Annotated in this window: 104 protein-coding genes, 1 pseudogene and 1 riboswitch (2 of these 106 cut by a window edge); of the genes and pseudogenes, 52 read left to right on the top strand and 53 right to left on the bottom strand. The window is 70.4% G+C overall.

Annotated elements, in window-relative coordinates:
• Together gyrA and I596_RS08105 are read right to left on the bottom strand one after the other, a co-directional pair.
• Positions 1–997 carry the beginning of a DNA gyrase subunit A gene (gene gyrA, locus I596_RS08110; protein WP_067646215.1) on the bottom strand. It extends 1,607 nt beyond the left edge of the window, so 997 of the gene's 2,604 nt are visible here — the first part of the coding sequence; its start codon is at positions 995–997; its stop codon lies off the left edge, out of view.
• 362 nt (positions 998–1,359) lie between these two features.
• Entirely contained in the window at positions 1,360–2,487 is a 1,128-nt protein-coding gene (locus I596_RS08105) for an OprO/OprP family phosphate-selective porin (RefSeq protein WP_067646212.1), read from the bottom strand.
• 323 nt (positions 2,488–2,810) lie between these two features.
• Between I596_RS08105 and I596_RS08100 the strand changes: the two genes are divergently transcribed.
• The 12 genes from I596_RS08100 to I596_RS08045 all read left to right on the top strand — a co-directional run bounded on the left by I596_RS08100 (position 2,811) and on the right by I596_RS08045 (position 12,848).
• Positions 2,811–3,197 carry an HvfA family oxazolone/thioamide-modified RiPP metallophore gene (locus tag I596_RS08100; protein ID WP_067646209.1) on the top strand — a complete coding sequence of 129 codons (387 nt, stop codon included), beginning with the start codon at positions 2,811–2,813 and terminating at the stop codon, positions 3,195–3,197.
• A gap of 7 nt (positions 3,198–3,204) precedes the next feature.
• Positions 3,205–4,068, top strand: a complete 864-nt coding sequence (locus I596_RS08095) for an HvfB family MNIO-type RiPP peptide maturase (protein ID WP_067646206.1) — start codon at positions 3,205–3,207, stop codon at positions 4,066–4,068.
• Entirely contained in the window at positions 4,061–4,828 is a 768-nt protein-coding gene (locus I596_RS08090) for an HvfC family RiPP maturation protein (RefSeq protein WP_067646203.1), read from the top strand. Before I596_RS08095 ends, I596_RS08090 begins: the two co-directional genes overlap by 8 nt.
• A 44-nt stretch (positions 4,829–4,872) precedes the next feature.
• The gene (gene rnt, locus I596_RS08085; protein ID WP_067646201.1) at positions 4,873–5,520 is read left to right on the top strand and encodes a ribonuclease T; all 648 of its coding nucleotides are present in this window, start codon (positions 4,873–4,875) and stop codon (positions 5,518–5,520) included.
• A 31-nt stretch (positions 5,521–5,551) separates the two neighbouring features.
• Positions 5,552–5,839, top strand: a complete 288-nt coding sequence (locus I596_RS08080) for an FmdB family zinc ribbon protein (protein WP_067646198.1) — start codon at positions 5,552–5,554, stop codon at positions 5,837–5,839.
• A gap of 235 nt (positions 5,840–6,074) precedes the next feature.
• A complete protein-coding gene (gene pstS, locus I596_RS08075) occupies positions 6,075–7,094 on the top strand; it encodes a phosphate ABC transporter substrate-binding protein PstS (protein ID WP_067646195.1) in 1,020 nt (339 codons plus the stop codon).
• 137 nt (positions 7,095–7,231) lie between these two features.
• Positions 7,232–8,206 carry a phosphate ABC transporter permease subunit PstC gene (gene pstC, locus I596_RS08070; protein WP_067646192.1) on the top strand — a complete coding sequence of 325 codons (975 nt, stop codon included), beginning with the start codon at positions 7,232–7,234 and terminating at the stop codon, positions 8,204–8,206.
• A complete protein-coding gene (pstA, locus tag I596_RS08065; RefSeq protein WP_067646189.1) occupies positions 8,203–9,090 on the top strand; it encodes a phosphate ABC transporter permease PstA in 888 nt (295 codons plus the stop codon). The genes pstC and pstA overlap by 4 nt, the downstream gene beginning before the upstream one ends.
• A gap of 73 nt (positions 9,091–9,163) precedes the next feature.
• Positions 9,164–9,907 carry a phosphate ABC transporter ATP-binding protein PstB gene (gene pstB / locus I596_RS08060; RefSeq protein WP_223303961.1) on the top strand — a complete coding sequence of 248 codons (744 nt, stop codon included), beginning with the start codon at positions 9,164–9,166 and terminating at the stop codon, positions 9,905–9,907.
• Positions 9,908–9,917: 10 nt separating this feature from the next.
• Positions 9,918–10,646: a phosphate signaling complex protein PhoU gene (gene phoU, locus I596_RS08055; protein ID WP_067646185.1), complete on the top strand. Its 729-nt coding sequence runs from the start codon at positions 9,918–9,920 to the stop codon at positions 10,644–10,646.
• A 76-nt stretch (positions 10,647–10,722) separates the two neighbouring features.
• Positions 10,723–11,676 (top strand): cysteine synthase A, encoded by a 954-nt coding sequence (cysK, locus tag I596_RS08050; protein WP_067646183.1) that lies wholly within the window; start codon positions 10,723–10,725, stop codon positions 11,674–11,676.
• Positions 11,677–11,759: 83 nt separating this feature from the next.
• Positions 11,760–12,848, top strand: a complete 1,089-nt coding sequence (locus I596_RS08045; RefSeq protein ID WP_067646181.1) for a class I SAM-dependent methyltransferase — start codon at positions 11,760–11,762, stop codon at positions 12,846–12,848.
• A gap of 25 nt (positions 12,849–12,873) precedes the next feature.
• Here I596_RS08045 and rlmB read toward each other — a convergent pair whose 3' ends face one another.
• The 4 genes from rlmB to I596_RS08025 form a co-directional block, all read right to left on the bottom strand.
• Complete coding sequence (gene rlmB, locus I596_RS08040) at positions 12,874–13,614, bottom strand: 23S rRNA (guanosine(2251)-2'-O)-methyltransferase RlmB (protein ID WP_067646179.1); 741 nt, start codon at positions 13,612–13,614, stop codon at positions 12,874–12,876.
• Between the two features lie 158 nt (positions 13,615–13,772).
• Complete coding sequence (locus I596_RS08035; RefSeq protein ID WP_067646177.1) at positions 13,773–14,273, bottom strand: DUF1579 domain-containing protein; 501 nt, start codon at positions 14,271–14,273, stop codon at positions 13,773–13,775.
• A gap of 28 nt (positions 14,274–14,301) precedes the next feature.
• On the bottom strand, positions 14,302–16,596 hold the full coding sequence (gene rnr / locus I596_RS08030) for a ribonuclease R (protein ID WP_083965763.1): 2,295 nt from the start codon (positions 16,594–16,596) through the stop codon (positions 14,302–14,304).
• Positions 16,597–16,840: 244 nt separating this feature from the next.
• The gene (locus tag I596_RS08025) at positions 16,841–17,422 is read right to left on the bottom strand and encodes a manganese efflux pump MntP (RefSeq protein WP_067646175.1); all 582 of its coding nucleotides are present in this window, start codon (positions 17,420–17,422) and stop codon (positions 16,841–16,843) included.
• Between the two features lie 47 nt (positions 17,423–17,469).
• Positions 17,470–17,605, bottom strand: a riboswitch (yybP-ykoY riboswitch).
• Between the two features lie 162 nt (positions 17,606–17,767).
• On the opposite strand from I596_RS08025, the gene I596_RS08020 reads away from it, so the two are divergent.
• Together I596_RS08020 and I596_RS08015 are read left to right on the top strand one after the other, a co-directional pair.
• Positions 17,768–18,688 carry an aldo/keto reductase gene (locus tag I596_RS08020; protein ID WP_067646173.1) on the top strand — a complete coding sequence of 307 codons (921 nt, stop codon included), beginning with the start codon at positions 17,768–17,770 and terminating at the stop codon, positions 18,686–18,688.
• Positions 18,689–18,872: 184 nt separating this feature from the next.
• Positions 18,873–20,189, top strand: coding sequence for an NTP/NDP exchange transporter (locus tag I596_RS08015; RefSeq protein WP_067646171.1), 1,317 nt, complete (start codon positions 18,873–18,875; stop codon positions 20,187–20,189).
• Between the two features lie 22 nt (positions 20,190–20,211).
• Here the strand turns inward: I596_RS08015 and dapB are convergent, their stop codons facing one another.
• The 5 genes from dapB to hrcA all read right to left on the bottom strand — a co-directional run bounded on the left by dapB (position 20,212) and on the right by hrcA (position 26,153).
• Entirely contained in the window at positions 20,212–21,012 is an 801-nt protein-coding gene (gene dapB / locus I596_RS08010) for a 4-hydroxy-tetrahydrodipicolinate reductase (protein ID WP_083965453.1), read from the bottom strand.
• Between the two features lie 97 nt (positions 21,013–21,109).
• The gene (gene dnaJ, locus I596_RS08005) at positions 21,110–22,231 is read right to left on the bottom strand and encodes a molecular chaperone DnaJ (RefSeq protein WP_067646169.1); all 1,122 of its coding nucleotides are present in this window, start codon (positions 22,229–22,231) and stop codon (positions 21,110–21,112) included.
• Between the two features lie 84 nt (positions 22,232–22,315).
• Positions 22,316–24,235 (bottom strand): molecular chaperone DnaK, encoded by a 1,920-nt coding sequence (gene dnaK / locus I596_RS08000; RefSeq protein WP_067646167.1) that lies wholly within the window; start codon positions 24,233–24,235, stop codon positions 22,316–22,318.
• A gap of 250 nt (positions 24,236–24,485) precedes the next feature.
• Positions 24,486–25,025, bottom strand: coding sequence for a nucleotide exchange factor GrpE (grpE, locus tag I596_RS07995; RefSeq protein WP_067651626.1), 540 nt, complete (start codon positions 25,023–25,025; stop codon positions 24,486–24,488).
• 72 nt (positions 25,026–25,097) lie between these two features.
• Positions 25,098–26,153: a heat-inducible transcriptional repressor HrcA gene (hrcA, locus tag I596_RS07990; protein WP_067646165.1), complete on the bottom strand. Its 1,056-nt coding sequence runs from the start codon at positions 26,151–26,153 to the stop codon at positions 25,098–25,100.
• Positions 26,154–26,372: 219 nt separating this feature from the next.
• On the opposite strand from hrcA, the gene recN reads away from it, so the two are divergent.
• Positions 26,373–28,046, top strand: coding sequence for a DNA repair protein RecN (gene recN, locus I596_RS07985; RefSeq protein ID WP_067646163.1), 1,674 nt, complete (start codon positions 26,373–26,375; stop codon positions 28,044–28,046).
• A 37-nt stretch (positions 28,047–28,083) separates the two neighbouring features.
• On the opposite strand, the gene I596_RS07980 is transcribed toward recN, so the two are convergent.
• Both I596_RS07980 and pmbA read right to left on the bottom strand, forming a co-directional pair.
• Complete coding sequence (locus I596_RS07980; protein WP_067646161.1) at positions 28,084–28,479, bottom strand: DUF4870 domain-containing protein; 396 nt, start codon at positions 28,477–28,479, stop codon at positions 28,084–28,086.
• Positions 28,480–28,670: 191 nt separating this feature from the next.
• Positions 28,671–30,029, bottom strand: a complete 1,359-nt coding sequence (gene pmbA / locus I596_RS07975) for a metalloprotease PmbA (RefSeq protein WP_067646159.1) — start codon at positions 30,027–30,029, stop codon at positions 28,671–28,673.
• Between the two features lie 14 nt (positions 30,030–30,043).
• On the opposite strand from pmbA, the gene yjgA reads away from it, so the two are divergent.
• On the top strand, positions 30,044–30,571 hold the full coding sequence (gene yjgA, locus I596_RS07970) for a ribosome biogenesis factor YjgA (protein WP_067646157.1): 528 nt from the start codon (positions 30,044–30,046) through the stop codon (positions 30,569–30,571).
• Between the two features lie 53 nt (positions 30,572–30,624).
• Here yjgA and tldD read toward each other — a convergent pair whose 3' ends face one another.
• The 12 genes from tldD to cmk form a co-directional block, all read right to left on the bottom strand.
• The gene (gene tldD / locus I596_RS07965; RefSeq protein WP_067646155.1) at positions 30,625–32,067 is read right to left on the bottom strand and encodes a metalloprotease TldD; all 1,443 of its coding nucleotides are present in this window, start codon (positions 32,065–32,067) and stop codon (positions 30,625–30,627) included.
• 74 nt (positions 32,068–32,141) lie between these two features.
• Positions 32,142–35,987 (bottom strand): YhdP family protein, encoded by a 3,846-nt coding sequence (locus I596_RS07960; RefSeq protein WP_190279013.1) that lies wholly within the window; start codon positions 35,985–35,987, stop codon positions 32,142–32,144.
• Between the two features lie 18 nt (positions 35,988–36,005).
• Complete coding sequence (rng, locus tag I596_RS07955; RefSeq protein ID WP_067646151.1) at positions 36,006–37,484, bottom strand: ribonuclease G; 1,479 nt, start codon at positions 37,482–37,484, stop codon at positions 36,006–36,008.
• Positions 37,485–37,551: 67 nt separating this feature from the next.
• On the bottom strand, positions 37,552–38,718 hold the full coding sequence (locus I596_RS07950) for a trans-sulfuration enzyme family protein (RefSeq protein ID WP_067646149.1): 1,167 nt from the start codon (positions 38,716–38,718) through the stop codon (positions 37,552–37,554).
• Between the two features lie 82 nt (positions 38,719–38,800).
• Entirely contained in the window at positions 38,801–39,673 is an 873-nt protein-coding gene (gene galU, locus I596_RS07945) for a UTP--glucose-1-phosphate uridylyltransferase GalU (protein WP_067646148.1), read from the bottom strand.
• A 119-nt stretch (positions 39,674–39,792) separates the two neighbouring features.
• Positions 39,793–41,682: a polysaccharide biosynthesis protein gene (locus I596_RS07940; protein WP_067646146.1), complete on the bottom strand. Its 1,890-nt coding sequence runs from the start codon at positions 41,680–41,682 to the stop codon at positions 39,793–39,795.
• The gene (locus tag I596_RS07935; RefSeq protein ID WP_067646144.1) at positions 41,679–42,803 is read right to left on the bottom strand and encodes a glycosyltransferase family 4 protein; all 1,125 of its coding nucleotides are present in this window, start codon (positions 42,801–42,803) and stop codon (positions 41,679–41,681) included. Before I596_RS07935 ends, I596_RS07940 begins: the two co-directional genes overlap by 4 nt.
• A gap of 10 nt (positions 42,804–42,813) precedes the next feature.
• Positions 42,814–43,986: a lipopolysaccharide assembly protein LapB gene (gene lapB / locus I596_RS07930; RefSeq protein WP_067646143.1), complete on the bottom strand. Its 1,173-nt coding sequence runs from the start codon at positions 43,984–43,986 to the stop codon at positions 42,814–42,816.
• Positions 43,983–44,273 (bottom strand): lipopolysaccharide assembly protein LapA domain-containing protein, encoded by a 291-nt coding sequence (locus tag I596_RS07925; protein ID WP_067646141.1) that lies wholly within the window; start codon positions 44,271–44,273, stop codon positions 43,983–43,985. Before I596_RS07925 ends, lapB begins: the two co-directional genes overlap by 4 nt.
• Positions 44,274–44,327: 54 nt before the next feature.
• A complete protein-coding gene (locus I596_RS07920; RefSeq protein ID WP_257722439.1) occupies positions 44,328–44,747 on the bottom strand; it encodes an integration host factor subunit beta in 420 nt (139 codons plus the stop codon).
• On the bottom strand, positions 44,747–46,423 hold the full coding sequence (rpsA, locus tag I596_RS07915) for a 30S ribosomal protein S1 (RefSeq protein WP_067646138.1): 1,677 nt from the start codon (positions 46,421–46,423) through the stop codon (positions 44,747–44,749). Before rpsA ends, I596_RS07920 begins: the two co-directional genes overlap by 1 nt.
• Positions 46,424–46,576: 153 nt before the next feature.
• Positions 46,577–47,266, bottom strand: coding sequence for a (d)CMP kinase (cmk, locus tag I596_RS07910; protein ID WP_083965452.1), 690 nt, complete (start codon positions 47,264–47,266; stop codon positions 46,577–46,579).
• 297 nt (positions 47,267–47,563) lie between these two features.
• Between cmk and I596_RS07905 the strand changes: the two genes are divergently transcribed.
• Entirely contained in the window at positions 47,564–47,995 is a 432-nt protein-coding gene (locus I596_RS07905; protein WP_067646136.1) for a universal stress protein, read from the top strand.
• 10 nt (positions 47,996–48,005) lie between these two features.
• Here the strand turns inward: I596_RS07905 and aroA are convergent, their stop codons facing one another.
• The 4 genes from aroA to serC all read right to left on the bottom strand — a co-directional run bounded on the left by aroA (position 48,006) and on the right by serC (position 52,752).
• A complete protein-coding gene (aroA, locus tag I596_RS07900) occupies positions 48,006–49,319 on the bottom strand; it encodes a 3-phosphoshikimate 1-carboxyvinyltransferase (RefSeq protein WP_067646134.1) in 1,314 nt (437 codons plus the stop codon).
• A gap of 97 nt (positions 49,320–49,416) precedes the next feature.
• Positions 49,417–50,529: a histidinol-phosphate transaminase gene (gene hisC / locus I596_RS07895; RefSeq protein ID WP_067646132.1), complete on the bottom strand. Its 1,113-nt coding sequence runs from the start codon at positions 50,527–50,529 to the stop codon at positions 49,417–49,419.
• Positions 50,526–51,632 (bottom strand): prephenate dehydratase, encoded by a 1,107-nt coding sequence (gene pheA, locus I596_RS07890; RefSeq protein WP_067646130.1) that lies wholly within the window; start codon positions 51,630–51,632, stop codon positions 50,526–50,528. The genes hisC and pheA overlap by 4 nt, the downstream gene beginning before the upstream one ends.
• 37 nt (positions 51,633–51,669) lie before the next feature.
• Positions 51,670–52,752 carry a 3-phosphoserine/phosphohydroxythreonine transaminase gene (serC, locus tag I596_RS07885; RefSeq protein WP_067646128.1) on the bottom strand — a complete coding sequence of 361 codons (1,083 nt, stop codon included), beginning with the start codon at positions 52,750–52,752 and terminating at the stop codon, positions 51,670–51,672.
• Positions 52,753–52,932: 180 nt separating this feature from the next.
• Between serC and msrP the strand changes: the two genes are divergently transcribed.
• Positions 52,933–53,922 carry a protein-methionine-sulfoxide reductase catalytic subunit MsrP gene (gene msrP / locus I596_RS07880; RefSeq protein WP_067646126.1) on the top strand — a complete coding sequence of 330 codons (990 nt, stop codon included), beginning with the start codon at positions 52,933–52,935 and terminating at the stop codon, positions 53,920–53,922.
• Positions 53,922–54,557 (top strand): protein-methionine-sulfoxide reductase heme-binding subunit MsrQ, encoded by a 636-nt coding sequence (locus I596_RS07875; protein ID WP_067646124.1) that lies wholly within the window; start codon positions 53,922–53,924, stop codon positions 54,555–54,557. Before msrP ends, I596_RS07875 begins: the two co-directional genes overlap by 1 nt.
• On the opposite strand, the gene I596_RS07870 is transcribed toward I596_RS07875, so the two are convergent.
• Positions 54,537–55,343, bottom strand: coding sequence for an FHA domain-containing protein (locus I596_RS07870; protein WP_067646122.1), 807 nt, complete (start codon positions 55,341–55,343; stop codon positions 54,537–54,539). The two genes, I596_RS07875 and I596_RS07870, sit on opposite strands and share 21 nt — an antisense overlap.
• Positions 55,344–55,420: 77 nt before the next feature.
• Here I596_RS07870 and I596_RS07865 point away from each other — a divergent pair, with 77 nt between their 5' ends.
• On the top strand, positions 55,421–55,696 hold the full coding sequence (locus tag I596_RS07865) for a polyhydroxyalkanoic acid system family protein (protein WP_067646120.1): 276 nt from the start codon (positions 55,421–55,423) through the stop codon (positions 55,694–55,696).
• Between the two features lie 120 nt (positions 55,697–55,816).
• A complete protein-coding gene (locus I596_RS07860) occupies positions 55,817–60,772 on the top strand; it encodes an alpha-2-macroglobulin family protein (protein ID WP_067646118.1) in 4,956 nt (1,651 codons plus the stop codon).
• Between the two features lie 83 nt (positions 60,773–60,855).
• On the opposite strand, the gene I596_RS07855 is transcribed toward I596_RS07860, so the two are convergent.
• Positions 60,856–61,281 carry a protease inhibitor I42 family protein gene (locus I596_RS07855; RefSeq protein ID WP_067646116.1) on the bottom strand — a complete coding sequence of 142 codons (426 nt, stop codon included), beginning with the start codon at positions 61,279–61,281 and terminating at the stop codon, positions 60,856–60,858.
• Between the two features lie 126 nt (positions 61,282–61,407).
• On the opposite strand from I596_RS07855, the gene pbpC reads away from it, so the two are divergent.
• From pbpC to I596_RS07840, 3 genes are all read left to right on the top strand, one after another.
• The gene (gene pbpC / locus I596_RS07850; RefSeq protein WP_083965451.1) at positions 61,408–63,753 is read left to right on the top strand and encodes a penicillin-binding protein 1C; all 2,346 of its coding nucleotides are present in this window, start codon (positions 61,408–61,410) and stop codon (positions 63,751–63,753) included.
• Positions 63,754–63,868: 115 nt separating this feature from the next.
• On the top strand, positions 63,869–64,588 hold the full coding sequence (locus I596_RS18745; RefSeq protein WP_223303936.1) for a phasin family protein: 720 nt from the start codon (positions 63,869–63,871) through the stop codon (positions 64,586–64,588).
• A gap of 84 nt (positions 64,589–64,672) precedes the next feature.
• Complete coding sequence (locus I596_RS07840) at positions 64,673–64,957, top strand: acyl-CoA-binding protein (RefSeq protein WP_067646114.1); 285 nt, start codon at positions 64,673–64,675, stop codon at positions 64,955–64,957.
• Between the two features lie 133 nt (positions 64,958–65,090).
• Here the strand turns inward: I596_RS07840 and murA are convergent, their stop codons facing one another.
• Positions 65,091–66,350 carry a UDP-N-acetylglucosamine 1-carboxyvinyltransferase gene (gene murA, locus I596_RS07835; RefSeq protein WP_067646112.1) on the bottom strand — a complete coding sequence of 420 codons (1,260 nt, stop codon included), beginning with the start codon at positions 66,348–66,350 and terminating at the stop codon, positions 65,091–65,093.
• Positions 66,351–66,436: 86 nt separating this feature from the next.
• Positions 66,437–66,670, bottom strand: a complete 234-nt coding sequence (locus I596_RS07830) for a BolA family protein (RefSeq protein WP_067646110.1) — start codon at positions 66,668–66,670, stop codon at positions 66,437–66,439.
• 174 nt (positions 66,671–66,844) lie between these two features.
• On the opposite strand from I596_RS07830, the gene I596_RS07825 reads away from it, so the two are divergent.
• The 15 genes from I596_RS07825 to mtgA all read left to right on the top strand — a co-directional run bounded on the left by I596_RS07825 (position 66,845) and on the right by mtgA (position 79,239).
• Positions 66,845–67,867, top strand: coding sequence for a KpsF/GutQ family sugar-phosphate isomerase (locus I596_RS07825; RefSeq protein WP_067646108.1), 1,023 nt, complete (start codon positions 66,845–66,847; stop codon positions 67,865–67,867).
• Positions 67,868–67,965: 98 nt separating this feature from the next.
• The gene (gene kdsC / locus I596_RS07820; protein WP_067646106.1) at positions 67,966–68,508 is read left to right on the top strand and encodes a 3-deoxy-manno-octulosonate-8-phosphatase KdsC; all 543 of its coding nucleotides are present in this window, start codon (positions 67,966–67,968) and stop codon (positions 68,506–68,508) included.
• Positions 68,505–69,083, top strand: coding sequence for an LPS export ABC transporter periplasmic protein LptC (gene lptC, locus I596_RS07815; protein ID WP_067646104.1), 579 nt, complete (start codon positions 68,505–68,507; stop codon positions 69,081–69,083). The genes kdsC and lptC overlap by 4 nt, the downstream gene beginning before the upstream one ends.
• Positions 69,043–69,645, top strand: a complete 603-nt coding sequence (gene lptA / locus I596_RS07810) for a lipopolysaccharide transport periplasmic protein LptA (protein ID WP_067646102.1) — start codon at positions 69,043–69,045, stop codon at positions 69,643–69,645. Before lptC ends, lptA begins: the two co-directional genes overlap by 41 nt.
• Positions 69,645–70,364 (top strand): LPS export ABC transporter ATP-binding protein, encoded by a 720-nt coding sequence (lptB, locus tag I596_RS07805; RefSeq protein WP_067646100.1) that lies wholly within the window; start codon positions 69,645–69,647, stop codon positions 70,362–70,364. Before lptA ends, lptB begins: the two co-directional genes overlap by 1 nt.
• A gap of 182 nt (positions 70,365–70,546) precedes the next feature.
• Complete coding sequence (locus tag I596_RS07800; RefSeq protein WP_067646098.1) at positions 70,547–71,974, top strand: RNA polymerase factor sigma-54; 1,428 nt, start codon at positions 70,547–70,549, stop codon at positions 71,972–71,974.
• A gap of 145 nt (positions 71,975–72,119) precedes the next feature.
• Positions 72,120–72,440, top strand: a complete 321-nt coding sequence (gene hpf / locus I596_RS07795; RefSeq protein ID WP_067646096.1) for a ribosome hibernation-promoting factor, HPF/YfiA family — start codon at positions 72,120–72,122, stop codon at positions 72,438–72,440.
• 32 nt (positions 72,441–72,472) lie between these two features.
• A complete protein-coding gene (locus I596_RS07790) occupies positions 72,473–72,940 on the top strand; it encodes a PTS sugar transporter subunit IIA (protein WP_067646094.1) in 468 nt (155 codons plus the stop codon).
• Positions 72,941–72,992: 52 nt separating this feature from the next.
• Positions 72,993–73,943: an HPr(Ser) kinase/phosphatase gene (gene hprK, locus I596_RS07785; protein WP_067646092.1), complete on the top strand. Its 951-nt coding sequence runs from the start codon at positions 72,993–72,995 to the stop codon at positions 73,941–73,943.
• On the top strand, positions 73,937–74,830 hold the full coding sequence (gene rapZ / locus I596_RS07780) for an RNase adapter RapZ (RefSeq protein WP_067646090.1): 894 nt from the start codon (positions 73,937–73,939) through the stop codon (positions 74,828–74,830). Before hprK ends, rapZ begins: the two co-directional genes overlap by 7 nt.
• A gap of 2 nt (positions 74,831–74,832) precedes the next feature.
• Positions 74,833–75,225, top strand: a complete 393-nt coding sequence (locus tag I596_RS07775; RefSeq protein WP_067646088.1) for a PTS sugar transporter subunit IIA — start codon at positions 74,833–74,835, stop codon at positions 75,223–75,225.
• Positions 75,218–75,487, top strand: coding sequence for an HPr family phosphocarrier protein (locus I596_RS07770; protein WP_067646086.1), 270 nt, complete (start codon positions 75,218–75,220; stop codon positions 75,485–75,487). Before I596_RS07775 ends, I596_RS07770 begins: the two co-directional genes overlap by 8 nt.
• 129 nt (positions 75,488–75,616) lie before the next feature.
• Positions 75,617–77,347: a phosphoenolpyruvate--protein phosphotransferase gene (gene ptsP, locus I596_RS07765; protein WP_067646084.1), complete on the top strand. Its 1,731-nt coding sequence runs from the start codon at positions 75,617–75,619 to the stop codon at positions 77,345–77,347.
• Positions 77,348–77,352: 5 nt separating this feature from the next.
• The gene (locus tag I596_RS07760) at positions 77,353–78,426 is read left to right on the top strand and encodes an acyltransferase family protein (protein ID WP_067646082.1); all 1,074 of its coding nucleotides are present in this window, start codon (positions 77,353–77,355) and stop codon (positions 78,424–78,426) included.
• Positions 78,427–78,501: 75 nt separating this feature from the next.
• The gene (mtgA, locus tag I596_RS07755; protein WP_067651618.1) at positions 78,502–79,239 is read left to right on the top strand and encodes a monofunctional biosynthetic peptidoglycan transglycosylase; all 738 of its coding nucleotides are present in this window, start codon (positions 78,502–78,504) and stop codon (positions 79,237–79,239) included.
• A gap of 42 nt (positions 79,240–79,281) precedes the next feature.
• On the opposite strand, the gene I596_RS07750 is transcribed toward mtgA, so the two are convergent.
• Positions 79,282–80,142, bottom strand: coding sequence for a mechanosensitive ion channel family protein (locus I596_RS07750; RefSeq protein ID WP_083965449.1), 861 nt, complete (start codon positions 80,140–80,142; stop codon positions 79,282–79,284).
• A gap of 213 nt (positions 80,143–80,355) precedes the next feature.
• Between I596_RS07750 and I596_RS07745 the strand changes: the two genes are divergently transcribed.
• A complete protein-coding gene (locus I596_RS07745) occupies positions 80,356–80,778 on the top strand; it encodes a VOC family protein (RefSeq protein ID WP_067646080.1) in 423 nt (140 codons plus the stop codon).
• Between the two features lie 72 nt (positions 80,779–80,850).
• Here I596_RS07745 and I596_RS07740 read toward each other — a convergent pair whose 3' ends face one another.
• From I596_RS07740 to prmB, 4 genes are all read right to left on the bottom strand, one after another.
• A complete protein-coding gene (locus I596_RS07740) occupies positions 80,851–81,603 on the bottom strand; it encodes a DUF2884 family protein (protein ID WP_067646078.1) in 753 nt (250 codons plus the stop codon).
• Between the two features lie 270 nt (positions 81,604–81,873).
• Positions 81,874–82,857, bottom strand: a complete 984-nt coding sequence (locus tag I596_RS07735; protein ID WP_067646076.1) for a 2-hydroxyacid dehydrogenase — start codon at positions 82,855–82,857, stop codon at positions 81,874–81,876.
• Entirely contained in the window at positions 82,854–83,954 is a 1,101-nt protein-coding gene (gene aroC, locus I596_RS07730) for a chorismate synthase (RefSeq protein WP_067646074.1), read from the bottom strand. Before aroC ends, I596_RS07735 begins: the two co-directional genes overlap by 4 nt.
• Before the next feature lie 2 nt (positions 83,955–83,956).
• The gene (gene prmB / locus I596_RS07725; protein WP_067646072.1) at positions 83,957–84,877 is read right to left on the bottom strand and encodes a 50S ribosomal protein L3 N(5)-glutamine methyltransferase; all 921 of its coding nucleotides are present in this window, start codon (positions 84,875–84,877) and stop codon (positions 83,957–83,959) included.
• Between the two features lie 64 nt (positions 84,878–84,941).
• On the opposite strand from prmB, the gene I596_RS07720 reads away from it, so the two are divergent.
• The 3 genes from I596_RS07720 to I596_RS07710 all read left to right on the top strand — a co-directional run bounded on the left by I596_RS07720 (position 84,942) and on the right by I596_RS07710 (position 87,123).
• Positions 84,942–85,595: an SCO family protein gene (locus tag I596_RS07720; protein ID WP_067646070.1), complete on the top strand. Its 654-nt coding sequence runs from the start codon at positions 84,942–84,944 to the stop codon at positions 85,593–85,595.
• On the top strand, positions 85,592–86,431 hold the full coding sequence (gene asd / locus I596_RS07715; RefSeq protein ID WP_067646068.1) for an archaetidylserine decarboxylase: 840 nt from the start codon (positions 85,592–85,594) through the stop codon (positions 86,429–86,431). Before I596_RS07720 ends, asd begins: the two co-directional genes overlap by 4 nt.
• A 254-nt stretch (positions 86,432–86,685) precedes the next feature.
• Positions 86,686–87,123, top strand: a complete 438-nt coding sequence (locus I596_RS07710; RefSeq protein ID WP_067646066.1) for a hypothetical protein — start codon at positions 86,686–86,688, stop codon at positions 87,121–87,123.
• Between the two features lie 52 nt (positions 87,124–87,175).
• Here the strand turns inward: I596_RS07710 and I596_RS07705 are convergent, their stop codons facing one another.
• Positions 87,176–88,705 (bottom strand): transglycosylase SLT domain-containing protein, encoded by a 1,530-nt coding sequence (locus tag I596_RS07705; protein WP_083965447.1) that lies wholly within the window; start codon positions 88,703–88,705, stop codon positions 87,176–87,178.
• Positions 88,706–88,869: 164 nt separating this feature from the next.
• Between I596_RS07705 and I596_RS07700 the strand changes: the two genes are divergently transcribed.
• Positions 88,870–90,384 (top strand): helicase HerA-like domain-containing protein, encoded by a 1,515-nt coding sequence (locus I596_RS07700; RefSeq protein ID WP_067646065.1) that lies wholly within the window; start codon positions 88,870–88,872, stop codon positions 90,382–90,384.
• A 49-nt stretch (positions 90,385–90,433) separates the two neighbouring features.
• Complete coding sequence (gene greB / locus I596_RS07695; protein ID WP_067646063.1) at positions 90,434–90,946, top strand: transcription elongation factor GreB; 513 nt, start codon at positions 90,434–90,436, stop codon at positions 90,944–90,946.
• On the opposite strand, the gene truD is transcribed toward greB, so the two are convergent.
• The 8 genes and pseudogenes from truD to pyrG form a co-directional block, all read right to left on the bottom strand.
• On the bottom strand, positions 90,922–91,965 hold the full coding sequence (truD, locus tag I596_RS07690) for a tRNA pseudouridine(13) synthase TruD (protein ID WP_067646061.1): 1,044 nt from the start codon (positions 91,963–91,965) through the stop codon (positions 90,922–90,924). The genes greB and truD overlap by 25 nt on opposite strands.
• Positions 91,966–92,045: 80 nt before the next feature.
• Positions 92,046–92,513 (bottom strand): annotated as a pseudogene (gene ispF / locus I596_RS07685) (2-C-methyl-D-erythritol 2,4-cyclodiphosphate synthase); the annotation flags it as partial.
• 16 nt (positions 92,514–92,529) lie between these two features.
• Complete coding sequence (gene ispD, locus I596_RS07680; protein ID WP_067646059.1) at positions 92,530–93,258, bottom strand: 2-C-methyl-D-erythritol 4-phosphate cytidylyltransferase; 729 nt, start codon at positions 93,256–93,258, stop codon at positions 92,530–92,532.
• Entirely contained in the window at positions 93,255–93,557 is a 303-nt protein-coding gene (ftsB, locus tag I596_RS07675) for a cell division protein FtsB (RefSeq protein ID WP_067646057.1), read from the bottom strand. Before ftsB ends, ispD begins: the two co-directional genes overlap by 4 nt.
• A gap of 9 nt (positions 93,558–93,566) precedes the next feature.
• Complete coding sequence (gene eno, locus I596_RS07670; RefSeq protein ID WP_067646055.1) at positions 93,567–94,856, bottom strand: phosphopyruvate hydratase; 1,290 nt, start codon at positions 94,854–94,856, stop codon at positions 93,567–93,569.
• Positions 94,857–94,887: 31 nt separating this feature from the next.
• A complete protein-coding gene (locus tag I596_RS07665) occupies positions 94,888–96,093 on the bottom strand; it encodes a hypothetical protein (RefSeq protein WP_067646053.1) in 1,206 nt (401 codons plus the stop codon).
• Positions 96,094–96,141: 48 nt separating this feature from the next.
• Positions 96,142–96,969 carry a 3-deoxy-8-phosphooctulonate synthase gene (kdsA, locus tag I596_RS07660; RefSeq protein WP_067646051.1) on the bottom strand — a complete coding sequence of 276 codons (828 nt, stop codon included), beginning with the start codon at positions 96,967–96,969 and terminating at the stop codon, positions 96,142–96,144.
• Positions 96,966–98,636, bottom strand: coding sequence for a CTP synthase (pyrG, locus tag I596_RS07655; protein ID WP_067646049.1), 1,671 nt, complete (start codon positions 98,634–98,636; stop codon positions 96,966–96,968). The genes kdsA and pyrG overlap by 4 nt, the downstream gene beginning before the upstream one ends.
• A gap of 242 nt (positions 98,637–98,878) precedes the next feature.
• Between pyrG and I596_RS07650 the strand changes: the two genes are divergently transcribed.
• On the top strand, positions 98,879–99,481 hold the full coding sequence (locus I596_RS07650) for a C40 family peptidase (protein ID WP_083965445.1): 603 nt from the start codon (positions 98,879–98,881) through the stop codon (positions 99,479–99,481).
• Between the two features lie 11 nt (positions 99,482–99,492).
• On the opposite strand, the gene mdtD is transcribed toward I596_RS07650, so the two are convergent.
• The gene (gene mdtD, locus I596_RS07645; RefSeq protein WP_067646045.1) at positions 99,493–100,896 is read right to left on the bottom strand and encodes a multidrug transporter subunit MdtD; all 1,404 of its coding nucleotides are present in this window, start codon (positions 100,894–100,896) and stop codon (positions 99,493–99,495) included.
• 91 nt (positions 100,897–100,987) lie between these two features.
• Between mdtD and parE the strand changes: the two genes are divergently transcribed.
• The 3 genes from parE to I596_RS07630 all read left to right on the top strand — a co-directional run bounded on the left by parE (position 100,988) and on the right by I596_RS07630 (position 104,094).
• A complete protein-coding gene (parE, locus tag I596_RS07640; protein WP_067646043.1) occupies positions 100,988–102,880 on the top strand; it encodes a DNA topoisomerase IV subunit B in 1,893 nt (630 codons plus the stop codon).
• Between the two features lie 315 nt (positions 102,881–103,195).
• On the top strand, positions 103,196–103,714 hold the full coding sequence (locus I596_RS07635; RefSeq protein ID WP_335340377.1) for a uracil-DNA glycosylase family protein: 519 nt from the start codon (positions 103,196–103,198) through the stop codon (positions 103,712–103,714).
• Positions 103,715–103,746: 32 nt separating this feature from the next.
• The gene (locus I596_RS07630; protein WP_223303935.1) at positions 103,747–104,094 is read left to right on the top strand and encodes a DUF488 domain-containing protein; all 348 of its coding nucleotides are present in this window, start codon (positions 103,747–103,749) and stop codon (positions 104,092–104,094) included.
• A gap of 67 nt (positions 104,095–104,161) precedes the next feature.
• Here I596_RS07630 and I596_RS07625 read toward each other — a convergent pair whose 3' ends face one another.
• The 3 genes from I596_RS07625 to clpS all read right to left on the bottom strand — a co-directional run bounded on the left by I596_RS07625 (position 104,162) and on the right by clpS (position 107,899).
• The gene (locus I596_RS07625) at positions 104,162–105,094 is read right to left on the bottom strand and encodes a YcjF family protein (RefSeq protein WP_067646038.1); all 933 of its coding nucleotides are present in this window, start codon (positions 105,092–105,094) and stop codon (positions 104,162–104,164) included.
• A gap of 153 nt (positions 105,095–105,247) precedes the next feature.
• A complete protein-coding gene (clpA, locus tag I596_RS07620; RefSeq protein WP_067646036.1) occupies positions 105,248–107,524 on the bottom strand; it encodes an ATP-dependent Clp protease ATP-binding subunit ClpA in 2,277 nt (758 codons plus the stop codon).
• Positions 107,525–107,566: 42 nt separating this feature from the next.
• On the bottom strand, positions 107,567–107,899 hold the full coding sequence (gene clpS / locus I596_RS07615) for an ATP-dependent Clp protease adapter ClpS (RefSeq protein ID WP_067646034.1): 333 nt from the start codon (positions 107,897–107,899) through the stop codon (positions 107,567–107,569).
• Between the two features lie 80 nt (positions 107,900–107,979).
• On the opposite strand from clpS, the gene I596_RS07610 reads away from it, so the two are divergent.
• Genes I596_RS07610 through hflD form a run of 3 tightly spaced genes read left to right on the top strand, consistent with a single transcriptional unit; the run spans position 107,980 to position 110,225 of the window.
• The gene (locus tag I596_RS07610) at positions 107,980–108,483 is read left to right on the top strand and encodes an NUDIX hydrolase (protein WP_067646032.1); all 504 of its coding nucleotides are present in this window, start codon (positions 107,980–107,982) and stop codon (positions 108,481–108,483) included.
• 4 nt (positions 108,484–108,487) lie between these two features.
• Complete coding sequence (gene mnmA, locus I596_RS07605) at positions 108,488–109,609, top strand: tRNA 2-thiouridine(34) synthase MnmA (protein WP_067646030.1); 1,122 nt, start codon at positions 108,488–108,490, stop codon at positions 109,607–109,609.
• Positions 109,602–110,225 (top strand): high frequency lysogenization protein HflD, encoded by a 624-nt coding sequence (hflD, locus tag I596_RS07600; protein WP_067646028.1) that lies wholly within the window; start codon positions 109,602–109,604, stop codon positions 110,223–110,225. Before mnmA ends, hflD begins: the two co-directional genes overlap by 8 nt.
• A gap of 7 nt (positions 110,226–110,232) precedes the next feature.
• Here the strand turns inward: hflD and I596_RS07595 are convergent, their stop codons facing one another.
• On the bottom strand, positions 110,233–112,473 hold the full coding sequence (locus I596_RS07595) for a tetratricopeptide repeat protein (protein WP_067646026.1): 2,241 nt from the start codon (positions 112,471–112,473) through the stop codon (positions 110,233–110,235).
• Positions 112,474–112,516: 43 nt separating this feature from the next.
• A protein-coding gene (acnB, locus tag I596_RS07590) for a bifunctional aconitate hydratase 2/2-methylisocitrate dehydratase (protein WP_067646023.1) crosses the window boundary here: on the bottom strand, positions 112,517–112,732 show its end. It continues 2,370 nt past the right edge of the window; the window shows 216 of its 2,586 coding nt (coding positions 2,371–2,586); its start codon lies off the right edge, out of view; its stop codon occupies positions 112,517–112,519.

Below are 112,732 nucleotides of genomic sequence, written 5' to 3'. Positions count from 1 at the left end.
TGCCGAAGGTGACCTGCAGCTGGGTCTGCTGGTAGAGGTTGTTGAGCAGGACATCGGCCATCGTGTCCTTGCGCACCTCGATGACGATGCGCATGCCGTCCTTGTCGGATTCGTCGCGCAGGCCGTCCGAGGCGATGCCCTCGATCTTCTTTTCCTTGTGCAGCTCGGCGATCGCCTCGATCAGGCGGCGCTTGTTCACCTGGTACGGCAGCTCGGTGACGATGATCGTCTCGCGGCCGTTGTCGTCGGTCTCGATCTCGGCGTAGGCGCGCACCAGGATGCGGCCGCGGCCGGTGCGGTAGGCCTCCACGATGCCGGCCGAACCATTGATGATGCCGGCGGTCGGGAAGTCCGGGCCGGGCACCAGGCGCAGCAGGTCCTCGAAGCCGAGGTCCGGGTCGTCGATGACCGCGATGCAGGCGGTGACGATCTCGCCGAGGTTGTGCGGCGGCACGTTGGTGGCCATGCCGACGGCGATGCCGGCCGAGCCGTTGACCAGCAGGGTCGGCACGCGCGTGGGCAGTACCGTGGGCTCGAGGTCCTTCTCGTCGTAGTTGGGCTGGAAGTCGACGGTTTCCTTGTCGAGGTCGGCCAGCAGCTCGGAGGTGAGGCGGTCCAGGCGGCATTCGGTGTAGCGCATCGCCGCGGCGTTGTCGCCGTCGACCGAGCCGAAGTTGCCCTGCCCGTCCACCAGCGGGTAGCGCATGGAGAAGTCCTGCGCCATGCGCACCAGGGCGTCGTAGACGGACTGGTCGCCGTGCGGGTGGTACTTACCGATGACGTCACCGACGACGCGGGCGCACTTGATGTACGGGCGGTTCCAGACGTTGTTGAGTTCCTGCATCGCGAACAGCACGCGCCGGTGGACCGGCTTGAGGCCGTCGCGGACGTCGGGGAGCGCGCGCCCGACGATGACGCTCATTGCGTAGTCGAGATAGCTCTGCCGGACCTCGTCCTCGATATTGACGCGAATGATTTCTTTGGCCGTATCAGCCATCGAGCGGGTCTTCCTGGAGTGTGTGTGCCAAAGGCCCCGAACGGGGCATCGGGCGGATGCGCACACGGTGCGAATCCGACCGCGCATTGTAACACAACGGCCATGCCGGCCGCCCGGAAACCCGCGTCGCGGGAACCACTTAGGCGTGTTGCGGCAGGGCGCGAAACCCCGCGGCCGCGCCCAGACCTACGCCGGGGTACGGCGGCAGGCGGCGGCGATGGCGCCAGAGGGCCGGTGCGTGCGTGCAGGAGTCCGCCGGCCGGGCCAGACCGGGGCCATCGCCGAAACGAAGGAAGCCGGACCGACGTATCGGCCCGGCTTCGGAAGCGACGCCGCGGCGACCACCGCGGCGTTCGCGAGGCTTACCAGTACAGCTGGCCGCGCAGTTCCAGCGCGCTCGGCTTCTCGGTGGTGCCGTTCGGACGGTCGATGTCGGTCTTGACGTAGTTCAGCATGAACTTGAAGTTCTGGCGGAAATACCAGTTCAGACCCAGCGTGTAGTTGGTCTCCTTGCCGCCGTTGACGCCGCCGTCCTTGAGGTTCAGCTCTTCGGCGCGCAGGCCGAGCTGCCACATGCCCAGGTAGCCGCCGTGGCCGGCCTTGTTGGTCGTGAACACGCCGTTGCGGTAGCCCCAGGTCTCGCCGGTGAGGTTCCACAGGCCCGAGGCGTACCAGCCGTCGGTGGTGTAGTCCGAGTGGGCGTGGCGGGCGATCGTCGACTCGAAGTACTCGGCGTTGATCTTGAACGGGCCGGCCACCCAGCCGCCTTCCAGGCCGTAGGTGGTGACGTCGTCGGCGTCACGCAGCGTGCCCGAGTCGATCAGGCGCGGCGTGGTGCTCATGTCCATGCCGGGACGGGCGCGCACGCGCGCTTCGTCGTTGTGCGTGTCGTAGGTGATGCCCGACAGACCGAAGTGCAGGACGTTGCCGTCGGTGTTGATCGGCGCGAACGTGAAGCGGCCGCCGAAGCCGTTGCCTTCGCCGCCGCCGGTGGTGATCTCGTCGCCGAACACGCTACCGGTCAGGGTCCACAGCGTATCGGTCCACACCAGCGAGGTGCCGACGCGGCGACCCGGCGAGTAGGTGCTGGTGACCATCGCCTTGGCGACGAAGTCGTTGTTCTTGGTGCTCGACAGCTCTTCCATGCTGTTGGGCTGCTTGAACTGGCCCACGGTCCAGCTCAGCTTGCTGCCGAGCTTGAACTTGGCGTTGACGTCGAGGAACTTGTCGTTACGGGTGCTGGCGTCGTAGCCGACCACCCACTCCCAGTTGGTCGCCTTGCCCTTGAGCACGATCTCGGCGCGGCGCAGCTCGCCGTCGTCTTCCAGCGTGGTGATGTCGTCGTCGTACTGGGTGTAGTCGGACTGGATCAGGCCTTCGAGCGAAATCTTGTGGCCGAAGATCTCGTCCAGCGTGACGTCCGCCTTGGCGGAAAGGGCAAAAGTGGAAAGGACGGTGGCGATAGCGGCGGCAAGCAGGTGCGGACGCATGGGCTCTTGGGCTCCCGAGGGCGGATTGAAGGAACGGAAGGCAGCGATCGCAGAATCCGGGCGTAAGCCCTCACGAATCGTTAACGCTGCGACGGGCGGCAGGATGGGCGCGGTCGATGACAGGCACATGGATGATTGATGACAAGCTCGTTACAGGGCGCGGCAATCAGCCCCCGGCCGGACCGCTGCGATGCAGCACGTCGTATTGCGGTCCGCTTCATCTGGGCCTCAGTATGTTCAGCGGCCGCTCGCGCGCACCCGGCACGTTTGCGTCTTCGGGCGGCCCATCCGCAGATCTGCCCACCCATTGAAGGAGAGCACCCATGTCGAAGAACTTCGTGAAACCGGCCGCCGTCATCGGCGGCGCCCTGCTCGGTTCGCTTTCGCTCGCCCAGCTCGCCCTGGCCAGCGACGGCTTCAAGGCCAAGGACCTCGGCACCGGCTACCTGGTGGCGGCCCACGACGACAAGGCGAAGGAAGGCAAGTGCGGCGAAGGCAAGTGCGGTTTCGACAAGCTCGACACCGACGGCAACGGCGCCATCTCGCAGGCGGAGTGGACCGCGGCCAAGCCGGACAAGGCCGACCATTTCGCCAAGCTCGACGCCAACAGCGACGGCAGCATCAGCAAGGCGGAGTTCGACGCGGCCATGGCCGCCAAGAAGGGCATGGAAGGCAAGTGCGGCGAGGGCAAGTGCGGCGGCAAGGGCTGATCGCCCGATGAGCCGGCACGCACCGATCGACGGTGCCGGCCTGGGCCTGCGGCGGGCGCTGACCGGCCCGCTGCAGGACCATCCCGAAGCGACGGCGGCGATCGATTTCTTCGAGATCGCCCCGGAGAACTGGATCGGCGTGGGCGGGCGCCTCGGCGCCACGTTGCGCGGCTTCACCGAACGCCACCGCTTCGCTTGCCATGGCCTGTCGCTGTCGCTGGGCGGTCCCGCGCCGCTGGACCAGACGCTGCTGGCGCGCATCCGCCGCTTCATGGACCAGCACGGCATCGCCGCCTATAGCGAGCACCTGGCCTACTGCAGCGACGAAGGCCACCTGTACGACCTGCTGCCGATCCCGTTCACCGACGAGGCCGTTCGCCACACGGCGGCGCGCATCCGCACCGCGCAGGACATCCTCGGCCGGCGCATCGCGGTGGAGAACGCCTCGTACTATGCGGCGCCCGGCGCGCGCCTGTCGGAGATCGACTTCGTCAACGCCGTGCTGGCCGAGGCGGACTGCGACCTCTTGCTCGACGTCAACAACATCTATGTCAACGCCACCAACCACGGCTACGACGCCGAGGCATTCCTAGCCGCCCTGCCCGGCGAGCGGATCGCCTGGATCCACGTGGCCGGCCACCGGGTGGAACCGGACGCCCTGCTGATCGACACGCACGGCATGCCGGTCTGCGATCCGGTGTGGCGGCTGCTGGCACAGGCCTATGCGCGCTTCGGGCCGCGGCCGACCCTGGTCGAGCGCGACTTCAACTTCCCGCCGCTGGAACACCTGGTCGCCGAGGTGGAGACGGTACGCGCATTGCAGCGGGCCGCGGTTCCGGATGCAGCACCGAGCGGCCTGGCCCATGGCTGACACGGCCGGATCGCTGGACAACGCGCAACGCGCGTTCTGCGCGCACCTGCGCGACCCGGACCGGCACGCCGCGCCGGCGGACGTCGCACCGCGGCGCATGGCGGTCTACCACGAACTGGTCTTCAACAACCTCGAAAGCCTGCTGGCCGGCAACTTCCCGGTTATCCGCAGCCTGCACGCGGAGGCGGCTTGGCACGCGCGCGTGCGGGCGTTCCTGCGCGACCACCGCAGCCACACGCCGCTGTTCCCGGAGATCGGCCGCGAGTTCGTGCGCTTCCTGGAGGCGCGCGCGCGCGCGGGCACGGACGACCCGCCGTTCCTGGCCGAGCTGGCGCACTACGAATGGAGCGAGCTGGCGCTGGCACTGGACGAGGCGACGCTCGCCGATGTGCCGCACGATCGGGACGGCGACGTCGTCGACGGCGTGCCGGTGCTCTCGCCGCTGGTGCGCCTGCTGGCCTACCGCTACCCGGTGCACCGGATCGGCCCGGGCGCGGTGCCGGCCGAGGTGCCGGCGCAGCCGACCCTGATCGTGCTGGTGCGTGACGCGGCCGGTGACGTGCGCTTCCTGGAGATCGACGCACTGACCGCGCTGCTGCTGGAAACCCTGCAGACCCCGCCGCTACAACCGGGACGCGCCCGCGTGGCCGCGCTGCTCGACCGCCTGGGCCGCGACGCGCCGGCGCTGCGCGAATCGGGCCTGGCGATACTGGCGGACCTGCGACGCCACGGCGTGATCCTCGGTACCGCGCCGCGCTGACGCCCCGGTATCGCCGGACGGATGCGATCCGCTATCCTCCACGGATGCCGCAATCGCCTTCTCCCCGGCGCATCGCCGAGCGCTTCCGGGGCTATCTTCCTGTCGTCGTCGATGTCGAGACCGGCGGTTTCGACGCCGAGCGCGACGCCCTGCTCGAGATCGCCTGCGTGGTCATCGGCATGGATGCCGACGGCACCGTGCACCCGCAGCCGGCAGTCTCCACCCATGTGGTGCCGTTCCCGGGCGCCAACATCGACCCGCGCGCGCTGGAGATCACCGGCATCGACCCGGACCATCCGTTCCGCAACGCGCTGGAAGAACGCGCGGCGCTGGACCACATCTTCACGCCGGTGCGCAAGGCGCTGCGCGAGGCGGACTGCCAGCGCGCGATCCTGGTCGGCCACAACGCGGCCTTCGACCTGGGGTTCCTCAATGCGGCGATCCGCCGGACCGCGCACAAGCGCAGCCCGTTCCATCCGTTCAGCTGCTTCGACACGGTGACGCTGGGCGGCCTGGCCTACGGCCAGACCGTGCTCAGCAAGCTGATGGTCAGCGCCGGCTTCCAGTGGGACGCCAACGAGGCGCACTCGGCGGTCTACGACACCGAGCGCACGGCCGAGCTGTTCTGCCGGATCGTCAACCGCTGGAAGCAGATGGACGACGCCTGGACGCGCCACAACGGCGCGGCTTGATCCGGCCGGCCGCCGGCCGCATGCTGCTGCCATGCCGATCTACCGCTACCTGCCCGTCGATTCCCTGCCCGGCTGCGCCGAATGCGGCCCCGGCATCGAGCTGCTGCAGCGGCTTTCCGACGCGCCCCTGACCGCCTGCCCGTCCTGCGGCACGGCGGTGGCGCGCGTGCTGTCCGCGCCGCAGGTGGTCTCCGGCGGCGCCCACCTGCTGCGCGAGAGCCACGTGGCCAAGCACGGCTTCACGCAGTACCGCCGCGCCGGCAAGGGGGTCTACGAGAAGACCACCGGCAAGGGACCGGACTACATCAGCGGCGACTGAACGACGCCGGCCACGCCTTCCTGAACCCGCCTCGCCGGCCCGATCGTAACAAATCCTTTCGCTGAAACATCCGCGCAACGCGTTGATCGAGCGGCTCTTTTTCGTTCACGCCCGAGGCGTCCGCCCGCCCCTGAAACGCCACTGAAATATTTCCCACATCGTTCTGCAACCTCCCAGGGCTAAAAAGCGCGGCATCGATCTGCCCTTTTTGCTTTCAGCCCAAGGAGTCGCCAGCGTGTCCATCTCGATCAAGCTGCGTGCGGTTGCACTCGGTCTCGCCACCGTGTTCGCCGTCGGCACCACCCAGGCCGCAGAAGTCACCGGCGCCGGTGCTTCTTTCGTGTTTCCGCTGATGTCCAAGTGGTCGGCCGACTACAACGCCGCCACCGGCAATCGCATCAACTACCAGTCGATCGGCTCCAGCGGCGGCATCGCGCAGATCAAGGCCGGCACGGTGGACTTCGGCTCGTCCGACGCCCCGCTCAAGCCCGCCGACCTCGCCGACGCCGGTCTGGTGCAGTTCCCGTCGGTGATCGGCGGCGTAGTGCCGGTGGTCAACGTCGAGGGCATCGGCCCGGGCCAGCTCAAGCTGACCGGCCCGGTCCTGGCCGACATCTTCCTCGGCAAGATCACCAAGTGGAACGACGAGGCGATCGCCAAGCACAACCCGGACCTGAAGCTGCCGTCGGGCACGATCTCGATCGTCCACCGCTCGGACGGCTCTGGCACGACGTTCAACTTCGTCAACTACCTCTCGAAGATCAGCCCGGCGTTCAAGGAAAAGATCGGCGAAGGCACCTCGGTGCAGTGGCCGTACGGCCTGGGCGGCAAGGGCAACGAGGGCGTCGCCGCCTACGTCAAGCAGGTCAAGAACGCGGTCGGCTACGTGGAACTGGCCTACGCGCTGCAGAACAAGATGTCCTACGTGGCACTGCAGAACGAAGCGGGCAAGTTCGTCCAGCCGAGTGCCGAGAGCTTCGCCGCCGCGGCTGCCAGCGCCGACTGGAAGAACGCCAAGGACTTCAGCCTGGTCATCACCAATGCCCCGGGCGAGGACGCCTGGCCGATCACCGCCACCAACTTCATCCTGATGCACGCCCAGCCGAAGGATGCCGAGCGCGCCAAGGCCGCCCGCGAGTTCTTCACCTGGGCCTACAGCGAAGGCAAGACCCAGGCCTCCGCGCTGGACTACGTGCCGCTGCCGGCCACGCTGGTCGAGCAGGTCACCGCCTACTGGTCCGCCAAGATCAAGTAATGCGTCACAGGTGCCCGGGTTCGCCCGGGTGACCTGCCGGACGGCGGATGGCGTCCCGGCTTCCTCGCCGGTGGCGCCCTCCGCTCCCTCATTTCCGGCCCGCGCTGCGGCGGGGGCCTTCAATCATGGGTAGACGCATGAGCAGCATCGCTGCCGACGCGATCCTGATCGACGAGCGGCGCAGCCGCCGCGACGAACGCCAGGACCGCGGTTTCAGCATCGCGCTGGGCCTGACGGCGATCTTCGTCCTGATCGCCCTCGCCGGCGCCGCCTTGTCAATGTTGTGGGGCGGCCGCGAGGTCCTGGCGACCGAGGGCTGGCGCTTCTTCTTCTCCACCGAATGGAACCCGGTCGAGAACCGCTACGGCGCCCTGGTGCCGATCTACGGCACCCTGGTCACCGCCATCGTCGCGATGCTGATTGCTGTGCCGATCAGCTTCGGCATCGCGTTGTACCTGACCGAGGTGGCGCCCAACTGGCTGCGCGGCCCTGTCGGCTCGGCCATCGAGCTGCTGGCCGGCGTGCCCTCGATCATCTACGGCATGTGGGGCCTGTTCGTGCTGGTCCCGGTGATGACCGAGTACGTCACGCCCTGGTTCAACGACTACATCGGCACGATCCCGGTGATCGGGGTGCTGTTCCGCGGCCCCCCGCTCGGCATCGGCATGCTGACCGCCGGCTTCGTGCTGGCGATCATGGTGATCCCGTTCATTTCCTCGGTCATGCGCGAGGTGTTCCTGACGGTGCCCACGCGCCTGAAGGAATCGGCCTATGCGCTGGGATCGACCAAGTGGGAAGTGGTCTGGGACATCGTCCTGCCCTACACCCGCTCGGCGGTGATCGGCGGCGTCTTCCTCGGCCTCGGGCGTGCGCTCGGCGAGACGATGGCGGTCGCCTTCGTCGTCGGCAACACGGTGCGCTTCTCGGCCTCGCTGCTCGAACCGGGCACGACGATCGCCGCGCTGATCGCCAACGACTTCGCCGAGGCGACCGACAGCTACCGCTCGGCGCTGCTCCTGCTCGGCTTCGTGCTGTTCATCGTGACCTTCATCGTGCTGGCGATCGCCCGGCTGATGCTCCGACAACTGTCGCGCAAGGAGGGTGGCCGATGAACGTCGCCGTACCTACCGCCGAAAGCCCGGTCGCGCAGCGGCTCTACCGCCGGCGCAGCCTCACCAACACCCTCGCGCTGGTGATGTCCTGCGCCGCCGCGCTGTTCGGCCTGTTCTTCCTGTTCTGGATCCTCTGGACCACGGTGTCGCGTGGCATCGCCGGCGTGAACCTCGCGCTGTTCACGCAGATGACGCCGCCGCCGATGGAAACCGGCGGCCTGCTCAACGCGTTCTTCGGCAGCGCGGTGATGTGCCTGCTGGCGATCCTGATCGGCACGCCGCTCGGCATCGCCGCCGGCACCTGGCTGGCCGAGTACGCCGGCGCGCGTCGCATCGGCACGGTGATCCGCTTCGTCAACGACATCCTGCTGTCGGCGCCGTCGATCGTGCTGGGCCTGTTCGTGTACACGATCGTGGTGGCGCAGATGGGCGGCAGCTTCTCGGCACTCGCCGGTTCCATCGCGCTCGCGTTCATCGTGCTGCCGGTGGTGGTCCGCACCACCGACGAGATGCTGCGGCTGGTGCCCTCGCAGATGCGCGAGGCGGCCCTGTCGCTGGGCATCCCGCAGTGGAAGGTCATCATGCAGGTGCTCTACCGCAGCGCGTCGGCCGGCATCGTCACCGGCATCCTGCTGGCGCTGGCGCGCATCAGCGGCGAGACCGCACCGCTGCTGTTCACCGCCTTCGGCAACCAGTACTGGAGCACGGACCTGACCCGGCCGATGGCCAGCGTACCGGTGGTCATGAACCAGTTCGCCGGCAGCCCGTACGAATCCTGGCAGGTGCTCGCCTGGGCCGGTGCCCTGGTGCTGACCGCCTTCGTGCTGTTGCTCAGCCTGCTCGCTCGCGCCATTCTCCTCAGGAACAAGATCAGCCATGACTGACGCACCGTTTGCGATATCGACGCCGACCGTCGGCGCTTCCGTCCGCGCAGCCGAGGCCGGTGCCGCGCCGAAGATGAGCGCGCGCAACCTCGACTTCTACTACGACGGCTTCCACGCGCTCAAGGGCGTCAACATCGACATCGCCGAGAAGCGCGTGACCGCGCTGATCGGCCCGTCGGGTTGCGGCAAGTCCACGCTGCTGCGGATATTCAACCGCATCTACGCGCTCTACCCGAAGCTCGAAGCCAAGGGCGAAGTGCTGCTGGACGGCCAGAACATCCTCGATCCGTCCTACGGGCTCAACCGCCTGCGCGGCAAGGTCGGCATGGTGTTCCAGAAGCCGGTGCCGTTCCCGATGTCGATCTACGAGAACATCGCCTACGCGATCCGCCACTACGAGAAGCTCTCCAAGGCCGAGCTGGACGTGCGCGTGGAAGAAGCGCTCGTGCAGGGCGCGCTGTGGACCGAGGTCAAGGACAAGCTCAAGCAGAACGCGCTGGGCCTGTCCGGCGGCCAGCAGCAGCGCCTGTGCATCGCACGCGCGGTGGCGCTGCGGCCCGACGTGCTGCTGCTCGACGAGCCGACCTCGGCGCTGGACCCGATCGCCACCGGCAAGATCGAGCAGCTGGTCGCCGAGCTCAAGGAGCACTACACGATCGCGATCGTCACCCACAACATGCAGCAGGCCGCGCGCTGCTCGGACTACACGGCCTTCATGTACCTGGGCGAGCTGATCGAGTTCGGCGCCACCGACAAGCTCTTCACCAAGCCGGCCAAGCAGCAGACCGAAGACTACATCACCGGCCGATTCGGCTGAGGACACCCCGATGAACGCACCCGTTTCCGAGCACATCGTCAAAAGCTACGACCTGGAACTCAAGCGCCTGACGCAGGAGATCCAGCGCATGGGTGACCTGGCGCTGGCCGAGCTGGAAGGCGCGATCGACGCGGTCGTCAAGCGCGACAGCGAAGCCGCCACCGCCATCATCAACAGCGACAGCGCGGTCGACGCGTTGGAGCTGGAAGTCAGCCACGACGTCGTCCAGCTGCTGGTGGCGCGCGCACCGATGGCACGCGACCTGCGCGAGGTCATGGCCGCGCTGCGGATCGCCGCCGACATCGAGCGCATCGGCGACTACGCGGCCAACGTCGCCAAGCGCGCGATCGCGCTGAACCAGCTGGCCCTGGTCAAGCCGGTGCACGCCCTGCCGCGCCTGGCCGAGCTGGCCGGCGAGCTGGTCCGCGACGTGCTGGACGCCTACCGCGACCGCGACGCCGACGCCGCCCTGCTCGCCTGGGCACGCGACGAGGAACTGGACGAGATGTACACCGGCCTGTTCCGCGAGCTCCTGACCTACATGATGGAGGACCCGCGCAACATCACCGCGTGCACGCACCTGCTGTTCATGGCCAAGAACATCGAGCGCATCGGCGACCACGCGACCAACATCGCCGAGAACATCTACTACCTGGTCCACGGCAGCCAGATCGGCCAGATCCGCCGCAAGGGCGACTCCACCGCGTCCACGGTCATCCCGGACCCGACCGCGCGCTGACCCCTCCCGCGGACTGGCCGCCGGGTCCGGCGCGGACTATGCTGCAACGCAGTCCGCCCCGGCCCGGAGACGCGCGATGATCCACGCCAGCATCCTCGACACGATCGGCCGCACGCCGATCGTCCGCATCAACCGCCTGGCCCCGCCGGGCGTCGCAATGTACGTCAAGTGCGAGGCCTTCAATCCCGGCGGTTCGGTCAAGGACCGCCTCGCGCTGGCGATCATCCTCGACGCCGAGGCCAAGGGCCTGCTCAAGCCCGGCCAGACCGTGGTCGAGGCGACCTCGGGCAATACCGGCATCGCCCTGGCGATGGTCTGCGCCGCGCGCGGCTACCCGTTCGTCGCCTTCATGGTCGAGACGTTCTCGATCGAGCGCCGCAAGCTGATGCGCGCCTACGGCGCCAAGGTGATCCTGACGCCGGCCGCCGAGCGCGGCAGCGGCATGGTGCGCCGCGCGGCCGAGTTCGCCGAGAAACACGGCGCGTTCCTGGCGCGCCAGTTCGAGAACGAGGCCAACCCGGCCTGGCACCGCAGCACCACCGGGCCGGAGATCCTGCAGGACTTCGCCGGGCAGCGGCTGGACTGGTTCGTCACCGGCTGGGGCACCGGCGGCACGCTGACCGGTGCCGGCGAGATGATCCGCCTGGCGCGGCCGGAGGTGCGCATCGTCGCCGCGGAACCCGCGCCGGCGGCGCTGCTGGCCGGTGCCGAATGGAAACCGCACCGTATCCAGGGCTGGACGCCGGACTTCGTGCCGGCCGTGCTGAACCGCGCGGTCGTCGATCGCCTGGTGGCCGTCGACGAGTTCGTCGCCCGCGACACCGCGCTCGCGCTGGCCCGCGACGAGGGCATCCTCTGCGGCGTCTCTGCAGGCGGCACGTTCGCCGCCGCGCTGGAGATCGCCCGCGAGGCCCGTCCGGGCGACGCCATCCTGGCGGTGCTGCCCGACACCGGCGAGCGCTATCTCAGCACCTACCTGTTCGAGGGCGTCAACGAGGGTTCCGACGAGGAATGGCTGGCGTCGCTGTAGCGGCGCAGGGCCGCGTCCCGGCGGCACCGCATGCAGGAGTGCCGCGACGGCCGGCGTGCCGACGCGCGAATCCAAGGAGCACGATGCACACGTCACCGCCACGCCGGCCCCTCGCGCTGCGCCACTGGGCGAACCGGTTGCGTTCGCTGGCGCGCCGGCTGCTGCCGGCACGCGCGCTCGACTACGCCCAGCGCGTCGCGCAGGAGCAGGCGATCTTCGAGGGCCAGGAGCAGGTCCACGACCTGCCCCCGATTTTCCACTACTGGTCCAACACCTGGCTGCGGCCGCAACTGGAAGCGCTCGGCTTTTCCGATCCGGACGCGTTCTTCTTCGAGCAGCTGAAAAAAGCGCTCCAGGAGCATCCGGACGGCGTCCGCTTCGCCAGCCTGGGCGCCGGCAACTGCGATACCGAGGTCCGCATCGCGCGGCGGCTGGTCGACCAGGGCCTGGACCGCTTCACGCTCGAATGCGTGGACATCAACCCGACGATGCTCGAGCGCGGCCGCGCGCTGGCGCGCGAGAGCGGCGTCGAGGCGCAGGTGCTGCCGGTCCAGGGCGACTTCAACGCCTGGCGGCCGGACCGGCGCTACGACGCGATCATGGCCAACCAGAGCCTCCACCACGTGCTGGCCCTGGAGAACCTGTTCACCGCGGTGGATACGGCGCTGGCGCCGCACGGCCGCTTCATCGTCTCGGACATGATCGGCCGCAACGGCCACATGCGCTGGCCCGAGGCGATGGACATCATCCACGAGTACTGGCGCGAGCTGCCGCCGGGGTATCGCTGGAACGTCCAGCTGCGCCGGCACGAGGAACTGCTCGACTACTGGGATTGCTCGAAGGAGGGATTCGAGGGTATCCGCGCGCAGGACATCCTGCCGCTGCTGATCGCGCGCTTCGATTTCGAGCTGTTCTTCGCCTACGGCAACCTGATCGACCCGTTCATCGACCGCTCGTTCGGCCCGCACTTCGACGCGGATTCGGCCACCGACCGCGCCTTGATCGATCGCATCCATCGACGCGACGTCGAAGAGATCGCAGCCGGCCGGATCAAGCCGACGCACCTGATCGCCTCGATGCGCAAGCGCCCGTATACCGGGGAGCGGGTCCACCTGCCGGGCATCACGCCCGAGACCTCGGTGCGCCCGGTCGACGGCCGGGCGCACGCCTAGACACGGCCGGGCTGCCCGGCGGGCTTCAGGCGCTGCGCTGGCGCAGCACCTCGAACAGCACGACGCCGGTCGCCACCGAGACATTGAGGCTTTCGACGCTGCCGCGCATCGGGATGTGGGCGAGGAAGTCGCAGGCTTCGCGCGTCAGGCGGCGCATGCCCTCCCCTTCGCCGCCCATGACCAGGGCGGCCGGACCGTTGAAGTCGATCGCATAGACGGAGCGGTCGCCGTCGCCGGCGAGGCCGGTCAGCCAGACGCCGGCGTCCTTGAGCACCTTGAGCGTACGGGCCAGGTTGGTCGCCGCGACGAACGGCACGCGATCGGCGGCGCCGGCCGAGGCACGCCGCACGGTCGGGGTGATGCCGGCGGCCTTGTCCTTGGGAACGATCACCGCGGTCACGCCGGCAGCCTCGGCGCTGCGCAGGCAGGCGCCGAGGTTGTGCGGATCGGTGACACCGTCCAGGACCAGGAACAGCGCCTCGCGGCCGGCCTGCTCGATCAGCTGCGGCAGCTCGGACTCCGGCCGCGGCGGCGGCACCGTGTAGCGCGCGGCGATGCCCTGGTGGCGCGTGCCGCCGGTCATGCGGTCCAGCGCGGCGCGATCGCGGGCGTGCGGCCGCAGGCCCATCTCGCGTGCGCGCTCGGACAGCTCGCGGATGCGCGGATTCTGCGAGCCGGTCTCGATGTAGAGCTCGACGATGTTGCCGGCGTCGTAGTTGAGGGCGGCTTCGACGGAGTGGATGCCGCTCAGCAGTTCGGTGCTCATCGGGGGAAACCTGTGCAAGGACGCGGGATCGACATCCCGGCAGGGCGCGTATTGTGGCCAGACGAGCGCCGCCAGGCGAGCGGCGCGTGGCCCGGCCGTCAGCGAGAAGCCCCGCCACGGCTCACCAGCCACCGCTCAGGCGACGACGTCCCCGCCACTCACGCGCGCCGGTAGACGATCTCGGTGGCCTTGGCCTCCGGGCCGTCCGGCTCGATGTTCCAGGCGGTCAGCACCAGGGTGTCGGGGTCGGGCTGCTCGATCGTGGTGCGCCAGCCCCACGGCGGCGTGCCGTCGTGGCCGCCGTAGTGGCAGAGCACGTTCGGGAGTGGTCCGGCGTCGCCAGCGCCGGTCGAGAACAGGATCGCCGAGCCGGTGTGGAAGCTGTCGATCCAGGCCATCTCGTAGCGCTTGGCGTCGATGTGCCAGCCGATCAGCACCATGCCCTGCAGCGGCTTGCCGCCGAGGGCGCTCTCGTACTCGTGGATCATGAAGCGGCCGCCGAGTGCGGGGCGGATCGAGCCGCGGATCGGCGACTCGTCGCTGGGAGCCCCCGGCTCGAACCAGACCCGCGAGACACCGACCCATTCGCCGGCCAGGCGCGCCAGCGCGTGATGGTGTCCGCCCGGCGCCTGCGATGCTTCGAAAGCGGAACTGCCCATACCCTGCTCTCCTCGTCGACGAATGCCTTCAGGCCGGCGCCTTGCGCGGCTTGCGCCGGCCCGGCGCTGCTGCCGGCTCGTCCTGCGCGGTCCGCGGTTCGGCGGTCACCAGGCGAAAATCGATCTTGCGGTCCTCCAGGCTCGCGCGCAATACCTGCACGCGCACCTTGTCGCCGAGGCGGAACCTCAGGCCGCGCCGCTCACCGGTCAGCAGGTGGCGGATCGGATCGAAATGGTAGTAGTCGTTCGGCAGCTGGGTGATGTGGACCAGGCCGTTGATCTTCGAATCGACCAGCTCGACGAACAGGCCGAACGAGGTGACGCCGGAGACCACGCCGTCGAACTCGCTGCCGACGTGCTTCTCCATCCACGCGCACTTGTAGCGCTCGTCGACGTCGCGCTCGGCCTCGGACGCGCGCCGCTCGTTGTGCGAGCAGTGGGTGGCCATGCCGGCCATGTCGCCGGCGCTGTAGGCATAGCTGTCGGCCTTGCCGCCGGCCAGCGCGTGACGGATCGCGCGATGGACGAGCAGGTCCGGATAGCGGCGGATCGGCGAGGTGAAATGCGCATAGGCCTGCAGCGCCAGGCCGAAGTGCCCGGTGTTCTGCGGCTGGTAGACGGCCATGCTCTGCGAGCGCAGCACCACCGACTCGATCAGGCTGGCGTCCACGCGCTGGCGGATGCTGTGCAGCAGCGCCGAGAAGTCGGCCGGCACCACCTCGCCGTAGGCCGGCAGCCCCAGCCGGAACTCGCGCAGGAACTCCAGCAGGTCGGCGTACTTGGACTCGGGCGGCGGCTCGTGCACGCGATAGGGCGCCGGAATGCGCTTCTTCAGCAGGAACTTCGCCGCCTCGACGTTGGCGGCGATCATGCATTCCTCGATCAGCATGTGCGCATCGTTGCGCTCGCGCGCGTCGAGCTGCACGACTTCGCCGTGCGGGTCCAGGCGGAACTCCACTTCACGGCTCTCGAAGTCGATCGCGCCGCGCTGGCGCCGCGCCTTGGCCAGCACCGTGTACAGGCCATGCAGATGCTCGATCTGCGGCATCAACGCGCCGATCTCGGCGCGGGCGTCGGCATTGCGCTCACCGATCGCCTGCCAGACGCGGTCGTAGGTCAGGCGCGCATGCGAGCGCATCACGGCCGGGTAGAAGCGCGTGCCGGTGACCTCGCCTTCGTGGTCGATGCGCATGTCGCAGACCATGCACAGGCGGTCCACCTTCGGGTTGAGCGAGCAGATGCCGTTGGACAGCGTCTCGGGCAGCATCGGCACGACGAAGCCGGGGAAGTACACCGAGGTGGCGCGCTTGTAGGCTTCCTCGTCGAGCGCGCTGCCGGGCTGGACGTAGTGCGAGACGTCGGCGATCGCGACGACCAGCCGGAAGCCCGAGCGCGTCGGCTGGGCGAAGACCGCGTCGTCGAAGTCCTTCGCGTCGGCGCCGTCGATCGTGACCAGCGGCAGGTCGCGCAGGTCCACGCGGTCGGCGATATCGGCGGTGCCGACGGTCGGCTCGACACGGGCGGCCTCGTCGAGCGCGGCCTGCGGCCATTCGTGCGGCAGGTCGTGGCTGGCGATCGCCATCTCCACGATCAGCGACGGCGTGAGCCGCTCGCCGAGCACCGCCACCACGCGTCCGATCGGGCCGCGGTACGGTGTCGGCGGCTCGGTGATCTCGGCAATGACGATCTGGCCGGCGCCGGCACCGGCACGTGCCGCCGGTGGAATCAGGATGTCCTGGTGCAGGCGGCGGTCGTCGGGCGAGACCAGCACCAGGCCGTTCTCCTCGACGATGCGGCCGACCAGGCGCGAAGAACGCCGCTCGAGCACCTCGACGATCGAGCCCTGGCGGCGCCCGCGCCGGTCGACGCCGACGACGCTGCCGAGCACCCGGTCCCCGTGCAGGACCTGGCGCATCTGCGCCGGCGACAGGTACAGGTCCTCGCCGCCCGCGTCGGCGCGCAGGAAGCCGTAGCCTTCGGCATTGGCGATCACCACGCCGGGAATCAGGTCCAGCTTCTGCGCGACGCCGTAGCCGCCGCGGCGGTTCTGCAGCAGCTGGCCGTCGCGGACCATCGCCGCCAGCCGCTTGCCGAGCGCGTCGAGGTCCGGCGCCTCGTGCAGCTCCAGTGCCTCGGCGATGCGCTCGATGCGCAGCAGCTCGCCGCGCTCGGCCAGCAGGTGCAGGATCGCCTCGCGGCTCGGGATCGGCCGGGCGTAGCGGCTGGCCTCGCGCGCCGCCTGCGGATCGACCAGCGGCGGCGTGCCGGAGCGGGAAGGCGAGGGTCGTTTCGTACCGGCCGGCCGCGGGGGCGGCTCGGGCATCCAGGGCGGTGCCTTGGAGCGCTTGGCGGCCTCCGCCGGCTTGCGCGGGCCGGTCTTTGCGCCGGCCTTGGTCGTGTTTCGCGCAGGGGGAGTCTTCTTGCGCAAGGTCTCGTGTCTCCTTGGGTGGGGGTCAGCGTGAACCGCTGCCCGGGGGATTGCAACCGTCGCCGGTCCCGTGTCGCGAGGCCCGCCGATCCCGACCGGCGCCACGGTAGCAAGCGCCGGCTGACTGCGGGCGCACCGGTCAGGCGGCGCCGCTGAGGTGCTCGTGGAGGATCGCCACGCCGATCGCGATCAGGATCAGGCCGCCGACCGCCTCGGCGCGCCGGCCGACCAGCCGTCCCAGTGCCCGTCCGAGCATGATGCCGGCGGTCACCATCGTCAGCGTGCACAACCCGATCACCGCGGCCACGACGAGGATGTTGACGTCGATGAAGGCCAGGCCGACACCGACCGCCATGGCATCGATGCTGGTGGCCAGCCCGGTCGCCGCCAGCGCCAGCAGGCCGTGCCGCTTGCCCGTTTCGGCCGGCGCCGCCTCGGCCTGGCTCTCCTGGCGGAGGCTGGCCACGATCATGTGCAGTCCCAGCGCGGCCAGCACCACGAACGCGATCCAGTGGTCCCAGGCCTCGACGAACGGCGCGGCGGCGATGCCGAGCGCCCAGCCGGCCAGCGGCGTGAGCGCCTCGATGGTGCCGAAGATCGCGCCGGCGCGCAGCGCTTCGGGCAGCCGCGGATCGCGCATCGCGGCACCCTTCCCCACCGCCGCGGCGAACGCGTCGGTGGACATGGCAAAGCCCAGCAGAAGAATCGAAAACGGGGACATGGGGAGATCCAGGCCGGGCTCGTCGACAACGGCCTGCGGACGCGCCCAACCTTCGTTGCGCTCGCGGGCCGTTGGTCTCGCCAACCGGATTCGGCTGCCCGCACCACGGCTGTAGGCCGAGTGTGTTGATGCGGGCGCATCCCAGGGACCGCGGGATGCAGGCTACTCCCCAAAGGGACGCGGAGCATACCACGACCGGGATGCACCCGCCGGCGGATCGCCGGATTGTTTCGCGGCCGGATAGGGTTCTTCCGCGCCCGATCGCGGCCATTGAACGCAATCTTCACACGAGGCCGGCGCCGGCGACGAAAACTCCGGGGTTCCCGTCCGAACGAGGAAACCTCCATGACCACACGACGCCAGTTCCTGACCGTATCGGCGGCGGCGGCCGCCGCCGGCCTGTTGCCGCCGGGCCTCGCCTGGGCGCAGCCGGCGACCGCGCCGATGCAGACGCGCAAGATCCCTTCCAGCGGCGAAGCGCTGCCCGTGATCGGCATGGGCACGTCGGGCAGCTTCCAGGTCGGCGAGACGCCGGCCGAGCGCGACCCGCTGCGCGAGGTGCTGCGCCGCTTCTTTGCCGGCGGCGGCACCGTGATCGACACCGCGCCGAGCTACGGCACGGCCGAGACCGTCATGGGCGACCTGCTCGCCGAGCTCGGCCTCACCGGCAAGGCCTGGCTGGCGACCAAGCTGTCCGGCGTCAACGGGCGCGAAGCGGGCCTGGCGCAGTTCTCCGCCTCGCTCGGACGCCTGAAGACCGACAAGGTGGCCCTGCTCGCGGTCCACAACCTCGGCGACTGGAAGACCCAGTTCGAGGTGATCAAGCAGCTGAAGGCCGAAGGCAAGGTGCGCTACAGCGGACTGACCCACTACCTGGAAAGCGGCCAGGACGCGCTGGTCGAGGTGGTCAAGGCGACGCGGCCGGATTTCCTGCAGATCAATTACTCGGTCAGCACGCGCGGCGCCGAGAAGACCGTGTTCCCGGTGGCGCAGGAGCTGGGCGTGGCGGTGATGATCAATCGCGCCTTCGACGACGGCAAGCTGTTCGCCCGCGTCAAGGACAAGCCGCTGCCGGCCTGGGCGGCCGAGGCGGGCATCGGCTCGTGGGCGCAGGCGTTCCTGAAGTTCGCGCTCAGCCACCCGGCCGTCACCGTCGTCATCCCGGCGACCGGCAAGCCCGACCGCCAGAGCGACAACCTCAAGGCGGGTGACGGCCCGACCCTGACACAGGCGCAGCGCGAGGACCTGATCACGCTGATCGGCTGAGCCTCCGCCGTTCGGTGCAGTCACTGCGCAGATCGTCCGGACCAGGCCCGCTTCGTCCTTTTCGGCCTTGTCCGGGCGATCCGGCTTCGGTAGATGCTGCGGGAGGCGGCGCTTATCGCGTCCGCCGTGACACTGCTGCGCCGTGCGCGCACCGGTCCGCGATCGTCCTTCCGACAGGCCCCTCATGACGCCACACGCCTCGCCGCCCACCCGCCTCCTTGCGCGGCTCTTCGATGTCCGTGACGGCGAAGCAGGCGGCGTCGCCGCCGGGGTCGCCGTGTTCTTCCTGCTGTTCGCGAGCTATTTCATGCTGCGGCCGGTACGCGAGACGATGGGTATCGCCGGCGGCATCGAGAACCTGCAATGGCTGTTCACGGCCACCTTCGTCAGCTCGCTGGTGGTGCTGCCGTTCTTCGGCTGGCTGGCCGCACGCGTGCCGCGGCGGCAGATCCTGCCCTGGACCTACGGCTTCTTCACGCTGAACCTCGTCGCGTTCGCGATCGGTTTCCGGCTCGACCCGGACAACGTCTGGGCCGCGCGCGTCTTCTACGTCTGGCTGTCGGTGTTCAACCTGCTGGTGATCTCGCTGGCCTGGAGCGTGCTGGCCGACCTGTTCTCCACCGCGCAGGCCAAGCGCCTGTTCGCGATGATGGCGGGCGGCGCGAGCCTGGGTGGCCTAGCCGGGCCGGTGCTGAGTACGCTGCTGGTCGGCGTGATCGGCCATGCCGGCCTGCTGTGCCTGTCGGCCGTGCTGCTGGCCGGCGCGATCGTGGCCGCCGCGCAGCTGCAGCGCTGGCGCGACCGGCACCCGCTGCAGGCCGAGGAGGCGACCGCGCGCCGGCGGCCGCTCGGCGGCAGCCCGCTCGCCGGCGCCACGGCCGTGCTGAAGTCGCCGTACCTGATCGGCATCGCGGTGTTCGTGCTGCTGCTGGCCAGCGTCAACACCTTCCTCTACTTCGAGCAGGCACACCTGGTGAAGGAGGCCTTTCCGGACCGGGCCGACCAGACGCGCGTGTTCGGCATCCTCGACATCGTCGTGCAATCGCTGGCGATCCTGACGCAGGTGTTCTTCACCGGCCGCATCGCCCAGCGCCTGGGCGTGGGGGTGCTGCTGGTCGCGGTGCCGGTGGTGGTCGCGTTCGGCTTCCTGTGGATGGCGGTGGCGCCGGTATTCGCGGTGTTCGCCGTGGTGATGGTGGTGCGCCGCGCCGGCGAGTACGCCCTGGTCCGGCCGGGCCGCGAGATGCTCTTCACGACGGTATCGCCGGAAGCCAAGTACAAGGCCAAGAACTTCATCGACACCGTGGTCTACCGCGGTGCCGATGCGCTGAGCGCCTGGGTCAAGGCCTTCATCGACCTGATCGCCAGCCATCCGGCGCTGGCCGCCGTGATCGGCGCGGTGATCTCGCTGGTCTGGGGCCTGACCGGCGGCCTGCTGGCCCGCCATCATCGGGGCCTGGAAACGCAGCGGCAGGTCGCGGAAACCGCCGCACCGCGCTGACGCGGCGCAGCGTGCCGATGCCTCAGCCGCCGAGCACGTCCTGCAGCGCGTAGCGGCCGGGCGACCGGCGCGCCAACCAGAGCGCGGCCCGCACCGCGCCACGCGCGAAGATGTCGCGATCGGTCGCGCGATGCCCCAGTTCCACGCGCTCGCCGGCGCCGTAGAAGGCGACCGTGTGCTCACCGACGACGTCGCCGCCGCGCACGACCGCGAACCCGATCGCACCATCGCGGCGCTCGCCCTCACGCGCGGATGTGGTCGCTACCCGGTCCAGGTCGACACCGCGCCCTGCGGCGGCGGCATGGCCGAGCGACAGCGCGGTTCCGGACGGCGCGTCGCGCTTGTGGCGATGATGCGCCTCGACGATCTCGCAGTCCCAGTCCGGCAGCGCGGCGGCAGCCTGGCGGACCAGATGCAGCAGCAGCGCGACGCCGAGGCTGAAATTGGCGCTCCACAACACGGGAATCCGTTCGGCCGCCGCCGCGAGCGCTGCCTGCTGGCGCGCGTCCAGGCCGGTCGAGCCGCTGACCAGCGCCGTGCCGGTGCGCAGCGCCAGCGCCAGCGCGGCATCGAAGCCCTGCGGCCCGGCGAAGTCGATCAGTACCTGCGCCGGAGCGAAGGGCGCGGCCGCGTAGGCGGCACCGGTACCGCCGGCGAGCAGGTGAGCGGGAACCGGCTGGCCGGCAAGCGGCGAACCGTCGCGGACCAGGGCAGCGGCCAGGCGTGCGCGCGGCGCGTCGCGGATCACCCGCAGCAGCGCTTCGCCCATGCGGCCGGCGGCGCCGAAGACGGCAACGGAAATCGGTTCGGGGGCAACGGTCATGGCGGCGATGCTAACCGATCGCGGCGGCGCTCCGGCAAGCCCGCGAGGGCCGGGCGCGCGCCGGGAGACACGCTCCCGGCGGCGCCGATGCCACGGGTCAGGACGTCACCCGATCCCAGAACTGCTTGACGTTGTCGAGCCAGGAGCTGTTGCGCGGGGAATGCGCCGCGGCGTCCTCGCCCTGGAACGTCGCCTCGAACCGCTCGAGCAGCTCGCGCTGGTCGCGCGTCAGCCGGACCGGCGTCTCGACGACGACGCGGCAGATCAGGTCGCCGGTGCGTCCGCTGCGGACCGACTTGACGCCCTTGCCGCGCAGCCGGAACAGCTTGCCGCTCTGGGTCTCGGCCGGAATCGCGATCGCCGCCTCGCCGCCCAGCGTCGGCACCTTGAGCTCGGCCCCGAGTGCGGCCTGGGCGAAGCGGATCGGCACCTCGCAATGCAGGTCGTCGCCGTCGCGCTGGAACACGGCGTGCTCGCGCACGCGCACTTCCACGTAGAGGTCGCCGGGCACGGTGCCGGCCGGACCGGCCTCGCCCTGCCCGGTCAGCCGGATGCGATCGCCGTTGTCGACGCCGGCCGGGATGCGGACCGAGAGCGTGCGCTCGTCGTGCACGCGGCCCTCGCCGCGGCAGTCGCGGCAGGGATTGGCGACCGTCTTGCCGCTGCCGCCGCAGTGCGGGCAGGTCTGCTGCACCGAGAAGATGCCGTTCTGCATACGCACGCGGCCGTGGCCGCGGCAGGTGCCGCAGCTGACGGTCTTGCCGTCGGCCGAGCCGGAGCCGGTGCAGGTGGCGCATTCGACCAGGGTCGGCACGTCGATCGATTTCTCGATCCCGAAGACGGCTTCCTCCAGGTCCAGCTCCAGCATGTAGCGCAGGTCCGAACCGCGCCGCGGGCCGCCGCGGCCGCCGCCCATGCCGAAGATGTCCGAGAAGATGTCGCCGAAGATGTCGCCGACATCGCCGCGGAAGCCGCCGCCGTTGCCCATGCCGCCCTCGAACGCGGCATGGCCGTGCTGGTCGTAGAGCGCGCGCTTGCGCGCGTCGGACAGCACGTCGTAGGCCTCCTTGGCCTCCTTGAAGCGTTCCTGCGCGGCCGGGTCGTCCGGGCAGCGGTCCGGGTGGCATTTCATCGCCAGCCGCCGGAAGGCCTTCTTGATGTCGTCCTCCGACGCCGAGCGTTCGGCGCCGAGGATGTCGTAGTAGTCGCGTTTGCTCATGGTCGGCGCAAGACGTCGGGGTCGGGTGGGTCGGAAAAGAAAACGGAGCCGGCAGGCCGGCTCCGTTCTCTCTCGTCTGGCGTCTTACTTCTTGTCGTCCTTGACCTCGGTGAACTCGGCGTCGACGACGTCGTCGCCACCGGCCGCCGAACCGCCGCCCGCCTGGGCGCCGGCATCGGCCTGCTGCGGACCGGCCGCGGCCGCCGCATACAGCGACTGGGCCACTTCCTCGAGCCGGCTGGTGCGGGCCTCGATCTGCGCCTTGTCGTCGCTCTTCATGACCTTCTCCAGCTCCGACAGCGCTTCCTCGATCGGTCCGATCTGGCCGCCGGCGAGCTTGCCGCCGTGCTCCTTGAGCGCGTCGCGCGTGGCGTGGACCAGCTGGTCGGCCTTGTTGCGGGCACCGACCAGCTCGTGGAACTTGCGGTCCTCTTCCTTGTTGGCCTCGGCGTCGCTGACCATGCGCTGGATCTCATCGTCGGACAGGCCCGAACCGGCCTTGATCTCGACGCGCTGCTCCTTGTTGGTCTTCTTGTCCTTGGCCGACACGTGCAGGATGCCGTTGGCGTCGATGTCGAACGTGACCTCGATCTGCGGCATGCCGCGCGGCGCGTTGTCGATGCCGGCGAGGTCGAACTTCGCCAGCGACTTGTTGAAGCGCGCCTGCTCGCGTTCGCCCTGCAGCACGTGCACGGTGACCGCACTCTGGTTGTCCTCGGCGGTCGAGAACGTCTGCGAGGCCTTGGTCGGGATCGTGGTGTTCTTCTCGATCAGCTTGGTGAACACGCCACCGAGCGTCTCGATGCCGAGCGACAGCGGCGTCACGTCGAGCAGCAGCACGTCCTTGACGGTGCCGCCGAGCACGCCGCCCTGGATCGCCGCGCCGACGGCGACGGCCTCGTCCGGGTTGACGTCCTTGCGCGGCTCCTTGCCGAAGAAGTCCTTGACCGCCTCCTGCACCTTGGGCATGCGCGTCTGGCCGCCGACGAGGATGACCTCGCTGACGTCGGACACGCGCAGGCCCGCATCGTTGAGCGCGATGCGGCACGGCTCGATCGTGCGCTTGACCAGGTCCTCGACCAGCGCCTCGAGCTTGGCGCGCGTGAGCTTGATGTTGAGGTGCTTGGGACCGGAGGCATCGGCCGTGACGTACGGCAGGTTGACCTCGGTCTGGTGCGAGGTCGACAGCTCGATCTTCGCGCGCTCGGCCGCGTCCTTCAGGCGCTGCAGCGCGAGCGGATCGTTCTTGAGGTCGACGCCCTGGTCCTTCTTGAACTCCTCGACGAGGTAGTCGATGACGCGCTTGTCGAAGTCCTCGCCGCCGAGGAAGGTGTCGCCGTTGGTGGCCAGCACCTCGAACTGACGCTCGCCGTCGACCTCGGCGATCTCGATGATCGACACGTCGAACGTGCCGCCGCCGAGGTCGTAGACGGCGATCTTGCGGTCGCCGCCCTTCTTGTCGAGGCCGTAGGCCAGCGCGGCCGCGGTGGGCTCGTTGATGATGCGCTTGACGTCGAGGCCGGCGATGCGGCCGGCATCCTTGGTCGCCTGGCGCTGGCTGTCGTTGAAGTAGGCGGGCACCGTGATGACGGCCTCGGTGACCGGCTCGCCGAGGAAGTCCTCGGCGGTCTTCTTCATCTTCATCAGCACCTTCGCCGAGATTTCCGGCGGCGCCATCTTCCTGCCGTCGGCGGTCTCGATCCAGGCGTCACCGTTGTCGTGCGCGACGATCTTGTACGGCACGATGCCGATGTCCTTCTGCACCTCGGCGTCGGTGAACTTGCGGCCGACCAGCCGCTTGACGGCGTAGAAGGTGTTCTTGGGATTGGTCACCGCCTGCCGCTTGGCAGTCGCGCCGACGACGACCTCGTTGTCCTTGAAGGCGACCACCGACGGTGTCGTGCGATCGCCCTCGGAGTTCTCGATGACGCGCGCCGTCGTGCCTTCCATGACCGCGACACACGAATTGGTGGTGCCGAGGTCGATACCGATGATCTTGCCCATGACTGTCTACTCTCTCCCGCGAAGTGGTTTCGGTCGCTGTGACCGTTGCTGGCGCAGAATCTGGGGGTCTGCACCCCGCTTTCAAGCGTTTTCCCATTCAATCCCGCCGCTTGCGGCAGGCACGGATCGAAAGTGGGGACGCGATTATCGGGGCGATTTTCTGAACTTCCGAGTGCACGAGCGGCAGCCGGAATGGTCCTCCCCATGAACGACGACACCGGCGCGCTGCGGCGCCGGCGTTCCCCTCGCCTCAGTCGTCCGCCTTGGCCACCGTCACCAGGGCCGGCCGCAGCAGCCGGTCGTTGAGGATATAGCCCTTCTGGAAGACGGCCACGACCGCACCGGCCGGATGCTCGGCCGACGCGACCATCTGCATCGCCTGGTGCTGCTCCGGATCGAATGCCGAGCCGACCGGATCGATCACCTTCAGGCCGTTGGTCTCGACCACCTTCGTGAGCTCGCGCAGCGTCAGCTCGACGCCGCCGCGCAGGGCCGCGTAGTCGGTGCCGGGCGCCGCCAGGCCGCGCTCGAGGTTGTCGAGCACCGGCAGCAGGTCGGCCAGGAGCTTCTCGTTGGCGAAACGCCGCGCCTGCTCCAGGTCACGCTGGAGGCGGCGGCGCTGGTTCTCGATCTCGGCACGCTCGCGCAGCACGGTATCGCGCATGTCGGCGAGGTTGCGCTCGGCCTCGGCCAGCTGCGCGGTGAGGCGATCGAGATCGGCGATGCCTTCGTCCGACGGCGAGGACGTGCCCTCGGGCGGCCGGCTGCCGGCTGGATCGGTGCTTTCCATCATGGCTCTCCACCTGTCAAAAAAACGCCGCCGGCCCGATGTGCCGGAGGCAAGTATTCGATTGTCGGGCACTTATTGTGCCGGCTGCGCGCGGTTCAAGGTTCCGGAGATGATCTGGGCGGTGGCCTGGACCATCGGGATCACCCGCTCGTAGGCCATGCGCGTCGGGCCGATCACGCCGAGCACGCCCAGGATCCGGCCGTGGACGCCATACGGCGCCGTGACCAGCGAGAAGCCGTCGAGCGCCGCGAAACCCGATTCCTCGCCGATGAACAGGCGCACGCCCTCGGCCCGGGCGCAGCGCTCCAGCAGCTGCAGCAGGTCGCGCTTGCGCTGGAACGCCTCGAACAGCTCGCGCAGGCGGTCGATGTCGCCCTGGTCCTGCCGGCCCATCAGGCGGGTCTGGCCGGAGACCAGCATGTCGCTGTCGGTGCTGGCCTGGAACGCCTGGGCGGCCACGTCCACCGCTGCGCTGAGCAGCCGGTTCAGGCGCACGCCCTCCTCGCGCATCTCGCGCAGCAGCCGGGCGCGGATGTCGTCGATGCGCATGCCGGCGAACTGGCTGTTGAGGAAGTTGGCGATCTGCTCGAGCTCGCCGGCGCCGTAGGACCGCTGCGTGCTGACGACGCGGTTCTGCACCTGGCCGTCGGTGAACACCAGGATCACCAGCAGCCGGCCGGGATCGAGCATGACGAAATCGATGTGGCGGAACGGGAACTCCTCGCGCCGCGGCACGCTGACCACGCCGACGAAGTGGGTCATCTCCGACAGCAGCGAGGTGGCGCTGTTGAGCAGGTCCGGCGTCGCCGCGTCGGTCGGCAGCTCGCGCCGCAGCTGCGCCAGCTGCTCCTCGTCGGGCGGCTGCATCTCCAGCAGGCTGTCGACGAACACGCGGTAGCCCTGCGCGGTCGGCACGCGGCCGGCCGAGGTATGCGGCGCCGCGACCAGGCCGACCTCCTCCAGGTCCGCCAGCACGTTGCGGATCGTCGCCGGACTGACGTCCAGGCCCGAGGACTTGGCGAGCGTGCGCGAGCCGACCGGCTGGCCGTCGCTGATGTAGTGCGAGATCAGCGTGCGCAGCAGGTGCCGGGCGCGGGCGTCGAGCGGATGGACTGGCGGGGCGTTCATCGAACCAGCGGAAAACCGGTCAACCGGCGGCCTGCACGCTAACAAGCGGCTGCCCCCGGTTCAAGGGCCACCCCCTTCCGCGTCGGCCCGGCCGGCCCCGTCGCCCCGGCCGGCGCGTATCAGCCGGTGCGACGCGATCGCGCTAGCGTCCTGTTCATTGCCATCGCCGGCAACGATAATCCGCTACCCGCCGCCACCGTCACGCCCAAGCCCTGCGCCATGCTGGAAACCCTGTACGTCAAGGATTTCGCGATCGTCCAGAACGCCGAGATCACGTTCGGCCAGGGCCTGACCGTCGTGACCGGCGAGACCGGTGCCGGCAAGTCGCTGATCGTCGATGCCCTGCTGCTGCTGGCCGGCGGCCGCGGCGACAGCGGCATGGTCCGCCACGGCTGCGACCGGGCCGAGCTTTCGGCCCGGTTCGCGATCGGCGACCGCGCCGACTTGCTCGCCTGGCTGCGCGAGGAGGACCTCGACGACGAAGGCGCCTGCCAGCTGCGGCGCGTGATCCGCAGCGAAGGCAGCTCGCGCGCCTGGATCAACGGGCGGCCGGTGGCGCTGACCCAGCTCAAGGCGCTCGGCGAGCGCCTGATCGAGATCCACGGCCAGCACGAGCACCAGACCCTGCTCGATCGCGGCGCCCAGCTCGACCTGCTCGATACCTTCGGCGGCCACGCCGACGCACGCGGCGAGGTGGCGCGCCTGGCGCAGGCCTGGCGCACGGTGCAGGGCCGCATCGCCACGCTGACCGGCGGCGCCGACCACGGCGAGCGGATCGAGTGGCTGGCGCACCAGGTGGACGAGCTGGAGCGGCATGCGCTCGACGCCGACGCGTTCGCCGCGCTGGAGGATACCCACCGCCGCCTCGCCAATGCCGGCCAGTTGGTGCAGGGCTGCGCGGGCCTGGCCGAGCGCCTCGACGGCGACGGCGAGTTCGCGCTGGCGCGCCTGGTCGCGCGCACCCATGCCGACAGCCAGCGCCTGGCCGAACTGGACCCGCGCCTGGCCGCGCTGGTCGAGCTGCTCGAGGCGGCGCGCATCCAGGTCGACGAGGCCGGCGACACGCTGGCGCGCTACCAGGACGCGCTGGACCTCGATCCGGAGCGCCTCGCCGAGACCGAGGCGCAGCTCGCCCGGCTGCACGAGCTTTCGCGCAAGCACCGCCGTCCGATGGGCGAACTCAAGGCCCTCGCCGACACGTTGCGCGAGGAACTGGAAACCCTGCGCGGCGCCGGCACCGAGCTGGAGCGCCTGCGCGCCGAAGCCGCGCGGGTCGAGACCGGCTATGCCGCGGCGGCCACGGTGCTCTCCGGCGCCCGCGCGGCGACTGCCGCCCGGCTCGGCGAGGCCGTCACCGCCCTGATGACCGAACTGGGCATGGCCGGCCGCTTCGAGGCCGCGCTCGAACCCGACGACGGCGCCGAACCGGCCGCCGCCGGCCGCGAGCGCTGCGAGTTCCTGGTCAGTACCAATCCCGGCCAGCCGCCGCGCCCGCTGCGCAAGGTCGCCTCCGGCGGCGAGCTGTCGCGGATCGGCCTGGCGATCGAGGTCGCCGCGCTCGGCGCCGACGCGACCGGCACGATGGTCTTCGACGAGGTCGATTCGGGTGTCGGCGGCGCGGTGGCGGAGATCGTCGGCCAGAAGCTGCGCCGCCTGGCCGCACGCTGCCAGGTGCTGTGCGTGACGCACCTGCCGCAGGTCGCGGCCCAGGGACACCAGCACCTGCGCGTGGCCAAGTCCAGCGACGCGGCGTCGACGACCGTCCGCATCGAGGGCCTCGACGAAGGCGCGCGCCGCGACGAGGTCGCGCGCATGCTCGGCGGCATCGAGATCACGCGCCAGACGCTGGCGCACGCACGGCAGATGCTCGACAGCGCGCGCCAGGCCGGCTGATCGCGCCGGAGCCGGCGACGCCGGCCCCGGCCGGGGCTTACTTGATCAGGCGCAGCGTCAGCGGATAGCGGTACGTCTGGCCGTTGTTGGCGTTGATCGCGGCGACGATCGTCAGCACGATCCAGACCGCCAGCAGCACCAGGCCGAGCGGCAGCGTCAGGAAGATGCCGATGCCGAACGTGCCGATCGTGATGATCCACAGGCCGATCCAGATCATCAGCGCGGTCAGGTTGAAGTTGAGCGCCTCGCGCGCCTGGTCGGCGGCGAACGGCAGCGTGTCGCGCTTGACCAGCCAGACCACCAGCGGCCCGAGCACGCAGCCGAAGCCGGCGGTGAAGAACGCGCTGAACGCCGACAGGTGGCCGAGCAGCGCCCAGGTCCGCTCGTCGTTGCTGAGCGTGGTCGGCGGGGAAATGGTCGGGTCTTCCGTCATCACGGCACTCCTCGTTGAAGGAGGTTCCACGGTGGATTTCAGCGCCCGGGGCGTCAAGGGCGCGCAGTCATGCCCGGGCCCGGCCGTTCAGCGCGCGGATACCCTGGCCGCGACGGCGGCACGGGCGGCACCGTGCGGACGGCGCGCGCGCATGCGCGGCCGCCAGGGCCCTACTGCCGACGGCCGTGCCGCTACTCGCCCGCGATCGTCATCCGCTCGAGCAGGATCGAGCCGGTCAGCAGGTGCGAGCGCGGATCGACGTCGCGGCCGATCGCGACGATGCCGGCGAACATCTCGCGCAGGTTCGAGGCGATCGTGATCTCCTCGACCGGGTAGGCGATCTCGCCGTTCTCGACCCAGAAGCCCGACGCGCCGCGCGAGTAGTCGCCGGTGATCAGCGACACGCCCTGCCCCATCACCTCGGTGACGACCAGGCCGGTACCCATGCGCCGCAGCAGCGCGGCGAAGTCGTCCGCGCCGGGGGTGACGACGAGGTTGTGGATGCCACCGGCGTTGGCGGTGGTCGCCAGGCCGAGCTTGCGCGCCGAGTAGCTGCCGAGGATGTAGCGCTGCAGCACGCCGTCGCGTACGAGGTCGGCGTCGCGCGTGGCGACGCCTTCGGCATCGAACACGCTCGAGCCGTGCCCGCGCGGCAGGCGCGGCCGCTCGGTCATCTGGACGAAACCGGGGAACACCGGCCGGCCCAGGTGATCGACGAGGAAGCTCGCGCGCCGGTACAGCGCACCGCCGCTGACCGCCGACAGGAAGTGGCCGATCAGGCCGCGCGCCACCTCGGGCACGAACAGGACCGGGCACTGCCGCGTCGAGAGCCGGCGCGCGTCGAGACGCGCGACCGTGCGCTCGGCGGCACGGCGGCCGATCGTTTCCGGATCGGTGAAATCGGTGGCCGAGCGTACCGCGTCGTACCAGTAGTTCTGCTGCATGCCCTGCGCATCCTCGGCGATCAGCGCGCACGACAGCAGGTGGCGGGTACTGCGCTCGACGCCGGCGAAGCCGGCCGAATTGGCATTGGCCAGCACCGACTCGCCGACCTGCACCGCGGCGCCTTCGGAATTGCTGATGCGCGGATCGTGGCCGCGCCCGGCCGCCTCGATGCGCAGGCCGAGCTCGATCGCCTGCTCGGCGTCGATCGCCCAGGGGTGCCACAGGTCCAGGTCCGGAAACTCGCGCGCGTAGAGCGCCGGGTCGGCCAGGCCGTTGCAGGGGTCCTCTTCGGTATGGCGGGCGATCGCGCAGGCGTGCTCGACGGTCCGCGCGATCGACTCCGGGTCGAGATCGGCGGTGCTGGCCGAGCCCTTGCGCTTGCCGAACAGCACGGTCAGCGACACGCCGCGATCGCGCGTGCGCGTGATCGTCTCGACCTCGCCCAGGCGGACGCCGACATCCAGGCCGGTATCGATGCTGGCGGCCACTTCCGCCTCGCTGGCGCCGGCCGACCGGCAGCGGCGCAGCACGTCCTGGCAGACCTCGGCGAGCCGGGCCAGCTCGTCCTGGCTGGTATCGTTTCTAGGGGTGAGCGCTGCGTTCACGTTATGATTTTCCGATGATCGACCACGACGTTACCGATGAGTATGCGGGCCCGAGTCGCAGCCAGCTGCGGCGCGAGGCCCTGGATGTATTGAAACTGGCGACGGCGCTGGCTGCGCTTTCAGACGCCCAGCTCGACCGGCTGCCGCTGCCCGAGGACGTCCGCGGCGAGGTCGAGCGCACCCGCGCGACGCCTTCGCACGGCGCCCGCAAGCGGCAGACGCAGTACCTGGCCAAGCACCTGCGGCGGCTCGACGAGGAGGCGCTCGAGGCGATTCGCCGCCTGCTCGACCACGACCGCCAGTCCGCACATCGCGAAACCGCGCTGCTGCACCAGCTGGAAGCTTGGCGCGACCGCCTCGTCGCCGAAGGCGATCCGGCGCTGGACGCCCTGCTCGAACGGCATCCGGGCGGCGACCGCCAGCAGCTGCGCGCCTTGATCCGGCAGGCCCGGCTCGAAGCCGAGCGCGCCAAGCCGCCGCGCGCGGCGCGCGAGCTGTTCCGCCTGCTGCGCGCCCACCTGGACGCCGGCCCGGCGGCCTGAAGGCCCGCGCCGCACGCCGCGCGAACCGCGCGCGTGCGGTTGACCGGCACGGCTCATGCGGCGGTGCCGCCGACCGTCATCGCGTCGATCTTCAGCGTCGGCTGGCCGACACCGACCGGCACGCTCTGGCCGTCCTTGCCGCAGACGCCGACGCCCTCGTCGAGCGCCAGGTCGTTGCCGATCATCGACACGCGCGTCAGCACGTCCGGGCCGGAGCCGACCAGGGTCGCGCCCTTGACCGGACGCGTCACGCGGCCGTTCTCGATCAGGTAGGCCTCGCTGGCGGAGAACACGAACTTGCCGTTGGTGATGTCGACCTGGCCACCGCCGAAGTTGACCGCGTAGAGGCCGCGCTTGACCGAGCCGATGATCTCTTCCGGCGCCAGCGTGCCGGGCAGCATGTAGGTGTTGGTCATCCGCGGCATCGGCAGGTGCGCGAACGACTCGCGCCGGCCGTTGCCGGTCGGCGCCGCCTTCATCAGGCGCGCATTGGCCTTGTCCTGCATGTAGCCCTTGAGGATGCCGTTCTCGATCAGCGTGGTGCAGCGGGTCGGCGTGCCTTCGTCGTCGATGCTGAGCGAACCGCGCCGGCCGGCCAGGGTGCCGTCGTCGACGACGGTCACGCCGGCGGCCGCGACGCGCTCGCCGATGCGGCCGGCGAAGGCCGAGGTTTCCTTGCGGTTGAAGTCGCCTTCCAGGCCGTGGCCGATCGCCTCGTGCAGCAGCACGCCCGGCCAGCCGGGGCCGAGCACGACGGTCATCGTGCCGGCCGGCGCGTCGACGGCCTCGAGGTTGACCAGGGCGGTGCGCACCGCCTCGCGGGCGAACGCGTGCGCGCGGCCGTCGGCGAGCAGCTCGTCGAAGCCGTAGCGCCCGCCGCCGCCGCCGCTGCCCGATTCGCGCCGGCCGTTCTGCTCGGCGATCACCTGGACGTTCATGCGCACCAGCGGCCGCACGTCGGCGGCCAGCGTGCCGTCGGAGCCGGCGATCAGAACGGTGTCCACGCCGGCGGAAAGGCTGACGATCACCTGCTGTACGCGCGGATCGAGTGCCCGCGTGAAGCCGTCGATCTCGCGCAGCAGCCGCACCTTGGCCTCGCTCGACAGCGTGTCGATCGGGTCGATCGCCGGATACAGCGCGGCGGCGCTGGCCAGCGCCAGCGGGCGGCCGCTGCCGTTGCTGCCGGCCTTGGCGATCGCGCGCGCCGAGCCCGCCGCCTGCAGCAGGGACGGCAGCACGATCTCGTCGGAGTAGGCGAAGCCGGTCTTCTCGCCGGCCACGGCGCGCACGCCCACGCCCTGCTCGATGCTGTGGCTGCCCTCCTTGACGATGCCGTCCTCGAGCAGCCAGGACTCGCTGCGCGAGTGCTGGAAATACAGGTCCGCCGCATCGACCGACGGCGCCATCAGGCGCGCGAAGACGGGTTCGAGATCGGCGGCAGAAAGCCCGCCGGGCCGCAGCAGCCGCTGCTCGGCCTGGGCGATCAATGAGGTCATCGGGGAGTCTTGCTGAACGGATCAGTCCCGAATGATGGGGGCGCCACCGCCCGGTCGCAAGCGCGGACCCCCGTTCAGCGGGCGGGCGGCTCCGGCGCGCGGGCGCCCCTGCCGGCCCGCCCCTGCTCGCGCGAAAGCAACGTGATCTGGGGCTTCTCCCACGGGCCGGTGACCTGGTAGGTGGCGCGCGCGACGGCGTTGATCTGCTTGTTGAACAAGCCCTGCATGACCAGGCCGGCCGCGGCGCCGACCGGGCCGCCGGCGATCGCGCCGACCACCGGCAAGGTGGCACCCGCATGCGGCGTGACCACCATCCGCTGGTCGTAGTCCTTGCTCTGCAGGCCGGTGCGGCCGGTGATCCGGATGTCGGCCGCCGGCCCCTTGATCTGCAGGTCGTCGGTCGCCGCATTGCCGGTGGTCAGCTTGAACGTGCCGGTGATCGCGTTGAAGCTGAAGCCCGACTTGAAGAAATCCGAAAAATCCAGGCTCAGCCGCCGCGGGATCTCGGTCAGCGACAGCAGGCCGAAGATGCGCCCGGCCCCGGGCTCCACGTCGAGGATGCGCCCGGCGCCGACCGTGATCGCCAGCGTGCCGTCCAGCTTCGCCAGCGCGAAGGCGGTCGGCGGCCCGGCCCAGCCGGCCTCGATGCGGGCCGTGGTCTGGCCGCCGTCGATGATCCCGGCATAGCCGAACGCGTCCAGCATCCGTCCCAGGTTGTGCGAGGCCAGGTCGATCGACAGCCGCGACCGGTTGTCGGCCTCGGTACCGGTCCAGTCGCCCTGTGCGTGCATCTGCAGGTTCGGCGACTTCGCCTCGAGCTGGTCGATGCGCATGCCGCCGGCGACCGGGCGGCTCTCCAGCCGCGTCTGGCCGAGCACGGCGCGGCCGATCTTCAGATCGCCGATCCACACGTGCAGCGGCGGCAGCGCGCCGGGCGCGATGTCGCTGACCGTGCTTTCGTCCTCCTCTTCGGGAGACTCGGGCCAGTGCAGGCGGTCCAGATGGACGGTCACGCCGGCGCGTGCCAGGTCCCGCGTCGGGAACGTGATGCCGCCCTGCACCGCCGCGCCGGTAAAGCCCAGTTCGATCGCCGCCTCGCTGCGCGCGATGCGGATGCCGGTCGCGCCGATCGAGCGCGTGCCCAGTTGCAGGTCGTCGACGGCCACGTCGGCGCCGCGCAGCTCGAAGTCGCCGGTGCCGGCCGAGCCGCCGGCAAAGCCGACCCAGGCTCCCAGGTCGAGCACCGGCGCCCGTCCGCCGACCACGAAGCCACGGTCCGGCAACGCACCGCCGGTACCGGTGCCGAAATCCAGGCGCAGCGCCAGCGGGGCCGTCGCGGACGGCAGGCGGCCGTCGATCGTCAGCACGTCGCCGAGCGTGACGCGCAGGTCGCCGCCGGCATACGGCATCGGCAACGCGATGCGCAGCGGCCGCGCGGTGTCGGCCCCCTTCGCCAGCGGCGCCGGCAGGTCGATCGTGGTGCCGACCAGGTCGGTCTCGGCCACCAGCTGCGTGCGGCCCGGCACGCCGTTCGCCGCGTCGGCGACGCTCGCCGCGATCGTCCAGAGCGAGGTACCCGCCATCCGGGCCACGATCGTTTCCAGGCCGGGCACGTCGGCGAACACCACGTCGGCCGGCAGGCGCGCCTGCAGCTGCGCCTGCACCGCCTGGCCCGGCGCGGTGGCCTCGCCGATCGCCAGCGTCAGCGTGCCGGCATGGCCGCGCGTCTTGACGGCCAGCCGGTCGGCCTGCAGGCCACCCTGGTCGAAGCGGACGCGACCGCCGACGTCGGTCAGGTCCACGCGCCAGTCGGGCTGGGTGACGGTCGCGCCGGCCAGCGCGACCGTACCGTCGAGCGAGAAGCCGTGCGCGTCCTTCTTCAGCGGCACGCCGAGCTTGAAATCGAAATCGCCGCTGCCGCCGATGGCCAGCCCGGTCAACGCCTCGCGATAGCGCGCGCCGATCGGCGTGGCGCGCACGAACGCCAGCAGGTTGCGGCCGGTACCACGGCCGGTGGCGGACAGCTCCAGCGCCGCGTCGCCGAAGTCGGCGATGCGCGCCTCGGCGCTGCCGATGCTGGCGCCGAGCGACGTGCCGGCGCTGGCGGAGGCTTCCATGCCGTCGTTGACGAAGCGCGCGGTGGCCTTCAGCCCCTCCACGCGCGGCCACTCGCCCAGGTACTGCAGCTGCGTATCCTCGATCTCGGCGACCGCCTCGAAGCGGCCGCCGAAGGTGTCGAACGGCCATTCCGCCAGGTCGCCACGGAACACGGCGCGCCCCCCGGCGACACGACCGGCCACGAGCGCGCGATCCAGCCAGTCGACCGCCGGCCGCGGCATCACGTTGACCGGCCAGAACCGCTTGGCGGCCTGCACTTCGCCGTGCGCGACCGCGGCGTAGAGGTCGAGCACCGGCCGCGGCCGGCCGCGCAGCAGCTCGATCCCGCCGCGCAGCTCGCCCCCGTAGCCTTCGCCCTCGAAGCCGATGCGATCGGTCTCCAGGCGCCAGCCACCCTCGACCGGCCGCAGCAGCACGTCGCCGCCGAATTCGCCGAAGGCGAGCGGCCAGCGGAACACGCCCGGGAAGTCGGCGGTGACGGCCTGCAGCGGCAGCTCGATCAGGACCGCCTGCGCATCGCCGCGGACCTGTCCGTCCAGCCGCACGATGCCGGGCGCCTTGCCGGCCGGTACGAAGCCGACTTCGGCGAAGCGTCCCTCCAGCGCGTAGTCGTCGGGCGCGTCGTAGCGGACCGCCAGGCCGTCGATGCGGCCGCGCGGCGCCGCGTCCCGCAGCCAGGTGCGCAAGCCATCGGGCAGGCGGTCGGCCAGGGCAGTGAGACGGGCCAGCGGCGCCAGCGCCAGCGTGTCGGCACCGGCACGCCAGCGCAGCGGCTGCGACCCCTGGTAGTCGACGCCGATCCGCATCGGCGGATAGGCCTGGCCGGCCTGCGTCAACGCGAAGTCCGCGATGTCCAGCGCCCAGGCCTCGCCGCTGCCGCGGCGCCAGCGCAGGGCCAGCGCCAGCCGTTCGAAGGCGGCCAGCGGCTGCGAGGCGCCCGGCGCCGGGCCGGGCGCGGTACCGGCGAGCGCCAGGTCGCGCAGGTCCACGCGCGTGCGCAGGTCCAGTACCTGGCCGCCGTCCCACTCGGCCCAGGCCTGCACGCTGCCGCGACCGGATTGCAGGCGCGCGCCGGCATAGGACTGCTCGCGCAGCAGGCGCCCGAGGTCCACGTCGGCACCGGAGAGGTAGAGGCGGCCGCGCCCCTCGCCGCGCCGGATCGAGGTGATGAGGTCCAGCGGCGTGGATTCGTTGTCGAGGCTGCGGACCTTGCCGAGCACGTACAGCTCGGCACCGCGGTTGACCACGCGCAGCTCGCTGGCGCCGACCTGCCAGTGGATCGCGTGCTTCTCGTCGTCGAGCCGCAGTTTCAGGTCCACCAGGACCAGGACGCCGAGCGCGCCGAGCGGGTCGCTGGTGGCGGTCACGTCCAGGTCGAAGCCGTGCATCTGCCAGCGGCCGGCGGCATCGCGCTCCAGCGCGAGGTCCAGGCCCGCCAGGCGGAACTCGTTCCAGGCGCGGTTGCGCTGGAACGGCGCGAACAGGTTCAGTGCCAGCTCCGCGCGCTGGAGCCGCAGCGGCGTCTGGTCGGGCGCGCGCGGGCCGATCAGGACGTTCTCGAGCACCAGCTGCGGCCCGCCGCGGACCCAGCGCGCGGCGATGTGGCCGATCGTCACCGGCCGGTGGATGCGCTCGGACAGCCAGGTCTCGACCCGGTCGGGGTTGCGTACCAGCCACGGCACGACCAGCTGGCCGATCCCGACCAGCACGCCCAGGGCAATGACGATCGTGGCCAGCGTCGCCGCGACGGCGCGCCGGACGCGCCGCCAGCGGCGGCGCCCGGGATCTATCGGGGGTGCCATGCCGCCCATGCCGGCCGGTCAGAGCAGTACGACATCGTACTGCTCCTGCGAGTAGTGCTCCTCGGCCTGGAAGCGGATCGTCTTGCCGATGAATTCCTCCAGCTCCGCCACTGCCGCGCCTTCCTCGTCGAGGATGCGGCCGACGACCTTCGGCGCGGCCAGCACCAGCAGCTTGGCCGCCTCGAACTGGCGCACCGCGCGGGTGATCTCGCGGAAGATCTCGTAAGTGACGGTCTCGGCGGTCTTGAGGCTGCCGCGGCCGGCACAGGCCGGGCACGGCTCGCACAGCTGCCGTTCCAGGCTCTCGGTGGTGCGCTTGCGCGTCATCTCGACCAGGCCGAGCTCGGACATCTCGTAGACCGTCGTCTTGGCATGGTCGCGCGCCAGCGCCTTCTCCAGCAGGCGGATCACCTGGCGCTTGTGCTCCTCATCGGTCATGTCGATGAAGTCGATGATGATGATGCCGCCGAGGTTGCGCAGGCGCAGCTGCCGCGCCGCGGCCTGGGCCGCCTCCAGGTTGGTGCGGAACACCGTTTCCTCGAGGTTGCGGCTGCCGAGGAAGGCACCGGTGTTGACGTCGATCGTGGTCATCGCCTCGGTCTGGTCGACGATCAGATAGCCGCCGGACTTGAGCGGCACCTCCTTGCGCAGCGCCTTCTGGATCTCGTCCTCGACGCCGTAGAGGTCGAAGATCGGCCGCTCGCCCGGGTAATGTTCCACCCGCTCGGCCAGCTCCGGCATGAACTGGGCGACGAAGCGCTGGGCGCGCTCGAGCGTCTCGCGCGAGTCGATGCGGACCTTCTCGATCGAGGGCCGCATCAGGTCGCGCAACGCGCGCTGCGCCAGGGCCAGGTCCTCGTAGACGCATTCGCCCACGCGCGCCTTGGCCGCGCTGTCCTGCACCGCGGCCCACAGCCGCCCGAGGTAGGCCACGTCCTCGGCCAGCGATTCGCCGGCCTGGCCTTCGGCGTTGGTGCGCACGATGTAGCCGAGCGGACTCTCGCCGACCAGGCCGGCCAGCATTTCCTTCAGGCGCGCGCGCTCCTCCTCGACCTCGATCCGTGCGGACACGCCCAGCACCTTGCTGTACGGCAGCAGGACCAGGTAGCGCGAAGGAATCGAAAGATGCGTGGTCAGGCGCGCGCCCTTGGTGCCGATCGGGTCCTTGACGATCTGGACGATGACCTCCTGCCCTTCGCGCACCAGCTCGCCGATCGGCGGCGGCAGCGGCGGCAGCAGGTCGCCGTTGTCGGCGACGATCGGCAGCGACGGCCGGACGATGTCCGAGGCGTGCAGGAAGGCGGTGCGCTGCAGCCCCACCTCGACGAAGGCCGCCTGCATGCCCGGCATGACGCGGCTGATGCGGCCCTTGTAGATGTTGCCGACGTAGCCGCGCCGGCTCGACCGCTCGACCAGCACCTCCTGCAACATGCCGTTCTCGACCAGGGCCACACGGGTCTCGCGGGGCGTCACGTTGATGAGGATTTCTTCGGACACAAAAGGAGTTAGGAGAGAATATTGAACGGATTTATAGCCGGCCGCGGCGGTCTTGTCGAATCGGCTTTCAAAGCCGCGTCAGCGCCTGTTCGAGATCGGCGATCAGGATGCCGGGGTCTTCCAGACCGATCGACAGGCGGACCAGGCTGAGCGGCAGCCCGGCCGCCGGCCGCAGCGGCGCGCCGGGCGGGAAGACCGCACAGACCGGGAACGCCAGCGACTCGTAGCCGCCCCAGGAAACGGTCATCAGGAACCGTTCCAGGCCGTCGCAGAACCGCTCCACGGCCGCCACGTCGGCGGCGTCCAGGTCGATCGTGACCAGGCCGCTGGCGCCGCGCAGCTGGCGCTCGCTCAAGCCCAGCTGCGGATTGTCCGCGGCCTGCGGCGACCACACGCGCCGGATGCGCGGCTGCCTCTCGAGCCAGGCCAGCACCTCGCGCGTGCTGGCGGCGACGCGCTGCATGCGGATCTCCAGCGTCCTCAGGCCCCGCAGCAGCAGCCAGGCGTCGTGCGGCGACAGGATGGCGCCGAGGGTCATGTACGGCCCCTTGAACACGGCGCGCAGCAGGGCCGCCTCGCCGCACAGCGCGCCGGCGACCACGTCGCTGTGGCCGTTGAGGTACTTGGTCGCCGAATGGGCGACCAGGTCGATGCCGAGCGCGATCGGCGACTGGTTCAGCGGCGTGGCGTGGCTGTTGTCGCACAGCGTGCGGATGCCGTGCCGGCGGGCCAGCGCCGCGACCGCGGCCAGGTCCTGCTGCTCGAACGTCATCGAGTTGGGGCTTTCCAGCACGATCAGGCGCGTGCGCGGCGTCAGCGCCGCCTCGAAGGCCGCGCTGTCGGTCCCGTCGACGAAACTGGCGCCGACGCCGAACCGTGGCAGGAAATCCTGCAGCAGGCTGCGCGTCCAGCTGTACGGCCGGGCCACGCAGACCACGTGGTCGCCCTGCCCGACGCAGGCGATCACGCCGGCAGCCATCGCCGCGGCGCCGCTGCCGAAGACCAGGCAGTCCTCGGCGCCTTCCAGCGCCGCCAGCTTGCGCCGCAGCATCGCCACGGTCGGGTTGTTGCCGCGCGTGTACATGTGCTGCGCGTACTCGTCGCGGAAACCGGCCCGCATGTCCGCGACGCTCGGGAACGCGAAGATCGAGGATTGCACCAGCGGCGGCGCCACCGCGCCGTGGTAGCTGGCGCGGTCCTCGCCGAGGTGGTTGAGGATGTAGCTCAGGTCCATGGCCGAGGGCTCCCGGGAAGATCGCCAGCGCCGGATGCGGCACGGCACCGGTCCGACCGGCCGCGCCGCGACCGCCGGCGGGTCAGAGCGTGTCGACGAAGGCGCGCGTGGCTGCCGCGATCTGCGGGTCCTCCAGCGCCATGTGCAGCGTGGCCTGGACCAGGCCCAGCTTGTTGCCGCAGTCGAACCGCCGGCCCTCGAAGCGGTACGCGAGCACCGGCCGCTCCTGCAGCAGCGCCTCGATCGCGTCGGTCAGCTGGATCTCGCCGCCGGCGCCGGGGCGCGTGCGCTCGAGCAGCTCGAAGATGCGGCCGGGCAGCACGTAGCGGCCGACGATCGCCAGGTTCGACGGCGCCACCTCGGGCTTGGGTTTCTCGACCACCAGGCGCACCCGCGCCGCCCGCTCGGAGAGCGGCTCGGCATCGACGATGCCGTACTTGTGGGTCTGCTCGCGCGGCACTTCCTCCACCGCCAGCACGCCGGCGTCCTCGCGCGCGGCCACCTCGGCCATCTGGCGCAGCGCGCCGGCGCCACGGTTCCAGATCAGGTCGTCGGCCAGGACCACGCCGAACGGCTCGTCGCCGACCACCGGGCGCGCGCAGAGCACGGCATGCCCCAGGCCGAGCGCCTCGGGCTGGGTCACGAACACGCAGCGCACGTTGCGCGGCAGGGTGCCCTGCACCAGCGCGAGCAGCTCGTCCTTGCCGGACTGGGCCAGCTTGGCTTCCAGCTCGTAGGCCTTGTCGAAATAGTCGGCGATCGCGTGCTTGTAGCGGTTGGTGACGAAGATCAGCGTGTCGGCGCCGGCGTCGACGGCCTCGTCGACCGCGTACTGGATCAGCGGCCGGTCCAGGACCGGCAGCATCTCCTTGGCGACCACCTTGGTGGCGGGCAGGAACCGGGTACCGAGGCCGGCGACCGGAAAGACGACCTTGCGCAGGCGGCTAGAGCTCACGGGATGTCCTCAAACGGAAGGTGAAGATGCGAAACCGGAAGGTGCGGATCGCCGCACGCGGCGGGCCCTGCGGCGCGTCGGTGCCGCGCTCGCGGGAGGCCGGCGTCGCCAGGCCACGCTCAAGGGCCGCGCTCGCCGAGCGCCAGCACCTGCGCGTCGCCCGCGGGCGGGCGCGCGGCGAACTCCGGCAGGAGCGCATCGAGCAGGCGGCGCAGCGCCTCCTCGTCGTAGTCGCGGCAGGCGGTCGCGCCCTGGCGCAACTGGCTCTGCAGCAGGCCCCAGGCCATCAGCCGCGGCTGCGCCAGGAAGATCTTGGCGTGGGCGGTCTGCTGGTAGTTCTCGTGCGGATGGAACAGTTCCTCGAACAGCTTCTCGCCGGGGCGCAGGCCGGTGAAGACGATGCCGATGTCGCGGCCGGGCTGCTTGCCGGCCAGGCGGATCATCTGTTCGGCCAGGTAGCGCACCTGCACCGGCTCGCCCATGTCCAGCGCGAAGATCTCGCCGCCGCGGCCGAGTACGCAGGCCTGCAGGATCAGCTGCGCGGCTTCGGGAATCGTCATGAAGTAGCGCGAGATCTCCGGGTGCGTCACCGTCAGCGGGCCGCCCGCGCGGATCTGCTCGCGGAACAGCGGCACCACCGAACCGGCCGAATCGAGCACGTTGCCGAACCGCACCGTGATGAAGCGCGTGCGCGACTGTGCCGCGAAGTTCTGGCAGAACAACTCCGCCACGCGCTTGCAGGCGCCCATCACGCTCGACGGGTTGACCGCCTTGTCGGTCGAGATCAGCACGAAGCTGCCGGCGCCGTGCCGGTCGGCCGCCTCGGCGACGACCTGGGTCGCCAGCACGTTGTTGCGGAAGGCCTCGCGCACCTGCCCCTGCAGCAGCGGCACGTGCTTGTAGGCGGCGGCGTGGAAGACCACCTCCGGCCGCGCACTGGCGAACGCGCGCTCGCAGGCGATCGCGTCGCCGCAGTCACCGACGCGCGGGTCCAGCAGCAGGTCCGGGTACTCCCGCCGCAGCTCCTGCTCGATCCGGTAGAGGTTGTACTCGGACTGCTCGATGATCGTCAGCGTACCGGCACCCAGCCGCGCCACCTGCCGGCACAGCTCCGAGCCGATCGACCCGCCGCCGCCGGTGACCAGCACGCGCTTGCCGGAAATGCCGGTGCGGATCGCGGTCCAGTCGAGCTGGACCGGGTCGCGGCCGAGCAGGTCCTCGATCGCGACTTCCTTGAGTTCGTTGAAGCTGGAGCGGCCGGCGACGATGTCCTCCAGGCGCGGCACCGTGCGGAACGGCAGGCCGGTGTCCTCACAGAAGCCCACGACCCGTCGCATCTGCGCATTGGTCGCCGACGGCATCGCGATCAGCAGCATCTGCGCCGCGGTCTCGCGCGCCAGCACCTGCAGGTCGGCCAGCCCGCCGAGCACCGGCACGCCGTGGACGCGACCGCCACGCAGCTTGGTGTCGTCGTCGAGCACGCCGACCGGCCGGTAGCGGTTCTCGTGCAGCAGGTCGCGCACCAGGGCGGCGCCGGCGCGCCCGGCCCCGAGCACCAGCACGCGCTGCGCCGAACGCCCGCTGCCGAAATCCAGATGGCTGTCCTTCCAGTAGCGGTACAGCAGCCGCGGCCCGCCCAGCAGCACCGACAGCACCAGCGGATAGATCACCAGTACGGCGCGCGGCACGCTGTCGAGGCGGTTGTAGAAGAACAGGACCAGGGCCGCGGCGAGCGCGCCGAGCACGCTGGCGCGCGCGATGTTCCAGAGGTCCGGCAGGCTGGCGAAGCGCCACAGCCCCTTGTAGAGGCCGGTCAGCCAGAACACGGCGCCCTGCGCGAACAGCACCAGGCCCACTTCCGGCGTCAGCCAGCCGATCTGCGGCGGTTCGGCCAGCAGCGAGTAGCGGGCCAGGTTGGCCGCCAGCCAGGCCAGCCATACCATCGCCAGGTCGTGCAGGACCACGGCCAGGCGCGGGTGGATCGCCAGCATCACGTTGCGCGGCGTCATCGCCGTCCCCGCTGGCGGACCTGCCGCAGGCAGCCGCGCTTGCCGGCCCACCACAGCGTCGCGCCCAGCCCGTAGACGCCGCCGAGCGCCAGCAACGCCGGCCCGGACGCGAGCGGCGCGGTCGCGGACGCAAATTCAGGCGCTGAGGAAGGAATGTTCTGCAAGCGATTGATCCAGAAGAGTACCGGCACCACCACGAACAGGTTCCAGCCGGTGTAGAGGCCCACCACCTGGGCATGGCTGCGACCGGCGCGTACCAGCCATTGGTACAGGTGCTCGCGGTGCGCACTATACCAACGCCGGCCCCGCAGCATGCGCGAGAGCAAGGTGGCGGTGGCGTCGACGACGAAGGCCGAGCAGGCGATCAGGACGCTGGCCACCGCCGCCGTGCCCTGCCCCAGGAGCGCGAAACCGACCAGGGCGATCAGCAGGCCGAGCACGCCGCTGCCGACGTCGCCCATGAAGATCCGGGCGTGCGGGAAGTTGAACGGCACGAATCCGGCAACGGCGGCCGCCATGACCACCGCTGCCGCCGCGGCCTCCGGCGCACCGTGGCGGCCGAGCAGGACCGCCAGCACGGCGAACACGAAGATCGCCTGCACCGCCAGCAGGCCGTCGATGCCGTCCATGAAGTTGTGCAGGTTGATGCTCCAGACGATGACCAGGCCGACCACGAGCCCGGCCACCAGGTAGGCGGCCAGGATCGCACCGAACGAGCCGGAAAACGCCTCCATCGCCGCGCCGGGCGCCGCCAGGAACTGCAGCAGCGTCGGCGCGAACACGATCAGCGCGGCCAGCCAGTGCACCGCGAAGCGCACGCCGGCCGCGAGCGGCCGGTGGTCGTCGATCCAGCCGATCGCGGCGACCAGCACGATTGCCAGCACCACCGGCCAGCGGTCTGGACTCCACAGCGCGATCGGCACGCCGACGCAGAGCAGGACCGCCACCACGATCGCCACGCCGCCGCCGCGCGGCGTCGGCGCGGCATGCGAGCGGCGTTGCCCGGGCAGGTCGATCAGCCGGCGGCGGCGGGCGTAGCCGATGCTCGCGTAGGTCAGGGCCGCCGACAGCGCGAACGCCAGCGCGGCCAGCACCGGGGCGGTCGTCCAGGGTGCGGGCATGCCTGCCGCCCTACTCGCCGACGACGCCGTGGATCGGCCGCACCGACTCCCAGCTCTTGCAGCTGGGGCACTGCCAATGATGGGCCTTGGCGCCGAATCCGCAGCGGTTGCAGCGGTACATCGCCTGGCCTTCGAGCAGCTTGCGGGCCAGGTCGCGCAGCAGCAGCAGGTTCTCGCGCGCCTCGCCGCGCGAGCGGTCGAGGCTGACGTCGATCAGCGCGATCAGCGCGCGCACCGACGGACGCTGGCGCAGCGTCTGGTTGAGGTAGGCGATCGCGACCGCCTCGCCGCGCGTGCTGGCGTAGAGCTTGGCCAGCGCCAGCACCGGCGATACGCCCTTGTAGCGCTGGCTGATCTCGAGCAGGAAGGCCTCGGCGCGCTGCATCTGCTGCGCGCGCGCGTAGCAGTCCAGCAGCGGCGCCAGGATCTCCGGCACGTAGTCCACGTCCTGCTCGGCGACGCGCTCGAACGCGCCGATCGCCTGGGGCAGGTGGCCGCGCGCGGACTCGATGTGGCCGCGCAGGATGCTGGCGCGCACGCAGCGCCCCTCGACGCCCTCGGCCTGGTCCAGATAGGCCAGCGCCGCGCCCCAGTCCGCCTGCGCACGCGCCTGCTCGGCCAGCTCGCAGTAGAACTGCGCGACGATCGCCGCCTGCGAATCGCCGCTGGCCTTCTCCAGCCGGCGTGCGTGCTCGATCGCCTTGTTCCAGTCGCGCTCGTGCTGGTAGATGCCGATCAGGTGGCGCAGCGCCGACGGCGCGAGGGCATCCATGGCGACCAGGTCGCTGAACAGCGTCTCGGCGCGGTCGAGCAGGCCGGCGCGCATGTAGTCCTCGCCGAGCTCGAGCAGGGCGACGGTCTTCTCCGACTCGCTGAGGTTGGGCCGTGCGATCAGGTGCTGGTGGACGCGGATCGCCCGCTCCACCTCACCGCGCCGGCGGAACAGGTTGCCCAGCGCCAGGTGCGTCTCGACCGTGTCGCGGTTGATCTCGGCCAGCTTGAGGAAGACCTCGATCGCCTTGTCCTGCTGCTCGTTGAGCAGGTAGTTGAGGCCGCGGAAGTAGCTGGTGGAAAGCTCGTTGACGCGCGCGCCGGAACTGCGCTCGCTACCGCGCCGGCCGAGCAGCCAGCCCGACAGCGCAGCGACCGGCAGCAGCAGGAACAGCAATGCCAGTTCGTTCATGCACCACCGGATACCGCGGCATCGTCGCCGCCTGCGGGGGCGGCCGGTTGCGGCCGGGCCGCGGCCGCCCGTGCACGGCGCCGGTCGCGGCGGCCGCGGGCGAACCAGACCAGGCAGCCGCCGGAAAGCCAGCCCAGCACCAGGGCGGTCAGCAACGCCGCGCCCTTGGGCAGCGTCGCCTGCGTGAAGTACAGGTCCACGGTGACCGGGTCGCCGTTGAGCGCGCCGAACACGGCGCCGAACGCGGCGAACAGCACGATCAGGAGAACGGTCAGGCCCGAGCGCATCGCCCCTCCTGCCGGTACCGGCCGGCGGCCTTCGCCGCCCGACCGCTATGCGATTCAGTCGCCCTGCGGCAACAACGGCTTGGCCGACTCATTGACGCGCTCACGCAATTCCTTGCCGGGCTTGAAATGCGGCACATGCTTGCCCGGCAGCGCCACCGCGTCGCCGGTCTTGGGGTTGCGCCCCATGCGCGGCGGGCGGTAGTGCAGCGAAAAGCTGCCGAACCCGCGGATCTCGATACGATCACCGTCGGCCAGCGCCTGGCTCATCTGTTCGAGCAGGCTCTTGACCGCCAGCTCCACATCGTTGGCCGCAAGGTGTACCTGGCGTGCGGCCAACGCTTCAATCAACTCCGACTTGGTCATCGACGCGGAACGTTCTAGTTGTGGGCCGCCGCTGCCCGCCCGGAGGCGGGCAGCGGGGTTTGTTTCATCACCCGCCGCACGAAGACGGCGGCGCCCCTGTGACGCGTGGATCAGTCGGCCGAGCGGCCGAGCTGCTCCTTGAGCAACGCACCCAGCTTGGTCGTGCCGCCGGACGCGCTCTGGTACTCCTCGAGCGTCTGCTGCAGTTCTTCCTCGTCCTTCGCGCGGATCGAAAGCTGCAGGCTGCGGCCCTTGCGGTCCATGCCGGTGTACTTGGCTTCGACCGTGTCGCCGACCTTGAGGTACTGCGTGGCGTCCTCGACACGCTCCTTGGCGATGTCGTTGGCGCGCAGGTAGCCCTCGACGCCGTCGCCCAGGTCGATCGTGGCGCCGCGTGCATCGACTTCGCGGACGGTGCCGCTGACGATGCTGCCGCGCGGATGCGCCGCCATGAACTGGCCGAACGGATCCTGCTCGAGCTGCTTGACGCCGAGCGAGATGCGCTCGCGCTCCGGATCGACCGCCAGCACGACCGCCTCGATCTCCTCGCCCTTCTTGAAGTTGCGGACCAGGTCTTCACCGGTGGTCTGCCAGGAGATGTCGGACAGGTGCACGAGGCCGTCGATGCCGCCGTCCAGGCCCACGAAGATGCCGAAGTCGGTGATCGACTTGATCGTGCCGATGACCTTGTCGTTCTTCTTGTGGATCGCGGCGAAGGCTTCCCACGGGTTGGCGCGGGTCTGCTTCATGCCGAGCGAGATGCGGCGACGCTCCTCGTCGACGTCCAGGACCATGACCTCGACCTCGTCGCCGACCTGGACCATCTTGCCCGGGTTGACGTTCTTGTTGGTCCAGTCCATTTCCGAGACGTGCACCAGGCCTTCGACGCCCGGCTCCAGCTCGACGAAGCAGCCGTAGTCGGTGACGTTGCTGACCTTGCCGAACAGGCGCGTACCGGTCGGGTAGCGGCGCGAGATCGCGACCCACGGATCCTCGCCCAGCTGCTTGAGGCCGAGGCTGACGCGGTTGCGCTCGCGGTCGAACTTGAGCACGCGCACGTCCAGCTCGTCGCCGACGTTGACGACTTCGGACGGATGGCGCACGCGCTTCCAGGCCATGTCGGTGATGTGCAGCAGGCCGTCGATGCCGCCGAGGTCGACGAACGCACCGTAGTCGGTGAGGTTCTTGACGACGCCCTTGACGACCGCGCCCTCCTGCAGACGATCGAGCAGCTGCTCGCGCTCGACGCTGAACTCGCTCTCGACCACCGCGCGACGCGAGACCACCACATTGTTGCGCTTGCGGTCGAGCTTGATGATCTTGAACTCGAGTTCCTTGCCCTCGAGGTAGGACGGGTCGCGCACCGGCCGCACGTCGACCAGCGAGCCCGGCAGGAACGCACGGACGTCCTTGATGTCGACGGTGAAGCCACCCTTGACCTTGCCGGAGATCCGGCCGGTGATGGCGGCATTGGCGGTCTGCGCCTCTTCGAGCTCGTCCCACACCAGCGAGCGCTTGGCCTTCTCGCGCGAGAGCATCGTCTCGCCGAAGCCGTTCTCGATGGAGTCGAGGGCGACCTTGACTTCGTCGCCGAGGCTGATTTCCAGCTCGCCCTGATCGTTCTTGAACTGCTCGATCGGAATGATGCCTTCGGACTTCAGGCCCGCGTTGACGACGACGACGTCGTTGCGGATGTCGACGACGATGCCGGAAACGATGGCGCCGGAGCGCAGCTTGGCCAGCGAGGACTGGCTCTGTTCGAACAGCTCAGCAAAACTTTCGGTCATGTTGGTATCCAGTTGAAGACAACAGATCGCAGCCGTCTCCGCGCATTTCCGATGGCGGGACGAGACGCGATCCACCTGTCGAGGGCGTCCGCTGCGGGCGGGCGCCGTGTATGTTTCCCGGCGCGGATGCGCCGGACCTTTCCTCTCGCTTGCTCAGGCCGGACGCAACAAGTCCAGCACCCGCGCCACCACCGCACCGACCGGAATACCGGTCGTGTCGATGAGTACGGCATCGGGTGCCGGCTTGAGCGGCGCCACCACACGGGCGGCGTCGCGCGCGTCGCGCGCCTCGATTTCATGCAAAAGGGATGCGAGTGTAACGTTCAACCCCTTTTCTTTCAACTGTTTATGCCGGCGGCGCGCGCGCTCGGCCGCACTGGCGGTCAGAAACACCTTGTGCGGGGCGTCCGGAAAGATCACGGTGCCCATGTCGCGGCCGTCGGCCACCAGGCCGGGCGCCTTGCGGAAGCCGCGCTGGCGCTCGAACAGCGCGGCACGCACCCCCGGGATCGCGGCGATCGCCGAGGCCGCCGCGCCGGCGGTCTCGGTGCGCAGCTCGTCGGTGGCGTCGTGCCCGTTGACGACCACCCGTGTCTCGCCGCCGTCCTTCGGGTCGCGGAACGCGATCTTGGTGATCTGCGCGCAGCGCGTGACCGCCTCGGTGTCGGACAGGTCCAGCCCGGCCATGCCGGCGGCGTAGCCGACCGCCCGGTACAGGGCGCCCGAATCGAGCAGGTGCCAGCCCAGCGCATCGGCCACCAGGCGGCTGATGGTGCCCTTGCCGGAGCCGGAAGGACCGTCGATCGTCAGTACCGGGGCGGCCAGGGGCGATGCCGGCGTCATGGGCGGTCCTCGAGCGGAATCGCACATTCTAGAACGTGACGCCGGTTTTGGAACCCGGTGCCCTGCCCCGGACCCGGCTGCCACACCGGGGGCGCTTGACCGGCGTCAAGACCGCCGGCACCGAAAGGATCAAGCTAGGCATCGCCGGCCGGCGGTCGAGGAACGGCCTGCCGGCGCGCCCCCGGGATGGGGCGCGTGCGGGCCGCCGGCGCCAGCCGCCGATCCGCGCGACCGTCCGAGCCGGGAGCGGGCAGGACAGCCCTTTCCCAGCCCCTGCTGGATCCGTGGAGAACCGCCATGTTCAAGAAGATCCTGGTCCCGACCGACGGCAGCGCGCTGTCGCACAAGGCGATCGCGGGCGCGGTCGAGCTGGCCACCGCGCTCGGCGCCGGCCTCGTCGGCTACTGCGGCGCCGAGGCCTATGCGCTGTCGTTCGCCGAATACACCCTGGTCGATCCGGAGCAGTTCCGTGCCCAGGCGCTCGCGGGCGCGCAACGCCATGCGAATGCCGTCGCCCGCGCCGCGGCGGCGGCCGGCGTGCCGTGCGAGACGGCCGCCGCACCGTGCGACACGGTCTGGTCCGGCATCATCGAGGCGGCGACCGCCCACGGCTGCGACCTGATCCTGATGGCCTCGCACGGCCGGCGCGGCCTGTCCGCCGCCCTGCTCGGCAGCGAGACGCAGAAGGTGCTGACCCACTCGACGATCCCGGTCCTGGTCTACCGCTGAACGGACGCGGTCAGTCGGGCTGCGTCGACAGCGCGAAACCGCAGCCGTTGGCCAGCTCGACGAAGCCCGGGAACGAGGTGGCGACGTTCGCGCAGTCGCCGATCGTCACGGCACCGCCGGCCACGAGGCCGGCCACGGCGAAGCTCATCGCCACGCGGTGGTCGCCGTGGCTGTCGATACGCCCGCCGCCGATCGGCCCGCCGTGGACGATCGCGCCGTCGGGGCGCTCCTCCACTGCCACGCCCAGCGCCGCCAGGCCGACCGCCATCGTCGCGATGCGGTCCGACTCCTTCACGCGCAGCTCGGCCGCGCCGGTGACCCGGGTGGTGCCGGCGGCGGCGGCCGCGGCGATGAAGAACACCGGCAGCTCGTCGATCATGTCCGGCACCAGCCCGACCGGCAGGTCGATGCCGCGCAAGGGCGCATGGCGCACGCGCAGGTCGGCCACGGCCTCCTCGCCCTCCTCGCGCCGACGCTCCTCGGCGATGTCCGCGCCCATCAGCCGCAGCGCCGTCAGCAGGCCGGTCCGCCGCGGATTGAGGCCGACCGCGCGCAGCAGCAGCTCCGAGCCGGGCACCAGCGAGGCGGCGACCAGGAAGAAGGCGGCCGACGAGAAATCCGCCGGGACCCGGACGTCGGCCGCGCACAGGCGATGGCCGCCGGAAAGCCGCGCCCAGCCTTCGCCGAACGCGACCGGCCAGCCGAAGGCCGCCAGCATCCGCTCGGTGTAGTCGCGGGTCGGGTGGACCTCACGCACCTCGGTCTCGCCCTCGGCGTAGAGCCCGGCCAGCAGCACGGCCGATTTCACCTGCGCGCTGGCCACCGGCAGCACCTGCAGCGCGCCGTGCAGGGCACGGCCGCCGGCGATGTGCAGCGGCGGCAGGCCGCCGGCCTGGGCCTGGATCGATGCGCCCATGCGCGCCAGCGGCTCGATCACGCGTCCCATCGGCCGGCGCGACAGCGAGGCATCGCCGGTCAGCACGGTGTCGAAGCGCTGGCCGGCCAGCACACCGGCCAGCAGGCGCATGCCGGTACCGGCATTGCCGCAGTCGATCGGGCCGTCCGGCGCGCGCAGGCCGTGCAGGCCCACGCCGTGCACCCGCCGGCACGACGGCGACGGGGTCTCGATCCGCACGCCCATGCGGGCGAACGCGGCGGCAGTGGCGCGCGTGTCCTCGCCCTCCAGGAAGCCGTCGATGCGCGAGACGCCGTCGGCCAGTGCTGCGAGCATGACCGCCCGATGCGACACCGACTTGTCGCCCGGCACCACCAGCTCGCCGCGCAGCGGCGCCGCGGACGTGCTGGACCAATCGATCGGCTTCATTCCAATCCACTCCTGGAAACGGCACTACGGCGAGCGCGGCACCTGCAGTTGGCGATGCACGGCGCGGCGACGGCGGGCACGAGGGCGGCGACGGCCCTCATCGGGACGGCAGCGCCGCCAGCAGGCGCGCGTTCTCGGCGCGGCTGCCGACGCTGATGCGCAGCGTATGCGCAAGCCCGTAGCCGGCCATCGGACGCACGATCACCGCCTGCCGGAACAGCGCGGCCTCCAGCGCGGTGGCGTCGACGCCGAGATCGACCAGCAGGAAATTCGTCTGCGACGGCAGCACGCGATAGCCGCGCGCCGCCAGTTCGCCGGCCAGCCAGGCCCGCTCGGCAAAGGTCCACTGGCGGACCTCGCGCAGGTGCGCCTCGTCGCCGAGCGCCGCTTCGGCGGCGGCCAGCGCCAGGCCGTTGACGTTGAACGATTCGCGCAGCCGCTCGATCACGCCGACCACGCTGGGATGCGCGACCAGGTAGCCCACGCGCAGGCCCGCCAGGGCGTAGGCCTTGGAGAACGTGCGCGTGACGACCAGGTTCGGATGGCGGTCGGCGAAGCGCAGCGCGCTGCGCGGCCCGGCGGCGTCGGCGAACTCGTGATAGGCCTCGTCGACGACGACCAGGGCCGACGGCGGCGTCCGCGCCAGCAGCGCCTCCAGCTCGGCGTCCGCGAACCAGCCGCCGGTGGGGTTGTTCGGGTTGGCGAGGAACACCAGGCGCGTGTCCGGCCGGACCGCGGCGGCGATGGCCGCCAGGTCGTGTCCGTAGGGCATCGACGGATGGTCGCCGGGCAAGGCCGGCACGCGCAGGCCCTGCGCGCCGGCGGCGGCGGTGGCGATCGCGAACACCGCGAACCCGAACTGCGAATGGACCACCGAGGTCGCGGCATCGGCGAAGCACTGCGCGAGCAGCATCAGCAGCTCGTGCGAGCCGTTGCCGAGCGCGATGCGCGCCTCGTCGACCTGCAACCGGGCCGCCAGGGCGCGCTTGAGGTCGCCACCCTTGGGGTCCGGGTAGCGGAAGCTGGCCGCCAGTCCCGCCTGCACCGCCGCCAGGGCGCGCGGGCTGGCGCCGAGCGGATTCTCGTTGGAGCCCAGCTCCGCCAGCAGCGCGCCGTGCAGCCGGCGCAGCGCCGGCAGGTCGTGTCCCGGATCGTAGGCGCGCAGCGCCGCAGTGGCCCGATTGGCCAGGTGCGCCGCGTCGAAGCTCACGGCACGGCGACCGGATAGGAGCCGAGCACCTTGATCTGCGCCGCGTACGCGTCGAGCTCGGCCAGGGCGCGCTGCATCGGCGCGTCCTCGACGTGGCCGGCCAGGTCGATGAAGAACGCGTACTCCCACTTGGCCTGGTGCGAGGGCCGCGACTCGATGCGGTTCATGCTGATGCCGTGCCGCGCGAACGGGCTGAGCACGTTGAACAGCGCGCCGGGCTGGTCCTTGATGAACACCAGCACCGAGGTGCGGTCGTGGCCCGACGCCGGGAACAGCTGCCGGCCGAGCACCAGGAACCGCGTCGTGTTGTCCTTGTTGTCCTCGATCGGGCTCATGATGACCTTGCGCAGGCCGTACACGTGGCCGGCCGACTCGCCGGCGATCGCGGCCGCGTCGTCGGCATTGCGCGCGCGGCGCGCGCCCTCGGCATTGCTCGACACCGGGATCTTCTCGGCCTTGGGCAGGTTGCCGCGCAGCCAGGCCTGCGTCTGGGCGAAGGACTGCGGGTGCGAGTAGATCCGCTCGATGTCCTCGATGCGGCCGCTGCGCGAAAGCAGGAACTGGTGCACGCGCAGCTCCACCTCGCCGCAGATCCTGAGGCCGGAGGTCAGGAACATGTCGAGCGTGACCTGGATCGTGCCCTGGCCGGAGTTCTCGACCGGCACGACGCCGAAATCGGCATTGCCGTTCTCGACCTCCTGGAACACCTCCTCGATGCTGGCCATCGGCATGCCGTGCGCGGAGCGGCCGAAGTGCTTGAGCACCGCCTGCTGGCTGAAGGTGCCTTCCGGCCCGAGGAAGCCGATCTTCAGCGGCTCCTGCTGGGCCAGGCAGGCCGACATGATCTCGCGGAACACGTGCACCAGGACCTCGTCACTGAGCGGTCCCTGGTTGCGGTCCACCACCATGCGCAGCACCTGCGCCTCGCGCTCGGGCCGGTAGTAGTCCACCGCGGCGGCGAGCGGGCCCTTGGCCAGCCCGACCTGATGGGCGAAGCGCGCGCGCTCGGCGATCAGCTCCTGGATGCTGCGGTCGATGCCGTCGATGCGCGCGCGCACCTCGGGCAGGCTCAAGGGCGGTTGCGGGGTGTCGTCGGTGCTCATGGGCGGAAGGCGTGGGCGTGAAAGGAGGGAGGCGCCGTCAACCGTGGCGGCTGGCGAAATCGCGCATGAAGCCGACCAGGGCCTGCACCGCTTCGAGCGGCACGGCGTTGTAGAGCGAGGCGCGCATGCCGCCGACCAGCTTGTGCCCCTTGAGGGCGAGCAGGCCCGCCGCGTGCGACTCGCGCAGGAAGGCCGCATCGAGGTCGGCGCGCGGCAGCGTGAACGGCACGTTCATCAGCGAGCGTGCCGCCGGATCGACCGTATTGCGGTAGAAGCCGGAGGCGTCGATCGCGTCGTACAGCAAGGCCGCCTTCTCGCGGTTGCGCGCGGCCATCGCGGCGACGCCGCCCTGCGCCTTGAGCCACTTGAACACCAGGCCCGCCAGGTACCAGCCGAAGGTGTTGGGCGTATTGAGCAACGAGCCCTGCGCGGCGTGCTCGGCATAGCTGAAGATCCGGGCGATGTCGGCCGGGCTGCGCGCCAGCAGGTCGTCACGGACGATCAGGACGACCAGGCCGGAGGCGCCGATGTTCTTCTGCGCGCCGGCGTAGATCAGCCCGTAGCGGGCGACGTCGATCGGCCGCGACAGGATGTCCGAGGACATGTCGGCCACCAGCGGCACGTCGCCGGTGTCGGGCAGTGGGTCGAACTGCACGCCGTGGATCGTCTCGTTGCTGACGAGGTGGACGTAGGCCGCCGACGGATCGAGCCGCCACCGCCCGGCCGCCGGCAGGCCGGTGTAGCCGCCGTCCTGCGCGCTCGCGGCGACGCGGACGGTGACGTAGGGAGACGCCTCGCGCGCCGCCTTCTCGCTCCAGGCACCGGTCAGCACGTAGTCGGCGACCTGGTCGCGGCGCGCGATGTTCATCGGGATCTGCGCGAAATGCTGGGTCGCCCCGCCCTGCAGGAACAGCACCTTGTAGCCGTCCGGGATCGCCAGCAGGTCGCGCAGGTCCTGCTCGGCCGTGGCGGCCAGCGCCATGAAGTCCTTGCCGCGATGGCTGATCTCCATCACCGAGGCGCCGACGCCGTTCCATTCGAGCAGCTCGGCCTGCGCCTGGCGCAACACCGCCTCCGGCAAGGCGGCCGGACCGGCGCTGAAATTGAAGCATCGACTCACGGGGCCACTCCGGCGCACAGGACGGTCAGGGAACGAGCAAGAGTAGTCTGCGTTGCTGCGGCGCGGCAAGCCGGCAGCGACGGTTGCAACGGAAACCGGATCGGCCGGTGCCGTTCATTTTCCGCACCGCGATACTCCGGTATCGTCGTGGCGGTTTTCTGTCGCTCCGCAGGCCTGCCGATGCGCCGTCCGCCCCCGCCGATCCCTGGTTCGGAAATCACGCCGGAAGCGGTCTGGCTGCGCCGCCGCGAGATCGTCAAGGCGCTGGCCCTGGCCGGCCCCGCGCTGATCGCCGGTTGCGGCCGCGCCGGCGACAGCGCCGCCGCCGATGCCACCGGCACGGCCGACCTGCCCGGCCGGCCGCTCACGATCGCGCAGCGCGGTGCCTACGCCACCGACGAGACGCAGACCCGCCTGCACGACGCCACCCACTACAACAACTACTACGAGTTCGGCACCGGCAAGGACGACCCGGCCAAGCGCTCGGGCCGCTTCAAGCCGGAACCCTGGAGCGTGGACATCGCCGGCCATGCCGAAGTGACCGGGCGCGTCACGCTCGAGGACCTGCTCAAGCCGCATCCGCTGCAGGAACGGATCTACCGGATGCGCTGCGTCGAGGCCTGGTCGATGGTGATTCCCTGGGTCGGCATCCCGCTCGGCGACGTGCTCAAGCGGTTCCGGCCGACGGCCCAGGCCAAGTACGTGGCGTTCACGACGGTGGAACGCCCGGCCGAGATGCCGGGGCTCTCCTATCCGGTGCTGCGCTGGCCGTACCGCGAAGGACTGCGCATCGACGAGGCGATGCATCCGCTGACGCTGCTGGTGGTCGGCCTCTACGGCCGTACGCTGCCCAACCAGAACGGCGCGCCGCTGCGGCTGGTGGTGCCGTGGAAGTACGGCTTCAAGGGCATCAAGTCGATCGTGCGCATCGATTTCACCGAGAGCGAGCCGACCACCTCGTGGAACCTGTCGGCCGGCGACGAGTATGGCTTCTATGCCAACGTCAATCCCGACGTCAGCCACCCGCGCTGGAGCCAGGCCACCGAGCGCCGCATCGCCGGCGACGGCTTCAACCTGCTCGGCAACCGCGTGGCGACGCTGCCGTTCAACGGCTATGCCGAGCACGTCGCGTCGCTGTACGCCGGCATGGACCTGCGGGCCCATTACTGATGCCGCGCCGCCTGGACCGGATCGCCCTCAGCAAACCGTTCGTCTTCGCCGCCTGCCTGCTGCCGCTGGCGTGGATCACCTGGCTGGCCGTCCAGGGCGGACTGGGCCCGGACCCGGTCGCGCGGCTGGAGCATGAAACCGGGCTGTGGGCGCTGCGGCTGCTGCTGGCGACGCTCGCCGCCGCGCCGCTGCGACGCCTCACCGGCTGGCACGGGCTGATCCGCTATCGCCGCATGCTCGGCCTGTTCGCATTCTTCTACGCCAGCGTGCACCTGGCGATCTACCTGGTGATCGACCTGGGCGGCTTCTGGTCGCAGATCCTCGCCGAGATCGCCAAGCGGCCGTTCATCACCGTGGGCTTCCTGGCCTGGCTGCTGATGATCCCGCTGGCGGCCACCTCGACCCGCGCGATGATGCGGCGGCTCGGCCGGCACTGGCAGCAGCTGCACCGGCTGGTCTATCCACTGGCGGTGCTGGCGGTGCTGCACTTCCTCTGGCAGGTCAAGTACGGCGAGACGATCGCGGTGCGCGAGCCGGTCATCTATGCCGCCGTCCTGGCCGTGCTGCTGGCCGCGCGCGTGCCTGGCTGGCTGCGCCAGGCCGGAGTGCGCGGCTCAGGTGCCCAGCAGCAGTAGCAAGGCCAGCGCCAGGCCGATCAGCGCGCCGCCGCCGATCAGCCACCACAGGCCGCTGCGCGTGGCTTCCGTGTCGCCGTCGGACGCATCCAGGCGGCTGCCGTCGATCACCGGCTGCGGCACCAGCGGCGTGCGGCTGAGCTGGTCGACCGCCGGCAGGCCGGGCGCCTCGACCAGGAACCGGTTGCGGCCGAAGACGACCTGGTCGCCCGACTGCAGCACCGCGGCGGCGACCGGCACGCCGTTCACCTGTGCACCGGCCGGCTCCTGGCTGCGCAGCACGATGCGCTGGCCGCTCAGCAGGATCGTCGCGTGCAGCGGCTCGACGCCGGCCTCGTCGATGACCAGGTCGTTGCCGGGCGCCGAGCCGATCACCAGCCGCGGGTTGATCGCGATCGACTTGCCGAACCACGAGCCGGAGATCCCACGCAGCGCGACACGCGCCACCGGACCGGACGCATCCGCATCGTCGAGGGCCGTCAGATCGGCGTCGACGTCGGTATCGCGATCGGGCTTGACCAGGAACGCGACGCGGTCGAGACAGACGGTGTCGCCCAGCCGCAGCAGGGCCTTCTCGCGCACCGGGCGGGCGTTGACGTGAGTGCGCGCAGCGCCGTCGAGCACGTCGAGCACCAGGCCGCGGGCATCGGCAGTGACGCGGGCATGCCAGGCCAGGACGCCGTCAGCCGCGATCACGATCGTATTGCCTTGCGCACTTCCGAGCGTGACGGCGCCGGCGGTGACGACGACGTCGCGGTGCTCGCCGTTCGGGAAACTCAGGCGCATCGGCCATCCAGGCTTGTCATTGGCGCGAAATTTAGCACAGCATGCCGGCCCGCATCCCTCGTTCCAGGAGCCTCGGCATGAGCCGCATCGACATCGTCCGACCGCATCAGCGCAGCCGCCAGGACGTGCAGGCCGCGGTCGATCGCCTGGCCTGTTCGCTCGGCGGCCAGTTCGGCGTCTGCCATCGCTGGGACGGCGATACGCTCGCGTTCGAACGCAGCGGCGTGCGCGGCCGCATCGCGGTATCGGACCATGAGGTTCGCGTGACGGCCGAGCTCGGCCTGCTGATGGGCGCGATGAAGCCGCTGATCGAGCGCGAGATCGTGCGCTACCTCGACGAACACCTGGCCTGACGGCCGGCGAACCGCTCCGCCGCGGCCGGCTCCACGCCGGCCGCGGACCGCCACGCAGTGCCCGGAGTCCGCCACAACGCCTCGCTATACTCGCGCCCACTGTTCTGGGAGGGTCTACGGATGAGAGCCTGGCTGCCGGTTTCGCCGCTGCGCCGTTGCGTGATCGTTGTGCTGTCGTCGCTGCTGGCCGTGCTGGCCGCCTGCAGCAAGCCGCCGCAAGGCGTTCCGGAGGTGCAAGACCGCAAGCCGGTCGCCGCCGAGCCGGCCACCGCAGCCGAGAGCTTCGCGGTCGCCTCGGCACGCGCCGAGCCCTACCAGGGACAGCTGGCGCTCACGCTGGAGTTCACGCGGCCGCTGACCGGATCGCAGGCCTTCGACAGCCTGATCGAGGTGACCGGCGCCAAGGGCGAGACGATCACCGGCAGCTGGGCGCTCGACGAGGACGGCAAGACGCTGCGCTTTCCGTTCGTCCAGGCCGACGCCCACTACAGCGTGCGCATCAAGCCGGACCTCGGTGCCGCCGACGGCAGCACGCTCGGCCAGCCGACCGAGAAGTCGGTCTACACCGGGCCGCTGGAGCCGGCGGTGGGCTTCGCCTCGCAGGGCAGTGTGCTGCCCGCCCGCGAGACGCGCGGCCTGCCGGTGGTCTCGGTCAACGTGGCCGAGGTCGACGTCGAGTTCCTGCGCGTCGCCGACAAGGAGATACCGAACTTCTTCGCCGCCTACCAGCGCAACGCCCGGCGCTCGGCCTGGGAGCTGGACCCGCGCTACGGCTGGTACGGCCAGAAGGGCAAGCCGGTGGCACGGATCGCCGAGTCGGTCTACGCCAACCGCTTCGCGCTCGGCGGCCGGCAGAACGAGCGCACGCTGTCGTACCTGCCGATCCAGAACATCGCCGAGCTGGCCCAGCCGGGCCTCTACTTCGCCGTGATGAAGCGCGCCGGCAGCTTCGGCGAGGAGTACGAGACGAGCTTCTTCTTCGTCAGCGACATCGGCCTGCACACGCGCGCCTACGCCGACACGCTGTTCGTCCATGCCGCGTCGCTGAAGACCGGCGGTGCCACCGGCGGCGTGGAGGTCGCGGTGATCGATGCCAAGGGCGAGACCGTCGCCAGCGGCACCACCGACGGCAACGGCAACGCACTGCTGGCCTACACCCTGAACGCGGCGCACGTGCTGACCGCGCGCGCCGGCCGCGACATCTCGCTGCTGCCGTTCAACCAGCCGGCACTGGATCTCTCCGATTTCGCGGTCAGCGGCCGCCGGCAGGAGCGCTTCGACGTGTTCGCCTGGTCCGGGCGCGACCTGTACCGGCCCGGCGAGACGGTGCGCCTTTCCGCCCTGCTGCGCGACTACGACGGCAAGCCGATCGCAGCGCAGCCGCTGTTCCTGACGCTCAAGCAGCCCGACGGCCGCGTGTTCGCGCAGGCCAAGCTCGAACCGGGCGAGCTCAACTACTTCGACTGGTCGCGCGAGATCCCCGCCGACGCCCCGACCGGGCGCTGGCAGGTCGAGTTCCGGCTCGACCCGGCCGCCAAGGAAGCCAGCCAGGGCATCGCCTTCCGCATCGAGGAGTTCCTGCCGGAACGGCTCAAGCTCGACCTGGCCACCTCGCAGGACCGGCTCAAGCCCGGCGAGGCGCTGGCGCTGGAGGTCCAGGCCGACTATCTGTACGGCGCGCCGGCCGCCGGCAACCGCTTCACCGCACGCCTGACGGTGACGGCCGACCCGCACCCGGTCGAGACGCGCAAGGACTACTTCTTCGGCGATCCGACCGTCGACCTGCCGAAGGAAGCCAAGGACATCATCGAGGTCGAGCTCGACGAAAAGGGCCACCACGCCGAATCGATCACGGTCAGCGAGGAAGCCAAGCCAGCCACGCCGATCGCGGCGATCGTAGCCGGCAGCGTCTACGAGACCGGCGGCCGCACCGTCACGCGCACGCTCAAGCGCACGCTCTGGCCGGCCGAGGCGCTGGTCGGCGTGCGGCCGCTGTTCGATCCCAAGGACGGCGCCAGCTCCAATGCGCGCGCCGGCTTCGAGGTGATCCGCAGCAACGCCGCGGGCGAACTGCTCGGCGGTTCGCCGCTGAAGCTGACCCTGGTGCGCGAGCGCCGCGACTACCACTGGGTCTACGACAGCCAGGGCGGCTGGCGCTTCAACTACACCGAACGGCAGGAGAACGCCGAGACGCGCGACCTGCCGCTCGAGGCCGGCAAGGCGACGCGCCTGGACGTGCCGGTGGAATGGGGCAACTACCGCGTGGAGCTGTACGACCCGGACACCGGGCTGACGATGCGCTACCCGTTCTACGCCGGCTGGAGCTGGGGTGACGACAACCGCGGCCAGGAGGCACGTCCGGACAAGATCAAGCTGGCGCTGGACAAGGAGCGCTACCGCGCCGGCGACACGCTGAAGGTGACGATCACGCCGCCGCACCCGGGCGAAGGCCTGCTGCTGGTCGAGTCCGACACCCTGCTGCACGCCCAGCCGATCGACGTGCGTAAGAACGCGACGATCGAGATCCCGGTGACCGAGGCCTGGGAGCGCCACGACGTCTACATCACCGCGCTGGTGTTCCGCGGCGGCTCGGCGACCGAGAAGGTGACGCCTGCCCGCGCGGTGGGCGAGGCCTTCGTGCCGATCGACCGTGCCGGCCGCAAGGTCGACGTGCAGCTGGAGGTGCCGCCGCTGATGAAGCCGGAGACCACGCTGCCGGTGACCGTCAAGGCGCCGGCGCTCGCCGGCCGCCGCGCGTCGGTGACGGTCTCGGCGGTGGACGTCGGCATCCTCAACATCACGCGGTTCCCCCGGCCCGACCCCAACGGCTGGTTCTTCGCCCAACGCCGGCTCGGCATCGACGCCTACGACCTCTACGGGCGCGTCATCGAGAGCTTCGAAGGCGGCATCGCCCGGCTGCGCTACGGCGGCGACATGGCACTGGACGCGCTGCCGCAGGCGCGCCGGCCCACCGCCAAGGTGCTGACGGTGGACCTGTTCTCCGGCGCCGTCGCGCTGGACGCCAAGGGCGAGGCCCGGGTCAACCTCGACGTCCCCGACTTCAACGGCACGCTGCGCGTGGTCGCCGTCGCCTTCACCGACGACAGCTACGGCAGCAGCGACACCGAGACCATCGTGCGCGCGCCGCTGGTGGCGGAAGTGTCGACGCCACGCGTGCTGGCGCCGGGCGACCGCTCGCAGCTGACGCTGGACCTGCAGAACTTCTCGGGGTCCGAACGGGTGTTCGCGATCGAGGCCGAGGCCGGCAAGCCGCTGGCGCTGGCCGACGGCAAGCGCACCGTCACGCTGGCCGACGGCGCCAAGACCACGCTGAATTTCCCGCTGACGGCACAGGAAGGCTACGGCGTCGGCACCATCACGGTGGCGGCCCGCTCCGGCACCGACATCGACCTCCGCCGCCACTTCGAGCTGGCGGTGCGGCCGGCCTGGCCGTCGGTGCTGCGCTCGCAGCCGACCGTGCTCGAGCAGTTCGCACCGGTCACCCTCGGCGCGGCCGACCTCGACGGCCTGCTGGCCGATTCGGTGACCGCGCGGCTGACGCTGACCAGCCTGCCGCCGCTGCCGTTCTCCGCCGCGCTCAAGGGCCTGCTGGCCTACCCGTACGGCTGCGCGGAGCAGACCACCAGCAAGGGCTACGGCGCCCTGCTGCTGGACACCGCGACGGCCGACAAGCTCGGCGTGGAAGGCCTGGCGGCCGACAGCCGGCGTGCCCGCGTCGAAGGCGCGCTGGGGCGCCTGGCGTCGATGCAGGTCGGCTCCGGCCATTTCGGCATGTGGGGCGGCGACGGCTACGTCAACGAGTTCCTGACGCCGTACATCACCGAGTTCATGCTCGACGCACGCGAGGAAGGATTCCTGGTGCCGGAGGCGACACTGCAAAAGGCCCTGCAGCGCCTCAACGACGACCTGCTCTCGGGCGGACACCCGTACTACGGCTACGACCACAGCGACCACCTGCGCTTCGCCGACCAGGCCTGGTCGGCCTACGTGCTGGCGCGCGTCAACCGCGCCCCGCTCGGTACCCTGCGTGCGCTGTACGACAACGATCGCGGCAAGTCGCTGACGGCCTTGCCGCTGGTCCACCTCGGCATCGCGCTGAAGCTGATGGGCGATGCGCCGCGTGCCGAGCAGGCTATCGCCGAGGCCTTCGCCAAGACCGTCGATCGGCCGTCCTGGCTCGGCGACTACGGCTCGGACCTGCGCGACACGGCGCTGATGATCTCGCTGGTCCGCCGCTTCGGCCTCGGCAAGCCCGAGTACGAGGGGCGCGTGTTCGACCTGGCACGCGGCGTCCGCTCGGAAACCGGCCCCACGAAATCGCGCTGGACCTACCTCAGCACGCAGGAGCAGATCGCGATCGCGCGCCTCGGACGCACGCTGATCGCCGACAACGGCAATGCCGTATCGGGCACGCTGACGATCGGCGACGCGGCGACGCCGGTGGAGCCGGCCCAGTTGTGGAGCCGCGAATTCACCGCGGCCGACCTGCGCGCCGGCGTGCGCCTGGCGCCCCAGGGCGACCTGCCGGTCTACCTCAGCACCGACATCGCCGGGGTGCCGAGGACCGCACCGCCGAACGACGACACGCACGTGTGGATCCGCCGCCGCTACTACACGCTGGACGGCAAGCCCTGGGAGCCGGCCCCGCTGAAGGAAGGCGACGCGCTGATCGTGGGCCTGCGCCTGGAGGCGCGCGAGGCGATCCACGACGCGCTGCTGGTGGACCTGCTGCCCGGTGGCCTGGAGATCGAGAACTTCAACCTGACCGACGCCAAGCAGTGGGCCGACGTCGTGGTGGACGGCATCACGCTGAGCGATCGCGCCTCCGCCGCCGAGGTGCGCCACGAGGAATTCCGCGACGACCGCTATGTCGCCGCGCTGAGCCTGGACCAGGGCCAGACCGCCCAGGTGTTCTACCTGGTGCGCGCGGTTTCGCCGGGTTCCTTCCTGGTGCCGCCGCCGCTGGTCGAGGACATGTACCGGCCGCAGGTCCGCGGCATCGGCCGCGGCGAGCCGGCGCGCATCGACGTGGGACCGCCGAACGCCTCGCCATGAGGCGCCTGCCGGCCGGCGGCGGCGCTGCGGCGGGCCCGCGCCTGCGCGGCGGCCGCCGCGCGGCAGGCGGCGACCGCTGCTCCTCAGCCCCCGCCGTCGCCCGCTGCGGGCGCCCGCACGCGGACGCGGAAGACCTGGGTCTGTACCGGGCCGGTGCGGACGCGCGCATCGATCCGCTCGAAGCGCAGCGCCGCCTCGCCCGGTGCCAGCGCACGGAACCGCCACTCGAACACGGCGCCCCCGCCGATCCGCCGGTCCGCTGGATCGGCAGCCACCCGCCGGCCGTCGACCACGGTCTGCACCGTGCCGGCCGGCGCTGCCGCCAAGCGCCAGTGAATGCCGGTGCTGGGATTGGAAAAGACACGCCAGGTCAGCTCGTCGCCCACCTGCACTTCGCGGGTGCCGGCGCCGCCCAGGGCGTGGGTCTCGGCCTGCACCGGCCCGCTGGCCGCGGACAACGCCAGGGCCACGGCAGACACCGCAAACCGCGTGATCGCACCGTAGGTCATCGCACCGTTCCTGCACCGACCGCTGCCGCGCCAGCGTACCCCACGGCGCCTGGACGGTGCAGCCGCCCGAATCCCAGCCGGACGTGCCGGAATGGAACCTGAGGCCCCCGCCGCGCGGAGCCGCCGATGCCGCTAGCGTGGCGACGCCGGCTGCGGCGTGGGCTGCTGCTGGTCGTGCTGGTAGCCGCGGTACTGGCGGTGCTGGACCGCTGCTTTCCGCTGCCGCTGCCCGATGCCTCCGGCGCGGGCGCGATCGTGCTGGCGCGCGACGGGCAGCCGTTGCGCGCCTTCCCGGACCGCGACGGCGTGTGGCGCTATCCGGTCACGCCCGAGCAGGTCTCGCCGCTCTACGTCGAGGCCCTGCTGACCTACGAGGACCGCTGGTTCGCGCACCATCCCGGCGTCAACCCGCTGGCACTGGCACGTGCCGCCGGCCAGGGCCTGCGCCACCGGCGCATGGTCTCGGGCGGCTCGACGCTGACGATGCAGGTGGCGCGCATCCTCGACGGCACGCCGCACGACCTCGGCGGCAAGCTGCGCCAGATCGCACGCGCGCTGCAGTTGGAGCTGCACCTGTCCAAGCGCGAGATCCTGACGCTCTACCTCAACCACGCGCCGTTCGGCGGCACCATCGAAGGCGTCGAGGCCGCCGCCTGGGCCTACCTCGGCAAATCGGCGCAGCGCCTCTCGCGCGCCGAGGCGGCCCTGCTCGCGGTCCTGCCGCAGGCGCCGACACGATTGCGCCCGGACCGCAATCCGGACGTCGCCCGCGCCTACCGCGACAAGGTGCTCGACCGGATGGCGCGGCTCGGTGTCTGGAGCGCCGGCGAGGTCGCCGATGCCCGCATCGAGACGGTCGCCTCGCGCTCGCTGCAGCCACCGATGACCGCGGCCCTGCTGGCCGAACGCCTGCGCACGGCACGGCCGGGTGAGCGCCGGCTGGCGTCGACGATCGACGCCGGGCTGCAACGCGCGCTGGAAGCCCGCGTCGCCGACTACCTGGCACGCCTGCCCGAGCGCACGTCGGCGGCGCTGCTGGTCGTCGACAACGCCTCGCTGGACGCACTCGCGTATGTCGGCTCCGGCGCGTTCGGCAGCGAGGCGCGGCTGGGCCACGTCGACATGGTGCGCGCCTGGCGCTCGCCCGGCTCGACGCTCAAGCCGTTCCTCTACGGCCTGGCGCTCGACGATGGCCTGATCCATTCGGAAAGCCTGCTGGTCGACGCGCCGCAGGCCTTCGGCGGCTACCGGCCCGGCAACTTCGACATGGCCTTCAACGGTCCGGTCTCGGCCGCGCAGGCGCTGCGGCTGTCGCTGAACATCCCCGCCGTCGAGCTGCTCGATCGCCTCACGCCGGCGCGTTTCGCCGCGCGCCTGGAGCACGCCGGCATCACGCTGCGGCTGCCGCGTGGCGCCGCGCCCAACCTGTCGATGATCCTCGGCGGCGCCGGAGCGCGGCTGGAAGACCTGGTCGGGGCCTATGCCGCCTTCAACCGTGGCGGCGTCGCCGGCCGCGTGCGCTACCTGCACGACGCGCCGGCGATCGACCGGCGCGTGCTTTCCGAAGGCGCCGCCTGGATCGTTCGTGAGATGCTCGAGGCCAATCCGCGACCCGGCTATGCCAGTGGCAGCTTCGACACCGGTTCGCGCCCGCGCGTGGCCTGGAAGACCGGCACCAGCTACGGCTTCCGCGATGCCTGGGCGCTCGGCACGACGCGCCAGTACACGGTGGGCGTCTGGATCGGCCGCCCCGACGGGACGCCGCTGCCCGGCCAGTACGGCGCGATCACGGCGCTGCCGCTGCTGTTCCAGGCGATCGACAGCCTGCCGCGCGCCAGCGTCGCGCCGGCACCGCAGCCGCCGCCCTCGACGGTGAGCCAGGTCGAGATCTGCTGGCCGCTCGGACTGGCCTACGATCCCGCGCAGCCCGAGCTGTGCCATCAGAAGCACCGTGCCTGGATCCTCGACGGGGTGATCCCGCCGACGCTGGCCGAGCGCGAAGCCACGCGCTGGAGCGCCGGCGTGGTGCGGCTGAACGTCGATGCCGCCAGCGGCCACCGGCTCGGTCCGGGCTGCGACGACAGGGCAGCCCGTCCCCTGGCCATCGCACGCTGGCCGGTGGCGGCCTATCCGTGGCTGCCGCGCGAGACACGGCGGCGCGCCAGCCTGCCACCACTCGCCGCCGGCTGTGCCGACGACGGCCTGGCGCACCTGCAAGGCCTGCGGATCGACGGCATCAGCGACGGCGCCACCCTCGCCCGCGCGCCCAACAGCGACAAGCCGGCCCGCGTGCGGCTGCGTGCGCTGGGCGCCGAGGGCGAGGTGTTGTGGCTGGTCGACGGCCTGCTGGTCGGCCGCACGCAGGGCGGCCAGCCGATCGAGCAGCCGTTCGCGACCACCGGCGAACGCACCCTCACCGCGCTCGCCGCCGACGGTGCCTACGCGCAGGTCCGCATCCGCGTCCTGCGCTGAACGATGCAGTGCAGCTTGTCTGGATTCGATGCGGCGCCAGACAATGGCCCCGCTCGACGGTCGGCCGCGTGCCGGCCCACCGTTGGCCGGCTCGTCCACGCACAAGGAAACGACGATGGCAGCATCCGGATCGAAGCGTCCCTCCCCCAGCACGCCTGCGCGGCCCTCCTCCAGGCCTGCGCGAGGGCCGTCCGCCACGGCCAGGCCCGCCGCGAAGAAGCCGGTCACCAAGAAACCGGTCGCCAGGAAACCGGCCGGGAAGCAACCGGCGGCACGGCCGGCGGCCGCGACGCCTACCGGCGCCGGCGGTACCGGCGGTACCGGCCAGACGATCTGGTTGGCCGGGCTCGGCGCGCTGGCGCGGGCGCAAGCGGAGGGAACGCGCCTGTTCGAAACCCTGGTCAAGGCCGGCGTCAACTTCGATACGCGCGTCCGCAAGAACGCCAGGGCGCAGGCCGGCGATTTCAGTGCGCTGATCGGCACGGCCGGCGAGGATCTGGGCGAGCGCAGCCGCGAGCTCTGGAAGCGTATCGACGGCCTGTTCCAGGAACGCCTGGACCAGGCGACGGCGGCGCTGCCGCTGGTACGCCGCAGCGAACTGCAGGCGCTCGCCGCGCGTCTCGACGAGCTGGCACGCAGCGTCGATCAGCTGCAGCGATCGGCGAGCAAGGCCGCTGCGCCCGCCGTGCGCACGGGCGCCGCCGAACGCCGTCCGGTCGCCCATGCGGTCAAGCGCGTGCGCGACGAATTGGCCGATGTCGCCAAGGAACTGGAGAACGCACAGATCGCGGCACGCGCTCCGGCCCGCAAGACCGGCACCGCGCGCAAGGGCTGACCGGCCGCGTTGACCGGCTTTTCGGTCGCTGTTCTAATCGACGGCCGGTTCCTCTCGACCATGCGACGCGCGCAGGCCCCCGCCATGCCAGACGACCTCAAGGCCGCTTTCCAGATTGCCGTCGAGCGCGTCAGGGAGCTGGCCGAACGTCCGGACAACGACACCCTGCTCAAGCTCTACGCGCTCTACAAGCAAGGCTCCGAAGGCGACGCGTCCGGCCCGAAGCCGGGCTTCTTCGATTTCGTCGGCACCGCCAAGCACGAAGCCTGGGTCAAGCTCAAGGGCATGAGCCGCGACGAGGCGATGCTCAAGTACATCGACCTGGTCGAACGTCTCGGGCATCCGGCGGACGGCACCGCGCGCTCCTAGAACGCCGCGCCCCGGGAACGAAACGCGTACCGGCACCGGCCGGTGCCGCGCAGGTCACGCCTGCGGGCCTTCGGCGGACCGCCCGCAGCGAGGCCGCGGGACCGCTCGCTGCCCGCGCGGATCCGGGCGACCGCTACGACGGAAGCCGGCGGATGTGCGCGCCGAGCGAGCCGAGCTTTTCCTCGATGTTCTCGTAGCCGCGATCGATGTGGTAGACGCGGTCCACGGTGGTATCGCCCTGGGCCACCAGGCCGGCGAGCACCAGCGAGGCCGAGGCGCGCAGGTCGGTCGCCATCAGCGGCGCGCCGGTCATCTGCGGCACGCCCTTGATGATCGCGGTATTGCCTTCCAGGCGGATGTCGGCACCGAGCCGCTGCAGCTCGTGGGCGTGCATGAAGCGGTTCTCGAAGACCGTCTCGGTGATCACGCCGACGCCTTCGGCGATGCAGTTGAGCGCGGTGAACTGCGCCTGCATGTCGGTCGGGAAGGCCGGATACGGCGCGGTGGTCAGGTTGACCGCCTTCGGGCGGCGCCCGCCCATGTCCAGCTCGATCCAGTCCTCGCCGACGTTGATGTCCGCGCCGGCCTCGGCCAGCTTGCTCAGCACCGCGTCGAGCGTCTTCGGACGCACGCGCTTGGTCGTCACGCGGCCGCCGGTGATCGCCGCGCCGACCAGGAAGGTGCCGGTCTCGATGCGGTCCGGAAGCACGTCGTAGTCGGTGCCGTGCAGGCGCTCGACGCCCTCGATGACCAGGGTCGCGGTGCCGGCGCCCTCGATCTGGGCGCCCATCGCGTTGAGGCAGTTGGCCAGGTCGATCACCTCCGGCTCCTGCGCGGCGTTCTCGATGATGGTCGTGCCCTGGGCCAGCACCGCGGCCATCATGATGTTCTCGGTGCCGGTCACGGTCACCAGGTCGAGGTTGATGCGGGTGCCGCGCAGGCGCTTGGCGCGGGCGCGGATGTAGCCGTTCTCGACGGTGACGTCGGCACCCAGCGCCTGGAGGCCCTTGATGTGCAGGTCCACCGGCCGCGAGCCGATCGCGCAGCCGCCCGGCAGCGAGACGTCCGCCGCGCCGAAACGCGCGACCAGCGGTCCCAGCACGAGGATCGACGCGCGCATCGTCTTGACCAGGTCGTAGGGCGCGAAGTAGTGCCGTGCCGCCCGCGGATCGACCTTGATGCGCATGCGCTCGTCGACGACCAGCTCGACCCCCATCTGGCCGAGCAGCTCCATCGTCGTGGTGACGTCGTGCAGGTGCGGCACGTTGCCGATCGTGACCGGCTCGTCGGCCAGCAGGCAGGCGGCGAGGATCGGCAGGACGGCGTTCTTGGCGCCCGACACGATGACTTCACCGTTGAGCGGTTGCCCGCCGTTGATCACGATCTTTGCCATTGAGGTGGTTGGAGGTCCGAAGTTCAGGAAATGGTAGGAAAGGCGGAAAACCGATCCGCCGGCTGTGCCGCGACGCCGCTGCCCGCTCAGCCGCGCGCTTCGTCCGGCGTGAGCGTCCTCAGCGACAATGCGTGGATCGCTCCACCCATCAGGTCCCCGAGCGTCGCATAGACCATGCGATGCCGCGCCAGCGGCAGCTTGCCGGCAAATGCGGGACTGACGACGAGCGCCTCGAAATGGACCCCGTCGGGCCCCTGCACCTGCACCTGGGCGTCGGGCAGCCCCTGCCGGATCAGATTCTCGATCGTGGATGTGTCCATGGGCGGCGTGGCTTGTGGCGGGAAAAGGGCTGCGACGGTCGGCGACCCGGGCCCGTCTAGGGCGCAGGTACGGGCTTGCAGCTACAATGGAGGACGCGGATGTTACTGAAAAACTCCCATTTCCGAAACGCGGACCTTTCCGATGCCGATGTTTCCATTGCCTTCCTGCCCTTGATGAACGCCCAAATCCAGCCGGTCGCCGCGAAGCTCGCCCCCACCCCGATCGACGGCGAGGCGCTGCGTCGCAGCGCGCTCAACGTGGTCACGATCGAGGCGCAAGCCATCGATGCCCTCAAGAACCGCATCGACGGGAACTTCATGCGGGCCTGCCAGGTGATGTTCGACTGCGCCGGCCGCATCGTGGTGTCCGGCATGGGCAAGTCCGGCCACATCGCGCGCAAGATCGCCGCGACCCTGGCCTCCACCGGCACGCCGGCGTTCTTCGTGCACCCGGCCGAAGCCAGCCACGGCGACCTCGGCATGATCACGCAGAAGGACGTGGTCCTGGCGCTCAGCAACTCCGGCGAGACCGACGAACTGCTGACGATCCTGCCGCTGATCAAGCGCCAGGGCGTGCCGCTGATCGCGATGACCGGCAATGCCGCCTCGTCGCTGGCGCGCCTGTCCGACGTCCACCTGGACGTCTCGGTGCCCGAGGAAGCCTGCCCGCTCGGCCTGGCGCCCACGTCGAGCACGACGGCGGCCCTGGTCATGGGTGATGCGCTGGCGATCGCGCTGCTCGAGGCCCGCGGCTTCACCGACGAGGACTTCGCCCGCTCCCACCCGGCCGGCACGCTCGGCCGCCGGCTGCTGCTGCACATCGGCGACGTCATGCACACCGGCGAGGCGATTCCGTCCGTCGACACCCACGCGACGCTGTTCGAGGCCGTGCTCGAGATGACCCGCAAGGGGCTGGGCATGACCGCGATCACCGACCCGGAAGGGCGCCTGCTCGGCGTGTTCACCGACGGCGACCTGCGCCGTGCGGTCGACGACGGCGACATCGACCTGCGCACGACGCCGGTGGTGCGCCTGATGACGATCAACCCCAAGACGATCGGGCCGGACAAGCTCGCGGTCGAGGCGGCCCGCGTCATGGAGGCGCACAAGATCCATGCGCTGCTGGTGGTCGACAGCGACCGGCGCGTCGTCGGCGCCCTGAACATTCACGATCTGTTGCGCGCACGGGTGGTCTGATCGCGTCGCCTGGCGGGGCGCGGCCGCGCCCGGCACGTTGCCATGGCCGGCGGCGTCCCGGGTACCATTGCCGCCCTCACCCTCCGCGTCCGCCCGCCATGCTGCCCGACGACCTGCCCGCCGACATCCGCGCCCGCGCGGCCCGTATCCGCCTCGCCGTCTTCGACGTCGACGGCGTCATGACCGACGGCCGCCTCTGGTACGGCGAGGACGGTCACGAGATCAAGGCCTTCCACGTGCACGACGGCCTCGGCCTCAAGCGCCTGCTGGCCAACGGGATCGAGGTGGCCGTCATCACGGCGCGCATCAGCCGGACCGTGACCGAGCGCATGGCCGACCTCGGCGTCGCCCACGTCTACCAGGGACAGGACGACAAGCTGGCCTGCTTCCGTACGCTGCTCGGCGCGCTGGGGCTCGAGCCCGACCAGGCCGCCTATACCGGCGACGACCTGCCGGACCTGGCCGTCATGCGCCAGGCCGGCTTCGGCGTGGCGGTGGCCAATGCCCATCCGTGGGTCCGTGAACGCGCGCACTGGCGCACGCGCCGCAGCGGCGGCGAGGGCGCCGTCCGCGAGATCTGCGACCTGCTGCTGGCGGCCCAGGGGCGCGCCGAGGCCGAGCTCGCGCAGCACCTGCGATGACCGACCGGCGCTACTGGCTGGCCGTGCTGGCGCTGGCCGTGATCGCGCTGGCGACCCAGATCCTGGTCTGGATCAACCGGCCGCGCGTGGACGAACAGACCTACGGCGGCCCGCCCCGCTCGGACTACACGCTCGCCGATTTCACGATGAACGCGCTGGACGACACCGGCCGCCTGTCGTTCGCGATCAGCGGGCCGCGTCTGGCCCGGCGCGGCGAGGACGGCTCGATCTACGTCACCGATCCGCGCTACACCCTGCTCGACGACCAGGGCCAGCCCTGGCTGGGCCGGTCGAACTCGGCCTGGATCGACAAGAGCGGATCGACGATGAAGCTCGAAGGCGACGTCGTCCTGGAGCGCAAGGCCGACGGGCCGATCCAGCCGGCCACGATCCACACCTCGGACCTGACGACCTGGCCGAAGACCGGCAAGCTCGAAACGGCCGCGCCCACACGGATCGAGCAGCCCGGTTCTATACTGCGCGGCACCGGCCTGCGCGGCGACATGAACACGAAAGTCCTGGAGTTGCTTTCCGATGTCCACAACACCTTCGAACCCCGTCCACGTCGGCGTTGATTCGCCGCTTGCCCGAGCGCTCCTCCTGCTGGCGGCGGTCCTGCTGCCGGCCGGGCCGGCCCTGGCCCTCAGCACCGACCGCAACCAGCCGCTGGACATCAAGGCGCAGTACCAGCGCCTGACCCAGGGCCGTGCGACCGGCAGCGACACCAACTTCGGCACGCTCACCGGCAACGTCCGCGTCGAGCAGGGTTCGCTCAAGGCTCAGGGCGACGAGGCCAAGCTCTACGACACGGCCAAGGGCGGCGGGGCCGGCGGCGACAACCAGGTCCGCCGCATCGTGCTGACCGGCAAGCCGGCGCGGCTCGAACAGCGGATGGACGGTGACGGCGGCCTGATGAAGGCCACCGCGGCGACGATCGAGTTCAACACCGACACCGGCGTGGCCGATCTCAACGGCGATGTCGTGGTGGTCCAGGAAGGACGCTCGGAGTTCCGTGGCGCGCAGATGACCTACAACACCAATACCGGCGCGATGGAAGGCGGCAGCAGTGCCCCCGGCAGCGAGGTGCACCTGCGCTTCCTCCCGAAGACCGCGCCACCGGCGGCCGGCACGCCCTGATGCTGAGTGCCGAAGGGCTGCGCAAGAGCTTTCGCGGCCGCAACGTCGTACGGGACTTCGGCTTCGCGGTGGAGGCCGGCGAGGTGGTCGGCCTGCTCGGCCCCAACGGCGCCGGCAAGACGACCTGCTTCTACATGGTCGTCGGCCTGATCGCCTCGGACGCCGGCGTGATCCGCCTGGACGAGGTCGACATCACGCACCAGCCGATGCACGTCCGTGCCCGCATGGGGGTCGGCTACCTGCCGCAGGAGCCGTCCGTGTTCCGCCGGCTCAGCGTCGCCGAGAACATCCTGGCGATCCTCGAGCTGCGCGAAGACCTCGATGCCGCCGGGCGCATGGCCGAGCTCGAGGCGCTGCTGCAGGAGCTGCAGATCGGGCACATCACCGGGCAGAAGGGACAAAGCCTCTCGGGCGGCGAACGCCGGCGCGTGGAGATCGCGCGGGCCCTGGCGGCCAAGCCGCGCTTCATGCTGCTGGACGAACCGTTCGCCGGCGTCGACCCGATCTCCGTCGTCGACATCCAGCGCATCGTCCGCCACCTGAAGGATCGCGGCATCGGCATCCTGATCACCGACCACAACGTCCGCGAGACGCTCGGCATCTGCGACCGCGCCTACATCATGAGCGACGGCGTGGTGCTGGCGCAGGGGGTTCCGGCCGACATCCTGACCAACGAGCAGGTGCGCGAGGTCTATCTCGGCCGCGAATTCCGGATGTAGCAGGCCGGATGCGGTGCGGCGGCGCCTGTCGCTGCGCTGCGTCGGTGCGGCCGTGACCCGGGCACGTCCACCGAGCCTGCCGCACGGCCAAGCCTGTTCCCTTCCCGCGACAACGTCAAGCCCTGCCCGCCTTCGCGATTTAGCGCTAGGATTTCTCGTCAGGGGATTGGCATGATCCACGCATGAAACCTGCTCTCCAGCTACGCGTCAGCCAACAACTGGCGCTCACTCCGCAACTCCAACAGGCCATCCGCCTGTTGCAGCTTTCCCGCATGGAACTGGAGCTGGAGCTGGCCGTCGCGCTGGAGTCCAATCCGCTGCTGGACATGACCGACGGCGACGCGGACTTCGACGAATCGGGCGAGTCCGAGCCGGCCGACGTCGGCGAGACCGACGCCTCCCCGGCCGAATCGGCCAGCGAATCCAGCGCCGACGACGACGGCCCGCTCGACCTCTCGCTCGAGCACAACGAATACCGCGGAACGCCGACCGACGAGGACGGCATGGAACCGCAGGACGCGGAAGCCGAGGACCTGCGCGACCACCTGCTCTGGCAGCTCAACCTGACGCCGATGTCGCCGCGGGACCGCACCATCGCCACCGCGATCATCGAGGCGGTGGACGACGACGGCTACCTGACCGAGCCGGGCGAGGCGCTGGCCCAGAGCGTCTCGCAGCTGTTCAGTGTCTCCGCCGACGAAGTGGAGGCGGTCCGGCATCGCGTGCAGCGCTTCGATCCGCTCGGCGTCGCCAGCCGTACGCTGCGCGAATGCCTGCTGGTACAGCTGGAAGCCTGCAGCCGCGACACGCCGGCGATCGCGCTGGCCGAGGTGCTGGTCGACCAGCACCTGGACCAGCTGGCGCGCAACGACCGCGGCAAGCTGTGCCAGAAGCTGCGCGCCAGCGCCGACGAGCTCGACGGCGCGATCACGCTGATCCGCTCGCTCAATCCCAAGCCCGGCGCCGGCCATTCGGCGGCGCCGGCCGAGTACGTGGCGCCCGACGCCTATGCGATCAAGCACAACGGCCGCTGGCAGGTCTCGCTGTCGCCCGGCTGCCAGCCGCGGCTGTCGATCAACCAGCACTACGCGGCCCTGATCGCACGCGCCAAGCGCGACGACGCCAACTACCTGCGCAGCCAGCTCCAGGAAGCGCGCTGGCTGATCAAGAGCCTGCAGACGCGGGCCGACACGCTGCTGAAGGTCGCCACCGCGATCGTGCGCGCGCAGGAGGCCTACCTGGAGTTCGGGCCCGAGGCGATGCGCCCGCTGGTGCTCAAGGACGTGGCCGACGAGATCGGCATGCACGAGTCGACGGTCAGCCGCGTGACCACGCGCAAGTACCTGCACACCCCGCGCGGCACGTTCGAGTTCAAGTACTTCTTCTCCAGCGGCGTGACCACGATCGACGGCGGCGCGGCCTCGGCCACGGCGATCCAGGCGATGATCCGCAAGCTGGTGGCCGACGAGCGGCCCGAACGGCCGTTGTCCGACCAGGCCCTGACCTCCGAACTGAACAACCGGGGCATCAACGTCGCCCGGCGCACGGTCGCCAAGTACCGCGAGGCGATGAACATCCCCTCTTCCAACGACCGCGCACGCCTGAGTTGATACCTCCCGGAACACCCCCATCCCTCTTTCAAAGGAACCTAGCGGCCCGATTCGTGTCCGACAGCTTCAAGCCCGCCTCGCGTCTCGAAGGCGCGATGCGGCAAATGCCGGTAATCCCGGCTCACCCGCAGTAACGGAGGTCGTCATGCAGATCCACGTCAAGGGGCATCAAGTCGAAGTCACTCCCGCGATCCGCGACTACGCGCTGGGGAAGTTCGAGCGACTCGGCCGAACCTTCGAGCAGGTCAACGAGATGACGATCGTGATCAGCGTCGAGAAGCTGCTGCACAAGGCCGAAGTCACCTTGCTGTCCGGTGGCCGCACCCTGCATGCCGAGACCACCGCTGCCGACATGTACGCCGCGCTGGACGCGCTGGTGGACAAGCTCGGCGCGCAGATGCGCAAGCTCAAGGGCAAGCGTGCCGATCACCATGCCGATGAGGTACGCTCGGCACGCTACGCCTGATGCCCTGATGCGAAGGACGCCCGCGCCACCACATGCCACTGCTCGATCTCCTGCCCGCAGAGCGGGTGCATGTCGGCGTCAGCGCCGGTGACAAGCAACACCTGATCCACCGCCTGGCCGGCATGCTCGCCGTCGACGACGGCGAGCGGCCGGCCATCCTCGATTCCCTCCTGGCGCGCGAACGGCTGGGGGGTACCGGCCTCGGGCGCGGCGTGGCGATTCCGCACGGCCGCACGCCCCAGATCGACACCGCCCGCGCCGCCTTCGTGCGTTTGGCCGAACCGATCGACTTCGGCGCCGGCGACGGCCGGCCGGTCGACCTGGTGGCCGCGCTGGCGGTTCCCGCGCACTTCACCGACGGCCACCTGCAGCTCCTGGCCGAACTGGCCCAGATCTTCTCCGACGAACGGCTCACCGACGGCCTGCGGGCGGCGCCCGATGCCGCCACGATGCGCGCGAAACTGGCAGAATGGGCACGCGCTGCCCGTCAGTCCGGCTGAGGCGCGCCGAAGCGGCCCGTGCGCGCCGCGCCGTGCCCCAGAGAGCCGCCGCTTGGATCGAGTCACCGCCCGCGAGATCTTCGACGCCGTCAGCGAGCGCCTCGCATTGCGCTGGGTCAGCGGCATGCGCGGCGAGAACCGCGTCATCGAGCCGGTCGGCGCGCAGACGCGCCGCCCGTCGCTGGTCGGCTATCTCAACATCATCTACCCGAACAAGGTCCAGATCATCGGCACCGAGGAGCTGAGCTACCTCGACGGGCTCGACTCGCGCCAGCGCTGGGAAACGATCGAGCGCGTGATGAACTACAAGCCGATCGCCCTGGTCGTGACCAAGGACCAGGCGGTACCGGCCGACCTGCGCGAGGCCGCCGACGAATCGCAAACCCCGCTCTGGGCCAGCCCCAAGCGCGGACACGAGCTGCTGACCTACCTGCAGTACCACCTGGCACGCGCGCTGGCGCGCCAGATCACGCTGCACGGCGTGTTCATGGAGGTCAACTCGATCGGCGTGCTGATCACCGGCGAGTCGGGCACCGGCAAGAGCGAGCTGGCGCTGGAGCTGATCACACGCGGCCACCGCCTAGTGGCCGACGACGCCCCGGAGTTCACCCAGATCGCGCCCGACGTCATCGACGGCACCTGCCCGGAGATGCTGCGCGACCTGCTGGAAGTGCGCGGCCTCGGCATCCTGAACGTGCGCGAGATGTTCGGCCATACGGCGGTCAAGCAGTCCAAGTACCTGCGCCTGATCGTCCATCTGCAGCCGCAGCGCCTGGACGTTCCCGGTGACAGCATGATCCGGCTCACCGGCGACGTCGGCTACCGCGAGGTGCTGGACCTGCAGGTGCCGCAGATCGTCATTCCGGTTGCGCCCGGGCGCAACATCGCCGTCCTCGCCGAAGCCGCGGTGCGCAGCCACATGCTCAAGACCAAGGGCCTCGACCCGGCCCAGACCTTCATCGACCGCCAGGCGCACCAGATGCGCCGCCTGCCGCCATGGTAGACGCGCCGCTCGATGCCATCCCCGTCCCGCGGACCCAGTTGATCGTCGTCAGCGGCCTGTCCGGCTCCGGCAAGACGGTCGCGCTGCGCACGCTGGAGGACCTGGACTACTACTGCGTCGACAACCTGCCCAGCGCGCTGATGCCGGCCTTCGTCTCGGCCGTCTCCCAGGATTCGGTGGCGGTGCACCCGCGGCTCGCGGTCGGCGTCGACGTGCGCAACCGGCGCCAGGACCTGGACCGGCTGCCGGGCATCCTGGCCGACCTCGCCAGTTCGGGCATCGACTACCGCCTGCTGTTCCTGGACACGCGCGACGACGTCCTGCTCAAGCGCTATTCCGAATCGCGGCGGCGCCATCCGCTCTCGATCGACGGCGTCGCGCTGGCCGACGCGATCGTGCAGGAACGAAAGCTGCTGCGGCCGATGCAGGCGATCGCCGACAAGGTCATCGACACCAGCGACATCAACGTCCACCAGCTGCGGCGCCTGGTCATCACCGAGATGGGCCAGAAGAGCGGCTCGATGACATTGCTGTTCGAGTCGTTCGCCTACCGGCGCGGCGTACCGCCCGACGCCGACTTCGTGTTCGACGCCCGCGCCCTGCCCAACCCGCACTGGAACCCGTCGCTGCGGCCGCTGTCCGGCAAGGACGCCGTGGTCCGCGAATGGCTCGAGCAGCAGCCGGACGTCGAGCGGTTCCGCACCGACGTGGCCGGCTTTCTCGACAACTGGCTGCCGCGGTTCGAATCGGAAGGCCGCAGTTATGTCACCATCTGCATCGGCTGCACCGGCGGCCGCCATCGCTCGGTCTACCTGGCCGAGCGCCTCGCCGAACATTGCCGCGAGCGCTACCGCCAGGTGCTGAGCTACCACCGCGAAATGGAGTGACGATGAGCGTCGGCGTATTGCTCCTGACCCATGAAGCGATGGGTGGCGCGCTGATCACGGCGGCGCGCCACGTGCTCGGCAAGCTGCCCCTGCCCCTGGACGTCATCGAGGTGCAGGCCGGCTCCGACCCCGACAAGACGCTGCGCGACGCCACCGTCCGCGCGCGCTCGCTCGACGGCGGCGACGGCGTGCTGGTGCTGACCGACCTGTACGGCGCGACGCCCTGCAACGTCGCCCAGCGCCTGCCGGGACTGGGCGTCCACATGCACTGCGTGTCGGGCCTGAACCTGCCGATGCTGCTGCGCGTTCTCAACTATCCCGAGCAGAAGCTCGATCAACTGGCCGAGACCGCCGCCAGCGGCGGTCGCGGGGGAATCTTCGTCGACCATGCTTGAACGCGATATCACCGTCAGCAACCGGCTGGGCCTGCACGCACGGGCTTCGGCCAAGCTCGTGCAGGCGCTGCAGGGGTTCCAGTCCAACATCTTCATCACCTACCGCGGCAAGGAGGTCAACGCCAAGAGCATCATGGGCGTGATGATGCTGGCGGCGGGACTCGGCGCCCAGCTGCGCCTGCGTGCCGACGGCACCGACGAGGAAGCGGCGATGGCCGCGATGATCGACCTGTTCGAGCGCAAGTTCGACGAGGGCCAGTGACTTGGGGTGCATTGCGGACCTGCCGCTGCCTGCCGGACCGCCGGAAACGGGGCGGCGGCGCAGGACCAGGCATGGCGCGACGCGGCGGCGCGTGACGTCCGCAATCTAGGCTAGGGAGCGCAATCGAGCGTGCGATCGGTACTCAAAGGCGGCAGTGCGGCGCGCGGCATGGCGCTCGGACGGGCGCGCCTGGAACAACCCGGCCGCATCCTCGTCGACGAGCGCCCGCTCGCACCCGAAGACGTCGAGTCCGAGGTCCAGCGCCTGCTCGCCGCCGTCGGGCTGGCGCGCGAGGAGCTCCGGTCGCTGCGCGACAAGCTGCAGGGCACGCTGGCCAACGAGGTCGGCGATTTCCTCGACGCGCACGGCATGATCCTGGCCGATCGCGACCTGATCGCCGGCCTGGTCGACCTGGTCCGGCGCGGGCGCTACCGCGCCAGCGCGGCCCTCAAGATGCAGCGCGACAAGCTGGTGGCCGTGTTCGAGGCGATGGAAGACGCCTACCTGCGCAGCCGCAAGGAGGACATCGACCACGTGATCGGCCGCGTGCAGGCAGCGCTGGTCCGCGAATCGAGCCTGGAGGAACGCAAGCTGGCCTCGCGTGTCGGCGAGATCCTGGTCAGCGACTCGGTCGCGCCGGCCGAGCTGGTGCCGCTGGCGGAGAACGGCATCCTCGGCGCCGTGCTGACCAATGGAAGCCCGCTGTCGCACAGCGCGATCCTGGCCCGGTCGCTGCGCCTGCCGATGGTGGTCGGCGCGGACGACGCGCTCGGCTCGATCGGCGACGGCGACCTGATCCTGATCGACGGCGACCACGGCGAAGTCGTCGTCCACCCCAATGCCCAGGACATCGCGCGCTACCGCAACTGGCAGCGCGAGCAGATCCAGCTCGGCAAGCGGCTGGCCCGCCTGCGCGACGCGCAGACCGAAACCCGCGACGGCGTGGCGATCCGCCTGCACGCCAACGCCGAGATGCCGGCCGACATCGCACGCGCACGGCTCTGCGGCGCGGCCAGCATCGGCCTGTACCGGACCGAGTTCCTGTTCCTGCAGCGCAGGGAGATCCCGGGGGAAGAGGAGCAGTTCCTCGCCTACCGCGACCTGGTGCTGGGCATGGGCGGCCTGCCGGTGACGATCCGCACCCTGGACGTGGGTGCCGACAAGGCCGACGCGTCGGGCCTCGCGCTGGAGGACGAACCCAATCCTGCGCTCGGCATCCGCGGCGTCCGCCTGGCGCTACGCCACCCCCAGCTGATGATCACGCAGCTGCGCGCGATCCTGCGCGCATCGAGCTACGGGCCGGTGCGCATCCTGGTCCCGATGATCACGCTGGTCGAGGAAATCCTGAGCGTGCGGCGGATGCTGGACGAATGCGCGCGCGACCTGCGCTCGACCGGCCACGAAATCGCCGGCCATGTCGAACTGGGCGCGATGATCGAGGTCCCGGCGGCGGCGATCGCGCTCGGCGGCATGATCCGCCACGTCGACTTCATCTCGATCGGCACCAACGACCTGGTGCAGTACACGCTGGCGGCCGATCGCGCCAACGACAATCTCGGCACGCTCTACGACCCGCTGCACCCCGCCGTGCTCAAGCTGCTGGCGCAGATCATCGCGATCGCCCGGCGCGCCAAGCGGCCGGTCACGCTGTGCGGCGAGATGGCCGGCGACACGCGCTACACGGCGCTGCTGCTGGCGCTCGGCCTGACCGACCTCAGCATGCATCCGGGCGTGCTGCTGGAAGTCCGCGACCAGATCGGACGTCTGGAGCATGCCGCGCTGCGCCGCCAGGCGCCGGTCCTGCTGCGCGCCACCAATCACGCGCGCATCACCGGCGTGCTGCAGCGCATGCAGGCCTGAGCGGAATGACGGCGTCCACCCTGTTCGCGCGGCTGCGCGGCCGTCCGCTCGCCGCCTGGATCGAAAGCGGTCGCGACAACATGACGCTGACGCGCCTGCTGGCGGCGGTCGCGGTCCTGTTCGGGCACAGCTACGCGCTGGCCGGCCTCGGCATGGCCGAGCACGATCCGGTGCGGCGCCTGCTCGGCCAGACCTACAGTCATTTCATCGGCGTCATGATGTTCTTCACGATCAGCGGCCTGCTGATCACCCTGGCCTGGCAGCGCCGTCCGCAGCTGGCGTACTTCCTGCGCTCGCGCGCGCTGCGCATCCTGCCGGCGCTGCTCGCGTGCGTGGCCGTGTGCGCGCTGCTGCTGGGCGCCGTGTTCACGTCGCTGCCGATCGCCGACTATTTCTCCGCGCCGGCCACCTGGCGGTACATCACCGGCAACGCCAGCCTGATCGACCTGCAATGGCGCCTGCCGGGCGTGTTCGCCGCGAACCCCACGACCGACTACGTCAACGGCTCGCTGTGGACCTTGCCGGTCGAGGCCGGGCTCTATCTGGCCGTGGCCGTCGTGGGCGCTGCCGGGTTGCTGACCCGGCGTACCTGGCTGGCCACTGCCGCCGTCGTCCTGCTCGCCGGCGGCTGGCTCTACCGGCCGCTGACCGGTCCGGAGCCGGTCGGGATCGAGACCGCCCTGATCGCGTTCTTCGCGTTCGGCGCCCTGTGCTGCATCAACCGGCACTGGCTGCCGTTGTCCGGCGCCCTGCTGCTGGCGATCATCGCCGCCGCCTGGATCGCCTACGGCACGCCGCTCTACCAGCCGCTGCTGGCGCTGGCGATCGCCTACGGCACGCTCTGGCTGGTCTATGTTCCGCGCCTGCCGCAATGGCGCCTGGGCGATCTTTCGTACGGCACCTACCTGTGGGGGTTTCCGGTCCAGCAGGTGCTGATCGCGACGACCGACCTGCGCGAGCCGCTGCTGATCTTCGCCGCCTGCCTGCTGCCGACGCTGGCGCTGGCCGGGCTGTCCTGGCACGCGATCGAACGCACGGCACTGCGCCTGAAGCAGCCCGCGCGCAACGCCGCGGCCTGACCGGCCTTTCGCGCCCCGCCGGAGCTGGGATAATCGCTCCTCCGCCGGGCGTGCCCGGTCCCTGCAGGAGTGGTCTTGGCATCGGCGATCCGCCCACGCACCTCCCGTCGCCCGCGCTGGCAGCGCCTGTTGCGCTGGGCCGGCGCAATCGTGCTGGCGGCCTGGATCGCCAGCGTGCTCAGCGTGCTGGTCCTGCGCTTCGTGCCGCCGGTGACGTCCGCCTTCATGGTGGCGCGCTGGATCGAGGCAGGCGCCGAGGGCGATCGCCGCTTCACGCTGGACTACCGCTGGCGGCCACTGGCGGACATCTCGCCGAACCTGCCGATCGCCGTGGTCGCCGCCGAGGACCAGAAGTTTCCGGACCACCGCGGCTTCGACCTTGCCGCGATCCGGTCGGCGATCGACGCCGCCGACGAAGGCGGCCGCCTGCGCGGCGCCAGCACGATCAGCCAGCAGGTCGCCAAGAACCTGTTCCTCTGGTCCGGGCGCAGCCTCGTGCGCAAGGGCCTGGAGGCCTACTTCACGGTACTGATCGAAACGCTGTGGCCCAAGCAGCGGATCATCGAGGTCTACGTCAACATCGCCGAATTCGGCGACGGCATCTACGGTGCCGAAGCGGCGGCCCGCCACTACTTCGGCAGGCCCGCATCGGCGCTGGACGGCCGCCAGGCCGCCCTGCTCGCGGCGGTGCTGCCCAATCCGCGCCAGTACCGCATCGATCCGCCGTCGCCGTTCGTGCGCCAGCGGGCCGGCTGGATCGAACGCCAGATGCGTCAGCTCGGCGGCCCGGCCTATCTCGGCCTCGACCGCTGACGCGGAGGGTCGCCACCCACCGCGGGCCGGCGCCGGAACGCGTTACGGACGTTGAGGCAGGGCCGGTTGTGCCGCCGCGTCGGCCGGCCTGAAAACCAGCTCCCGCTGCGGCAGGCGGATGCCGGCCGCGTCGAACCGCTGCTTGATCGCCAGCAGCAGGTCCGACTGCACCACGCCGACGTCGCCGGAACGCACCCAGGGCCGGACCGCGAGCTTCAGGCCGCCCTCGGTCAGGCCCAGGGCCAGGACCTCGGGCGCCGGGCTTTCCAGGATGCGCGAATCGGCCTGGACGATCGTACGGATCTCCTCGATCGCCCGGCCGATGTCCTCCTGCGAGCCGATGTCGAGCAGGAGCTCGATCCGCCGCGTGGTACGCGCGCTGGCGTTGACGATCGCGTCGCCGGCGACCTTGCTGTTGGGCAGGATCACTTCGCGGTTGTCGGCAGTCAGCAGGTGGGTGTGCATCAGGCTGACGTTCTGCACGGTCCCGCTGACGCCCGCGACCTCGATCGACTGGCCGATCCGGAACGGGCGGAACACCATCAGCAGCACGCCGGCGGCGATGTTCGACAACGAGGCCTGCAATGCCAGGCCGATCGCGAGGCCGGCCGCGCCGAGCGCGGCGAGCAGCGAAGCGGTCGGCACGCCGAGCCGGTCCAGTACCGCCACGGCCACCACCGACAGCAGCAGCACGAAGACGACGTTGCGCAGGAAGTCGCCGAGCAGCGGATCGGCCCCGCTCCGCGACAGCATGCGGCGCAACCCATCGGCGAGCCGCCGTGCGATGCGCCAGCCGATCAACAACAGCAGCAGGGCCAGCGCCAGCTTCAGCGACCAGTCCGCCACGACGGCCAGCGGATGATCCGACTGCAGCCACCGCATCACGCGTTCGAGGTAGTCCATGCGCCTATCCTCTCATCACCGGTGGCGCCGGATCGAGCCTCTTCGCGGCCGCGGCACGGCCGGGCTTCGGGCACGCCGACACGCCACGGCCGGCGCGGCCCGGGCAATGCCCGCTTCGCGCGCGGCCCGCCCGGGGATCGATCACACGGTCTAGGGATGAGCCGGACCCACGCGGTAGCATCTGCGACCTGCCCGCTCCCTGGAGTCCGTGTCATGCGCTTCCTGCACAGCATGCTCCGCGTCCGCGATCTCGACGAGTCGCTGGACTTCTACTGCACTACGCTCGGCCTGGTCGAGACCCGGCGCGTCGAGAATCCGGCCGGCCGCTTCACGCTGGTCTTTCTGGCCGCCCCCGGCGACCAGGGGCGCGGCGAGATCGAGCTGACCTGGAACTGGGACGCGGAGGACTACGGCGAGGCGCGCAACTTCGGCCATCTCGCCTTCGAGGTGGAGGACATCCATGCCGTCTGCCGGCAGCTGGCCGCTGCCGGCGTCACGATCAACCGGCCACCGCGCGACGGCCGCATGGCCTTCATCCGTTCGCCCGACCGGATCTCGATCGAGCTGCTGCAGAAGGGCCCGGCCCTGACGCCGATCGAACCGTGGCTGTCGATGCCGAACACCGGGCACTGGTAGCGGCCGAACCGGGTCCGCGACCTGCGCGACGCCGGCGATCGGCGCGCGCCGCCGCTACGTGCCGTTTGGGCCTCAGTGCTTGGGCGTGAACAGGTCCAGTCGCGAGCCGTCGGGCAGGCGCACGTCGAGCTGGCCGGCCATCTCATTGAGCGCGAGCACCCGCGGGCACAGGGCCTCCGCGCGCCGCTCCAGGTCGGCGCTGCTCTTCTCGACCGCCTGCTCGACACCCTTCTCGATCGCCTCGGCACGCGCCTCCAGTTCCGCCGCCGCGGCCTCGTCGCCGGTGAACGCGATCTTCAGCGCCTGCGTGGTGACGTTGCCGACCAGATCGCCGATCAGTCCGGCCACGGCGGTCTCGACCAGGCGTTCGACCTCCGCATCGCTCCAGTCCTGGCCGGCGTCGATCCGGCGCCCGAGGTCGGCAGCCAGCCGCTGCATGCGCATCGCCTTGGCCCGGGCGTCGGCCGGATCGCTGGCGAACGCGGCATTGACCTGGGTCACCGCATCGAACGCGACGCCGATCGCCTGGCGCGCGATCGCCTTGACCTCGGGCAGCAGGTCGCGGACACCACGCTCGTAGTCGCGCACGCGCTGGCGGTCGGCGGCGCTCAGGGCCACGTCACTGCCGTCGACACGCAAACGGCCGTCGGCGAGGACGATCTCGGCCGGCTGGGCGCCGCTGCGCGAGAACACCAGTTGCTGCGGCTCCACGCGCAGCGAATAGCCGCTGTGCAGGTCGCAGACGCTGATGTCGGCCGAAGCCGCCGGCGCCAGCAGCGACGCCGCCAGCACCAGCGAAGCCAGGAACAGGGTACGGATGGACATGGGTGGCTCCTCGGGTCGGGTAGCGCCTTGGATGCCGACGATGCCCGATCGGTTTAAGCGGCGAATGTGCAATCGGCCAGGATGACCTTCGGCACGGGCCGGCGTGCGCCGCGCCGCCGGCAGGCTGTCGAGAAACAGCCTGCCAGTGCGAGCCAGGGGAGGATCGCTACCGAATCGATCGCACAAGCGATCGATTCGGGGAGAAGGTGCGCAAGCTCTGCTTGCGCCGTTCGATTGGGGAACGGGCAGCAGCCCGTTCTCAACACGCTGTTAGAGCGTGATCGCGTTCGGCGGATGCCCGGCGCTGGGGCCGTGACCGAGGGCCGCCAGGACGTTGTCCGCGGCCATCGCCACCATCGCGCGCCGCGTGGCCAGGCTGGCACTGGCGATGTGCGGCGTCAGCACGACGTTGCCTGCGGCGAGCAGGCCCGGATGCACGGCCGGCTCGCCCTCGAAGACGTCGAGCGCGGCACCGGCCAGCCGGCCGCCGGCGAGCGCCGCGGCCAGTGCGGCATCGTCGACGACGCCGCCGCGCGCGATGTTGACGAGGAAGGCCGTCGGCTTCATGCGCGCCAGGGCGGCCGCATCGATCCGGTGGCGGGTCGCCGGCGTATACGGCAGGGCCACCACGAGGTGGTCCGACTCGCGCAGCAGCGTCTCGAAGTCCACCCAGCGCGCCCCGCAGGCCTGCTCGAGGTCGGCCGCCAGCGCCTGCCGGTTGTGGTAGAGCACCGGCATGCGGAAGCCGAGCGCGCGCCGGGCGATCGCCTGGCCGATCCGGCCCATCCCGAGGATGCCGAGCGTGGCGCCGTGCGCGTCGGTGCCGAGCAGGCGATCGAACGACCAGCGCTGCCAGTGGCCTTCGCGCAACCAGCGTTCGGCCTCGGTGACCCGCCGCGCCGCGCCGAGCAGCAGCGCGAACGCGAAGTCGGCGACGGTCTCGGTCAGCACGTCGGGGGTATTGGTGGCGACGATGCCGGCCGCATGCAGGGCGGCGAGGTCGAGGTTGTCGTAGCCGACGCCGACGTTGGCGACCAGCTTGAGCCGGCCGGCGCCCGCGATCGCGGCGGCATCGACGCGTTCGCCGATCGTGACGATCGCGGCGTCGGCCTCGCGCAGGCCGGCCGCCATGTCCGCAGCGCTGCGCACGCCCTCGACCGGCTCGACGATCAGCTCGGCATGGGCGGCGAGCGGCGCCAGCGCCTCGGCGAACAGCGGCTGGGCGACCCAGATCCGCGGCCGCCGAGGGTTCACGCCCGGCTTCCCGGCACGCGTGGCGCGACCTCGCCCACATCGCCGCACTGCGCCCGGTGCCGCAGCGCCTGGTCGATCAGCACCAGCGCCACCATCGCCTCGGCGATCGGCGTGGCCCGGATGCCGACGCAGGGGTCGTGGCGGCCGATCGTGCGCACCTGCACCGGCTCGCCGGCCAGGTTCACGCTGCGGCCCGGCACCAGGATGCTGGAGGTCGGCTTCAACGCGATCGACGCGACGACCGGCTGGCCGCTGGCGATGCCGCCGAGGATGCCGCCGGCATGATTGGACAGGAAGCCTTCCGGCGTGATCTCGTCGCGGTGCTGCGTGCCGGTCTGCGCGACGGCCGCGAAGCCGGCACCGATCTCCACGCCCTTGACCGCGTTGATCGACATCAGCGCGGAGGCCAGCTCCGCGTCGAGCTTGCCGTACACCGGCTCGCCCCAGCCGACGGGCACGCCGTCGGCCACCACCGTCACCCGCGCCCCGACCGAATCGCCGGCCTTGCGTAGCGCGTCGACGTAGCCTTCCAGCTCGGCGACCATGTCCGGGTCGGGCCAGAAGAACGGATTGTCCTCGACCGCGTCCCAGTCGAACCGGCGCGGCACCAGGGCACCGATCTGCGCGAGATGGCCGCGCACGCGCACACCGTAGCGCTCGGCCAGCCACTTCTTCGCGATCACCGCCGCGGCGACGCGCATCGTCGTCTCGCGCGCCGACGAGCGGCCGCCGCCGCGCGGGTCGCGGATGCCGTACTTGTGCCAGTAGGTGTAGTCCGCATGGCCGGGCCGGAAGGTCTCGGTCAGCTCGCGGTAGTCCTTCGAGCGCGCATCGGTGTTGCGGATCAGCAAACCGATCGGCGTCCCGGTGGTGCGGCCTTCGTAGACGCCCGAGAGGATCTCGACCTCGTCGGCCTCGCGACGCTGCGAGGTATGCCGCGAGCGCCCGGTCGCCCGCCGGTCCAGGTCGGCGCGGAAGTCCTCCGGCGCGATCGCCAGCCCGGGCGGGCAGCCGTCCACGACGCAGCCGATCGCCGGCCCGTGGCTCTCGCCGAACGTCGTGACCGTGAACAGCGTGCCGAAGGCGTTGGCGGCCACGGTCAGCCCCGCGCGGACGCCGCGCTGGCGATGGCGTCGGCGTGCTCGACCAGGTCGGCCCGGTCGAGCAGGAAGACGCCCATCGCGCCGACGTTGAATTCGATCCAGTTGAACGGCACCTGCGGCAGCAGCGCGACGAGCGCGTGCTCGCTTTCGCCCACCTCGACGATCAGCACACCCTCGTCGGTCAGGTGATCGGCCGCCTCGGCCAGGATGCGCAGCGCGAAATCCAGGCCGTCGCCGCCGGCGGTCAGTCCCAGCGCGGGCTCGTGGGCGTACTCGGCGGGCAGCTCCGCGAACTCCTGCTCGGTGACGTACGGGGGATTGCTGACGATCAGGTCGTAGCGCTCGCCGGCGACCGCGCCGAACAGGTCCGATCGCAGCGCGCGCACGCGCGGCCCGACGTGATGGAACGCGATGTTCTCGGCAGCCAGCGCCAGCGCGTCGTCGCTGACGTCGATCAGGTCCACCTGCCAGTCCGGATGGTGCACGGCCATCGCGATGCCGATGCAGCCCGACCCCGTGCAAAGATCGAGCGCGCGCTCCACGGCGCGGTCGTCCAGCCACGGCGAGAAGCCGCTGCGGATCATCTCGGCGATCGGCGAACGCGGCACCAGGGCCCGCGGATCGGACTTGAACTTGAGGTCGGCGAACCAGGCCTCGCCGGTCAGGTAGGCCACCGGTGCGCGCTCGGCGATGCGCCGCTCGACCAGCGCCAGCACGGCGGCGCGTTCCCCGGCCGTCAGCTTGGCCTGGCCGTAGGCCGGCGACAGGTCCGGTGGCAGGTGCAGCACGTGCAGGACCAGGTGCGTCGCTTCGTCCAGCGCGTTGTCGTAGCTGTGGCCGAAGGTCAGGCCGGCGGCCCCGAAGCGGCTGGCGCCATAGCGGATGAAGTCGACGATGGTCGCGAGTTCGGCGGTCATTGACGAAGCGGGGTGCGTTGGAAGGTCGCACAGTATAGGGGGTGGCGCCCGCTATAATCGCGTGATGACCGCCCAACGCCACGCCGGACGCCTGTCCGTTTCGACCCTGATCGTGCTCGCCGCCGTGGCCGCCGCGGTCGGCCTCTGGGCCGGCAGCCGCTGGCTGGGCGCGGAGGCCGCGCGCGACCTGCCGCCGCTGCGCAATGCCCTGCTCTATCCGCAGCCGCGCCAGGTACCGGCCTTCACGCTGCACACGCCCGACGGCGCGACGCTGACGCCGGCCGACTGGCGCGGCCGCTGGACCGTGGTGTTCTTCGGCTTCACCCATTGCCCGGACATCTGTCCGACCACGATGGCCACCTTAAAGCGGGTCTGGGATCGGCTCGGGACCGAAGGCCGTACCGACCGCGCACGCTTCGATTTCGTCTCGGTCGACCCGGAGCGCGACACGCCCGAGATCCTGGCGCGCTATGTCGGCTATTTCAGCCCCGACTTCGTCGCCGCCACCGGCAGCGACGAGCAGCTCACGCTGCTGACGCGCGGGCTCGGCATGATCTACGCCCGCGGCCCGCTCGAGAACGGCACCTACTCGGTGGATCACAGCGCCTCGGCCGTGATCGTCAATCCGGAGGGTCACGTCGTCGGCCTGTTCCGTCCGCCGTTCGAGGCCGACGCGATCGCGGCCGACCTCGCCACCCTGATGGACCACGCCCGATGAGCTTCTCCCTGCTCGTGCAGCACCTGCTGCCGCACCGCCTGCTGTCGCGCCTGGTCTACTGGGCCACCCGCTGGGAGCTGGCTCCCTGGAAGGACTTCCTGATCGGCCAGATCACGCGCCGCTACGCGGTGGACATGAGCGAGACCGAACAGCCCGACCCCTTCGCCTACCCCCACTTCAATGCGTTCTTCACGCGCGCGCTGAAAGCCGGCGCGCGCTCGTTCGACGCTCCCGCCGACGCCCTGCTGTGTCCGGCCGACGGGCGGGTCAGCCAGGCCGGCCTCATCGCCGACGGGCGCATCCTGCAGGCCAAGGGGCAGTCCTACACGGCCGGCGAACTGCTCGGCGACGAACTGTCCGCGGCGCCGTACCGCGACGGGCGCTTCGCCACGGTCTATCTCGCACCGCGGGACTACCATCGCGTCCACATGCCGCTGTCCGGCACCCTGCGCGAGACCGTCCACGTTCCCGGCCGCCTGTTCAGCGTGGCGCCGTTCGCCGTCGCCGGCATCCCGCGCCTGTTCGCGCGCAACGAGCGCCTGGTCTGCCATTTCGACGGCGACAAGGGTCCGTTCGTGGTGGTGCTGGTCGGCGCCATGCTGGTGTCGAGCGTGACCACGGTGTGGAACGGCCTGGAGATCCCGCCCTATGCGTCCCGGCCGATCCGTCGCGACTGGCGCGGCCGCGGCCTGCACCTGCCGCGCGGCGCCGAACTGGGACGCTTCAACATGGGATCGACCGTGATCGTCCTGCTGCCGCCGGGGCCGGCGCTCGACGCCGGCTTGCAGCCGCTCGTGGCGGTGCGCGTCGGCCAGCCGATCGGCCGGTTCGACTAGCCGGCGCCGCGATCCGGCGACCTGGCAGCCCCCGGCGCAGGGACGGCGGGGTGGATCGACCGCCGCCCCGAACCGGCCGCTCCAGGCCGATGCGCGGCCCGAATATCGTGTCCTCGACCGTACCTGCGGTTTGCGCGTCAAATTGTGACGATTGCTGACATTTTGTGACTTGATCAACAGCCACTCGCAGGCGACGCGAGCTAGAATTCCGCCCGGCCGCAGGGGTATGTCCGGCCTGTCAACGGGAGTTCTTCATGCGTCTCGTGATCCGCATCATCGCCCTAAGCCGCGCCACCCAGCTTCGCCGGCAGTTCCGTGAAGTCGACAAGGCGATCGAAGAACTGACGCCCAACGCCCGCAAGCAGCTGGCCGCACTGACGATGCGGGAGTTCTCGGCGGCCAGCAAGAGCGAGTTCCCGCACCTGTACGCCACGCCGGCCGAGGACAAGTACCGTCCCTGGGGCGCCGGCACCGAGATCGGCCTGGAGCGCATGCGCTCGGAGAATCCCCAGGTCCGCATGCGCGGCATCGCGCTGTGGCTGACCGTGGCCTACCACGAGACCAAGGATTCGCCGTTCGAGCGCCAGCAGGAAATGCACCGCCTGGTGCTGCGCGCCCTGCGCGCGCTGAAGGAAACCGTGCCGCCGGCCGAACTGAACCAGTGGTTCGGCGCCGGCGCCAAGGTCGCCTGACCGCCGTCACCACGCGCCATGCGGCGGCCGGTGACCGGCCGCCATCAGCGCCTCACCGGCTCGAACAGCCCGGCAACTGCAAGGTCTGCCCTGCACGGATCGCGTAATGCGGCGGCCGGATGCCGTTGGCGCGGGCGATGTCACCCGGCGTGCCGCATCCCGTGCGCCGGGCGATGGCGGCCAGCGTATCGCCCTTGCGGACCGTGTAGTTGCGCTGCTGCGTGCGCGCCGTCGCGCGGGCGGTCTCGCGCGCCGCGGCCGCGACCGCCCGGGCCGGGACGGCAGCGTCGCGCAGCTCACCGGCCAGGGTGCGCCAGGGTCCGGTCTCGCAGCTGGCGGCATAGACGGCTTCGAGCTGGACCGGGACCTCCAGCCGTGTACCGGGCGGCTGGCGCTGCTGCGGATCGAAGCGCGGGTTGAGGTTGCGCAGCGTGCGGAACCAGCCCTCCGGCGCGCCGCCGGACTGGCCGAGGCAGACCGTCAGCTCGTTGATCGACGCCGGATGCTTCAGCACGATCTCGCCGGGCCGGCCGTCGATCCGCGGGAACTCCAGGTTGTAGCGGTCCGGATGCAGGAACAGCCAGGCGGCCGCCAGCACCATCGGCACGTAGTCGCGCGTCTCCACCGGCAGGGTCGCGTAGAGCTTGGGGTCCCAGAAGCTGGCACTCGGGCTGCCGCCCGCCAGGCGCCGCATCCGCCCTTCCCCACCGTTGTAGGCCGCCAGCACCAGCTCCAGATTGTTGTTCAGGGCGGCCAGTTGCTCGTTGATGTAGGCCGCGTTGGCGCGCGCCGACAGCCCCGGATCGAAGCGCTGGTCGAACCCGTCGACCGTGGTCATGCCGAAACGCAGGCCGGTCGCGTACATGAACTGCAGCGGCCCGGACGCGCCCGACCGGGACACGGCGTGGACCTTGCCGCCCGACTCCTTGGCCATGATGCCGAACAGCACCGCCTCCGGCAGGCCGGCCTTGTGGTACTCGGGCCACATCCGGTAGCGCATGTACTGGTAGTTGACGTAGGCGGCGACCAGGTTCGGGCGGTACTGGGTCAGCCACTGCTCGATCGCCGCCTTGACGGTGCTGTTGACCGCGATGACCTCGGCCAGCTCGCGCCCCTTCAGCAGGGTGATCGAACGCTCCAGCTCCGGCAGCGCCGCAACGACCGGCGAGGACTCGCCCGGCCCCGGCACCGGCTCGCCAGGCGCGTCGCCGACGCTGCCGCCGTCGGCGATCGGCTCGGCATCGACGAGGCCGTCCACATGCAGGCGCAGCAGGCGGTCGAAGGTCGAATCGAAGCGATCACGCTCGCAGCCGGGCGTGCGGCTGCACAGCGCGCTGGCCGCGCGCAGGTCGTCCAGCGCCGCCAACGTCTCGGTGCGCGCGCGCTCGGTTTCGCCGTCGCGCGCAGCGGCCAAGCCCGCCTCGTAGCGGCGGCCGTCGGCTTCCAGTCGCGCATACAGCGCGTCGACGCCGGTTTCGTTGACCTTGCCCGGCACGCTGCTGCCGCTGCGCGGGGAAGTGCCGGCACAGCCGGCGGCAACGGCCAGTGCGGCGACGATCGAGATTCGGATCGGCAGGATCATCGGTGGACTCCGGCGTAGGATCGCGCAACGTTACCGGCCGACGCCGGTGCCGGCAACCGCCGACGCCGGCGCGCCGCGACGCCGATCGCCACCGGCCGGTTCGACCGGCACCGCTTGCGACTACAATCGCCCGGTCCGCGCCCGCCATCCGAAGGAAACCCGACGTGAGCCAGATCCTGATCGGCAAAGGAGAGACGGAGGTCTTTCTCGAGACCCCGTACGCCAATCGCCACGGCCTGATCGCCGGCGCCACCGGCACCGGCAAGTCGGTGACGCTGATGCTGTTGGCCGAAGGCTTCAGCAAGCTCGGCGTGCCGGTCTTCCTGGCCGACGTCAAGGGCGACCTGGCCGGTCTCTGCCAGGCCGGCCAGATGAACGACAAGCTCAAGGCGCGGCTGGACAAGTTCGGCTTCGAATGGACCCCCACCGCCAATCCGGTGGTGTTCTGGGACATCTACGGCAAGCTCGGCCACCCGGTGCGCGCGACGGTCTCGGAAATGGGGCCGACCCTGCTGGCACGGCTGCTCGAACTCAACGACACGCAGTCGGGCGTGCTCGAAGTGATCTTCAAGGCCGCCGACGACCAGGGCCTGCTGCTGCTCGACCTCAAGGACCTGCGTGCGATCCTGGGCTACGCCGCCGAGAACGCCAAGGCGATCTCGCAGCAGTACGGCCTGATCGGCACCGCCTCCATCGCGGCGATCCAGCGCGCGCTGCTGTCGCTGGAACAGGCCGGCGGCGAGTCGTTCTTCGGCGAGCCCGCGCTGGAACTGGCCGATTTCATGCGCCAGGACATGAGCGGCCGCGGCATCGTCAACGTGCTGGCCGCCGACCAGTTGATCCTCAAGCCGAAGCTGTACTCGACCTTCCTGCTGTGGCTGCTCTCGGAACTGTTCGAGAAGCTGCCCGAGGCCGGCGACCTCGACAAGCCCAAGCTGGTGTTCTTCTTCGACGAGGCGCACCTGCTGTTCGACGATGCGCCGGCCTCGCTGGTGCAGCGCATCGAGCAGGTCGTGCGCCTGATCCGCTCCAAGGGCGTAGGCGTCTACTTCTGCTCGCAGAACCCCGACGACGTGCCGCCGGTGATCCTCGGCCAGCTCGGCAACCGCGTGCAGCATGCCCTGCGCGCGTTCACGCCGCGCGACCAGAAGGCGGTCAAGGCCGCCGCCGAGACCTTCCCCCCGAATCCGAAGATCAAGGTCGCCGAAGCGATCACCCAGCTCGGCGTCGGCGAGGCGCTGGTCTCCACCCTGCACGCCGGCGGCGTACCGACGCCGGTCGAGCGCGCCTTCATCGCCTCGCCCGGCTGCCGCATCGGCACGATCGACGAGGCCGAGCGGGCCACGGTGCGCTCACGCTCCCCGGTCGGCGGCAAGTACGACACCGCCGTAGACCGCGAGTCGGCCTTCGAGCTGCTGGCCCGGCGCGCCGAGGAGGCCGCCGCGACCGAAGCACCGGACGCGACCACGGCCAAGCGCGCCGGCAAGCCCGACGAAGAGCGCGGCTGGATGGACGCGATCAAGGACGCGGTGCTCGGCACCAAGCGCCGCCAGGGCATCCTCGAGACGATGAGCAAGACGGCCGCGCGCAACGTGGCCGGCCAGATCGGCCGCCAGATCGGCGGCGCCAACGGCGCCAAGATCCTGCGCGGCGTGCTCGGCTCGATCATGAAGCGCTGATGCCCGGCCTGAAGCGGCAGCCGGCACCCGCCCTGCCGGAGCCGTCGCCATGAGCCGCTGGCGACCGGCGGCAGCGCCGTCGACCGCCGTCATCACGGCGGAGGGGCATCGCCGGCTGCGCGAGCAGCTGGACCTGCTGTGGCGCGTGCGGCGACCGGAGGTCGTCACCGCATTGGCGGCCGCCGCGGCCGAAGGCGACCGTTCGGAAAACGCCGAGTACACCTACCGCAAGAAGCAGCTCGGCGAGATCGACCGGCGGCTGCGCTACCTGACCAAGCGCCTCGAATCGCTGAAGGTCGTTGATGCGATGCCGGCCGATACCGGCGCGGTGTATTTCGGCGCCTGGATTCTGGTGGACGACGAGGACGGCGAAAGCCGCCGCTACCGCATCGTCGGTCCCGACGAGACCGATCCGCAACGCGGCTGGATCAGCCTCGATTCGCCGCTGGCGCGGGCGGCGCTCGGCAAGCGCGAGGGTGATGCATTCGAGGTGCAGCTGCCGGCGGGGCCGGCGCGCTTCGAGATCGCCCAGATCCGCTACGACGCACCCTCGGGCGACTGACCGGCGGCCAGCCGCCAGTCGGCCAGCTCGCGCAGCACCGTCGTGGCGTAGGCACCCGACTCCAGCGCGAAGGCGACGGCCAGGGTCGTCGCATCCTCCCAGGACCATTCCAGATCGGCGACGCGCAGGCGCAGCGCTCGGCGCTCCTGCTCCAGTCCAGCCTGCGCCAGACCATCGGCCAGTGCCGGATCGGCCGCGGCGATCGACGCTTCCAGCGCCTGCACGTCCGCTTCGCTGCGCAAGGCGCCACGCCCCCACAGCGGTCCGGTCGGGTGGATGTCGCCGCTCGCCAGCCGTTCCGCCAGTGTGGCGTCGAACGCAAGCGGGCCGAAGATCGCGTGGGAACCATCGAGCATCCAGACCTCGCCCGGCACCGCGCGATCCCAGTTGCCGGCATCCACGCGCCGGCCCAGCAGGCGATTGAACAGCACCGACCGCGCCGCCGACAACGCGAAGCCGCGCAGGTGGCGCGGCAGGCGCTGCCCGGCGAAGAGCTGCCGCGCCAGCACGAGGTTGTCACCGTCGCGACCGAAGCGCTGCTCGCCGAAGTAGTTGGGTACTCCATGCGTCGCGATCGCGGCGATGCGCGCGCCTGCCAGGTCGCGGTCGCCGCCCACTTCGCGCAGGCGCAGCCGGAAGCGGTTGCCGCGATGCGCGCCGCGCTTGAGCTTGCGATCGTGGCGCACAGCCTCGAGCACGCGCACGCCCGGGATCGCCAGCGCGGACCAATCCGGGTCGGCGCGTCCCGGCAGGTGCAGCGACAGCCACTGGCGTGTCACCGCATGGCGGTCCTTGAGACCGGCATAGCCGACGCCCACCGGGGCCACACCGGCGAACGCGCCGAGCTGCTGGGCGACCCAGTCGGTGTTCGCGCCGGTCTTCTCGACGTGGACGAAGAGATGCTCGCCACTGCCGGCCGGCTCGAAGCCGAGCCGCTCCTCGACCACGAAATCGGCCGGCTCCACGCGCAGGGCGCCGGTCAGCACCGGCCCGCCGTGGGCATAGGGCGAGGATTCCATCAGGCGTCCGGCTCGACGCGGGCGACCAGCTCGCGCAGCGCCGGCGGATCGGCCGGCTCGACCGCGATCGCCGGACGCCGGCGTTCGAGCAGGACCACCGCGAACGCGGCGATGCCCTCGCCGCGCCCGGTGAAGCCGAGCTGTTCGGTGGTGGTCGCCTTGACGCTGACGTCACCGACCGCGCATCCCATGTCGGCGGCGAGGTTCTCGCGCATCGCCTGCGCATGCGGGCCGATCCGCGGCCGCTCGCAGACCACGGTCAGGTCGGCATTGGCCAGCGCGTAGCCGTGTTCGATCATCAGGGCCGCGCAGTGCAGCAGGAAATGACGGCTGCCCACATCCTTCCAGCGCGGGTCGGTCGGCGGGAAATGGCGGCCGATGTCACCGAGCGCCAGGGCGCCGAGCAATGCGTCGCACAGCGCGTGGATCACCACGTCGCCGTCCGAATGCGCGACCAGGCCGTGCGTGTGCGGCACGCGCACGCCGCCGAGCATGACGTAGTCGCCCGCACCGAATGCGTGGACGTCGAAACCCTGGCCGATGCGCATGCGCTCTCCGTTCGCTTCAGGACACCGTGGCCGAGGCGTCGCGCGCCATCCGCCGCAGCAGGAACTCGGCCAGCACTCGGTCCGCCGGCGTGGTCACCTTGATGTTGTCGTCGGCTCCCTCGACCAGCAGCGGCCGGAAGCCCAGGCGCTCCATCGCCATTGCCTCGTCGGTCGCCTCGATCCCGGCGGCACGCGCCGCGGCGAGCGCCGCCGACAGGTCGCCCCGACGGAACAGCTGCGGCGTGAACGCGCGCCAGCGTGCATCGCGCGGTTCGGTCGCGCCGACCCGTTGCTCGCCGTCGGCGCGCTTGAGCGTGTCGCGCAGCGGTGCGGCCAGCAGCCCGCCCCCGGCCGGTACGCCCAGGTCGATCAGCCGCTCGATGTCAGCGGCGCGCACGCAGGGGCGCGCCGCATCGTGCACGAGCACGAAATCGTCCGACCGCACCGAATCGGGCAGCGCCGCGAGGCCGGCCAGCACTGAATCGGCCCGGGCCGTGCCCCCGGTCGCCGTGCGCAGCGGCGTCCCGGCCGGCTTGTCGAGGTCCGGCCAATACGGGTCCGCCTCCGCGAGCACGACCAGCAGCCCGGCAATGCGCGGCTGCGCGGCCAGCCGCTCGAGCGTCCAGGCCAGCAATGGCCGGCCGTCGATCGGCACGTACTGCTTGGGGACCTCGCCACCGAAACGCAGGCCGCGCCCGGCGGCGACCACCACGCACCAGCAGGCGACCTGCGCGGCCGCGGTCACTTGCGCTCGCCCGGCTTCGGGCCGGCCGGTTCCACCACGTGATAGAAGGTCTCGCCGGGCTTGATGAGGCCCAGCTCCGAACGCGCGCGTTCCTCGACCGCCGCATTCCCGTGCTTGAGGTCCTCCACGTCCGCCGCCAAGGCGTCGTTGCGCGCCTTGAGCTTCTCGTTCTCGGCCCTCTGCTCGGCGATGCGCGCCTCGAGCGTCCAGATGTCGCGCATGCCGCCCTGCCCGGTCCACAGCTTGACCTGTAGCGCGATCAGCGCAATCAGCAGCAGCAGGGCGGCGTAGCGCAGCACGACGGCGTATCAGCGAAAGTCCGGCAGGTTCGGGAAGGCATCCCGGCCGGCATAGCGCGCTGCCGCACCGAGGGCTTCCTCGATGCGCAGCAGCTGGTTGTACTTGGCGACGCGGTCCGAGCGGCACAACGACCCGGTCTTGATCTGGGTGGCCGTCGTCGCGACCGAGAGATCCGCGATCGTGGTGTCCTCGGTCTCGCCCGAGCGATGCGAGACGACCGCAGCGTACTTCGCCGCATCGGCCATCGCGATGGCGTCGAGCGTTTCGGTCAACGTGCCGATCTGGTTGACCTTGATGAGGATCGCGTTGGCGATGTGCCGGTCGATGCCTTCCTTGAGGATCGCCGTATTGGTGACGAACAGGTCGTCGCCGACCAGCTGCACGGTCCGGCCGATCTTCTCGGTCAGCAGTTTCCAGCCGTCCCAGTCACCCTCGGCCATGCCGTCCTCGATCGTCAGGATCGGGTACTTGGCGCTCCAGCCGGCCAGGAAATCGGCGAACTGCTCCGGGCTGAGCACCTTGCCCTCGCCTTCCAGGTGGTACGCCCCGTCCTTGTAGAACTCGGAACTGGCGACGTCGAGGCCGAGCCAGATGTCCTTGCCGACCGCATAGCCGGCCTTGGTGACGGCTTCGAGGATCGTCTCGACCGCTTCCTCGTTCGAGCGCAGGTTCGGTGCGAAGCCGCCCTCGTCGCCGACCGCGGTGGAAAGGCCGCGGCCCTTCAGCACGGTCTTGAGCGCGTGGAAGATCTCGGTACCGGCACGCAGCGCCTCGGCGAAGCTCGGCAGGCCGACCGGCAGCACCATGAACTCCTGCATGTCGACGTTGTTGTCGGCATGCGCGCCGCCGTTGACGATGTTCATCATCGGCACCGGCAGGCGTGCCGCACGGTCGCCGGCCAGGTACTTCCACAGCGGCAGCCGCCGCGACGCCGCGACGGCATGCGCGTTCGCCAGCGACACGCCGAGCAGGGCATTGGCACCGAGGCGGCCCTTGTTCGGGGTGCCGTCGAGCGCGATCAGCTTGGCGTCCAGCCCGCGCTGGTCGTCCGCATCGAAACCCGCGAGCGCCTCGGCGATCGCCGTGTTGACGTTGGCGACGGCGTTCTTCACGCCCTTGCCGAGATAGCGTCCCTTGTCGCCGTCGCGCAGCTCGACTGCCTCGCGCGAACCGGTCGATGCGCCGGACGGCACCGCGGCACGGCCGAACGAGCCGTCGGCCAGCGTGACTTCGGCCTCCAGCGTGGGATTGCCGCGCGAATCGAGGATTTCACGGGCGTGGACGTGTTTGATGAGCATCAGAAAAAGGTTCCAGGACGGTGATGAAGATTCATTCGAAACCGTGGGCAAAGATCGACTCACCCACGCCAGCGAAGATGTATACCGCACCGGTGCCCCGAGGCACGCCCTCGACTACCGGTCCGAGCTGATCGCCCACGATCACGTCGCCTCCGACCACGGCGAAAGTCAGTCCATTGCCGTAGGCCTCCGGATCCGACAGGACGTGCGTACGAACGACACGTGGCTCACTGAGCGGTGCCGAATAGAAGGTACGGAAGGTGTCGCTGCCGATCACCATCGTCGATGCGCTGCAAGCGAGGCTCCGACCAAACCAACGATCAGCCTGAGTCAAGACGGCGGGAGCGGGCCGATTGGAGCTCCATTGCGACGGGTCACCCTCGAAGATGTCCACGCGCCCGCCCCATCCCACAGGAACCGAGGAGGCCGTGATCGCCACCGTCGAGACAGCCAGGCGTTGACCGCACAGCGCTACGGCATTGCCAAACCAAGCGCCTTGTCCGACCGAAGACGTGATCAGCGAGAGATGTGTCCACTCGTCGCCGACGGGCGCGAACACGGAAACCGCCCCATAGGCCGCGCCGGGGCGGGCTAGCGGATCGCTCGTCACCAGCCAGCGGCTGCTCGCCGCGAGCGCCTTTCCGAACTGGGTCGACGAATAAGGCGGAAGAAGCGCGTGCGGCGAAACCCAAGACCCGTTCTCACGGCGAAAATCATAGAGCTGGCGATGGGTGATATCGCCTTCGCCGGACATTCGCACGAGACCGACCAGCAGCGAGTTCTCAGAAACGGCCAGATGGTGGATGTACCCGGCGCTACCGGGAGCCGGCGAATCCAGCCGTTGGTCGAACACCCAGCCATCGGCAGCACGCCGGTACACGTCGATGTAGTTCGGCCAGCCCGTCACCTGGGTGTTCCGGTTCGCCACTGCCAGCCAGGAGTCGCCCATCGCGAGTCGATACCCGTAGGAATCCGTATCCGTCGACACGAGATGCTGCGTCAATCGCCATTGCCCACCGGAACGTCGGTAGATCGAAACGTACCCGTCGCCAGCCGGCGCAGAAACGGCCAGTTCGCGTTCGTTGGCCGCAATCGCTTCTCCGAAGCCGTGGCTGGCATACCCGGCGGGCGGCTCCGGCAGCAGCTTCTGGTACTGCGCCAAGGCCGCTTCAGGTGACAGCATCAACGAGGTTGCCAGCAGCAGCCCGCGCATCATCCCCGTACTCAACGTCGTCATGAGCCTACCCCCATCTTTAGGATCCCAGCATCCCGACGCGATGGTAGTTCACTCGGCCCGGGCGAGCACGCGCTTGGCTACACCGTCAAGCTCGACCAGGGTCTCCAGCAATCCGGCCATCTTGCCGAGCGGCCAGGCGTTGGGGCCGTCGCTGAGCGCCTTGTCCGGCTCCGGATGGGTTTCCATGAAGATGCCGGCGATGCCGACCGCGACCGCGGCGCGCGAAAGCACCGGTACGAACTCGCGCTGGCCGCCGGACTTGCCGCCGGCGCCGCCGGGCAGCTGGACCGAATGGGTCGCGTCGAAGACCACCGGACAACCGGTCTCGCGCATGACGCTGAGCGAGCGCATGTCCGACACCAGGTTGTTGTAGCCGAAGCTCGCGCCGCGCTCGCAGACCATGATCTGCGGATTGCCGGTGGACTTGGCCTTGTCGGCGACGTGCTTCATCTCCCACGGCGAGAGGAACTGGCCCTTCTTGACGTTGACCGGCCGGCCGACGCTGCAGGCACGCAGGATGAAGTCGGTCTGCCGGCACAGGAACGCCGGCGTCTGCAGGACATCGACGACATCGGCGACCTCCTCCATCGGCGTGTACTCGTGCACGTCGGTCAGCACCGGCACGCCGATCTGCCGCTTGACCTCGGCGAGGATGCGCAGGCCTTCCTCGATACCCGGGCCGCGATGGCCGCTGATCGAGGTGCGATTGGCCTTGTCGAAGCTCGACTTGTAGATGAACGGGACGCCGAGGCGCCCGGTGATCTCCTTGAGCTGGCCGGCGGTGTCGAGCGCGAGCTGCTCGGACTCGATCACGCAGGGGCCGGCGATCAGGAACAGCGGCTGGTCGAGGCCGACCTCGAAGTCGCAGAGCCTCACGCCAGGCTCTCCGAGCCGGTGTCGGCGAAGCGTTCGGCCGTGCGCACGGCACGGTACTCGCGCGCCGCGCGGATGAAGCCGATGAACAGCGGGTGGCCGTCGCGCGGCGTCGAGGTGAATTCCGGATGCGCCTGGCAGCCGATGAACCACGGGTGGTCGGCCAGCTCGATCATCTCGACCAGCAGGTCGTCCATCGACTTGCCGGACACGACCAGCCCCAGGTCCTCGAAGGCCTGGCGGTAGCGGTTGTTGAATTCGTAGCGGTGGCGATGACGTTCGCGCACGACGTCCTTGCCGTAGAGCTCGCGCGCCAGCGTGCCGGCCTTGAGCCGGCATTCCTGCGCGCCCAGCCGCATCGTGCCGCCGAGATCGGAGGACTCGTCGCGCTTCTCGACCTCGCCGGAGCTGGTGGTCCACTCGGTGATCAGCGCGATCACCGGATCGCGGCAGCTCTGGTCGTTCTCGCTGGAGTTGGCCGCCTCGAGCCCGCCGATGTTGCGCGCGAAGTCGACCACCGCGGCGTGCATGCCGTAGCAGATGCCGAAATACGGCACGCGGTTCTCGCGAGCGAAGCGTGCGGCCGCGATCTTGCCTTCGAAGCCGCGCTTGCCGAAGCCGCCCGGCACCAGCACCGCGTCGACGCCGCCGAGCACCTCCTCGCTGCGGCGCTCGACGTCCTCGGACTCGACCCAGCGCAGGTTGACGCGGGTGCGCTGCTTGATGCCGCCGTGGCGCAAGGCCTCGCCGAGCGACTTGTAGGCGTCCTTGTGCTCGACGTACTTGCCGACGATCGCGATCGTGACCTCATCGCGCGGGTGCTCGATCGCCTCGACGGTGCGCTCCCATTCGGAAAGATCCGCCGGCCGCGCCTTGAAGTTGAGCCGGTCCAGGACGATGTCGTCCAGGCCCTGCTGGTGCAGCCACAGCGGCAGGCGATAGATGATGTCGACGTCGATCGCGCTGATGACCGCCTTCTCGGGCACGTTCGTGAACAACGCGATCTTGCGCCGGTCCGACTGCGGCAGCGGCTGCTCGCAGCGGCACAGCAGGACGTCGGGCTGGATGCCGATCGAGCGCAGCTCCTTGACCGAGTGCTGCGTGGGCTTGGTCTTGATCTCGCCGGCGGCCTTGATGAACGGCACCAGGGTCAGGTGCATGAACATCGACATTTCCTGGCCGTGCTCGGTGCGGATCTGGCGGATCGCCTCCAGGAACGGCAGCGACTCGATGTCGCCGACCGTGCCGCCGATCTCGACCAGGGCGACGTCGTAGCCGCTGGTGGCCTCGTAGATGCGGTGCTTGATCTCGTCGGTGATGTGCGGGATCACCTGCACGGTGGCGCCCAGGTAGTCGCCGCGGCGCTCCTTGGCGATCACGCTCTCGTAGATCTTGCCGGTGGTGATCGAGTTCTTGCCGGTCAGCCGGGTGTGGATGAAGCGCTCGTAGTGGCCCAGATCCAGATCGGTTTCGGCACCGTCGTCGGTGACGTACACCTCGCCGTGCTGGAACGGGCTCATCGTGCCCGGATCGACGTTGATGTAGGGATCGAGCTTCATCATCGTCACGCGCAGCCCGCGCGCCTCGAGGATGGCAGCCAGTGACGCGGCCGCGATGCCCTTGCCAAGCGAGGACACCACGCCTCCGGTCACGAAGATCAGGGGAGTCATGAAAAGCTATCCGCAGGAAAACCCTATTCTACCGGCTGGGCGCCGGCCCCGCGAGGGTTGACGGCGCCGGCAATTGTCTTTCCACAGCATCCCGGGCCCGTGGCACGGCGACGCACGCGGCGCCTGTACCTGCCGGTTCATTTAACGGCACATGAACAACGGCACCGGCGGCCTTTGCTAACGTCGGTCCCGGTCGCGCCGCAAGGGTGGCCTCTCCACACCACCCTGCCGAGCCCCGCCCGATGCGAAAGCACCCCGCGCGACTGCGCTTTTTCCCTGTAGGCCTGCTGACGCTGGTCCTGATGCCGGCGGCCGCTGCGCAGGGATCCACCGTGGACTGGGCGAGCGGTCCCAGCCTGGAAGCGCTGCTGGGGATCGAACCGCCTGCCGTCCTGCAGGCCTCCCTGGTCGCCGTACCTGCCGAAACGGCATCGGCGGGCCTGACGGCCGACGAGAAGCCCGGGCACCTGCTGATCGCACTGGCCAAGCAGCTGCGCGACATCCGCTACCGGCGCGGCGGCTCGAATCCCAAGACCGGCTTCGACTGCAGCGGCTTCGTCCGCTACGTGTTCCAGCATGCCCTGGGCGTCAGCCTGCCGGCCGGCTCCGCCGCGCAGTTCCGGGTCGGCGACACGATCGACCGCCGCGACATGCAGCCCGGCGACCTGGTGTTCTTCCGCATTGCCGGCAAGCGCATCTCGCACGTCGGGATCTACGTCGCCGAGGGCCGTTTCATCCATGCGCCCTCGGCCGGCAAGGTCGTACGCGTGGACAGCCTCGAACAGACGTACTGGGCGCGACGGTTCGCCGGCGCCCGGCGGCCCGAGGCGATCGCCCGCACCTGAGCCGGCCTGGGCTAGACGTCGATCGGCGCCTGCGGCGCCCGAACGGCATCGTCCCCGAGCCGCCAGAAGATCGCGGCCGACAACGCGCTGAGCAGCCCGATACAGACGAACGTCGCCTGGAAGCCCGCCAGCACCGACACCTCACCGCCCGCCACGGACAATCCGGAGAAGAACGCCAGCAGTCCGCTGGCGATCGCGACGCCGAGGCTCATCGACAGCATCATCACCATCGACAAGGCGCTGTTGCCGCTGCTGGCCAGGGTTCCCTTGAGATCACGCAGCGCCACCGTGTTCATGGCGGTGAACTGCAACGAGTTGACCGCCCCGAAAGCGGCGAACTGCACCACCAGCAGCCACACCGGATGCCCGGGCCCGATCAGGCCGAAGCTCGCCATCGCCAGGCCGACCAGGAAGGTATTGACCACCAATACGTTGCGGTAGCCGTAGCGGCCGATCAGCCACACCGCCGGGCGCTTGATGAACATGCTGGCCGCCGCGACCGGAATCATCATCAACCCCGCCTGCAGTGCCGAGTAGCCGAGCGCGACCTGCAGCAGCAGCGGGATCAGGAACGGCATGCCGCTGCTGCCGAGCCGCGAGACCAGGTTGCCCGATACCCCGACGCGAAACAGGCGAACGTCGAGCAGTGCCGGCGGGAACAGCGGCTGGGTGGACCGGCGGGCATGGCGGGCGTAGGCGAGGATCGCCAGCACGCCGACCCCGAACAGGCCGCACAGCACGCCGTAGCCGCCCCGCCGCAGCGGCAGGCCGTCCAGCGCCAGCAGCACCGCGACCATGCCCGTCGCCAGCAGGACGTAGCCGCCCAGGTCGAAGCGGCGCCCCGGCTCGCCGCGCAGGTCCGGCATCACCCGCACGGCCCAGACCAGCCCGACGAGGCCCATCGGCAGGTTGATCAGGAAGATCCAATGCCACGAGGCGGCCTCCACCAGCCAGCCGCCGAGCGTGGGCCCGATCATCGGGCCGGCCAGTCCGGGCATCGTCACCAGGCTCATCGCGCGCAGGAAGCCGGCGCCGGGAAACGTCCTCAGTACCGCCAGCCGGCCGACCGGCAGCAGCATCGCCCCGCCGATGCCCTGGACGATGCGTGCGCCGACGATCTGGGCGAGGCTCTGCGACAAGGCGCAGCCGAGCGAGCCGAGCGTGAACAGGACGATCGCGGCCAGGAACACCGCGCGGGTGCCGAACCGGTCGGCCAGCCAGCCCGACGCCGGGATCAGGATCGCGACAGTCAGCGAATAGGCGATCACGACCGCCTGCATGCGCAGCGGCGACTCCCCCAATCCGCGCGCCATGGCCGGCAGGGCGGTATTGACGATCGTGGTGTCGAGCATCTGCATGAACACCGCGATGGCGACCAGCCAGAGCAGCGAATCACGCGGCGGCGATGGGTTCATCGCGCCATGATGATCGATTCGTCCGGCGCCGTCTTGACCCCGCCGCCCGCTATGCCCATCCTGCCCGGCTTCGCCGTAGCCCCGACCGTTCATGAGCAGCCGCTACAACGCCGCCGACATCGAAGTCCTCTCCGGGCTGGACCCGGTCAAGCGCCGCCCGGGCATGTATACCGACACGGCCCGGCCGAACCACCTGGCGCAGGAGGTCATCGACAACTCGGTCGACGAGGCGCTGGCCGGCCACGCCCGCACGATCGAGGTCGTGGTGCACGCCGACGGCTCCGTGACGGTCGGTGACGACGGCCGCGGCATGCCGGTGGACATCCATCCGGAGGAAGGCATTCCCGGCGTCGAACTGATCCTGACGCGGCTGCATGCCGGCGGCAAGTTCTCCAATCGCAACTACCAGTTCTCCGGCGGCCTCCACGGCGTGGGCGTCTCGGTCGTCAACGCGCTGTCGCAGCGCGTCGAGGTCACGATCCGGCGCGAAGGCCAGGTCTACCGCATGGACTTCAAGGACGGCGACCGGGCCAGCGAGCTGGCCGTGGTCGGCTCCGTCGCCAAGAAGCAGACCGGTACCACGGTGCGCTTCTGGCCGGACCCCAAGTACTTCGACTCGCCGAAGATCTCGCTGTCCCGGCTCAAGCACGTGCTGCGCGCCAAGGCGGTGCTCTGCGCCGGCCTGACCGTGCGTCTTTCCGACGAGGCCAGCGGTGAAAAGGAGGAATGGTTCTACGAGGACGGCCTGCGCGACTACCTGCGCTCGATGGTCGGCGACGCCGAGCGGCTGCCGGAGGAGCTCTACGTCGGCGCGCAGCAGCGCGAGAAGAGCGCGGTCGACTTCGCCCTCGCCTGGCTGCCCGAGGGCGAGCTGACGCAGGAAAGCTACGTCAACCTGATCCCGACCGCGCAGGGCGGCACCCACGTCAACGGACTGCGCACCGGCCTGACCAATGCGCTGCGCGAGTTCTGCGATTTCCGCAACCTGCTGCCGCGCGGCGTCAAGCTCGCGCCCGAGGATGTCTGGGACCGGCTGAGCTTCGTGCTGTCGCTGCGCATGCAGGAGCCGCAGTTCTCCGGCCAGACCAAGGAGCGCCTGTCCTCGCGCGATGCCGCCGGCCTGGTCGAGAACGCGGCCCATGACGGCTTCTCGCTGTACCTCAACCAGCACGTGGCGATCGGCGAGAAGATCGCGCAGCTGGCGATCGAGCGCGCCGCGCTCCGGCTCAAGGCCGAGAAGCAGATCGTCCGCAAGAAGGTGACCCAGGGACCGGCCCTGCCCGGCAAGCTCGCCGATTGCGCGTCGAGCGACCTGTCGCGCACCGAGTTGTTCCTCGTCGAAGGCGATTCGGCCGGTGGCTCGGCGCGCCAGGCGCGCGACAAGGATTTCCAGGCGATCCTGCCGCTGCGCGGCAAGATCCTCAACACCTGGGAAGTGGAGTCGACCAGCGTGCTGGCCTCGCAGGAAGTGCACGACCTGGCGGTGGCGATCGGCTGCGATCCGGGCAAGGACGACCTGGCCGGCCTGCGCTACGGCAAGGTCTGCATCCTGGCCGACGCCGACTCGGACGGCCTGCACATCGCCACCTTGCTCTCCGCGCTGTTCCTGCGCCACTTCCCGGCGCTGGTGCGCCGCGGCCACGTCTTCGTCGCGATGCCGCCGCTGTTTCGCGTGGACGTGGGCAAGCAGATGTTCTACTGCCTCGACGAGAGCGAGCGCGACGCGATGCTCGAGAAGATCGAGCGCGAGAAGATCCGCGGCACGGTCAGCGTGACCCGCTTCAAGGGCCTGGGCGAGATGAATCCCTCGCAATTGCGCGAATCGACGATCAATCCCGACACGCGCCGCCTGGTCCAGTTGACCGTCGGTGACGGCGAGGACGGCACGCGGCCGCTGATGGACATGCTGCTCAGCAAGAAGCGCGCGTCCGATCGCAAGGCCTGGCTCGAGGAAAAGGGCGACCTCGCCTCGCTCGAGGTCTGACAGCCGCCGCGGCGCATCGCGCGGCCTTGCGCTGCCGGCGGATTCCGTCGCCCGCGATGTCGCCGCTGGCGCCGGATGCTTCCGGCGCCGGTCCCGCTGCGTGGGGCGTAAACTGGACCGATGAAGCCGATCGGCCACCCGTCACCGGCCCCGTCCGACCGGCGACGCGCCCCCGGGCATTCGCGCCCGCGCGGTAGCGCATCGCTCGCATCGGCGCCCACCCTGCCCGGCCAACCCGACCTGGACGATCTCCTGGCCAGAATCCGGGCCTGCCGCGTCTGCGCATCCTCGCTCCCGCTCGGTCCGCGGCCGGTCGTGCAAGCCGGCCCCACGGCACGCCTGCTGATCGTCGGCCAGGCACCCAGCGCGCGCGTCCATGCCAGCGGCGTACCCTGGGACGATGCCAGCGGCCGCCGGCTTCGCGACTGGCTCGCGCTCGACGCTGCGCGCTTCTACGATCCCGGAGCGGTCGCCATCGTACCGATGGGTTACTGCTACCCGGGCCGGGGCGGTGGCGGCGACCTGCCGCCGCGGCGCGAATGCGCCGAGCTCTGGCTGCCGGCCCTGCTGGCGCGGCTGCCGGCGGTGGAGTTGACCTTGCTGATCGGCGGGTACGCCCAGCGGCATTTCCTCGGCACGGCGCGCAAGGCCGGGTTGACGGAAACCGTGGCCGCCTTCGCCGAATACGCGCCGGGCTATCTGCCGTTGCCGCATCCCTCGCCGCGCAATACCGCCTGGCTGCAGCGCAACCGCTGGTTCGAAGACCGCCTGCTGCCGCACGTGCGTCGCCGCGTACAGGCCACGCTGGGCGCGCCCTCCGGCGTGGCGCCGTGAACGCCCCCGGGAAAGCGCCGCGGCGAAGCATCGTGATCCGTCGCGCCTACGACGAACCCGGCGCGGACGATGGCTACCGGGTGCTGGTCGACCGGTTCTGGCCGCGCGGACGCAGCAAGGCGGCGCTCCGGCTCGACCAATGGGCACGCGAGCTTGCGCCGAGCGCCGGACTGATCCGCTGGTTCGGCCACATCCAGACGCGCTGGCCGGCGTTTCGCGAGCGCTACCGCAACGAACTCGATACGCCGGCATCGCGCGACCGCCTGCGCGCCCTGCTCGATGCCGCGGGCGACGCGCGGATCACCCTGGTCTACGGCGCCCGCAACGAAACCGAGAACCAGGCGGTGGTCCTGTGCGAGGTCCTGCTCGAAATGCGCTGACGGGCCGGCCGCCCGGTGCCGCGGGCCGCCGCTGATCGGCCGGCGAATCCGGCGAAGCAGGGCGCGATCAGCCGCGGCGGACGGTATCGAGGATCTGCCCCACGTCCAGGGTCTGGGCCTTGGCCTGCATCTGCGGCAGGTAGCGCGATTGCAGCCCGCGCGCCTCGCCGAGCATGCCCTCGAACGCCTCGCGCAGCATCTGTCCCGACAGCACGCGGTTGCCGGCGTAGTAGCGCTTGGCGACGTGCCCGAGCGCGTAGGTGCTGGCGAAACTCATGCCGGAGCTGACGGCCTGCTTGCCGATGCCGCCCAGGAGCCGTCCGCCGATCGCGCCGAGCAGGCCGCCGATCAATTTGCGGCCCGCCTGCTCCAGGTACTGCGAGGTCAGGCCGACACCGGCCGTCGCCAGGAAATCCTTGATGTGCCCGCGATCCAATTCGAAGCCGTAGGACTTGCCGACGCGGTAGACCAGCCGCATCTGCAGCGGCAGGATCGCCATGGTGGCGAGCGACTCGGGCAGCAGCTCGAGCGCGCCGTTGAGGATCGACGCATCGAGGATGGTCTTGTCCAGTTCGGCATCGCTCAGCGTAGAGGCCAGGTCGGCCGTCGCAGGCGGCTGCACCGGCACCGCCGCGATCGCCTCGGCCCGCCCGACGTAGTCGCGGCTCGGGCCCGCGCCGAGCCCCAGCGCCGAGCGCAATTCTTCGAGAAACCGGCGCTCGCCGTCCGACTGCACGCCGTCGGCGTCACACACGCAGACCGCCATCTCGAACGCCAGCTGCCGGGCGCCTTCGGAGGTGAGCGCACCCGCGGCGGACTGCAACGAAACACGCCGGAGCAGCACGTCCTGGTACAGCGCCGGCAGGTCGGATGCGCCTTCCTGCGCCAGCGTGTCGGCGATGCGCTTGATCTGCTCGCGCTCCTGCGGGCTCTTCTCGCCGTCGGCGAACGCCGCCATCAGGCTGAGGGTCAGGATCGACTTCTGCTCGGTCTCGTTCACGCGTGCTCCTCGAAGCGCCCGTCGAGACGGGCGCGAAAAAAAGGGTCTTCCCCGAAAACGAACCGCGGCGGACGAGCCGCCGCGAACATCGCCGCCCGACCACCCGCCGGGACCCGGGCCGGCCGCTTTCGCGGCCGGTTCCGCGCCGCTGCCTCAGACCACCGCCGGCAGCTTCTCGGCCGCCTCGGTCTCCACCGAGAGCTTGCCGTCGACGACCGACAAGCGCACCTTGCCGCCCTCTGCCAGCTTGCCGAACAGGAGTTCGTCGGCCAGCGGGCGCTTGACGTGCTCCTGGATCACGCGGGCCATCGGCCGCGCACCCATCTGCGGGTCGAAGCCGTGCTCGGCCAGCCAGCGGCGCGCGTCGGCATCGACGTACAGCGACACCTGCTTGTCCTGCAGCTGGGCCTCCAGCTCGATCAGGAACTTGTCGACCACGCGCAGGATGTGCTCGAAGTCGAGCGAGGTGAACTGCACGACCGCGTCGAGCCGGTTGCGGAACTCCGGGGTGAAGGTCTTGCGGATCACCTCCATCGCATCGGTGGCATGGTTCTGCTCGACGAAGCCGATCGTGCGGCGCGCCGCCGTCTGCGCCCCCGCATTGGTCGTCATGACCAAGATCACGTTCTTGAAGTTCGCCTCGCGGCCGTTGGTGTCGGTCAGCGTGCCACGATCCATGATCTGCAACAGGATGTTGTAGACGTCCGGGTGCGCCTTCTCGATCTCGTCGAGCAGCAGCACGCAGTGCGGGTGCTTGACCACCTGCTCGGTCAGCAGGCCGCCCTGGTCGAAGCCGACATAGCCCGGGGGGGCGCCGATCAGCCGCGACACCGAGTGCGCCTCCATGTACTCGGACATGTCGAAACGGATCAGCTCGACACCGAGCTGCATCGCCAGCTGGCGCGTCACCTCGGTCTTGCCGACACCGGTCGGCCCGGCCAGCAGGAAGTTTCCGATCGGCTTGTCGGGATTGCCCAGCCCCGAGCGCGCCATCTTGATCGCGCTGGCGAGCGCGTCGATCGCCGCATCCTGGCCGAAGACGACCATCTTGAGGTTGCGGTCGAGATTGCGCAGCACGTCGCGATCGGAGGCGGACACCTGCTTGGGCGGGATCCGCGCCATCCGGGCGACGATGAACTCGATCTCCGGCACGTCCACGGTGCCGCTGCGCTCGCCGGCGGGCAGCAGCCGCTGGCGCGCGCCGGCCTCGTCGATGACGTCGATCGCCTTGTCGGGCAGCAGCCGGTCGGCGATGTGGCGGACCGACAGGTCCACCGCCGCCTTGAGCGCCTCGACCGTGTACTGGACGTTGTGGTGTTCCTCGAACCGCGACTTCAGGCCCTTCAGGATCTCGACGCTGTCGGCCACGGTCGGCTCGACGACGTCGATCTTCTGGAAGCGGCGCGCCAGCGCGCGGTCCTTCTCGAAGACGCTGCGGAACTCCTGGTAGGTGGTCGAGCCGATGCAGCGCATCTCGCCCGACGCCAGCATCGGCTTGATCAGGTTGGACGCATCCATCGTGCCTCCGGAGGCCGAGCCGGCGCCGATGATCGTGTGGATCTCGTCGATGAACAGGATCGCCTTGGGCTCCTTCTTGAGCTGGGCGATCACCGCCTTGAGACGCTTCTCGAAGTCGCCGCGATACTTGGTGCCGGCGACCAGCGCGCCCAGGTCCAGGGCGTAGATCGTGCAGTCCTTGAGCACCTCGGGCACCTCGCCCTCGACGATGCGCTTGGCCAGCCCTTCGGCCAGTGCGGTCTTGCCGACGCCGGCCTCGCCGACATAGAGCGGGTTGTTCTTGCGGCGCCGGCACAGGACCTGGATCGTGCGCTCGATCTCCTCGCTGCGCCCGATCAGCGGATCGATCCGCCCTTCGCCGGCCAGCTCGTTGAGGTTGTTGGCGAACTCGCTCAGCGGATTGCCGCGCGGCTCTTCCCCACCCTCGCCTTCACGGGCGGGCTGTTCGGGGCTGCCCGGCTGCTGGCCGGACTCGTTGCCGATCTTGGCGATGCCGTGCGCGATGTAGTTGACGATGTCGAGGCGGTTGACGTCCTGCTGGCCGAGGAAATAGACGGCGTGGGAGTCCTTCTCGCCGTAGATGGCGACCAGGACATTGGCGCCGGTGACTTCCTTGCGACCCGAGGATTGGGCGTGGTAGACCGCCCGCTGCAGCACCCGCTGGAAGCCGAGCGTCGGCTGCGTGTCGCGCTCGTCGCCGGCCGGCAGCACCGGTACGGTCTCGGTGATGATCGAGCGCAGGTCGCGTGCCAGCTTGGCCATGTCCGCGCCGCAGGCGCGCAGCGCCGCGATGGCGGACGGGTTGTCCAGCAGGGCGAGCAGGAGGTGCTCGACCGTCATGAACTCGTGACGCTGCTCGCGGGCCTCCTTGTAGCACTGGCCGATGGTGAGCTCGAGGTCTTTGCTGAACATATGCGGTGTCTCCACTTTCAACAGCCCCCGAAATGGGGCCTGTCAGGCTTTTTCCATAGTGCAGAGCAACGGATGCTGGTGGGTCCTGGAAAATTCGTTGACCTGGGTCACCTTGGTCTCGGCCACTTCGCGGGTGAACACGCCGCAGATGCCCCGGCCGCGCGTATGCACGTGGAGCATCACCTGGGTCGCCCGCTCCCGGTTCATGCCGAAGAAGCTCTCCAGTACGACGACGACGAACTCCATCGGCGTGTAGTCGTCATTCAACAGCAACACCTGGTACAGCGGCGGGCGCGCGACCTCCGGCCGCGTTTCCTCGACCGCCAATCCGCGGTCGTGCTCGTGTTCGGTATGGGGATCCTGGGGTGGGGTCATGGGCCTGGGGACGATCGACTGGAAATCAGTATAGCGCCCAGATCGGGGGTGACGGACGCGGTTCAAGTACACTGCGCGCCATGAATATCGACGCGACCGGAAACCTCGCATCGGCCGACGACATCGACGTCTGGCGCCCCCACGTGACGGTCGCCACGGTGGTCCAGCGCGCCGGGCGTTTCCTGCTGGTCGAGGAAGACATCCGCGGCGAAATCGTGCTCAACCAGCCGGCCGGTCATCTCGATCCGGATGAATCGCTGCTGGACGCGGCGATCCGCGAGACCTTGGAGGAAACCGGCTGGGACGTCGCCCTGACGGCGTTCCTCGGCGTTCAGCAATGGACCCGCGGCGGCAACGACCGCCAGTTCGTCCGCTTCGTCTTCGCCGCCGAACCGCTGCGCCACCATGCCGACCGGGCGCTGGACACGGGCATCGTGCAGACCCTGTGGCTGAGCCGCGAGGAGATCGCCGCCGCCGGCGACCGTCTGCGCAGCCCGATGGTCCTGGCCAGCGTCGAGGATTGGCTCGCCGGCCCACGCCTGCCGCTGGATGCGATCCGCTATCTCACGGCCGCGGCCGGCTGACGCGATGGCTACGGGGCCGGTGATCGTCGGCGTGTCCGGCGGCGTCGATTCGTCGGTCGCCGCCGCCCTGCTGCAATCGGCCGGCCATGCGGTGGCCGGCCTGTTCATGAAGAACTGGGAGGAGGACGACCGGGACGGGCCGTGCCGTGCCGAGGCCGACCGCAAGGACGCCGTTGCGCTCTGCGCCCGGCTGGGCATCCCGTTCCATGCACGCAACTTCGCGTCCGAGTACTGGGACCAGGTCTTCGCGCACTTCCTGGCCGAGTACGGTGCCGGCCGGACGCCCAACCCGGACGTGCTCTGCAACCGCGAGATCAAGTTCAAGACCTTCCTGGACCATGCCCGGGCGCTCGGCGCCGAGCGAATCGCCACCGGCCACTACGCCCGCATCGGCCACGCCAACGGACGCTGGCAGCTGCTGCGGGGACGCGATGCCGACAAGGACCAGAGCTACTTCCTGCATGCGCTGGGCCAGGAGCAGCTGGCGGCGACGCTGTTCCCGGTCGGCGAGCTGACCAAGCCGCAGGTGCGGCAGATCGCCCGCGACCTCGGATTGGCCACCCACGACAAGAAGGACTCGACCGGCATCTGCTTCATCGGCGAACGCGACTTCCGCGCCTTCCTCGCGCGCTACCTGCCGGCGCAGCCCGGCCCGATCCACACGCCGGACGGACGGCTGATCGGCGAGCATGCCGGCGCGATGTACTACACGCTCGGCCAGCGCGGCGGGCTGGGCATCGGCGGCCAGCGCGGCGCCGGCGGGGAGCCGTGGTACGTGGTCGGCAAGGACGTGGCTGCCAATATCGTCTATGCCGTCCAGGGCAACGCCAACGCCTGGCTGCTGTCGCACCGGCTGGCCGCGGGCGAGGTCCATTGGATCGCCGGATCGCCTCCCGCGGGACGCTTCGACTGCGCCGCGAAAACCCGCTACCGGCAACCGGATCAGGCCTGCCACGTCGAGCTGACCGGCGATGGCTGCATCGTGCGGTTCGACCAGCCGCAGCGTGCGGTCACGCCGGGCCAGTCGGTCGTCTTCTACGACGGCGAGGCCTGTCTCGGCGGCGCCGTCATCGAGCGCAGCGACGCGCCGCTCGAACAATGGAACGAGGTACCTTCCCATGCGTGAATCACGGGTCATCGCCCTCGCCGGCGTGTTCCAGGCCTGCGCCCTGGTGCGCGAGATGGCGATGGAGGGCCGCTGCGACACGCAGGCCGCCCAGGCCAGCATCGCCAGCATCTTCCGGATCGACGCGGACAGCCCCGAGGCCGTCTTCGGCGGCCTTTCCCGGTTGCGCCCGGGGCTGGAAACCCTGATCGCCCAGATCGAGTCCAGCGACCGCGACCCGCAACTGACCCAGTTGGTGGTCGCCACCCTGCGCCTGGAACGCAAGCTCTCGCGCAGGCCGGCGATGCTCGAGGCGCTGCGACGTGCGATCGAATCGGCACAGCGGCAGGTGGACCATTTCGGGATCGACAACCCGTCGATCCATTCCCGGCTCGCCGCGATCTACGTGGACACCCTGTCCACGCTGCGGCCCCGCATCGTCGTGCACGGCAATCCGGTGCAGCTGACGCAGGAGTCCAAGGTCGAACAGATCCGCGCCCTGCTGCTCGCGGCGATCCGCGCCGCCGTGCTGTGGCGCCAGGTCGGCGGCAACCAGTGGCGGCTGCTGTTCCGGCGCCGCGAGTACGCGATGCTGGCTCGCGGCCTGTTGGCGCGGGCGACGCTCGACGCCGGCTGACCCGGCCTCACGCGCCGGAGCGGGCGAAGGCCGCCGGATCCTGCAGGAAGGCGGCGAACGCCGCCTGCGGTGCCCGGTCCTCGAACAGCCGCTGCCTGCGTTCGGCGATGCGCCCGGACAGGTCGCGCCGCAGTTCGCCGTCCCGGCACAGGGCGACGGCCTTGTCGACGTAGTCCGCCTCGTCCGTGGCGACGAGGTCGTCGACGCCGATCAGGTCCAGCATGCCGGCGGTCTGCCGGCCCCGCGCCATGGCGCTCCGGAACGCCAGCACCGGCGTGGCGACACCGAGCGCGTCGAGGCTGGTTCCGCCGCCCGAGAATCCCGGCGTGTCCAGGACCAGCGGCGTCGCCGCGACGCCGGCCAGGTAGTCGGCATAGCCCTGCGCCGGCAGGTCGACCAGATGCCGTCCCGCGTCGAGGCCGTGCCGCGCGAACACGGCGTCGACGCGCGCCCGGAACAACCGCGTCAGCGCCGGCTCGCGCGTGAAGAAGCCGATGCGCGCGCCGGTCCGCTCGGCGATCCGGGCCAGCACCGCGTCGAAACCCGGCACCAGCTTGATGTGGTACTGCAGGCACAGCAGCAGCGGTCCCTCGCACGCGCCGCCGGGCAGCCAATCCGCATTGCCCGGCGCCGACGGCGGACGCGGACGCGCGCCGAGTCCCGGCAGGCGTACCAGGCGTTCCCGATAGTGCGCGTCGGCGTCCGGCGGCTCGATCGCTGCGCCGCTCAGGAAATAGTCGATGGTCGGCAGGCCGCTGGTGACCGGATGGCCGCCGAGCACGCACTGCACGGGCGCCAGGCGCAAGGCCGCCAGCACCTGGCTGCGTGGGTCCAGGCCGAGCTCCGGGTAGACCAGCACGTCGAGGCGCGCCGCGCGGATCGCCGCGGCCGTGTCGAGCGGATCGCCGTGCACGTACGTGAACGCATGCACGCGGCCGGCCAGTGCGTCGGTTTCGGCATCGCGAATGCCGGCGTGCCAGATCGTGACCTCGAATCGCTCCGGGTCGAGATCCGCCAGCAGGTCGTTGAAGTAGCGCGAGACGGTGTGCCGCATGAAATGGCTGCCGACCACGCCGACGCGTACCCGGCCGCCCTGCGGGCCGGCGGCCCAGTCGCAGGGTTCCGCCAACGAGGGCGCGGCCGCCCGCATCACGTCGGCGACGAGGTCGCCGAAGGCGCGCTGCAGGCCGGTATTGTCGCGGGGCTGGTAGTGCAGGTGGAACGGCGCGAAGCCGGCCGCTGCCTGGTAGGCCTCGCGGATGCGGGAGGGGCCGTCCAGCCGCAGCCGCTCGCGCAGCCCGGCCAGGCCCTGTGCGAAGGCGAGGCGGGCCGCGTCGACCTCGGCCTCGTCGCGATAGATCGCCGGCAGCGCCAGCGCACGCATCCAGCGCAGGCGCTCGGCGGTGCCCGGCGGGGGCTTGACGCGGGCGAGCAGCACGCGCGCCTCGTCGATGGCGCCGGACTCCTGCAGCGTCAACGCGAGCTCGAATCGCGCGGTTTCGTCGGTGGGGTCCAGCTCGCAGGCCCGGCGCAGCGAAGCGATGGCCGCCTCGCGATCCTGGTGGAGCCGCTCGGCGATGCCCTGGATGCGCCACCAGTGCCCTTGTTCCGGCTCCAGCACCACGGCCTTGCGCGCCAGTGTCACCGCCTCGCCGTGGCGCCCGAGGTCTCCCATCAGCAAGGCGAGGTTGGCCTGGCTCTGGGCCCGGTCCGGCGCCAGCTCGCAGGCCCGCGCGAGCAGCGGCTGGGCCTCGTCCAGGCGTCCCTGGCCCCGCAGCAGATTGCCGAGATTGGTCGCCGCATCGGCATTGCCGGGCTGCCACTGCAGGCACTGGCGCAACGCCTGTTCCGCAGTGGACACCTCGCCGGTCGCCTCGAGCGCCAGACCGAGGTTGTAGGCCGCCTCGGCGTACCGGTCCCGGGCCGCCAGGGCGCCGCCGAAGGCCTGTGCCGACTCGGCATGGCGCCCCAGGCGTCGCAGTGCGACGCCCAGGTTGTTGTGCGCCTCGGCGAAGGCCGGCCGCAGCGTCACGCACTGGCGAAGGTGCTTGACCGCCAGCGGCAGGTTGCCGGCCTGCAGCGTGACGATGCCCAGCAGGTGCCAGGCATCGGCGTTGCCGGGGTCCAGCTTGACCGCGCGCTGGTAGTGGCTCTGCGCCAGGCCCAGCTGGCCGGCGCGGTGCAGCGCCGTGCCCTTGCCGAGCTGCTCGATGGCCAGGCGCCGATCAGCCGGGTTGGCGCCGGTCATCGGGCCCGCTCCGGCCGGCGCCACATCTCCGAAGACGCATCCTTCACGCCGCAACCGTGTCGGCCACGTCCTTGAAGTCCTCGATCTGGTCGAAGTTCATGTAGCGATAGATCGTGTCGCCATTGGCGTTGATGACACCGATATCGGCCATGTACTCCTCGCGCGTCGGGATGCGTCCCAGGCGCGAGCAGATCGCCGCCAGTTCCGCCGAGCCGAGATAGACATTGGTGTTGCGGCCGAGCCGGTTCGGGAAGTTGCG

Origin of the sequence: Dokdonella koreensis DS-123 (assembly GCF_001632775.1) — a bacterium.
GTDB lineage: Bacteria > Pseudomonadota > Gammaproteobacteria > Xanthomonadales > Rhodanobacteraceae > Dokdonella > Dokdonella koreensis.
The sequence above is the reverse complement of the archived record's forward strand: the minus strand, read 5'-3'. Positions and strand labels throughout refer to the sequence as shown.

What these genes read in the sequence shown, in the direction of transcription:
- rnr (WP_083965763.1), bottom strand. Translation starts at nt 16,596, where the DNA reads ATGCCCGAGCCGCCCCCGCGGCCGGCCGGTACGAAACGACCCTCGCCT.
- pheA (WP_067646130.1), bottom strand. Translation starts at nt 51,632, where the DNA reads ATGAGCACCGACGACACCCCGCAACCGCCCTTGAGCCTGCCCGAGGTG.
- clpS (WP_067646034.1), bottom strand. Translation starts at nt 107,899, where the DNA reads ATGACCCCACCCCAGGATCCCCATACCGAACACGAGCACGACCGCGGA.
- lptC (WP_067646104.1), top strand. Translation starts at nt 68,505, where the DNA reads ATGACCGACCGGCGCTACTGGCTGGCCGTGCTGGCGCTGGCCGTGATC.
- rlmB (WP_067646179.1), bottom strand. Translation starts at nt 13,614, where the DNA reads ATGAGCACCGAACTGCTGAGCGGCATCCACTCCGTCGAAGCCGCCCTC.
- lapB (WP_067646143.1), bottom strand. Translation starts at nt 43,986, where the DNA reads ATGAACGAACTGGCATTGCTGTTCCTGCTGCTGCCGGTCGCTGCGCTG.
- I596_RS07865 (WP_067646120.1), top strand. Translation starts at nt 55,421, where the DNA reads ATGAGCCGCATCGACATCGTCCGACCGCATCAGCGCAGCCGCCAGGAC.
- yjgA (WP_067646157.1), top strand. Translation starts at nt 30,044, where the DNA reads ATGATCGACCACGACGTTACCGATGAGTATGCGGGCCCGAGTCGCAGC.
- I596_RS07840 (WP_067646114.1), top strand. Translation starts at nt 64,673, where the DNA reads ATGCCAGACGACCTCAAGGCCGCTTTCCAGATTGCCGTCGAGCGCGTC.
- I596_RS07790 (WP_067646094.1), top strand. Translation starts at nt 72,473, where the DNA reads ATGCCACTGCTCGATCTCCTGCCCGCAGAGCGGGTGCATGTCGGCGTC.
- rapZ (WP_067646090.1), top strand. Translation starts at nt 73,937, where the DNA reads ATGGTAGACGCGCCGCTCGATGCCATCCCCGTCCCGCGGACCCAGTTG.
- greB (WP_067646063.1), top strand. Translation starts at nt 90,434, where the DNA reads ATGAGCCGCTGGCGACCGGCGGCAGCGCCGTCGACCGCCGTCATCACG.
- I596_RS07870 (WP_067646122.1), bottom strand. Translation starts at nt 55,343, where the DNA reads ATGCGCCTGAGTTTCCCGAACGGCGAGCACCGCGACGTCGTCGTCACC.
- I596_RS08095 (WP_067646206.1), top strand. Translation starts at nt 3,205, where the DNA reads ATGAGCCGGCACGCACCGATCGACGGTGCCGGCCTGGGCCTGCGGCGG.
- I596_RS08015 (WP_067646171.1), top strand. Translation starts at nt 18,873, where the DNA reads ATGACGCCACACGCCTCGCCGCCCACCCGCCTCCTTGCGCGGCTCTTC.
- I596_RS07855 (WP_067646116.1), bottom strand. Translation starts at nt 61,281, where the DNA reads ATGACCTACGGTGCGATCACGCGGTTTGCGGTGTCTGCCGTGGCCCTG.
- grpE (WP_067651626.1), bottom strand. Translation starts at nt 25,025, where the DNA reads ATGGAAAGCACCGATCCAGCCGGCAGCCGGCCGCCCGAGGGCACGTCC.
- I596_RS08105 (WP_067646212.1), bottom strand. Translation starts at nt 2,487, where the DNA reads ATGCGTCCGCACCTGCTTGCCGCCGCTATCGCCACCGTCCTTTCCACT.
- I596_RS07745 (WP_067646080.1), top strand. Translation starts at nt 80,356, where the DNA reads ATGCGCTTCCTGCACAGCATGCTCCGCGTCCGCGATCTCGACGAGTCG.
- I596_RS07720 (WP_067646070.1), top strand. Translation starts at nt 84,942, where the DNA reads ATGACCGCCCAACGCCACGCCGGACGCCTGTCCGTTTCGACCCTGATC.
- clpA (WP_067646036.1), bottom strand. Translation starts at nt 107,524, where the DNA reads ATGTTCAGCAAAGACCTCGAGCTCACCATCGGCCAGTGCTACAAGGAG.
- tldD (WP_067646155.1), bottom strand. Translation starts at nt 32,067, where the DNA reads ATGACCTCATTGATCGCCCAGGCCGAGCAGCGGCTGCTGCGGCCCGGC.
- recN (WP_067646163.1), top strand. Translation starts at nt 26,373, where the DNA reads ATGCTGGAAACCCTGTACGTCAAGGATTTCGCGATCGTCCAGAACGCC.
- I596_RS07875 (WP_067646124.1), top strand. Translation starts at nt 53,922, where the DNA reads ATGCCGCGCCGCCTGGACCGGATCGCCCTCAGCAAACCGTTCGTCTTC.
- I596_RS07595 (WP_067646026.1), bottom strand. Translation starts at nt 112,473, where the DNA reads ATGACCGGCGCCAACCCGGCTGATCGGCGCCTGGCCATCGAGCAGCTC.
- I596_RS07940 (WP_067646146.1), bottom strand. Translation starts at nt 41,682, where the DNA reads ATGACGCCGCGCAACGTGATGCTGGCGATCCACCCGCGCCTGGCCGTG.
- prmB (WP_067646072.1), bottom strand. Translation starts at nt 84,877, where the DNA reads ATGACCGCCGAACTCGCGACCATCGTCGACTTCATCCGCTATGGCGCC.
- I596_RS07935 (WP_067646144.1), bottom strand. Translation starts at nt 42,803, where the DNA reads ATGCCCGCACCCTGGACGACCGCCCCGGTGCTGGCCGCGCTGGCGTTC.
- lptA (WP_067646102.1), top strand. Translation starts at nt 69,043, where the DNA reads ATGTCCACAACACCTTCGAACCCCGTCCACGTCGGCGTTGATTCGCCG.
- aroA (WP_067646134.1), bottom strand. Translation starts at nt 49,319, where the DNA reads ATGAAGCCGATCGATTGGTCCAGCACGTCCGCGGCGCCGCTGCGCGGC.
- I596_RS07950 (WP_067646149.1), bottom strand. Translation starts at nt 38,718, where the DNA reads ATGGACCTGAGCTACATCCTCAACCACCTCGGCGAGGACCGCGCCAGC.
- I596_RS07610 (WP_067646032.1), top strand. Translation starts at nt 107,980, where the DNA reads ATGAATATCGACGCGACCGGAAACCTCGCATCGGCCGACGACATCGAC.
- I596_RS08020 (WP_067646173.1), top strand. Translation starts at nt 17,768, where the DNA reads ATGACCACACGACGCCAGTTCCTGACCGTATCGGCGGCGGCGGCCGCC.
- I596_RS07860 (WP_067646118.1), top strand. Translation starts at nt 55,817, where the DNA reads ATGAGAGCCTGGCTGCCGGTTTCGCCGCTGCGCCGTTGCGTGATCGTT.
- dapB (WP_083965453.1), bottom strand. Translation starts at nt 21,012, where the DNA reads ATGACCGTTGCCCCCGAACCGATTTCCGTTGCCGTCTTCGGCGCCGCC.
- I596_RS07925 (WP_067646141.1), bottom strand. Translation starts at nt 44,273, where the DNA reads ATGCGCTCGGGCCTGACCGTTCTCCTGATCGTGCTGTTCGCCGCGTTC.
- murA (WP_067646112.1), bottom strand. Translation starts at nt 66,350, where the DNA reads ATGGCAAAGATCGTGATCAACGGCGGGCAACCGCTCAACGGTGAAGTC.
- parE (WP_067646043.1), top strand. Translation starts at nt 100,988, where the DNA reads ATGAGCAGCCGCTACAACGCCGCCGACATCGAAGTCCTCTCCGGGCTG.
- hflD (WP_067646028.1), top strand. Translation starts at nt 109,602, where the DNA reads ATGCGTGAATCACGGGTCATCGCCCTCGCCGGCGTGTTCCAGGCCTGC.
- I596_RS07905 (WP_067646136.1), top strand. Translation starts at nt 47,564, where the DNA reads ATGTTCAAGAAGATCCTGGTCCCGACCGACGGCAGCGCGCTGTCGCAC.
- pstB (WP_223303961.1), top strand. Translation starts at nt 9,164, where the DNA reads ATGAGCGCGCGCAACCTCGACTTCTACTACGACGGCTTCCACGCGCTC.
- I596_RS07710 (WP_067646066.1), top strand. Translation starts at nt 86,686, where the DNA reads ATGCGTCTCGTGATCCGCATCATCGCCCTAAGCCGCGCCACCCAGCTT.
- I596_RS08090 (WP_067646203.1), top strand. Translation starts at nt 4,061, where the DNA reads ATGGCTGACACGGCCGGATCGCTGGACAACGCGCAACGCGCGTTCTGC.
- I596_RS08025 (WP_067646175.1), bottom strand. Translation starts at nt 17,422, where the DNA reads ATGTCCCCGTTTTCGATTCTTCTGCTGGGCTTTGCCATGTCCACCGAC.
- I596_RS07775 (WP_067646088.1), top strand. Translation starts at nt 74,833, where the DNA reads ATGAGCGTCGGCGTATTGCTCCTGACCCATGAAGCGATGGGTGGCGCG.
- I596_RS08045 (WP_067646181.1), top strand. Translation starts at nt 11,760, where the DNA reads ATGCACACGTCACCGCCACGCCGGCCCCTCGCGCTGCGCCACTGGGCG.
- I596_RS07830 (WP_067646110.1), bottom strand. Translation starts at nt 66,670, where the DNA reads ATGGACACATCCACGATCGAGAATCTGATCCGGCAGGGGCTGCCCGAC.
- msrP (WP_067646126.1), top strand. Translation starts at nt 52,933, where the DNA reads ATGCGCCGTCCGCCCCCGCCGATCCCTGGTTCGGAAATCACGCCGGAA.
- pstA (WP_067646189.1), top strand. Translation starts at nt 8,203, where the DNA reads ATGAACGTCGCCGTACCTACCGCCGAAAGCCCGGTCGCGCAGCGGCTC.
- cmk (WP_083965452.1), bottom strand. Translation starts at nt 47,266, where the DNA reads ATGACGCCGGCATCGCCCCTGGCCGCCCCGGTACTGACGATCGACGGT.
- cysK (WP_067646183.1), top strand. Translation starts at nt 10,723, where the DNA reads ATGATCCACGCCAGCATCCTCGACACGATCGGCCGCACGCCGATCGTC.
- I596_RS08080 (WP_067646198.1), top strand. Translation starts at nt 5,552, where the DNA reads ATGCCGATCTACCGCTACCTGCCCGTCGATTCCCTGCCCGGCTGCGCC.
- I596_RS07705 (WP_083965447.1), bottom strand. Translation starts at nt 88,705, where the DNA reads ATGATCCTGCCGATCCGAATCTCGATCGTCGCCGCACTGGCCGTTGCC.
- I596_RS18745 (WP_223303936.1), top strand. Translation starts at nt 63,869, where the DNA reads ATGGCAGCATCCGGATCGAAGCGTCCCTCCCCCAGCACGCCTGCGCGG.
- I596_RS07770 (WP_067646086.1), top strand. Translation starts at nt 75,218, where the DNA reads ATGCTTGAACGCGATATCACCGTCAGCAACCGGCTGGGCCTGCACGCA.
- eno (WP_067646055.1), bottom strand. Translation starts at nt 94,856, where the DNA reads ATGCTCATCAAACACGTCCACGCCCGTGAAATCCTCGATTCGCGCGGC.
- kdsC (WP_067646106.1), top strand. Translation starts at nt 67,966, where the DNA reads ATGCTGCCCGACGACCTGCCCGCCGACATCCGCGCCCGCGCGGCCCGT.
- I596_RS07800 (WP_067646098.1), top strand. Translation starts at nt 70,547, where the DNA reads ATGAAACCTGCTCTCCAGCTACGCGTCAGCCAACAACTGGCGCTCACT.
- asd (WP_067646068.1), top strand. Translation starts at nt 85,592, where the DNA reads ATGAGCTTCTCCCTGCTCGTGCAGCACCTGCTGCCGCACCGCCTGCTG.
- I596_RS07960 (WP_190279013.1), bottom strand. Translation starts at nt 35,987, where the DNA reads ATGGCACCCCCGATAGATCCCGGGCGCCGCCGCTGGCGGCGCGTCCGG.
- I596_RS07750 (WP_083965449.1), bottom strand. Translation starts at nt 80,142, where the DNA reads ATGGACTACCTCGAACGCGTGATGCGGTGGCTGCAGTCGGATCATCCG.
- I596_RS07650 (WP_083965445.1), top strand. Translation starts at nt 98,879, where the DNA reads ATGCGAAAGCACCCCGCGCGACTGCGCTTTTTCCCTGTAGGCCTGCTG.
- hrcA (WP_067646165.1), bottom strand. Translation starts at nt 26,153, where the DNA reads ATGAACGCCCCGCCAGTCCATCCGCTCGACGCCCGCGCCCGGCACCTG.
- I596_RS07760 (WP_067646082.1), top strand. Translation starts at nt 77,353, where the DNA reads ATGACGGCGTCCACCCTGTTCGCGCGGCTGCGCGGCCGTCCGCTCGCC.
- dnaJ (WP_067646169.1), bottom strand. Translation starts at nt 22,231, where the DNA reads ATGAGCAAACGCGACTACTACGACATCCTCGGCGCCGAACGCTCGGCG.
- I596_RS08035 (WP_067646177.1), bottom strand. Translation starts at nt 14,273, where the DNA reads ATGGGCAGTTCCGCTTTCGAAGCATCGCAGGCGCCGGGCGGACACCAT.
- truD (WP_067646061.1), bottom strand. Translation starts at nt 91,965, where the DNA reads ATGGAATCCTCGCCCTATGCCCACGGCGGGCCGGTGCTGACCGGCGCC.
- I596_RS07825 (WP_067646108.1), top strand. Translation starts at nt 66,845, where the DNA reads ATGAACGCCCAAATCCAGCCGGTCGCCGCGAAGCTCGCCCCCACCCCG.
- rnt (WP_067646201.1), top strand. Translation starts at nt 4,873, where the DNA reads ATGCCGCAATCGCCTTCTCCCCGGCGCATCGCCGAGCGCTTCCGGGGC.
- pstC (WP_067646192.1), top strand. Translation starts at nt 7,232, where the DNA reads ATGAGCAGCATCGCTGCCGACGCGATCCTGATCGACGAGCGGCGCAGC.
- dnaK (WP_067646167.1), bottom strand. Translation starts at nt 24,235, where the DNA reads ATGGGCAAGATCATCGGTATCGACCTCGGCACCACCAATTCGTGTGTC.
- I596_RS08100 (WP_067646209.1), top strand. Translation starts at nt 2,811, where the DNA reads ATGTCGAAGAACTTCGTGAAACCGGCCGCCGTCATCGGCGGCGCCCTG.
- lptB (WP_067646100.1), top strand. Translation starts at nt 69,645, where the DNA reads ATGCTGAGTGCCGAAGGGCTGCGCAAGAGCTTTCGCGGCCGCAACGTC.
- I596_RS07740 (WP_067646078.1), bottom strand. Translation starts at nt 81,603, where the DNA reads ATGTCCATCCGTACCCTGTTCCTGGCTTCGCTGGTGCTGGCGGCGTCG.
- rpsA (WP_067646138.1), bottom strand. Translation starts at nt 46,423, where the DNA reads ATGACCGAAAGTTTTGCTGAGCTGTTCGAACAGAGCCAGTCCTCGCTG.
- mnmA (WP_067646030.1), top strand. Translation starts at nt 108,488, where the DNA reads ATGGCTACGGGGCCGGTGATCGTCGGCGTGTCCGGCGGCGTCGATTCG.
- hpf (WP_067646096.1), top strand. Translation starts at nt 72,120, where the DNA reads ATGCAGATCCACGTCAAGGGGCATCAAGTCGAAGTCACTCCCGCGATC.
- I596_RS07980 (WP_067646161.1), bottom strand. Translation starts at nt 28,479, where the DNA reads ATGACGGAAGACCCGACCATTTCCCCGCCGACCACGCTCAGCAACGAC.
- pbpC (WP_083965451.1), top strand. Translation starts at nt 61,408, where the DNA reads ATGCCGCTAGCGTGGCGACGCCGGCTGCGGCGTGGGCTGCTGCTGGTC.
- pyrG (WP_067646049.1), bottom strand. Translation starts at nt 98,636, where the DNA reads ATGACTCCCCTGATCTTCGTGACCGGAGGCGTGGTGTCCTCGCTTGGC.
- mdtD (WP_067646045.1), bottom strand. Translation starts at nt 100,896, where the DNA reads ATGAACCCATCGCCGCCGCGTGATTCGCTGCTCTGGCTGGTCGCCATC.
- I596_RS07665 (WP_067646053.1), bottom strand. Translation starts at nt 96,093, where the DNA reads ATGACGACGTTGAGTACGGGGATGATGCGCGGGCTGCTGCTGGCAACC.
- phoU (WP_067646185.1), top strand. Translation starts at nt 9,918, where the DNA reads ATGAACGCACCCGTTTCCGAGCACATCGTCAAAAGCTACGACCTGGAA.